The sequence below is a fragment of the Dysgonomonas termitidis genome, assembly GCF_054657735.1.
In genome coordinates, this window is record NZ_BAAHYD010000001.1 from 692,058 (window position 1) to 807,400 (window position 115,343).

The following is a 115,343-nucleotide window of genomic DNA, read 5'->3' on the forward strand; positions in this document are numbered from 1 at the left end:
TTTTTTACCGGATATACAAGCGTTAATCCTTTTATTTATAAGGTTTCGACGGGTTTTTCGTATCTTTTTTTGTACACTACTTTTTCCAGGCTGATACCGTCGGTCATCATCACCAGTTCAACCCACTTTAAGCGGTAACAACCTGTCTTTTCATCATAATGAGGGCGGCTGAACTGTCCTTTCTCCAGCCTCTTGTGATAGATAACGTAACCCCCGCTTTCCCAATGTAGCAATTTCAGCGTTCGCCGGCTGCGACTAAGAAAGATAAAAACTTCGCCGCTGGCCGGGTCATGCCGCATAACAGAGGCGACGATTCCCGACAGCGTGTCAAAGCCTTTGCGCATGTCGCAGGCACTCGAATATAAGTAATACTTATCCGTTTCTCCCAGGCTGAACATCAGACTTTGAGTTTTAGCAGTTCGGCCAGCTGGCCCATTCCGATGCCCGGCTCAGCCGGAAGGGCCAGTACCACCCCGTTCGGGTAGCGCACCTCTATACCCCGGACAACTTCGCCGGAGGGCGTATCTACTATCCTGACAGGGACCAGGCGGCAGGGCTCCGGTTCTGCTGCCGGCTCCGACGGTGCTCCCTCTGCGTGAATGGCGTCGTAGCGGTGCTTCCACTTATAGAATGTGTGCTTGGACATGCCCAAGCCTCTATACCACGCTTCGGCTCCCCGTCTACTTGTATAAAAACTTTCTATCAAGGCAAAGCCTTCGGCTTCGCTCAACGCCACTCCTCGCACATAATCGTTCGTTTCCATAGGTTTTTTCCTCAAAGGTAAGAACTCGCGTACGGCTTTGCAAGACGCGGTTACCCGAACTATTACTTTCTACCTTTGCAAAAAAAAGAGTTATATGCAAAGTAAGAAATGGACGCTGTCGCAGTTTGAAACGATTTATGCGCGTTATCAGGAAAGCGGCTTAACGCCGAAAGCCTTTTGTTCGAATGAAGGGATACTGACGGACCGGTTCTACGAATGGCGGAAGAAGCTGTTAACAAAAAACGGTGATTTTATCCCGGTCAGGATAAATGACAGGGGACAATTACGGTTACCCGGACGTGATAATCCCCCGCACTGCTCCTGCGATCCGGTACCCAACCAGAGTACTTGCGAGATAGCCTATCCCAATGGGGTCACCGTCCGGCTGAACGGGCCTGTTTCCCCGGAAATGCTGCGCACGCTTATCCTGTTAAACCAGAGCCGATAGCCCATGTTCAGCCTGAACGAATCGAACCGGTATTATTTATACCCGTATCCGTGCGACATGCGCAAAAGTTTCTACACCCTGAGCGGCCTTGTGACTAACCAGATGGGCATGGATGTTCAAAGGGGCGAGGCCTTCATCTTCATAAACAAGAGTTGTACTTCCATGAAAATCTTACATATGGAATGCGGCGGCTTGGTTATCTACCACATGAAGCTGGAGCAGGGGTTCTTCCACCTTCCTGATATGGATACGGGCCAAAACCGGCTAAAGGCACAGGAAACCTTTTGGAATGAGCTTGTACTGATGGTTCAGGGGATAGATACAGGTAAGGTAAAACGGCACAAGAGATGGCGTCCGGATAAGTGGAATTTATAACGAAATATCCCCTGGAAACTATTGTAATTTAGCTGAAAAATCACTATCTTAGTATCATAAAAGATTAGTGTCATATGCCTTCAGACAGCACAAACCTCATAAAGCAACTCATGGAAAAGTGTGATCACCTTTACCGGGAGAACAGCCGCCTGAGAGAAATAGCATCTGAAAAGCTGGAGCCGTTGTCTGTAAAGGATGCTTATGATAAGCAACTGTCCCAAAAAGATGCCATCATAGCCAAAAAAGACCTAAGGATAAGTAACCTGGAGAAACAGGTATGCGAACTCCAGCGTCAACTATACGGAAAAAAATCCGAACGTTTTATAAAACCTGATGCCCTGGACCGCTGGCTTGACTTTGAAGGCTTTGATATGCTACCGGGAGAAGAAGAGGCGGCACAGGAAGCCGAGACAGAAATAAAAGCGGTAAAAGCGGCTATAACGGCCCGCCGGGTGGCAAATAAGAAACAGCCTGTGCGCAAGCCCCTGCCTGCAGAGTTTCCCCGTGAAGAAATCCACATCTATCCTCAAGGCTATAATGAAGGGGAATGGACGCTGCTTCCCGGAGAAGAAGTGACTGAGCTCCTGATGCATGAACCCGGAAAGTTCTATGTTAAGCGGATCATCCGCCATACGGCAAAACGCAAAGATACAAAAGAGATAAAAACCGGTGTGATGCCGGTTCTGCCGATAGCCAAAAGTTACGCTTCCTCCTGCTTGCTGGCAGACCTGACAGTCGGTAAGTATGTAGACCATCTGCCATTAAACAGGCAGATAGAGATGTTCAAGCGAGTAGGGGTATACCTTCCGCCCCCGACCGTTAACGGATGGATCAGGGAAGTGGCCGATTTATTGCGGCCTTTACACTTCCGCCTGCAGGAACTGGTCATGGAAGCGGATTACTTACAATCGGACGAGACCACCATACCGGTTATACGGGATGGGAAGCACAAGGCGGTCAAGGGATATATCTGGCTTGTGCGCAGCGTTATGGACGGACGCCAGTTCTTCTATTATGATTATGGTTCCGACAGCCAGGAGCCGGCAGGTTTCATCCGGCAGGAGCGGGTAAATGCCTATAATACCATTCCCGGATTCATCCCTGTTACGCAGGTGCCGTTCGATAACCCCGTCCGTTAAGGGCAGGAGTACCCTGTTTTTGCAATTCCTGCATTTTATTTCCGGCTTTTTGCATAATACCTGATCCCATTCATTTTTGCAGGCAGGCACATAAAGCCCCTTATCCAGTTTCTTGTTGTAATAGCGTTTGGCATAAACATCCGTCCGGCCACGGAACAGCGACATGAATAATTCGATTTTTTGCCTGGGTGGACTATGTTTGTTGACAGGTGAACCTGTGGACGGGTTTTCCGGTGGGGAGGCAGGTTCCGGTGGGGTCAAGGCATGAAGCAGTTTATCTTTCTCGGCAGTCAGCGCTGCTATTTGCCCTTCCAGTTCGGCAATCCGTTTTAAAAGTCCGGCATGATCCATAAACCTGCGTCTATTCAGTTAACTTTCACATGATTTTTATATTCTCCCTGCAAACATATCGTTTTATATAATACTGTACAAGCTTTCTCCGGCTAAATATCACTGCCTGTTTGGATAAGGCTTTCATTCCGGGACATATGCTGCGCTCTTACAGGACAATATTAAAGTAAAGTAAGGATAGTATCCTGCCCGGAACAGAAGTTGCCCTGTTCAACTGCAGGTATTTAATTTATTGCTTGCAAATTGCTTTGTCTTGCTGGTGTGATACCTTTATTTTACCACTTTATTGCTTACATGTTGTCTGTTATTTTAGGATAGTTGCTTGCAAATTATCAAACCCTTATAATAATCGTCTATTTAGAGACAAGGATATCGTCTATAAAGAAATATCAGGATTTCGATATCCTTTCCACATATCCTATCTATTGCCTAATATCTTTTTCATATTAATTTAAACTTCCGTAAAACTTTTTACTGCGCATGCTTTTTTATGGATGTAGTTTTGTAAAGTTTTTGTTAAGGCCCTGAAGTTAACGAAGTGATTTTGTGAACTTCTTTTTTTGTTTAGATTGGGTTTGAATCTAAGAATAAAGCAAATAAGGCTGTAATCGAATCATTACAGCCTTATTTCTTTTACAAATTTTCCTCAAGTATTCTTCCGGTTTCCAATTTATATTGGCGGCGGTTATACCTCGCATGTTGCCAGGCACACTTTCGGAACCCTTTTGACCATCTCACAGGGAGTTCCGATAGAAACGGTCAGCCGGATGATGGGGCATACCAATATCAAGACAACCCAGATTTACGCTAAAATAACGAAAGAGAAAATCAGTCAGGATATGGAAATCCTTTCGCACAAACTGGAAAGTTTGGAAAAGCAGATTACGGAACGGATATGACTTTGAAACAGGGCAGACCTAAAGGTCTGCTTTGTTTTTCACTGTTTTCAAACAACTCACTGCAAAGGAAGTAATACTTTTGATACCAAACAGACACTACAAATAATTTTAAAATTATTGTATTTCAGCGTTTTAAAAATATTATTTGCAAATCGCTCTGAAAAAAAACACAAAAAAATTTGGTGAATAAAAAACTTGTTGTACTTTTGTGGAGTATTTGCTCTACAACTAAATGAAGGATAATAAAGAACATATATTAAAAAAGGCTTTCCTGCTCTTTATGCGAAAAAGCTATAAAGCCGTAACATTGAAAGATATAATACATGCGACAGGTCTTTCCAATGGCACGTTCTATTACTATTTTGAAAATAAGGAGCAACTTTTTAAAGAAGTGGTGGAACAGTATATGTTTAAACTGACACGCCAAACATTTGAAAACTCCCCCAAAGATTCCTTGTATAATTTTATCCGGCATGCGTTGAACAATTTCCAAAATATCTTCAATACATTACACAGAAACACGGAATCTGATTTGAATATGAATTTTTTCTCTTTCCTGTTTGAAGCATTAAGATATTTTCCCGAACTACAAGAAGAATTGCTAAAAATACAGGCGCAGGAAACGAATGCGTGGGTCAAAATTATAGGAATTGCAAAGAAAAACGGTGAGATAAGACAGGATATACCCGACGATGCTGCCGCTAAACTGTTTATCTATGCATCAGACGGTAATCGAATGGATTATGTTCTGGATAAGGATATTGAGGCGCTGAAATCCAGAATGGAAATTTTATGGAATGAACTTTATAATATATTAAGAGTATAATTTTTTTTGACAACAATAGAGTAAACACTCTATTGACTAATACAAACATTCAAATAAAATATATAAATAATTATGAATCAAAATGTATCAACTAAAAAACAGACAATGAGCATTTTCCCGAAGCTCAAAGATTGGCAGTTATTCGGAGTTTTACTTGTTATTCCGGTAATTCTTCAAACGGTAATCATCGCAATGGTTTTAACAAACAGCGATTTGGTACGGTTATCTTTCGGTTTTATGATTAATCCGGTAAGGATTGCCGATATGCTTTCAGCTATTCCTTCCGGATTGGTTATGGTAATTTCAGTCCTGACGATTGTATTTATCTCACTGATTTTCTGCTGGCTTTATTCGCTTGGAGTGAATCTTCACAGAAAACTCCCGGAAACGGCTGTACTGAAGTTGCCGGTATTCAAGGTATTTCTTTTTATATCAGCCGCTCATGAGATATTTGCTTCGATATGGATGTACTTTTTGTTTCTCGAAATTTCGTCAGGAGAAGCATTGGATATGAAAATGTTATCTATTACCACGCCATTGCACTTGATTTCAATGTGCTGTGCTTTTTATTGCTTTTATTTCATAGCAAAAGCATTGAAAAGCATCGAATTACAAAAACCTGCAACGTTTGCCGACTGCAAAGCGACATTTTTTCTGGTCTGGCTTTTTCCTGTAGGAATCTGGCTTATCCAGCCTAAAATAAATAAATTGTTTCAATGATAAAATATAATTGGCATGTGCATTAAAATAATAAAAATTATGATAACGTTTCTCATTTTTCTATTGATGAAGTTGTTATTCTTTCCATTCTGATGGAATCCAATCACTTATTTATTAACCATTTATTGATAAAAAGAATGAATAAATATTTTTTCTCACTAATAATTTTGGCGACCGTATTTACTCCTGTAAGCGCTCAGACGAAACTGACCTTTTATAAAGGAATCAAAGCGAATATCGCCTTATCGGATTACCATCCGATAAATACCGAAAGTAATCCGGGCATTGGTGCAACGCTTGGAAGCTACGATAAACTGGAAATCGGGGAACACTTTGCATTGCAAGGCGAATTTCTGTTCCGCTATGCGACTTCCAATATTCGTGATAATTCATCCGGTGGGATGAACAGATTCACCTACCGTGGAATTGAAGCGCACCTTTACGCAGTTAGTCAATTCAATAGCGGTTCAGGGAAAACTTTTGTAGGTATAGGCCCTTACACGGGGTATGGGCTTGATGCAAAAAAGTATCTGAATCGCTGGAATGTTGGCGCAGGGATTATTTTCGGCTATGAATTTGCCAATGGTATTTGCATTGACGCTGCATATCAAAGGGGATTTCCCGGCTTGCTGAGTACAGGTAACAATAAAGTAGCTATAAAGGCACAGGCTTTCAGTCTGGGATTGGGGTATAAGTTTCGTATTTTTAATTTCAAGCTGGATAAGAATAAAATAAGGAAAGCATTTTCTGATTAACTCTTGAAGAATTGCAAATTGCTCATTCGGCATAAAACAGAACTTCGGTCTGATTATTAATATTCTCTTTAATTTTTATGCTTATTGGTTGCAAAAATCTTATATCACTGTCTTTGTCCTTGTTATGCACAGGTAGCAGAACCAGGATAAATAATATAATAAAATTGCTCCTGTCTGTAACGGACAGCAAGGGATTATAAGCATTAACAAATATGATTTCCAAACAATTACATTGAATCCGCTTTACCAATTCCTGTATATATCAAATAAAACAGGATTGAAATACACAGACTATCCAATAATCTCTACTGTCCTGTTGCCTGTCAGTTGCTCCTGTTGCTTCCATCAGCTATAGGCAGCAACCCACCCAAGCTAAAAGCAACACCGGACAGCAACTACAACCGTAAAAACGGCCAAAAACAAGCGTTAGCAACTATCTATATGATATACAGCATGTTATACAGGATTTGTTTTTGTTATTTTTGTATTTAACAAAAATGAATCCGGTGTGCAGGTCGTATTTTGCCGGCTGTTGCTGCCTGATTTGTATTGTTTATCGACCGGTACCCTCTTATCTTTTTTGCAGCAGGTAATACCCTTCCAATACTGAAAAGCTATATTTACCTCCTGTACAGGGAGCAATATACCGGTATTGGGAATTGCTATCCCGGTTGCTTTTATTACTTTTGTAGCCTAATCCTGTAACAAAGGGAATAAACAATGAATATAACCATAACAAACCTACAAGCCATGACCCTTATAAACACATAGGTTCACAGCTCCTGAAATTTGCGATCTCGTATAAAGCCAGCGGCCGCAAGATAAAATCATTCCTGCTCGACCACCTGATGAGTAACGAACAAAGGGCAAAACAGGTGGAAGAGGGCCTGATCCGCGCAGGATACCGTAATATAGATGCTTTCCTGGAGAGCCTGATATTCGAGAAGCCATTGTATGCGGTAGTCATCATAGACCAGTCCTCACCCGAACTCGAAAACGTACTGGGACAGTTGACCCTCAACACCGACATAATAGAATTCCAGACTTTCAGGCACAATGATGATTATATACATAAATTCACACCGTTTAATGCCGAGATCAGGGAAGTGACAGAAGCCACCGGCAACCTTAAACCGGAAGAGTTAAATACGATAGTGGTAGCTGCCAGGGAAGAGGGCTTCGAAAGGGAATTCTTAGGTAATAACCGCTGGTATGCCATCCGTGTCAGCGCCTCCATGATAGACCGGCTAAAGTATATAGCTGCTTACCAGGTCTCTCCCGTATCGGCTATAACATACTATGCCGAAATAATATCCATAGACAAATACCAGGATACGAACAAATACATCGTTCACGTAAAAGAGCCTGTAAAAATTAAGCCTATACCGCTGGATAAGGATAAGAAAGGGCTGGCCCCGCAAGCTCCCAGGTATACGGCAATTGATAAATTACTAAAAGCAAGGAAGCTGTCAGAAGTATTTTAAACTATTCCAAGACTAAGCTCCTGTCGTTTACCGGATGATTGCAGCAGGGTATTATTACATCCTGCTGCAACCCAATAAAATATCCGTTATGCCTGTTATACATGTTATAATTCATCTACAAGCCTTGTAAGCCTGTCAATGAGTTTCCTTGCATCATCCTTCGTGACGGATATAACCAAAGATCCGTCTTTTGTCAAATTATCAGGTATAATATCCCCGGCCAGGAATAAGAGCTCCTTTTGTGCCGGAACCCCGCCAATTTTAGGCGTTACTACCTGTACACTGAAACTTATACCTTCGTTGTTGTCAATCATGTAAGGCTTTTGAGCCGCTGTTTTTAAAAATTTCCGTTCCATTTTTTTCAATTTTAAGTGTTGCTTATTTACATAAATTATTTAAGCCCCTGTTTTTCAAAATCTACCGTAAAGTGGGGAATTCCCCATTTTATGGTATTTTCCTTATTTTCACTGTTTTTCATAAAAGGGCGGATATTCCCTTTTATGGGATTGTATTCACTACCGGCAAGACAGCCCTGCTTTTTCAGGATATAGTATATACGATTCCGCATTGGGTTCCTATTTTAAAATATCCTTAGCCTCCTTGTAACTCCAGCCTTTCTTACTCCTTCCTGTTCCGTAAGCTTTCGCTAAATACGGTATATTCAGGAGATACGGGAATTGCAGGGTATTGCACTTCCTGTCTTTAGCCGGGATGTAATGCAGGCCTTCATCAAGGTTGACAGAAAGCGATTTGTCCAGCTTATGACGCCTCGATCCTTCCCTGCACTTCGGGCAAAGCGTCTTTACCTTGCCGGATGTCCTGCCAAAAGGTATCTCTATTCCTGTATCGCTCCATGTTCCCATAGCTGTCACATAAACCTCGGTTTGGACGGGTCATCCGGCATTAAGCCGTAACGGGTTACCTCATCGTTCCATGCCTCCTGGCTGATATAGGTCTCGAAGTTCTTCCGGTACTGCTTATCAGGCGTAGACTCCACATAAAGCGGGATATGCTCCAGTGCCGTTTCCCTGCAATGATTTTTCAGGTTCGACCATCTCCTTTCGCTCGTTTTGCGGTTGCCTTTCATGCCGTACATCCGCCAGGCTTGTTCAAATGGAAATTTTTCCTCAGTCACACAAGATATAGATTTATCTATATCTATATTCTTGTTATCATTCTTGTTAATGGATGGGCTATTCGTCAATCTTTCGTGGGTCGCCCGTCCTTTCTTCATCGGTATGCCCGTGGTTCCTTCGTAATTGTCGGGGTTCTGGTAATAATCATAATTACAGATCGTTATCAGGATGCCCCGTGGGTACTTTCGTGTGGCGATCCGTCCGGCTGTTCGCAGGGCGTTCATGGTATGCTTCACCTGAGATTCGCTGTAACGCCCTGTACGGGCCCCAACCGTCCATGAAAGGGCCTCCCGGATCTCCCGGTAACTGCGGAACAGTTGACCCCGTTTTACCAGGTACCCGCCATACTCCGTATCCGAACTGTTGGCTTCCCTGAGCAGGTATGCCCAGGTCTCGCGCACACAGGGGGGAGACTTCGATATGGCGCTCTCACTGATGGCACGCGGCTGCAAGATATAACCGCCTTTTATTGTCATTGTTCTTATTGTTATGATTAGATTTTAGTATATCTGTTTATTCCCCGGATGCCTGCAACTGCCTGATAACGCTATGCAATAATTCATTCTCAGTCCTCAGCACCCTTATTACCTCATCCTTCGATTCCAGTTGTCCGGCGACAAGCGATTTTACATCGATGTTGAAGTTGTTTACCGTCATATTGATACTGCAATTATCACCCGCCTGGATCACATCCGCCTGTATGATCATCTCCGTATCTTTACCGCCTTTTGTCAATGTTCCGCCCATAGCCTTTTATTTGTTATATACCAGGTAAGTGTAATAATCCGGCTTGTCATTCCCGCTGTTATAACAGGACAGGATTTTAATACAGGCTTCCTTTACCCCGCAGAGGGACAATATCCTTTCTTCCGGCAGTTCAGGCCGGCTGATAATAGCTGTATCCGGCATTCTGAAAAAGTCATGCACCGCTTCCCCTTTCGATACCTCATCGCCTGTAACGTATATCACTTTTGTTTCCATCTTTTATAGTTTAAGATACAATCTAAGAGGCCCTCATCCTGTTATCCCGTTTTCTTCCATGACCCTGGCTACTTCACGGCTGACGGCTTCCTTCAGGAACACACGTTTCTTACTGGGCAGGATAAGCGTATCCCCCGGACGGTTGAACTTCTTGCCCTCGCGGATATGCTGCTGGAGCGTGGAACGCGCGATACACAGGCACAGCAGGCATTCCCCGTAAGACATATAGTTGTCTTTGAGGTAGTTGTAATCGTTCTCTGTTAACGGCATAATCTTTATATTTATAAGGTTATTATTTGGATACATAAACTCCTGTCGTTACATTTGCGGTGTGTGAAGCCGTTAAGGTTTATGACGGTTGTTTATACCCGTTTATTTGCTTTTATTATGCAAATATATTCCAATAGTGGATTGTATTTGGATTAAAAGCATTATATTTGTGTCATGATTAGATTAATTTAACTTTTATATAAATGAAGGATTTTAAATTTCGGTTAAATGAGGCGATGGAAATGCGGCGCATATCCCGGTACAGGCTGGCTAAGGATTGCCATTTGTCCGCTACAACCATCACAAACTGGCTGACAGGGAAGACCCTCCCGGACAAAACAAAGATCCGGGCGGTAAGCGAATATATGGACATTGATTCAAACTGGCTGCTGACAGGTGAGGGGAATATGATTTCCGTAGCTTCCGGTACGGATGCAGGCGAAGATAAATGCATCTGTGGGAAACGGGAGACCCGTCCCCGTATCCCGCTGAATGCTGCGGCGGGGGCTTTGACCTGTGCGATGGAGGGCGTCAGGATGTGTGATTGCGAACAAATCCCGGTAGTCAGCATATTCCCGGAATATGACTTTACGATGTTCATCAAAGGGGACAGCATGTACCCCCATTATGAAAGCGGTGATGAAATAGCTTGCAGGAAGATAAAAGGCTCGCAGTTTATACAGTGGGGCAAAGTGCATGTACTGGATACCACACAGGGGCTTATCATCAAAAGGATATACGATGCAGGCGACAGCATCAGGTGTAACTCGTTTAACCCGGATTATCCGGACTTCGGGATACCGAAAAGTGAAATTTACTCCATTTGTTTGGTAGTGGGGCTATTGAGGCTGTAAGAACGAAAATGGATGATGTCCGGGAAAGCAAAAGAATGGTTGTTGCTAATATCGGAAAACAAATGTATCTTTACATAATCAATCTCATCAGGCGAATGTTATTTTCCGCATTTTTGTTACCCAGTTGTTACTCGCCATTTTCAAAAAGTAGGCTTATGTATTTATTATCAATTGATTACAAATACCATTTACCTTTGTTACCTTTTAGAGTCCTTTGCAGAGACAATCCTTTGTTACAGGTCTGTTAGAAACAGTCAGACAAAAGACTTAGCTATAATAAGGATAGAAAAATACTGTAAAAAGTGTCAGGTTTGTCAAGTTTTATACAAAAGCTGCAAACAAACGGATTATTAATTTTTCATTCTTAATTCTTAATTATTTTCCATGTTACTTTTTCAGAAAAATCATTTGCAGGCGAAGCTAAAACAAGAAGAATAATGAGAGTATTGATACAACGTGTTGCAAAAGCATCCGTAACAATAGAAAACAGCATAAAATCGCAGATAGGAAAAGGGCTTCTTATCTTACTCGGGATAGAAGACAACGACAACAAAGAAGATATAGAATGGCTCTGTAATAAAATAACAAACCTTCGTATCTTTGATGACAAAGACGGCGTAATGAATCTCTCTGCCCTGGACACGGACGCCGATATGCTGGTGGTCTCGCAATTCACACTGCATGCATCGACCAGGAAAGGAAATCGCCCGTCTTATATCCGTGCATCGAAGCCCGATACAGCCATCCCGCTCTACGAAGCATTTTGCAATACTTTGAGCCAAAAGCTGAGTAAAAATATAGGCACTGGCGAATTCGGGGCAAATATGCAGGTAGAACTGATAAATGACGGTCCTGTAACGATATGGATAGACTCTAAAGTAAAAGAATGAAAAGAGGAAAATGGTGCAGGCAAGTCCATAATTCATAACTCGTTGACTCATAACCTGTAACTGCCCAAAGGGCAAACTAACTCGTAACTAAAAATGACAATAGAAGAAGCTCAACTGGCAGTTGATAACTGGATAAAAACAATCGGAGTCCGCTATTTCAGCGAACTGACGAATATGACCATCCTCACCGAAGAGGTAGGTGAACTGGCGCGTATTATGGCGCGCACATATGGCGATCAGTCATTCAAGAAATCCGACCTCGGTAAAGATCTGGGGGACGAGATGGCTGATGTGCTCTGGGTACTGATATGTTTAGCCAACCAGACAGGAATAAACCTGGCAGAGGCTTTTCAAAAAAATCTGGAAAAGAAAACGAACAGGGATAGGGACAGACATAAAAACAATGAAAAATTGAAATAAGATCATGGAGCTACCTATTACTTCAGTAAGAAATTATTTACATTGATATATCTGATTTTGTAAATTCTGAAATCTTGAAATATGAAATTTTTAAATATAATAATATGGCAGAAATAAATAAATATACCGATACACTGAAAAAGTATAAAACAGACCTCAAAGATGCTGATATAGCTGAAAAAGTAGAGGAAATAATCAGTAAGAAATTCGCCCAGAATGACAATAGAGAGGTGTACAAAAGGCTGTATTCGTGCATAGACCTTACCTCGCTGAACGCGACCGATACCCGTGAAGACATCTGGAAGTTTACCGAAAAGGTCAACGGGCAGGATGGAGCTTCCGACCTGGCAAATGTAGCTGCTATCTGCGTTTATCCCAACTTCATAGAGACTGTGAAGGAAGCCCTTACCGCCGACGTGAAAATTGCTTCTGTTGCCGGAGGATTCCCTTCGTCACAAACATTTACAGAAGTGAAAATAGCGGAAACGGCACTCGCGGTAGCCAGTGGCGCGGACGAAATCGACATAGTCCTCAATCTGGGCTTTTTCATGGATGAAAACTATGAGGAACTAAGCGAGGAAATAGACGAAATAAAACATGCCTGCCGTGAAGCAAAATTAAAGGTCATACTGGAAACAGGGGCGCTGAAATCTGCCAGAAACATAATGAAAGCCTCCCTTCTGGCCCTCTATTCGGGAGCTGACTTTATCAAGACATCTACAGGTAAAGGTTACGAAGGCGCTAGTCTGGAAGCCGCATATGTAATGTGTACAGCCATCAGGGAATATACGGCGAAAACAGGCCGTAAAGTAGGTTTTAAAGCATCGGGAGGCATCTCTACCACCGCAGATGCCGTTAAGTATTACACGATTGTAAAAGAGGTCCTGGGCGAAGAATATTTAAACAATGAGTATTTCCGTATAGGGGCAAGCCGCCTGGCTGATAATTTGCTCGATAGCATAAAGGAATAAGAAGCATACGTATTTAAAAAAAACTTATCTTTGCTCAAAAATAAACAGAATAATTATGGCAACAGCATATCACAACTTATCATCTTATAATCCCGAAACAGTTCCTAACGGTGAAGATATGAAAATAGGGATTGTAGTTTCGGAATGGAACGAAACTGTAACCACTCCCCTACTCCAGGGCGCTTTCAATACACTGATAAAGCATGGAGTAAAAAAAGAAAATATCCTGATTGATTTTGTTCCGGGTAGTTTCGAACTGATATTCGGCTCGAAGCATATGGTAGAAAATAAAGGAATAGATGCAGTAATCGCATTGGGCTGTGTAGTCAGAGGAGATACTCCGCATTTCGACTATGTTTGCAGCGGTGTAACGCAAGGTATCGCCGATATGAATATCCGTTACGATATACCGTTCATATTCGGGCTGTTGACCACTGACAATATGCAGCAGGCTGAAGAACGTGCCGGTGGTCGTCATGGTAACAAAGGGGATGAATGCGCAATCACAGCACTAAAAATGATAGATTTTTACCGCAGAAATTTGGAGGAATAAATAAATATATTACCTTTGCATTCGCTAAAGATAAAAGGGCAGTTACCAAAGTGGCCAACTGGGGCTGACTGTAACTCAGCTGACTTACGTCTTCGGAGGTTCGAATCCTTCACTGCCCACATACTTTGCGGAAGTAGCTCAGTTGATAGAGCATTAGCCTTCCAAGCTGAGGGTCGCGGGTTTGAGCCCCGTCTTCCGCTCTGATAACAGGACACTTGTAGAAATACGGGTGTCTTTTTTTATGCCCTAAAATGAGGTATTTTGATAGCTAATGTTAGCAGAGATGTTAGCAAGAACGTTAGCAACAATCAGTGTTATGAACATTACAGTTAGCGTTGTATGTTACAAGTACAGACCTCAAAAAGATGGCAGACATCCCCTTATGTTACGAGTTAGCAAGGATGGTAAACGAAGTTATCAAAGTCTTGGTATATCAGTTAATCTTGAAGACTGGGACTTTAAGAAGAATGAGCCAAAACTATCTTGTCCCGACAGGGAGTATATTCAGAAGATAATCATTGATGGAAAATCCAGTGAGCGTTGCCCCCTCGTGCCAGTCTAAATTGACCCCATGTACCAAAATATGTTTGACCCTTTTCGCCAAAATAAAAATGTCCCCTGTCGGAATATAAACCAACAGGGGATTTTTATGTAATTTAGATTTACCCTCCTGGTCGATGGGTTAAAACTAAAATTACTATGACAACAAAATTAGCAAACATTCTTCATTGCTATGCAATGGGGATGGGTATAAAAGGTATCAGCGCGACCTTTGAGCTATCCCGTAACACAGTGCGCAAGTATGTGCGTTTGTTTCAAGAGAGTGGTATGCCAATGGAGCAGCTTCAGTCCATGCCGGCGAAGCGCCTTGAGGAGATGTTTGGAAGCAGCGGTGAGAGGGAACGTACCCCTTCAGTGCGTCAGTTGGAACTGGAGGCGCTCTTACCTGAGTATGCCGCAAGACTTACACGCAAAGGAGTGACAGTAAAATCTTTGTATGAAGAGTACCGGCGAGAGCATCCGGGTGGATTCCGTCATGCAAGTTTCGGCGCGTACATACAACGTTATCGGCTTGTATCACGTCCGGTGGGTCACGTTGAGCATTACGCCGCAGACCAGCTGTATATTGATTTTGCGGGCGACCGTCTAGAGGTTGTTGATGAGCAAACAGGCGAAGTCAGATCCGTTGAAGTTTTTGTAGCCATCCTTCCTTGTAGCCACTATACCTACTGTGAGGCAGTCTGGTCGCAGAAGAAAGAAGACCTTATAAAAGCATGTGAGAATGCACTACACTTCTATGAGGGTGTGCCCTTTGCAATCGTCCCTGACAATTTGAAGTCGGCGGTAACTCGGAGCAATCGCAATGAGCCGGTTATTAACGAAGACTTTGCCGCTTTTGCCGAGCATTATGGTTGTAGTGTATATCCGGCACGTGTCAGGCACCCAAAAGACAAAGCCCTTGTAGAGAACGCTGTAAAACTGATGTACAAGTCTGTTTATACCGATCTCGAAGGTCTGATGTTCCATGATTTGGAATCACTCAATGCCTGCATTATCCAATCTCTAAGTCGTTTCAACGAGAGAAAACTTACCGGACGCAATCAGTCTCGCAGGCAGTTGTTTGAAGAGGTAGAAAAAGACTATCTACGAACTTTACCCTCTGTGCGGTATCAGATGAAGGAACGCAAATCTGTGACCGTGATGCGTAATAGCTATGTAACTCTCAAGAAGCATCATTACAGCGTGCCAAAGGAATATGTAGGCAAGCGTGTCGATATTGTTTACGATGCTGATACTCTCGATATCTTCTATGGCCTGCGGCTGGTAACAACCCACCAGCGTGATGACACTCCCTATGGCTACACTCGGAAGGAGGCACACAATCTTCCCGGTAGGCATGGTAGCTACGAAAAGGATCTGGACGAGGTTTTTGAACGAGCTACTCAGATAGATAATATCGTCTTGCTTTATCTCAAGGATGTAGCATCGCAGAAGAAATATATGCCTCAGGCCTTCCGCTCATGCAGAGGTATCCTAGCCTTGGAAAAGACCTTCGGACAGGACAGGCTTGTGGCGGCATGCGCCTGTGCTTCATTGATGCGCGTTTACGGATATCAAGATGTTATCGGTATCCTGAACCGGGGCGATGATGCAGACTTTCTGCCACAGGCTGATCAGGACTCGGACACCAACTTATCACTTCCGCACCACAAGAACATCCGTGGACGTGAATACTTCTCAAAATCAACAACAAAAACTAACAACAACAATGGAAACAAATAATAAAACCGCACCCGTTACTCAGGAGAAAGACCAAAATATCATTTCTCTGGATCTGATGAACCGTATGAAGCTGCATGGTATGGCTGCCGCCTTTAAGGAAAGCCTGCAGTCCACCGTTGCCGAGTCTATGACTGCTGACGGCTTCCTCTCATTACTATTGGCTCGTGAATGGGACTATCGTTCGGATGCCTCCATACAACGCCTGATTCGAGGGGCCGGCTTTCGATACAAGGCTTATCTTGAGAATATAGACTATACCATCAATCGAAGTCTCGACCGCAACCATATAGAACGGCTCTCGTCGCTTGACTTTATCCGTCAAGGAAAGAATCTGTTCATTACCGGTTCATCCGGAACCGGCAAAAGTTATATTGCAACAGCCATTGGGTATCAGGCGTGTAAGAACGGAATACGAACTAACTATGCCAATGCATCCAAACTTATGGGAGCGCTAAAAGTTGCAAAGACAAAGGGGATCTTCGAGGCCGAACTCAAGAAAATAGAACGATGTCAGTTACTTATACTTGATGATCTCTTTCTTGTTCCTCTTGACGCTAAAGAACGTTCAATATTGCTTGACATCATCGAAGATCGTCATGAGCGCAAATCTATCATTGTGACCTCACAATTACCGGTTGCCAACTGGTATGATGCAATAGGAGAACCAACAGTCGCTGATGCCATTCTTGACCGCATCGTCCACTCGGCGCATCAGATAGAACTTACCGGTGAGAGTGTGAGAAAAATGAAGGTAGACAAAAACAAGTAAATCTAAAATAAAAATGACCCCGTCGACCAGGATAATTTAGGGGTAATCATAAAGTTTTTTCAGGGGTCAATTTAGATTTGGCACGAGGGGGCAACGCTCACTGGATTTTCCACATGTCAAGTACAACACCACCTATTCAATCTGGAAAAATCAGTTTTTGGACTAATTGGAAAAAATCGGGGAGTTTACGATTATTTTTTGATGGGGAATATATAGGAACATTTACACAATATTTTGAGAATGGATTTCCAAGTTGTGGACAAGAAGGGACTCTTACAGTAGAGTATAAACCCGGAACTTATAAATATGTTGCTGTTTCAGGTAGTAAAAGATACGAAGGAATGGTTACTATAACGGCAGGACAATGTTCTTTATATTGTTTAAAGAAATAATAGAAACTCGCCCTCTACTATGTTAGTAGAATTATGAAATAAATTAATATTAACCAAGTTCTTGCTGACCAACCTTAATCAGAAAGGAATGTTAGCAGCCATGTTAGCAAAATACTGAGCAGATAAAGACAATAGACTATACAGTGATATATCAGGTTAGTAATTAAGCAGTTATCTACTCAATCAGAACATTAGAGCTAAGTGTCAGAGTATCCTTCCAACCTGAGGGTCGCGGGTTTGAGCCCCGTCTTCCGCTCTGATGAAGAGACACTTACAGAAATGTGGGTGTCTTTTTTTGTTTGTAGCTAATATATACAACTCTGTATCAACCCTTTGCGTTGAGACCGACAAACACCCTGCAATATCTATCCTCATCCTCACGATAGCCCGATCCAGCCCATAAAGAAACAGACACATTCCGTACATAACTGTCCGAAAACGGACAATTTAAATATTATCAAAATATTGAAAATAAACACATTGACTTATTGGCATATTCATTGATAAATAAAATACGGAACACTAAATAATTTCAAAAATGGACAGGGAAATACCACTGAGTGTACAGCGAAAAGAAAGACAGAAACTAATACTCCGGTACGGAATTATTGCATTGGCAATAGTAATTGCGATTATTTTCCTGATGAATCTACTTGAAAGTACACTCTCCTACAAAAATATAACGATAGGAACCGTGGATAAAGGTACTATAGAGATAACAGTAAATGCCTCCGGTAAAGTAATTCCCCTAACTGAAGAGATTATAGTGACCCCTATCAACAGCCGGATACTCGAAGTATACAAAAACGCAGGGGATTCCGTACTTGCCGGTGAACCCATCCTGAAACTGGAACTGGCATCCGTCGAAACGGATTATAACCAGAAGCTGGATGAGAAAGAGATGAAAAAAAGCAAACTTATTCAGTCCCAGGTCGGCCTCGACAACAAGATATCCGAATTGCGGATGCAAATGCAGGTGAAAGAGATGAACCTTAAACAAATGCAGACAGAACTCAAAAACGAACAGTACCTCGACAGCATAGGAGCAAGTACAACAGATAAAGTACGGCAGGCAATATTAAACTATGAAGTAGCCAAACTCGAACTTCAGCAACTGAAGCAACAAATAGAGAATCAGAAAAAAAATGCCGACGCCGAGGTAAAAGTGCAACAACTCGAACTCAGCATATTCGAAAAATCACTGGCCGAAAGCGCACGCCTGCTCAAAGACGCCCGTATCCTATCTCCCCAGAAAGCAACCCTTACTTATGTAAACAATCAGATAGGTTCACAAGTGTCGGCAGGCACACAGATAGCGATTGTTTCCGATTTAAGCCACTTTAAGGTAGAAGCCGACATAGCGGACAGCTACGCCGAAAAACTGGCCACAGGAGCAAAAGCAATCATAAAAATCGGACAATTGCAATTGGAAGGAACCGTAGTCAACATTACGCCCTCTGTCAGGAATGGGGTTATCCAGTTCATCGTAATGCTGAAAGATGCAGGGAATTCACGCCTGCGAAGCGGACTGAAGACAGACGTATTTGTGTCGCATGGTATCCAGGAAGATGCCTTACGCATACCAAATGCCTCCTATTACATCGGAGCGGGAGAATATGAACTATGGGTAGTAAAAGACGGACAGGCGAAAACCCGTAAAGTGAAACTGGGAGAAAGCAGCTTCGAATATGTAGAAGTACTCAGCGGATTAAATCAGGGGGAACAGGTAATTGTCTCCGATATGAGCCAATATAAAGGTAAAAAATCAATAAAAATCAAATAACTTATAATTCATAAAACTATGTCAATCATCAATTTACAAGGCATAACAAAGATTTACCGCACAAAAGAAGTTGAGACTGTAGCATTGGAAAATGTAAATCTGGAAGTGCAAAAAGGAGAATTCCTGTCTGTAATGGGACCTTCGGGATGTGGAAAGAGTACAATGCTGAACATCATGGGACTGCTCGACGTACCCAGTGAGGGTAAAGTCCTTATCGGCAATACCGAAACTCACAATATGAAAGATAAAGAGATGGCTGAGTTCCGGAATAAAACTCTGGGTTTTGTATTTCAAAGTTTCCATCTGATAAACTCGCTCAATGTTCTCGATAATGTGGAACTCCCCCTTCTTTATCGCAAATCGGGAGAAAGCAGCCGGCGCGAAATGGCTAAAAAAGTACTGGAGAAAGTCGGCCTGTCGCACCGTATGAAACACTTTCCTTCACAACTATCAGGTGGACAATGCCAACGTGTAGCCATTGCCCGCGCTATTATCGGCGAGCCGCAGATCATACTTGCCGATGAGCCGACCGGAAACCTGGACAGTAAGATGGGTACCGATATCATGGAGCTTTTATTTGAACTGAATAACGAAGGCACAACAATAGTAATGGTGACGCATGACGAACATATCGCCAAAACCACAAAACGGATCATCCGCTTCTTTGATGGAAGAAGAGTAGAATAAACCATCATCCGACAATTGAAAACCACATATCATGTATAGTACCTATTTCAAACAAGCCATTGCGATGCTGAAACAGAACAAGTTTATCAGCACAATAACTATTGCGGGAACAGCACTGGCTATAATGATGATTATGGTTATCATAGTCAGCGAATCTATCAAGAATACAAGCATCGCTCCCGAAATAAACAGGGAGAGAACCATGTATATAAAATATGAAATCCAAAAGAGCAAAAATTCAGAGATGTGGGCCAGCAGCGCTGTCGATTATAAAATATACAAAGATTATCTGGCCGGGATGCCGGCCCCCGAATTAACAAGTGCAATCCAGGCAAGGATCGTATTCGTCACTGCTGAACATAAAAAAGAAAGACAGGAAACCACCTACAGGCTCACCGACTACAATTTTTGGAAGATAATGGCATTCACATTCATAGAAGGGAAACCTTTCACAAAGGAAGATCACGATTCGGGGCTCAAAAAGGCTATTATTTCGGAAAGTACCGCATATACACTTTTCGGCTATGAACCCGCTTTAGGAAAAACAATAGAAGCAAATTTCATCCCTTATACCGTAACAGGTATTGTAAAGGATGTATCCCCTGTCTTTACCTATGCACATGCGGATGTATATGTGCCATATACATCCCATAGCGGATTCGACCAGAGTTCGTGCACTATCCTGATACTTGCAAAAGACCGAAACGACTTCAATACCATTACGGAAGAAGTACGGGAAGCCGAACGAAAAGCCGATACGACAGATCCGGAATACAACCTAACCCTCATTGGCCCTTACGACCATAGAACCCAACTGATAAATACAAGTGCTCAGGAACCCGATATAAAGGCAGACAACCGGAAAACGGTATTCATATTTGTTATACTCCTGCTTATACCTGCCGTTAACCTGTCCGGTTTCAGCATGTCGCGCATCAAGAAACGTACTGAAGAAATAGGAATCAGAAAAGCATTCGGGGCAAAAAGATATATGATTCTATTTCAGGTATTATATGAAAACCTCATAACATCACTTATCGGGAGCGCTATAGGCCTCATATTATCCTATATCGTCGTAATATGGTTAAAAGACTGGTTGCTCGATCTAGAATCCGGCGATAGCATCCCGCTCGAAACCTTCGTCTCATTCCCTGTATTCCTGGCTGTTTCCGTTATTTTACTGTTGCTGAATATGTTATCGGCAGGCCTGCCGGCATACCGGGCTTCGAAAATAGCGATCGTAGACTCTATCAACCAAAATAACCGGTAACTTATCATGATACAACATATTTTTAAGATAATCTGGGTTGAACGCAAAGTAAATACATGGATATTACTGGAACTTATTTTAGTATTCTGCGTACTATGGTTCTGCGCCGACTATATGTATTACACCACAAAACGTTATTTCCAGCCCAAGGGGTTCGACATAGAGCATACATATCATATAACCATCGGCATGAAGAGACAGGGCTGGAACGACATAGATTCCGGCGACAGCATAAAAAAAGCTGGAATATATGATAATGCATGGACTATATATAACCGGATAAAACAGTATCCCCTGATAGAGACAGCAAGCCTCTCCTCAGCTGCATATCCCTATTCAGGAGCAAGCATGAGTAATTCGTACATGATCGATTCCACCACTATAGATATGCGCGTAAAAAGGGTTACGCCTGAATATTTCGGTGTATTCAAAATAAATATAATTAAGGGAAAGCCTTTTACAGAAGAAGATCTCGTAGGAGGAAACAACGTCATACTCAGTGGCGGTAATAATAACCTGTTCGGGAAAAAGACCGTTGAAGAAATGAAAACATTATATTTTGACAAAGAAAAATCGGATAGCAGTAAAGTAATTGGTATCGCAGACAGGGTAAAAATAAATGATTATGAAGATTATCAGTGTATTCAGTACAAACCTCTGAAAATAAATGAGGAAGATGTGATAATATTCAATGAGTTATGTGTACGTATAAAGCCGGAAGCCGACAAAGACTTTATCTCCCGTTTTTCTCAGGATATGCGAAACCAACTGGAAATAGGTCCTTTCTACCTTTCCGGCATCAAATCTATAGAAAAGGAACGTGAACTATTTATGAAACAGGCAGGATACACCAACAATTTCAAAAGTATATATTCTGTAACAGCCTTTCTTATCGTGAATATATTCCTGGGTGTACTCGGCACTTTCTGGTTCCGTGTGCAATCGCGCAGGAGCGAAATAGGATTGCGTATCGCGCTCGGAGCTTCGAAAAACAATGTAAAGAAAATGTTTATTGGAGAATCCATCCTACTCCTGTTTATCGCCAGCCTGGTCGCATCCATCATTTGTATCAATATATCAGCGGCAGATCTTTTAAAAAGCATAAACGTCCCGGTACCAAACAGAGGTGAAGAAGGTGCAGGCATTGCCCAACATTTCATCAATTATGGATTTACTTTTGCCTTCCTTGCCGCTATTGCCATTGTTGCCGTATGGTATCCCGCAAAGAAAGCATCGGATATACAACCGACGGAAGCACTGAGAGATGAATAAGAAACCAACATTAAAAAACAGAGGCCGTGTATAAAACCTATTTCAAACAAGCCGTTGCGATGCTGAAACAGAACAAGTTTATCAGCATAATAAGTATAGCAGGGACATCACTTGCCATTATGATGATAATGGTACTTATAGTCTCTGAGTCTATAAAGAATGTAAGTATTGCACCCGAACCCAATCGGGAGCGAACAATGTATATGCGTTACGAAATAAAGAAAGGTAAAGAAACTAAAAACACGAATATTAACTCAGCCATTAGTTACGAGATTTATAAAGGATATCTATCGGACTTGAAAGAGCCGGAATTAGTAAGCATACAATCTAACGGCTGGGATAAAAGTCAGATTTCCACTTCTGAAAATCAGATGGATAGGAAAGCTATGAATGTAAAGTCGACAGATGCCAATTTCTGGAAAATAATGTCTCTTTCTTTTATCGAAGGAAGTCCGTTTAGTGAAGAAGATTTCAAATCGGGACTGAAAAAAACCGTAATAACAGAAAGGACAGCAAAAGAACTATATGGGAATCAGAGAGCATTAGGTAAAACAATAAACATCGACTTCAAACCGTATATCATAGTAGGAATAGTAAAAGATATATCTCCCATATTCAAATTTGCCTATACTGATATTTATATTCCATACACTTCCAAAGGAGGATTTGAAAAAAATGGATTTGAGATTCTGCTTCTGGCCAAGAATAAAAAAGATTTTGAAGCTATTTCGGAAGAAATACGCACGGCAGAACGGAAATTCAATGTAACCGATAGTGAATGGAATCTTACCTTATTAGGCCCTTATAACCATTCTATTTATTTGCTAAATACCAATAACAATGAGCCGGATATAAAAGGGAATGCCCGAAAGAATATTTTTATATTTTCTATTTTACTATTGATTCCTGCTATCAATTTATCCAGTTTCAGCCTTTCCCGCATAAGAAAGAGAACAGAGGAAATAGGGGTAAGAAAAGCCTTCGGCGCAAAAAGATATGTAATTCTGTTTCAGGTACTATACGAAAACTTTATCACATCGCTTATCGGGGGCATCATCGGTCTTATCTTATCCTACATTATAGTAATATGGCTTAAACAATGGTTATTGGGGATAGATACCGATGGTACACTTCCTTTGGAAACACTGGTTTCCCTCCCTATATTCTTTGCCGTTTTTATCGTATGCATCCTTCTTAATCTGCTTTCGGCCGGAATACCTGCATACAAGGCATCCAAGATAAAAATAGTAGATTCTCTCAACCGAAACAACCTCTAATTATGATAAAGCATATTTCAAAAATCATCTGGACAGAACGCAAAATAAACGCATGGATATTACTGGAACTTATTCTTGTATTCTGCATATTGTGGTTTTGCACAGACTATCTGTATTTCACCACAAAACGCTATCTGGAACCCAAAGGATTCGATATTGAGCATACATACCGGATAGGCATAAGCATGAAAGAAGAGGGACAGGCGATTTCCGCATCCAACGATTCTATAAAAAAGCAGGAAATGCTCAATGATATATGGACTATCTACGACCGCATAAAGCGATATCCTGCAACAGAATATATAAGTTATTCACAGTCTGCGCATCCTTATTCAGGATCATGGTCAAGCAATTCTATTATGTGTGATTCTGTACAAGTATATACTCAATACAAAAGAATAACACCCGAATTTTTCGATGTATTTAAAATTAAAAGAATAGCGGGAACTTCTTTTGACTGGAACAATATAACATCGGGCAACCCCGTCATGATAAGTTCCGACAATACTAATATGTTTGGCAAAACACCTGTCGAAAAAATGGAGTATATACATTATGACGATAGAAACAAAGATAAAGTATTAGGAGTAGTAAATAAAACAAAAAGAAGTGATTATGAGTATTATAACACTATAATGTATACACCTATAACAAAGCAGCGCACATCCCTGATCGACTACCGCGAATTATGTATAAGAGTAAAACCAGCTGCCGACAAAAATTTTGAAGAGCAATTTACAAAAGATATGCGCGACCAGCTCGAAATCGGCCACTACTACTTATCATCGGTAACAGCACTCGAAAAAGATAAGGAAACATATATGCAATGGACCGGATACGCTAACAATTTTAAGAGCGTTTATTCCATCACAGCTTTTCTTATAATCAACATTTTCCTCGGAGTTATAGGTAGTTTCTGGTTCCGTGTGCAGTCCCGTCATAGCGAAATAGGACTACGCATAGCCCTTGGTTCATCAAAAGCAAATGTAAAGAAAATGTTTATAGGAGAGTCTATTCTTTTATTATTCATCGCCAGTCTTGTCGCATCCATCATTTGCGTCAATATATCTGCCGCAGATTTATTGAAAAGTATAAATGTTCCCATACCCGATAGAAGAGAAGAAGCTGTTAATATTGGTCAGTATTTTATCAACTATGGCATAACCTTTATTTTTCTGGCCATAATAACTATAGTAGCCGTTTGGTATCCTGCATGGAGGGCATCGAAAATACAACCGGCGATAGCACTGAAAGACGAATAAAAATACACGATTATGAAAAAAACTCTGTCTGCCATAGCAATTTCTCTTTGGTTCTCTGCCGGGCTGACCGCACAGGATACTATAACTATCAGCCTGACGGATGCCATTAACCGCAGTGTATCCAATTCGGTAGATGCAGTTGTGGCACGCAACCAATACAAATCCAGCTACTGGGGTTACCGTACCTATAAAGCCGAGTTGTTACCGGAAGTAACGCTTAACTCCACCCTACCCTATTATTCCAAGTCATATAATCAATTCCAGAATACGGATGGTACATACACCTATGTAAGCAACGATTACAGCCGCATAGACGGAGGACTTTCCATATCGCAGAATATTCCTCTCACAGGAGGTATCTTGTCCGTAGAAAGCAGCTTTGAGCGTTTACAACAATACGGAGAGGGAGGTTCTACCCGCTATATGGGCATACCGGCATCCGTTACACTGGAACAACCTATTTTCGGATTCAACCGTGTGAAGTGGCTCCAACGTATAGAACCCGTAAAATATAAGGAAGCACAGCAAAAGCTTATAGGTGATATGGAAGAAGTTTCCAATACGGCCATACAATACTATTTCAATCTGTTGCTGGGACAGATAAATATGGAAATAGCAGAGCAAAACCTGAAAAACTCGGAGAAACTCTATACGATTGCCGAAGCCAAACGAAAAATAGGACAGATCTCAGAAAACGATTTGTTACAGCTGAAAGTATCGTTGCTCAAGGCCGAATCGTATCTCACCGATGCCCAGGCTTCGCTCAATGCGCGTATGTTTCAGCTACGCTCATTTCTGAATTATGGGGAGTATCTTATACTAAAACCCATAATACCCGAATCACTGGCAGATAAATTACCGGTCCTTTCATATGCGCAGGTAATAGCTCTGGCCCGGGAAAACAATTCATTTACCCGGAATGTACAGAAAAGAATGCTCGAAGCCAACCGTGACGTAAGCCAGGCAAAGGCCGACCGCTGGAACGCAAAACTGTTTGTATCCTTCGGTATGTCGGGACAGGAAGATACATTCTCCCGTGCATTCAACAGCAACAACTGGCGAAACAATCAGATAGTAAATGTAGGCATAAAAATACCGATCCTCGACTGGGGAAAAGGAAAAGGGAAAGTAAAGATTGCCGAAGCGGAACGTGATGTAGAAAACTCACGCATAGAAAAAGAGCAAATGGACTTTAATCAGAATGTCTTCCTGCGGGTACAGAATTTCAACAGCCAGTCGAAGCAACTCGAACTGGCCAAAGAAACAGATAAAATAGCCCAGCAGCGTTACAATACATCCATCGAAGCATTCGTATTGGGAAAGATAGATGTATTGAACCTGAACGATTCGCAATCATCAAAAGACGAAGCGCGCAGGAATTATATAGAGCAGATGTATCAGCTATGGTCTTATTATTATCAGATAAGAAGTCTTACTTTATATGACTTCATCAGTGACAGAGAGATTTCGGTTGACTACGAAAGTGCTATCAATTGATTGTAATTGATATGAATATGCGAAAACTTTATCTATATATAGCTTTTAGCCGTTAGCTATTAGCTGATAGTTCTTTGAAGTATTTGGAAAAGTTACAAGTTACTTTGCCCAGCGGGCAGTTACGAGTAGACAAGAAGCGAGATACAAGTTGTTAACTGATGACTGTTTACTGTTCACTGAAAAAAGTGTTACTTTTGTTACCTTTTTCGATTCAATACACTGGAAATAACTATTTTTACTGATTATAAAAAGAAAATCTATGATATTAATCTGCGACGACGATGCTGCCATACGCTCCTCGCTTACCCTGGTACTTAACCGGGCCGGATATAAGACAGCAAATGCCGCTTCCCCGCAAGAAGCCATTGATTTTGTACGCACTACCCTGCCCGATCTTATCCTGATGGATATGAATTATACAAAAGGTACAAGTGGAGAAGAAGGGCTTACATTGCTTCGTCAGGTGAAAATATTCGCACCCGGTGTACCGGTAATATTGATTACGGCTTGGGGTTCTATTAACCTGGCTGTAAAGGGAATACAAGCAGGTGCATTTGATTTTGTAACTAAACCGTGGAATAATCCGGCTTTGCTGAATACCATACAAACCGCTATACAGCTGAAAGAAGAATCAGAGAAAGAAGTAGAAACCAGCAACGTTCCAACAATAAAGACTTTCCGGAGTGACAAAATCATAGGAAAATCGCCCCTTTTACAAAACGTGTTCAATACCATTTCACGTATAGCAAAAACCAATGCATCTGTACTGATAACAGGCGAGAGTGGGACAGGTAAAGAACTGATAGCCGAGGCAATACATGAAAACAGCAACCGTAGCAAAAACCCATTTGTAAAGGTCAATCTGGGAGGTATTTCCCAATCATTGTTCGAAAGCGAGATGTTCGGTCATAAGAAAGGAGCCTTTACAGATGCGCATTACGATAGGGTAGGGCGCTTCGAACTGGCGAATAAAGGAAGTATTTTTCTGGACGAAATAGGAGAACTCGATGCCGCCTGCCAGGTAAAACTGCTACGGGTATTACAGGACAAAACTTTCGAACCGTTAGGTGATAGCAGACAAAAACAGGTAGATATACGTGTTATAAGTGCAACAAACAGGAATCTGGCCGAAATGGTATCGAAAGGAACTTTCCGCGAAGACCTCTTTTACCGTATCAATTTAATTTCCATCCGCGTGCCTGCCCTCCGTGAACGTATAGAAGACATACCTTTACTGGTAAATCATTTTGCAAAAAGACAGGCAGAACTGAATGGACTGGATAATATAGAAATTTCATCCGATGCAATGAATTACCTTCAAAGGCTTCCATATCCGGGAAATATCCGGGAGCTGAAAAATCTGGTCGATCGTGTTATTCTTGTATCAGCCAAAGACCTGATTACTGATAAGGATTTTAAAGAACAATATACCGAAATACCAGTTTCTTCTGCCAGGTTACCCGATTCTGTTTATCCTCTGGAAGAACTGGAAAAAAACATGATACTGAAAGCAATAGAACTGTACGGAAACAATCATTCTAAAATAGCGATGGCACTGGGACTGACACGTCAGGCACTATACAGGCGCATGGAGAAATACGGTATAAGCAGCAACGAACAATAAGCTCATGAAATCGAAAATTCTTTTCTGGATATTGGTAATATTGGTATTTGGAGCTCTGCTTTCCATCGGGTTCCTTTTTTATAATACGAATATATATAAATTCATGATAATAGAGGGTATAGCCATTTTAGCTATTATCCTGTTTGTCATTCTATATTACCGGCTGATAAAACCATACCAGATAATCGCCGACGGGATGGAATTACTTAAAGAGCAGGATTTCTCGACACGTTTGCGCCTCATTTCCGATAGTGAAGCCAATAAACTGATTTCGGTCTTCAATAAAATGATGGATCAGCTGAAAGATGAACGGTTACAGGTAAGAGAAAAAAACCACTTTCTGGATCTGCTCATTCAGGCATCGCCGCAGGGAGTGATTATCCTTGATTTTGACGACCGTATTTCCGAAATCAACCCTTCGGGCCTGCGTCTACTCGATGTCAGGAGTATAAGCGAAGTAAAAGGGAAGAAACTTTCAGATTCGGGAATCGGCATAGGAAGCCAATTGGAGAAACTCAACGCCGACGAAGACGTAGTTATCAGGAGTTCGGGTATCACCCTATACCGCTGCATACGTTCTTCATTTATCGACAGGGGATTTTCCCATCCGTTTATCCTGATAGAAGAGCTTACACATGAATTACTGAAAATAGAAAAGAAATCGTACGAGAATATCATCCGCATGATGGCACATGAGGTAAATAATTCGGTAGGCGCCGTCAGTTCCACGCTGAATGTGATATCGGATATCTTACGGCAAAATGATAATAACGAACTTGCCGACGTACTTCCCGCTGTAGATGCATCGTTTGACAGATGCAGGCATTTGGGTTATTTTATCAGCAACTTTGCCGAAGTGGTCAAAATACCTGTACCCTCCATAGCCGATACCGACCTCAACGAACTGGCACGTTCGGTAGATGCACTTACACGGCTCGAATGTAAACACCGGAATATAGACCTTAAATTGGATTTAACGGAAGATAATAACATTATCCGCATAGATGGTATCCAATTTGAGCAAGTGCTCGTAAATGTGATTAAAAACGCTTATGAAGCTATAGGGGAGAATGGGGAGATACGAATATCCACGCGATCAAACCCTTTATCCATCGAAATAGCAAATAATGGTCCCGAAATAACCGATGATGTAAGACAAAAGCTTTTTACACCGTTTTTTACTACAAAATCGTCAGGGCAGGGAATAGGTTTGATGTTCGTGCGTGAGGTACTGATAAATCATAATTGCAAATTCGATCTGAAATCTCAGGATGGATGGACTAAATTTGATATTCACTTTCCTAAGAATAAAACACTCTAGCTATTTTGCATTTTATTAGAAAAATTTTATCTGTAAAATGAGTTGTCGGTAAAGAGTAGCCGGCTTATCGTTCTTTGAAATATTAGAAAATAACTATCTGTTCAAATATTTAAGGTCAGAAACGAAAAAAGAGTACACGGAGGCACTCTTTGATTACGGATATTTAAATTTATTTCTATGCCAGAAGTGTTTTCAATTTATCAGTGTCCGAAAAGTCAGATACAACCGCATAAGTATAATCTTTCAGATAATCGGCCGATAATGTAGTGGAAATTCCAATCACACGCATAAATGCATATGTAGCCGCTTTTATACCTGTAAAAGAATCTTCAAATACAGCGCATTCGGAAGACAAAACACCTAAGTTGTTCTTAGCTAAAACATATCCCATCGGATCGGGTTTTCCTTTCTTTATACTATCCGATGTAATAACAGTATCAAATGCATCCTCTAATGATAGTTGAGCAAGAGCAACCTTTACTTTACTTGCAGGGGAACTGGTTACCAAACCCACTTTATAGCCTTCTTTTTTGATATATTGAATAAAATCGAGTACACCCGGGATTATTATCTTCTTATAATCAATGGATTGCTCCATGTCGTAGCAAGACTGTCTTATAGCCTGTTTCTCTTCAGGACTGGAGATAGCAAAATAAAGTTCTATAATTGAATTTAAGGTCATTCCTTTTATTATATCAGGAAAGTTGTTTATTTTCAAATCATTATCTTGTGCTATTTTACTCCAAAACTTGTCGTAATCATGTTCTGTATCTACAACAACACCATCCAGACCGAACAGTACTGTCGTGATTTTATTTTTTTGAGCCATATATCAGGTATTAAAAACATTATATAAATAAATGATGTACAAAGTAAGCTAATTTTTTCTCTTTATTATTCATCCGACTTAACTAAATGAAGTATAGGATATCCTTTTCCTTCACCATCGTATTCATCCCGGCTTACTTCCTTAAAACCAAAGTGATAATAGAAATCCAAAGCCTGCTTATTCTGTTCATTGACATCCACATTTCTGGCATTCAGTTTATTTACGGCATAGTCGAGTAGTATCTTACCTATACCTGATCCACGGCTTTCATTATCTACAAATAACATTTCGATGCTATTGTCCGCCACTCCAAGAAATGCTTTAACGACACCCTTGTTATCTTTATATTTATATAACGACATATGCTCAAAATAAATGGGTATATGTTTTTTATAAAATTCAAAATCTTTATCTGACAGAAAATCATGAGTAGCTTTTACAGCGCTTTCCCATACAGCTATCAGTACCGGGTAATCTTTTTTGTCTGCTGGACTAATCATATCAGTGCTATTTTAATTAATCTATATTAATAACGTCTCCGTTTTCTAATTTATTTAATGCTATAATCTGCGAAAACTCCGGTAACAAGACTTTCTCATCTACTTTCACTATCAGCCTGATAGGCTTCTTCCCGAAATAGGAAGCCCATTGTGAATATGAACTTGGCGGCCCTGTTATATACGAGCATTTCGACAAAGCATATAAATCTTTAGGTCCTGACGAATCAGGTATTATAAAACAATCCAATTCCTTGAAATGCTTAATATCCAGTCTTTCATTCGAACACAGCAGGAATTTTATATTTTGTCCCTTATCATCAAATTGCTTTTTTATGTCCTTCATCACATGAAGATATTCTTCATCGGTATAATAATAAATACCATCGTTCCATTTGGCATAATCGCCACGACGAATGTGCACACCAATGACAATCCTATCATTAAGCTTTGAAAATAAGGCGTCTACCACATCTGTCACTTCACTGCTGAATGTGAATATCTTTCTTATTTCACCGGAATGTTTTATTACCAATTCTTCATTGCCCAGGCGGTTCGACCAGCCTTCTATCAGATTGAGCTTAAACAGCTTCGAAAAAATGTTAGGTTGCCCGTTCTGTATATATCCTCTCGCTTTCATGGATAAGAGGAATCTTTGGACAAGTTTCCGGGAAGCAAACCTGATATATTTATTACTATTCAGATTCTCAAAGTCTAACGAATACTTATCGAGATTTATCGCAAGAACTTTCTCTTTATATTCGAGTCCGTAAGCAATGGATGGTATCAAAGACCATATCCTGTTACATAACTGTCCGGGAGAATCATAGTTTATAATCATTTAACCTTCAGGTTACTTTACACATTAAATCTGAAATGCATTATATCCCCATCCTGAACAATGTATTCCTTACCTTCAACATTCATTTTCCCGGCTTCTTTTACAGCTGCTTCGGAACCCAGAGTAATAAAATCGTTATACTTAATTACCTCTGCACGGATAAAGCCTTTTTCAAAATCGGTATGTATCACGCCTGCACATTGAGGGGCTTTCCATCCTGCCGTAAATGTCCATGCACGTACCTCCTGAACTCCGGCAGTGAAATAGGTCTGCAGACCTAATAATTTATAAGCCGACTTAATCAAGCGAGCCACTCCGGATTCTTCCAATCCTATTTCGGACAGGAACATCTCACGTTCCTCATATGATTCGAATTCAGCTATTTCCGATTCTATCTTTGCAGCTACGATCAATATTTCAGCATCTTCTTCTTTCACCGATTCACGTACCTGCTCCACATATTTATTACCCGATACGGCACTGGCTTCGTCTACATTACAAACATACATCACAGGTTTGTATGTTAACAGGTAGATCTCTCTGGCTATCTTCTCGTCTTCCTTATTATCGAATTTGACGGTACGGGCAGACTTGCCCTGTTCCAATGCTTCTTTAAACTGTAACAAGATATCGTAAGCACGTTTAGCATCCTTATCACCTCCTGTTTTAGCCTGTTTTTCTACCTTTTGTATGCGGGATTGGATAGTTTCCAGATCTTTCAACTGTAGTTCTATATCTATAATTTCCTTATCGCGTACAGGATTTACACTGCCATCGACATGTGTAATATTATCATCGTCGAAGCAACGAAGAACATGCAATATGGCATCTGTTTCGCGAATATTGGCAAGGAACTTATTCCCTAATCCTTCTCCTTTGCTCGCACCTTTTACAAGGCCTGCTATATCCACTATTTCTACAGTGGTAGGTACTATACGGTTAGGTTTTACCAGTTCCGAAAGTTTATTCAACCTTTCATCAGGTACGGTAATAACACCCACATTCGGTTCGATAGTACAGAACGGGAAATTTGCCGATTGTGCCTTAGCATTCGACAAGCAATTGAAAAGAGTAGATTTTCCTACATTCGGAAGGCCTACTATACCACATTGTAATGCCATTATTCAGTTTTAAATTATTTTGGGTACAAAGTTACGATTTTTTTATTTATCGCTTTTAATATTGGTAATCTTAAACTTTATTACATAAAAAAGCCTCTTAATCTTATAATTAAAAGGCTCATTCATATTATATATCCAAACTATTTCAATACTTCATCTATCACTGCCTTTGCTGCTTTTTCCATTACAGCATAACCTTCTTTTGTGAGGTGTACACCATCGGTAGTGTATGCGGCGATCATAGCTCTGTTTTCATCTTTCAGAAGGCTATAATAATCTATATAAGCAAATCCGTTGGATGCGGCATATTCCCTGATACCGGCGTTCAATGCCGCAATTTTAAGAGGTACTTCCTTGATCTCTTTTCTCCACGGATATTCTCCTGCCGGAGTTACTGAGGACAGGATAACTTTTATACCGTTGGCATTAGCCAGCTCTGCCATCGACTTAATATTTCCGAGTGTAAAATCAGCATCGTAAGTCCCTGTATTTTCAGCTACATCATTTGTACCTATATTAATTACGACAGCCGCAGGTTTCAGGTTGATAACATCCTGACGGAAACGGGATAAAAGCTGCGGACTGGTCTGTCCGCTTATTCCCCGGCCTATATAATTGTTCTCCTTAAAGAAATCAGGACGTTGGCCAACCCATCCTTCAGTAATGGAATTACCTATAAATACCACCCGATGTTCACCTTTAGAGGGTGCAGGCAATTCGCTGTTAGCTTTAGCGTATTTTGCCATATTTATCAATTCATTAAATTTTTGGGCATTGGAAAACAGACAAAACATAGAAAAAAACGAAGCCATTAAAATAAGTTTCTTCATGATCAATTAAAGTTTTATAATTATAAGAATAGTAAAAAGGTCCGATATCTTAAAATCTGAAAGTATATCCTACACTATAAAATATATTGTCGCCATAAGGTGAATTTTTATCCTGCACTACATCATATTGTATCATGGCTATCATACCACCAAGACGCACACCTCCACCGATAAGGAACGAAGGTACAAATTTACTTTCACTGAATTCCATACCGTCATTATATTTTATATTCTGCCACATACGGCTCATTTCGGGCTGTATACTGATAACCAGATATTCAACAGGATAAAAACGTCCGAATACATCGAAACTCAGATAGCTGTTACTCCACTTATAATCGTAATGCTTATCTTTAAAATAAGTATATCCGAAACCTGCCCCCGCAGTAAGGTATCTGGAAAAATCATATCCTATCTGCGGTGAAATACCCACAACAGTATAGTCTCCAAACTGTAAACTGAAGTTACCACCCACAGATAATTTAGAAGGATCAAACTGTTGAGAAAATCCGGCAACCGTCATACTCGCCAGTAAGGAAAATAATAAAAATGCTCTTTTCATATCATTATCAATTTTGATTCAATATATCATCAATAGCTTTCTGTATCAGAGGTTCCATAACCGAATAGCCTTTTTCATTCGGATGCTGGCTATCGAAACTATAACCGTCTTTCATCCCTTTGTCTTCATCATTCACCATAGACGAATAATAATCCACATAGCTATAGCCGTTTTCTTCAGCATAAGTCTTTATTTCTATATTCAGATCTTTTATCTTCTGTGTAATATTCCTTATATGACCTTTCCATCCATATCCGCTCGAAGGCAGTACAGATGTCAGTATAACCTTTATCCCGTTTATTTGTGCTAGTTGCGCCATAGATTTGATATTATCCATAGTAAACACAGGATCGTATTCGCCCGTATTCTCGGCTATATCATTTATGCCTGCATTTATAACCACTATTTTAGGATTAAGTTCTATTACATCCCGACGGAAACGAAGCAAAAGCAGGGGACTGGTCTGCCCGCCAATGCCACGGCAGGTATAATTGTTGTCCTTAAAGAATTTATATCTCAGATGCACCCAGTTTTCAGTAATGGAATTACCTATAAATACCACCCGGTTTTCGCCTGGTTCGGGAGCTTCCAACTGACTGTTGGCCCAGGCGTAGGCATTCAATTTAAAAATATTACCGTTTTTCCTGTTTATGTAATAGTTTATACCTATATAAGCTAGTGTCGCAACATTCAATATTATAGACAAGACTAAAATAATTCTAAAAAATTTTCCTTTGTTCATATATTCTTGTTATATCCCTATTTTTTCAGGATTACGGAGTTATTATCAAATTATATTAATATTATTCTTTTTATTTAAACTTTAAAAAAAATCATGTTGGTTATTATAGGCTGTTAATTGTGTTCATTGTTTTTTCCTGAAAAACTTGTATATTTCATTATTAAAAATCTGTTTGCATAGGATTGTGTCTTATTAACAACTATAAAAGTAGACAAATTATTTGTATATAGCGTATTGTGAACTTTATTAAAACAATGTTGATAACTATATTTGTTGAAAAATAACTTATTTCAGTTTTGTTCATCTCTGTTGATAATCCTTTGAAATATGATACAATAAATTGATGTGATTTTTAATTGTTGTTTGCGACTTATTTTGTATATGATGTTTTGTTTTTATAAACCATGATTTTTATTTGAAAAATATATTAACAGTTTTCAACAGGTTATGAACATACTATCAATAATTGTAAATTTTAATGATTTATAGATTTTAAATAGCATATTACCAGATAAATATATAATTTTGTTACCTGTTTAAATATAAAAGCTACGAGATGAAAGAGTTTTTTAAAAGTTTACTGGCCTCTATTTTAGGCTGTTCTATAGTATTAGGAATTTGTTTCCTTATATTTTTTATTGTTTTAGCTGCGTTGTCAGCTAAAGAAAGTTATGCATTGAAAGATAATACAGTGCTGGCGTTAAAACTTGAAGGTATATTATCCGAAAGGGTGGAAGAAGAGAATCCTTTATTGACTATGCTTAATCAAAATAGTGAAGCGCAAATAGGATTGGATGATATTATTTCGTCTATAAAAAAGGCAAAGGAAAATGATAAAATAAAAGGTATATATATAAATGCGGGTGCTTTTTCCGCGTCAAATGCTTCCCTGAAAGAAATCAGGGACCAATTGATAGATTTTAAGGAAAGCGGAAAATTTATTGTTGCTTATAGTGATGTATATACACAGGGCTGTTACTATCTTTCGTCTGTAGCTGATAAGTTAATAATGAATCCGGAAGGTCATCTCGACCTGCACGGGCTTTCAGCTTCCCCTACTTTTTACAAAGGCTTACTAGATAAAATAGGTATAGAAATGCAGATATTCAAAGTAGGTACATTTAAATCTGCGGTAGAACCGTTTATGCTCGATAAAATGAGTGATGCCAACCGTGAGCAGGTATCTTCTTATATAGGTGATATGTGGTCGACCATCACAAGTGAAATATCAGCTTCGAGAAATATCTCTGTGGAAAAATTAAATGTAATTACCGATTCACTTGCCCTTTTCAAAAAATCTGAAGTATGTGTGCAGGATGGCTTGGTGGATACACTTATGTATGAAACAGGAGTAAGGGAATATCTGAAAACATTGCTCACAGGAGTAGAAAAGGCTAAAGATGTGCGTCTGGCTTCGGTAAAAGATATGACTACCGTATCACCTGAAAACAAAAGCAAATCGAAAGATATCATAGCTGTATTGTATGCTGAAGGTTCCATAACCGATGGTTCGGGCACTGATGGAATTACAAGCAAACGCTTTGTAAAAGAACTGGAGAAACTGAAAGACAACGACAAGGTAAAAGCCGTTGTATTCCGTGTAAATTCTCCCGGAGGTAGCGCTTATGCTTCCGAGCAGATTTGGAAAGCTGTTACCGACCTGAAAGAGAAGAAACCTGTAGTAGTATCTATGGGAGACTATGCGGCTTCGGGAGGATACTATATATCTTGTAACGCTTCTAAGATCATAGCCCAGCCGAATACATTGACAGGTTCTATCGGTATATTCGGTATGTTCCCCAATGTAGAAGGCCTTACCAAGAAAGTAGGTCTTACATTCGATAATGTAAAAACAAATGGACATGCCGATTTCGGAGATATGACACGTCCGATGCGTAATGATGAAAAGGCAATACTTCAAAATTATATAGAGCGCGGATACGATTTATTCCTTACCCGTTGTTCGGATGGCCGTGGTATTGCTAAAAACGCCCTTGATTCTATTGCACAGGGTCGTGTATGGACAGGTAACCAGGCTGTAAAAATAGGTTTGGTAGACGAATTGGGAGGTATAGACAAAGCTATTGAAGAAGCAGCCAAACTGGCAAACCTCGAAGATTATTCTTTAAACAGTTTTCCTAAGAAAAGGGATTTCTTCGAATCCTTCCTTAGCGATCAGAAAGAAGAACTGACCACACGGGCCATGAAAGAATATCTTGGTAGTGATTATCAACTGTTCAAAACAATCAAGGAAATAAAAGAGCAAGACTTTATACAGGCACGCATGCCTTACGATATCAATATAAGATAAGCTCTTTTCAAGAATTTTAAAGAAAAATGATAAAAAATCAGCCTGTACATATCAACAAATGGTTGCTGCCGTTTTCATGGTTGTACAGGCTGATTGTATTCATACGCAACAAATTTTTCGACTGGGGAATACTCAAACATGAAGAATTTGATATCCCTGTTATCTGCATCGGTAATGTCACAGTAGGAGGAACGGGAAAAACTCCCCATACCGAATATCTTGTACGCTTGTTGCAGCAAAAATACAGGGTAGGGGTACTCAGCCGCGGATATAAACGAAAATCGAAAGGTTTTGTATTGGCTACGAACGATTCTGACAGCCGTGATCTGGGTGATGAATCGTTCCAGATAAAACAAAAATTTCCGAATGCTATAGTTGCCGTCGACGGCAACAGGAGAAGAGGTATTAAAGAAATGCTGGCATTGGAAAATCCTCCCGAAGTGATTTTGTTGGATGATGCTTTTCAGCACAGGTATGTAAAACCTTCTTATACCATTATTCTATCCGATTTCAACCGTCCTGTTTATGAAGATGAATTGCTTCCTGCCGGACGATTAAGAGAGCCTGCATCGGCTCTTGTAAATGCGAATATGATAATCGTAACAAAATGTCCCGATGATATGCAGCCAATCGATTACCGCATTATTTCGCACGATATAAATGCTTTTCCGTATCAGGGATTATATTTTACGCAATTTACCTATAAACAGTTACAGCCGGTATTTAAGGATTCTGCTGTCGAACAGCCGTTAGATATCCTGAAAGGCAAACATATCTTACTGACTACCGGAATAGCATCGCCAAAGATGATATTAAAGAAACTGGAGGAATATACAGATAAAGTAGATACCATAATTTATCCTGACCATTATAGTTTCAAAGCAAAAGATATCCAGCATATTATAAATAAATTTGCGGGTATACCGTCCGAAAATAAGATTATTCTGGTGACGGAAAAAGATGCTACCCGTCTTGTTTTGAACGAAAATACAGATGAAGAAATAAAAAGGCATATGTACTATTTGCCTATCGAGGTTACATTCTTGGATAAAGAGGACGATTTTAAAGAAAAAATATATAAACATGTTAGAGAAAATTCAGGAAACCGCAGGCTTTATAAAAAGTAGAGTGCAGACTATTCCTAATATCGCCATCATACTGGGTACAGGACTTGGTGAACTGGTACACGAGATAAGTGACAAAAAAGATATCCCATACGAAAACATACCAAATTTCCCTGTTTCCACAGTAGAAGGGCACAGTGGAAAACTTATTTTCGGGAAACTCGGAGGTAAAGATGTGATAGCCATGCAAGGCCGCTTTCATTACTACGAAGGCTATAACATGCAGGAAGTAACATTCCCTATCCGGGTATTTCAGGCGTTGGGCATCAAATACCTTTTTGTATCTAATGCGGCTGGTGGAATGAATGGCAGTTTCGATATAGGCGATATTATGCTTATCGACGATCATATCAATACTTTCCCCGAACATCCGCTGCGTGGGAAGAATTATAAGGAACTCGGCGTACGCTTCCCCGATATGAGCGATGCATACAACAAGGAACTTCGTTTATTAGCTATGCAGATAGCTAAGGAAAACAATATAAAGTTGCAACATGGGGTTTATGTAGGAACTCAGGGTCCGACATTCGAGACGCCGGCCGAATATAACTGGTTCCGCATTATAGGCGGCGATGCCGTAGGTATGTCCACAGTACCGGAGGTCATAGTAGCCAGTCATGCCAAAATGAAGGTACTGGCATTCTCTATAATCACCGATCTGGGTGTAATAGGGAAGATAGTGGAGGTAACACACGAAGATGTGCAGGAAGCCGCTAAAATAGCCCAGCCGAAGATGGCTTATATTATGCAGGAAGTAATAAAAAAGATAAATTAAAAAAATAACAGGGTGTTCGATCTGAACACCCTGTTATTTTTTATATAAGTTTACAGAATTCTATCAGAATTTATATCCTACACTGATATGCGCGCACCGGTTCTTTGTACTGGTGTCTTTAAATATTTTAGTTAAACCCTGGTCAGCACCGAGGCTAACGCTTATTTTATTTAAGAATTCAACACCCACAGCTCCTCCGATTCCAAAATCGAAGCGATTACTATCATCAGTAAAGATATCCTGATCTTTAATTTCTTTTGCATCCCATTTTATTTTTCCTCCTACGCCATAAGCCAGATATGGTCCTGCACGGAATATGAGTTTAGTACCGGGTACCAGATCCAGTTTATATCCCGCATGTATAGGCAATTGGAGATACATAGCATTATATGTAGCCTTGGATATAGATCCGGAAGCATCGGCAATATTAATTTTGCTTTTGGCTCCTTTAGTTGTAAACTCCAGACCTGACATCAGGTAAAAGTTACTTGGCAATGCAAGCTCTGCAGTTAGCCCGATATTGAAACCCACCTTAACATTATCATCCATTTTTTGTATCTCCGATAAATTCATACCGGCTTTTACGCCAAAGGATACAGGGAGTTGTGCGAACATGCTTACACTACTTACCAGACCGATAAGTAACACAAAAGAACTTCTAATAATTCTCATAATATTAATTGATTTAATAAATAAATGTATGTTCTAAGAGGTTCTAAAATTAAATAAATAATTCTGTTTAACAAAAAAGATTAAAAAGAGTGCTTAGCAAGTATGGCTAAAGCGGAGTTTTGGTAATTATGCTCTAACCAAATATATTTGTGAACAGATCCGATTACTCATTTTCCTAAATACATCCATTCCGTAAATTAGCAAGATTGGAAAAGATAATAAAATGAATGGTGCATAATTTTGTATCGAAACATTTATAGACTATGGAACAGAAAACAATCACCAGAGAAGAATATGCCAAACGCATTAATGTGGTTATCGAGTATATCGGTAACAATCTGGATGAGGAAATGGATCTGAATAAACTCGCCGAAGTTTCAAACTTCTCCGTATATCATTTCCATCGTATATTCAGAGCGATTGTAGGCGAACCGATAGGGGCTTTTGTTGTAAGGATACGGGTCGAGACTGCAGCCCGGCTGTTGAGGTACACAGAGCTTCCCGTACAGGATATTGCATACAATGTGGGGTATGCCACTCCTTCTTCGCTGACAAAGGTTTTCCGGCAGTTCTATAATATTTCACCTACAGATTATAGAAACAATAAAAGTTACACGATTATGAAACCATTACTAATTAATGAGAACCTGAACCTGAAAGCTCCGAAAATACGGGAAGTAGAATCTAAACAAGCCATTTATATCCGGCTATTCGGAGAGTATTCTTCCCTCGATTTTCCCGGTACATGGAAACGTCTCTGGCAGTTTGTAAAAGAGAACAAGCTGTTTTCGGCGGGAATAGAGCATGTTTGTTTTTATTATGACGACCCTAAAGTAACCGAATCGCATAAGCTACGAACAGATATATGCCTTGTAATGCATAAACCGGCTGTCCCAAAAGGTGAAATAGGTGTTAAAGAAATAGAGGGAGGGAAGTATGCCGTATTCCATTATCAGGGATCTTATGACCAGTTAGGCAGTATTTATGATACTATTTACGGGAAATGGATTCCGGAAGGTGGATATCAGGTACGGAATGCCCCTTTATTTGAGAAATATGTAAATAATCCGGAAAATACCGCACCTGATAAATTGAAAACAGAAATATATATTCCGGTGGAGTAAAGGAAAAAAGAGGCTGTCCCAAAAGTATTTTTTCATATTATTTTGTCATGTTGAACGGAGTGAAACATCTCGTATCCGGAGGGTCGGGATTCTTCGTTACACTCAGAAACAACGTTCGGCAGAGCGAAGCGGAGCCAATGACAAATAGGGTAACACTTTGATTGTGCAATTTTACTTTTGGGGCAGCCTCTTTTCTATCTTTAAAAATAGAATTACATAATTCCTTTTTCTCTCAGCTTTAATTGCCATTTCCAAGCTGAATCCATTGTATTTTCAATGTTTTCCTTGGCAGTCCATCCCAGAACTATATTTGCATGCTTAGGTTCAGCCCATATTTTTTCTATATCACCCTCGCGGCGTCCTACGATTTTATAGTTTAGCTTTACTCCCGATACTTTTTCAAATACATTGATAAGTTCCAGAACAGAAACTCCACGGCCTGTTCCCAGATTGAAAATTTCGACTTTCTCTTCCGATTTATTCTCCAGCATGCGATCGATAGCTATTACATGGGCTTTGGCAAGGTCTACCACATTGATAAAATCGCGGATACATGAACCGTCAGGAGTATTGTAATCGTCACCGAATACACTCATTTGCTCACGTACACCAATAGCTGTCTGCGTGATATAAGGAACAAGATTCTGAGGGACACCATTCGGTAATTCTCCTATTTCGGTAGAAGGGTGCGCGCCAATCGGATTGAAGTAGCGCAGGATGATACTTTTTATATCGGCTCCTGAACGTACAAAATCCTTGATTATTTCCTCGTTTATTTGTTTTGTATTTCCGTATGGCGATTCTGCCGGTTTTACAGGGGCAGTTTCATCTATCGGATTTACATCCGGTTCCCCGTATACAGTGCAAGACGATGAGAAAACGATATTCTTAACGCCAAACTGCGGCATCAGGTCGAGCAGGTTGATAAGGGAATTCAGGTTATTCCTGTAATAAAGCAATGGTTTTTGTACCGATTCACCTACAGCTTTGCTTGCGGCAAAATGTATAATTCCTTTGATGTCGGGATGAGCAGTGAATAGTTTTCTCAGTCCTTCGAGGTCGTTACAATCCAGCTTTTGGAAAACAGGCCTGATGCCTGTGATACGTTCGATTCCGTCGATGGAGTCGGCTGTCGAATTGGATAAGTCGTCGATTATAACAACCGAATACCCTGCATTTTGCAGTTCTACAACAGTATGTGAACCAATATATCCGGCTCCGCCTGTTACAAGTATTTTCCCTTTCATTTTTAGTGTGTTTTAATTAGGTGGTAAAGATACAAAATAGCAGATAAAGTAAAAAACGAAGAGAAGAAGTTTATCTAAAATAAACACCCCTGTACTATTTGTACAAGGGTATTTTATCAAGGAAGAAATCTTATAAGCCCATTCTGCTACTAAAGTTTTGTTAATATAATTGCAGTTCCTCCACTGGTTGCAAGTTCCAGGTTAAGAGTCGTACCGGAATTTACTTCGACCTCTTCAATTTCTATAGGGTATGGATTGGTTTTATATTCGGCATCTTTACCGTCTCTGAATATTTTAGCTTTGTATCTGGCTCCCTTATCCAAAAATGAGAGAGATAAGCTCAATTTACGGCTGTCGGCATTCGTAATAGCTCCTATATACCAGTTTTCGCTATCCCTGTCTTTACGGGCGATAGTTACATATTCACCTATCCTGGCATCCGGGATTACGGTTTTAGCCCAGTTTGTAGGGCAAGAAGTAATGAACTCAAAAGCCGGATTATTTTCATAGTTTTCTATATCGTCCGAAGCCATTTGCAGAGGGCTATATATCACAACGGATAGAGCAAGTTGTTTTGCCAGAGTGGTTTGCACGCGTGTATTTGGAAATACCGGATTGTTGAAATTGAATGTGCCCGGAGTAAAATCCATTGGACCAGCCAATCCCCTCGTAAATGGGATAATTGTAGTATGATCGGGAGGATTACCTCCATCTTTAGACCAGGCATCCCATTCCTGCCCCCTGACTCCTTCCTGAGTCATCAGGTTTGGCCATGTGCGTTGCAGGCCTGAAGGCATTACGGGTTCGTGGTTATCTATCATTATATGATATTTTGCGGCCGTTTCCAGCACTTTACGGTAGTGGCGTACTCCATACTGACTGCTATTTCTTTGTTTGCCATCCAGAAGGGGACTCACATATCCGGTTTTTACGACATCTACTCCATACTTTTGGTAAAGAGCAAAAGCACTGTCTAATTGTCTTTCATAGTTGAGTGTGGCTCCTCCGGTTTCGTGATGACCGATAAGCTTAACGTTTTTCATCGCTGCATATTTAGTTATTTCTTGTAAATCGAAATCGGAATATGCCTTTGTAAAGCTGAATTTATCACCCTCTTTAGTCCAGTTGTTCTGCCATCCGTCGTTCCATCCTTCAACCAGTACGCCGGAGAAATTGTGTTTGGCGGCGAAGTCAATGTATTTTTTTACATTCTTTGTAGTTGCTCCGTGTTTAGGACCTTGATACCAGGTGTATTTTTCCATGTGCATTCCCCACCATATACCGATATATCTTCCGGTTTTGATCCACGAGGTATCTGTTATCTTATTGGGTTCATTCAGGTTGAGCATCAGCCTTGAAAGAATAAGATCTCCCGGTTTGGCAGCGATGATAATTGTACGCCAAGGCGTTACTCCGGGAGCCTTCATAAATACTTTCTCCCCTGTCGCCCATGGGGTCAGGTCAGCCTTTAGTACAGATGTTTTACCTTTTGACAAGAGATTCATTGCCGCATAATCAGTAAGATTAGCTTCGTGAATTGTCACATATAGGCCTCCTTTTGTTTCCATGGTCAGAGGAGTGCAAACAGTATCCAGTTCGTTTGCCGGAGCTGTTGTATACAGGCCTTCATAATACTGTGTCTTATATGCAGGAATAGACCATGTTTTATAATTTTCTGCAAGAGCAAACTCGGTGAGTTCGTCCATGATGATAAAGTCTTTCAGGTTTTCCTGATCTGGAAATTCGTAACGGAACCCCACTCCGTCATCGAATGCACGGAATATGATAGAGAACCTACGTTTCAGACCATCAGCCTCTTCCACATTTACAGCCATCTGGTTGTACTTGTTTTCTACAGCCATTTCTTCTCCCCATGGCTGGTCCCATGTTTCGCTAAAAGATGATTGCTTTATATCGGTGATGGCAAGGTTTGCTGAAAAGCTGTTCTCTTTCAGCACAAAGCCGAGAAGGGACTTATTCAGAATTGCTTTACCATCTTTTTCTACAGAGTAATAGATCTTTCCGCCTTCTGCCGTTACAGATATAAATATACTACCATCAGGGGAAGTAACCGAAGATGGTACTTGAGAGGGAGTACATGCGATGAGGCATGAGAGCGCGAAGATCAATAAATATAATACATGTTTCATGATGTAGTTGTTATTATCTGTTTTTCAATTCATTTACTATCTGTTGAGCCTTAGTATCCTGCAATGATATATAGTAATAGAAAGCTTGCAGAAGCTCTTTTTCTATCTGGGTATTTCCTTTATATTTCTTTTTCAGGTTATAGTAATCAAGAATACTCTCCAGAACCTGTGTATTGTACGATATTCCCGAAAATATCTGGATTTCATTTAAGAACTTATAGCCGAATTCTTGAGTAGGTTCTATCATTGTTCCTTCTCCAAAATCGTTCCATGTAATAAGTTGCAGATAGCCTGTATTTTTATTTTTGGCCATTTGCAGCAGGCTATGGAGTAATGCTGCATCCTGATGATCTATTGTTGCCAGAACGGAATTTCCCCATCCGCCTTCTTTATAGAAATCTTTAAATCCCGGATAAGCGCCACCAAAGAATATATCGAAATTATCTTTTACAGCATATTTCGTTTCCATAGAGGTCGCGTCTACCCAGATGTATTCTCCCGCCGCATTCTTATTCGCCGTATTGCTGGCCAGACCTGAGTGGCCGTATAGGGTGACAAAGGCAGGCTTGTTTTTTAAGCTGCTGAATATATTTGTCCATTCGGCAGGTGTTTTGATTTGTTGAGGGCCGAAAACCATCAAGAAAGGTTTGCTGTCTATCTTTATATAGTTGGACTTGCCGAAGAAATTGCTTTCCAGATATTGCATATCGGCTTTAGCCTGTGTAATTTTTGCATTGCCTTCCAAATCATCTTTTAGTGTTTGGTCTTCATATACGATAGCAAACTTTAAACCTACTTTTTCCAATCCTTTTACAATAGCTTCCGTATTTGTTTTATTGGCTTTATAGTCATATTTATCACGGGTACCATACCAATCGATCAGAATACCATCGACTCCCGAATATTTCATTAGCAGAAGGTGATATTCGATTACGGCTTCATTGCTTGATGCATATGGACCTATCAGAGGATAATAGTGAGAGGCTATTTCTCTCTTGCCGCCGGCATCTGTTTTGTCGGGATTTTTATTGGCCATAGTCCAATGCTGTCCCCATGTTCCATTATTGGTTTCTTTTGTCTCGAACCAAGGCATGTAATGTACATACAAATTCATCGGATTTGTTTTTGTAGCGGATGCGGGCTCAAACTTTTCTATTTCGTTACCGTTTCCATTACCTTTATTTGCAGATTCGTCATCATTTCCGCAACTGATGAACAATATGAATAAAACGAAGGGTATAATCACTGAAATCCTTTTCATTTGTAAAAGTTTAATATTCATCCGATGATACTATATCACCGGATGAATTGGTTTGAAGGCTAGTTATAGCCCGGATTTTGCTTTAGCTTGTTGTTTTTCGCGATTTCCTGAGCAGGTATAGGAAATAGGCCGGTATGCTTGTCCGCACTATCAGCTGGTTTTTCCCACCATGCCCCGTAGTACGTTCCAAAACGGATATTATCTGTTCTGCGATGGTCTTCGAATACAAATTCTCTCCTCAGTTCCTGATCTATAAAATTAAGATCGATCGTTTCGGGAGTAGTAAGTCCTGCTCTTGAGCGTATTTGCTCGATGAAAGGACGTGCTGCCCCGGCATTACCCAAACGGATATTGGATTCTGCCTGCATCATAAGTACTTCAGCATAGCGCATAAGCACAAGGTCGTGGTCTCTTTCCCATGCTACTCCTTCTTTTACTTCATATTTGTTTAATCGCCCTCCTTCATTCTGTGGAGATTTGGTTATATCAGTAATCTCTTCTGTATATACCAATGGATTGCCTGAGGCCGGCATAATGATAGTAGATCCGGTTCTGAGATCGATCTGAGGTCCCATAAGAATGGATTTACGGCGAATGTCTGTTTCTTCAAAGGCAGAATATAGTCCCGGCTGAGCGCTGATCCCGTTTCCACACCACTGATAGTTTCCTGTTGCTGAAATAGCCCATTTTTGTTCATAATGAAATGTCATTGAATGGAGGAAATTACCGAGAGTACCCATTTTGTTATCATAAGGAATACTGAATATAATTTCTTTGGAAGTCTGATTCTCCGTCTTGAAACTTGTGAAATAATCAGGTTCTAATTGGCCCGAAATCTTACTGCATACAGTCAAACAGTCGTTCCAGCGTGCCTGGCCTATATATACTTCCGAATTCAGATACAATCTGGCCAATAACAGATTTGCTGCATTTTGGGTAAATCGTCCATAGCCTTCTGTTGGTAAATAATTTATATTACCAGTGAGTTCTTCTTCTATAAACTTGTAAACATCGGCTCTGGATGATGTCTCAGGTATATTCTCCACTATATAGGATATTTCGATAGGTACATTTCCATACCAGTCTAATAGTTTATAATAGTAATATGCGCGCAGACACTTCAGTTCGGCAAACAAAGGCTTGCTTGCTTCTTCATCTAGCCCCGATTGTTCTACCTGGTATATAATGGCATTGGTCGCAGCTATTCCGTTATAGGCATACTTCCACAATGCCCACAATTTGGGATTGTCCGGTTTCCATTGGTGACGCTGAATATCCAGATACATTCCCCCGTCGTACCAGTCATCGTTGGGAGTACGGGTTGGTATCACACATTCATCGGATGCCACCGATGGTACAAAAAACACAAATTCAGATGTCGGATAAAAATTCACTCCGTCCGAGGCTCCACCTCGCAAAGAAGAGTAAGCACGTCCAACTATTGTTTCTACTTCAGCCGGTGTTTTTCCGTAGTCACCGGAGCCGACTTTGTCATAAAGATCTTCCGATAAGTCGGTGCATGCACTTAGAAGCATGACTCCGCCTAGTATGGATATTATTGATTTCAATTTCATAGTTATTCAGAATTAGAAATGATTAAAATGATAGATTTATACCGAATGATATTGTCCTGGCTCGCGGATAATAATAGTTATCTCCGTCTCTGGATTCTCCGATAGATTTATCAATACCAGGACTCAGTAATCCGCTGTAATTGACTTCCGGGTCCATTCCGTCATATCTTGTCAGTGTAAACAGGTTCTCAGCAGTCGCATATACCCTGATTTTTGAGAACCAGTTGTTTTTCACAGGCAATGTATAACCAAGCGTAACACTTTGCAGGCGGAAGAAATCTCCCTTTTCGATCCAATAGTCTGAAAATATAGGCGAATCGGCAATTCCCTTGTTTAGCCATGCGTCAGGAATATTTGATCCGGGTAAGCGTCCCATACTGCTTATAACCATACCCTGAGCATTCAATATTTTTTGTCCGAACAATCCGTATCCGGCAATATTAAGATCGAAGTCACGATATCTGAAGTCCAACCCGAATCCCATAGTAAGTTTTGGCTGGGCATTACCCAGATCCTCATAGATAAGTTCTCCTTTCTCATCTTTATTCAGAATATATTTGCCATCTTCGTCGATTCCCAAACATTTTGGGCCCCAGAAAGTACCCACAGCATATCCTTCCCTCAATGTCTGGGTATAAACACCTGTCATACCTGTGAGGCCATGAAGATTTCCATAAGAAACGGCTTCTGTCTGATATTTATCGTTTGATAGCTTGGTTACTTTTTGTTTGTTATAGGCAAGTGTAAAATTTCCATTCCATGTAAAGTCTTTCGTATTTATAATGTTGGCCCCCAAAGTGAATTCGATCCCTTTATTCTCCAGGTCTCCCACGTTTGCCATCATCTCATGATAGAGGTATGGAGGCTGAGGAACAGGATAAGTATATAACAGGTCGGAAGTTTTCTTTATATATCCGTCGATTGTAACATTGAAGCGATTTAGAAAAGCAAAGTCTATACCGACGTTGGTTTGTGCCGTGGATTCCCATTTCAGGTCGGGATTGGCATTCTGAACAATGCCATACGATTGTTTCCAAGAATCGCTGGCCTGATCGTAATATGCTCCTCCACCTATCGTTCCCATCAGTGACAATGATTTGTAAGAGTCTATTCCATCCTGATTTCCGGTGATACCGAAACCTAGACGTAGCTTCAGATTGTCGAGCCATCCGCGGGTTCCTTCCATAAAGCTTTCTTCCGATATTCTCCATGCTGCTGAAACGGATGGGAAAGTACCCCATTTGTGATTGTCTCCAAAACGGGATGAACCGTCGCGGCGCACTGTTCCTGTGAACATATAACGATCAGACAATACATAGTTGACACGACCAAAAAAAGATATTAGCTTTGAAGTTCCCTTATATGAGGACGCGTCTCCTAATCCGAGTGTATTACCTGCTGCCAGATTATTGTAACCAAATATATCGGTATCGAATCCTCTTCTTTCGGCAGCAAAACCTTCATACATATTCTTCAGATATGAATATCCGCCCATCACATTCAATTTATGTATTCCGGCAAACTTTTTATCATATGTCAGGTAAGTCTCCGCCTGTGTATTGGTATAGTCGCCAAGCCTGCGCCTCCCATATCCTTTGTCGGCTATGCCGAAGAAAGCATATGATGGGGTATAGAAGCGTTCCTGATGTGAATTGTATTCGTAAGAAGCATTTACGGCGCCCTTCAATCCTTCTATAATCTCCAGTTCGGCTTTAGCGTAACCGAGCAAGCGTGTACGGGTCTGATCGTCTTTGCGATTGTTCAGTACTTCTACTGGGTTGTTATTGTTAGTACCTCCTATTTGAGTGTACTCTCCATTCTGCATTACCGGGAGAGTAGGATTCATATTATACGCCCTTTCATAAATGCGGATATCAACAGGGTTGTAGCTGTCTTTATTAGCATTGAGGCTCACTTCCAGTTTTAATCTGTTGTTCAGTCCATATTGGAAGGCAGATAAGCTACCGGCCAAACGGCTCAAAGCACTTGTTCTGATCACCCCCTGAGTATCCATATAGCTTAAAGAAGCTCTTACCCCACTTTGCTTACCTCCATTAGAAAAAGATAAATTATGTGAATGTGAAACAGCTGTGCGTTGAAGTTCTTTTTGCCAGTCTGTATCACCACCGTAGTCTACGGCCGATGTAACATTATTATCCCGAACATATTGCCTCCATTGGTTTGCCGATAATAAATCAAGATTCTTAGCAACACTGCTGATAGCTAAATAGCCATTATAATTCATTGAGAAATTGGAGGTTCCACGATTGGTTGTAACTATAATTACACCATTGGCTCCCCGCGAACCATATATGGCAGCCGCCGATGCATCTTTTAATACATCTATCGAAGCAATTTCGTTAGGTTGTATTGTATTCATATCAACGCCCGGAATGCCATCTACCACAATGAGTGGATTATTGCTTGCAGAGAGTGATGTTCCTCCGCGTAGACGCATGTTTGAACCCTGTGTAGGGTCTCCTGTAGCCTGCGAAACTGTAAGTCCTGCAACTTTACCCTGCAACAACTGTTCGGCCGATGTAATAACGCCCTTTTTCAAGTCTTCGGCCGAAACCGAAGTAATAGAGCCGGTAAGGTCCGATTTGCGCATTGTTCCATAACCTACACCTACCACTACTACAGCATCCAATGCAACCATATTCTCCTGTAGCTGTATGTTCATATCCGGAGTGGCTGCTTCTTTTAATGTATTATACCCTACATACGAAAACGTTAATATTTCACCGGCAGAGGCTTGTAATGTGAAGTTACCATCCTGGTCTGTAACTGTACCCAGAGCCGGGTTTGAAGGGACGATGCTTACTCCTATGAGTGGTTCTTTGTTCTGATCTACGACAGTACCCTTTACTGTTATCCGGTTTTGTGCGTATGCTGAGTTGATGAGACATACAACAGAGAGAATCATCAAGCATGCGTATTTTGAAAATCTTTTTAAATTCATCATCATATTATTTAATAAGGTTATCAACTTTTACTAATGGAATATCTCCTTCATAGATAGTCTTGCCGTTCTGATCTTTTACCAAAACATTGAGTTTGGATATATCCATTCCTTTAAACTCTTTGGCAACATTTATATATACGCGTTGCTGAGTCATTGCTCCTTCCATATCCCCTGTCAGGGTTTTGGTTCCGCCTTTGATAGTATATGAAAGCTTTTGGCCTCTGTCATTATTGTCACGGGTGATAATCAGAATGTCATTTATACTTATTTTCAATGGAAAGAAGTAGAAATTGGCGGGAGGGGGAACCGGTGTTCCGGGCGCTAGTATTTTCATATCCGGAGATGTTCCTGCCCAATCCGGAGCGGCATCATTGCCATTGTATTTAACAGCCAGAAAGACTATATTTTCCATTTCGTATTCTTCTGTAACACCGAAGTATGTTTGCGGCACTATATCTTTTTTATAAATGCCATTCCCCAAATGTTTGAACAGGGTTTTTTCACGAATCTCAGGTAACCATGCCTGGAATTGTTGCTGGGCATCCCAGTCGTTCAACCCTCCATGCATATGTACAGTGGAGGGCGCAGGATTAAATCCCTCAACCAGATTGGAATTGAAAAGAATAGATACAGTACTCCCCAGTTGGAAATCCGTTGGGCCGTAATCCATCATTTTACCACTTTCTACGAAATCTTTTACGTAGTCTGTTTTCGGGAGTTGCAGGGTTCCGGTAAGTTTTGTTGCATCTAAATCCCTTAGCAGAAAGTAAAAGGGCTCTTTATTATCAAAAAGTTCCTGAACAGTCATTCCGAAAAAAACAGTAGGAGTAAGGCTGATACTCCAGATTCTATTTCCTTCATATTTGATCGGAATAGGATTTCCCGTTGGGTTCTTAGGTGCCCATATCCATAAATAGAGGGCTTCCCCGTCATTGACCTGAGGTGCATTTCCGAAATCGAAGTACCATGTCACAGGTTCATCCATAGTGTATATTGATGGAACTGTCCACATTTTAGGATCTGCAATCGCTGTTTGAGCTTTAAGTGCCGTAAGAGAACAGAGTATGAATCCTAAAAATATATATATAAGTTTTTTCATAATATTTATTCTTCGTTAGATTGAATTGGGGTTGATAGTTTGTACTGATAAGAAACGAAAGAGACTCCGGCCGAACTACGGGTGAGTTTTAAGTCCATCTCAGCTTTTGATCCGGGTACCGAAACAATGCTTAACTGACCTGTCAGAGTCGTTTTATTAGCATCTGAGTAGAGATTGATAACCGGTGCAGAGCCGTTAGTATAAGGGAATGGTGAACTCATATCCCAATATCCATTGTTGGGGAATAGTTCGGGTGCGTTTCCGGATACCTTATACGATGTCGGCTGGTTGTTTGCATCGACATCGAACGAAATTCTGAAACTATTGAAATCGAATTGTTCAAACAAATTAATCTCATCAGGTTTAATCCCTGATACTTTTGCCGTTTCGTCAATTTCAGTAATTTCTGTTAACACCCAATTGCCTTTTACCTTTTCGTAGAGAGTGACAGGTTCTACAAAATGCCCATCGTCGGTATCGTTACACGCGGCAAACGAAAACATGACAGTCAGGAGAAGTAAAACAGCTAAATGCTTTAGTAAGACTTTCATAGGTACAAATTTTGGTTATTAAATAATGGAGTAATTAAATTTAAGTTCTGAGAAATACGTTTCTTAAAGGATATTAAAAAATATGTATCAATACAAATGTAGCTTAGCTGATCCGTAACAAAAATTATTCAATGAAATATATAATCATATTTCCAAAGATATTCTTGTTAAAGTTTTGTTTTATAGACTATTATAATTTTTGGCGTATAGAGAAAATATAACCTGAATATAAAAGAAAAAAAGAGTCTGCCGGACTCTTTTTAACATATATGGGCGAAGAACAACTTTATTGAGGAGTCGTCCGTACAGTTTTAATTTCCATTATTTTTTGCTCGAATTGTTCATTTGGTATAATGGATTTATTCTTGACTTTGGTTTTATAGGTATTTATTGTATTTACTGAATAATCCAGGAATTTTGCTATTCGTTCACTCTCGTTTATCCCCAGACGTATAAGGGCAAATATTCTGAGTTCGGGGGTTAGTTCCTTACCTGAGTCAATGACAATTATGTCTTCAGCTTTAAATAAACGATTATACTCTTCAATAAAATCGGGAAAAAGCCTTAAGAAAGTCTGATCGAACGATGAATACATATTTTCCCGTTCTTTTTTCAGGTCCGACTCCTTCAGATATGATTTGATATCATCATATTGCCGTGCCGTAATTTTACGGTTTATAGTTCTGTAAAGATTTTCGATCCGGTCTATATATTCAGATTTTCCATATAGTGATTGTACGATATATTCATCCTTTATTTCGTTTGCTTCCAACAGCTTGATGTTTGCGGATTTAAGGTTCTTATTTTGGGATTGGATGGTGTGCCTTGCCATCCGTAAGCGTTTTACCTGCTTATAGATAATAATTGTAGCTATTAATAGCAATACGAATAATAAAGATACCGTGACAGCAAATACGACAAGGCTATTTCTTTGTTTCTCAACCATTTCTATCCGTTCTTTCTCTATAATGGGCAAAATAGCACTTATTTGCATCTTTCTGTGGCGCGCATTGTAAAAATTCGCATCCTCCATGGCTATACGGATATATTTGTTGGCTCTGCCAACATCACCTGTTCCGTACAGTACACTTGCCAGATTTAATAAGGCAACACCTTCTTTCGTAGCAGATTTTATATCGCCTATGGATGCCTGCGACAGGTAATAGATGCCTCTGTCTATGTCTTTCATATCCCAGTACATATATCCGATACTGGATGTTGCAATGGCATATGTGTGATCGTCTAATTGCGGTGAATGTAACAGAGTCTGGAACGCGTCTATTGCAGCAGGAAAATTGCGCTGCTGCATACGTTTTAACCCCACGGTACCCCACATATCAGGCGACTCTACCGGAAGGTAGGTAATAGCTGAGTCACAGTATTGGAGTCCTTTTTTTATATAGTCGGTACTGAATGACACACCGTAACTATAATCGGCCATATCGTAATAAAGTCGGGCCATCAGGGAATAATAATTTTCTTTTACCTCAGGAGGAGCTTCTCTTATATCAATGGAATCCATTATATCTGAAGCTTCTTTGAACAGGCCGGACGAGAGATAACAAAAAGCGATATTCCTTTTGGCCAAAATAATACTGTTTTCATCTGAGATCCTGTTTGCTATATCAAGGGTTTTTTTTGCGTACACAAATGCCGAATCGTATTTATATGATTTATATTCATCAAATAATGAATTATACACGTTCAGTTTCTCTGCATCCTTGCTCGCGAATCCTATTTTTTCCATTAAAAGGCGTATTCTTGATTCTCTAAGCTGAACATAATATTCTTTATTCTCAATATATTTATCTAACTCTTCTACAGATCGTTTTACATCATCAGATTCAGAAGCTGTAGAATAGGATATAGATATACTGAAAAAAATAAGAAAAAAGAGATGTTTTTTCATAATAGAAGGTTCATAACTGATCTACATTGATATGAGTGCTATTTACAAAAATAATGTTTTTTCTGATAAATAAATATTATCAAAGAGATTCATATTTAGAAGTTTTCTATTCGCTACATAATTTAGTACAGGTCTTCCTCCTGGATAAAGGCTTGTTCCGCAGGTTATAAGCCAATTTGATTGAGTTAAGCTGCTATTCGGTTCTAATAGTTACAGTGTCAGGATGAAGGATTGCATCGTCAGCAGCCTTTTGGGCTATTGATATTTCGGATTCCGATAATGATGTAGGAGCAAATGAGTTTCCTACGACACTGTGTCCTGTTAGCTTTTCATACCATGCACATGCGGCAATATAACGTCCTGTTATAAGGCTAAGGTGATGCCCGTCTCTACAAAGAGTATCTCCTAAGCCTGACGAGCGTGCATTCTGAATAGCAGTGCCGGATGGAATGATAATATTTATATTTACTGCTTTTGCCGCTTGGTTAACTGCTTCTACAATAGCTGTGTACATCTGATACTGGTCATTGTTATAATTGGCGAATCCTTTGTTTACCGTATTTTGAGCATAAGCCCATGTCAGATGGAGCATATATTTTGTATCCGGGTTTATAACCCTGGCTTTTACATAATCGTATAAATTAAGTAAATAAGGGAAATAGGTGTCATACACCCCGGAATTGGGACTTACTTGCTGGAATGAAATATAGTCCCACGGTTCGCTTGGGATAATTTGAGATAATTGGGCGCCGGGTGTAACTGTTTTTATTCCATCTGCTTCTATTTTCCGGTACGAATAAACAGCAAGATCGTTTTCTGCATTATTCCAATGTTTTTCAAGTGAACACCCTCCAATGAGCATATTCCCTATTATGAAAGTCACCCCATCAGCTTTTCCCAGGTCGTAAAGATAATTTTCGACGGCGTCTTCCGAGAAACTGTTGCCAATAGCCAGAACACGTATTGTGTCATTTGACGCAACAATTGAGGAAATATAAATAAATAAAGCAATAGATAATAAGAAAATCTTCCTTTGCATAATGTAATAATATATAAATTATAATTGGTAATTCATCAGATATAAGCACATCTATAGAAGAGGGAAATGGTATAGTATTCACCAATGTAATCTAGCTTCCGGAATAGCCATGTCTATTATATCGGTCTCAGGCTGATAATCAGTCAAACATTGGCATATGTAAAACCTTTCAATATTATTCTTTGTTCAAACCGTAGTTTTATACTCTTCACTCGATAACAATATTGAAATTTGTATATCTTTGCAATTTTACGGCTTCAAATATACGAAAAAGAATTACATACAAGCCTTAATAGTAATTCGAATGAAAAACAAATTGTTATAGCACAGATAACAAGCAATATAACGTGATTATGTCTTCCCCAAAAACAACTATAAAAGAAATTGCCAGTTCGTTGGGGCTTTCTATTGCGACGGTTTCCAGAGCCCTCAACGATAGTTGTGAAATCCATCCGGAAACAAGAAGGCGAGTATTGGCCAAAGCTCAGGAATTACGTTATAAGCCCAATATTCAGGCTCGGAATCTCCTGAAAAGAAGGAATAATATGATTGGCATTGTTGTTCCCGAATTCATTACATTTTTTTTTCCTGAGATAATCATTGGGATACAAGAGGTTGTTAATAAGCAAGGCTATCAGGCTTTGATCTGTCAATCGAATGAGTCCTCGTCATTAGAACGTAAAAATGTAGAAATGCTTGAGGACAGTATGGTCGAAGGTTTAATTGTATCAGTTACTAAAGATTCTCAAAATATAGATTTGTATGAACGTCTGATACAAGAAAGAACGCCCATAGTATTTGTAAATCGTGTATTACCTCAATTGCAAGCAGATCAAATTGTTATTGACGATCGGAAATGGGCGTTTAAAATGGTAGAACATCTGATTAAATGCGGATACAAACAAATTGCCCATTTAGCGGGGAATCCCGATCTATCTGTTTCGAAAGAACGTTTGCAAGGTTATCTCGACGCATTGGCTACTTATAATATTCCAATACAAGAACAATTCATTATGCATGTTGGTGTGCAGCAGGATAGGGCAAAAAGTGGAATTGATTACCTGATGGTTTTAAAAGAAAAACCGGATGCTATCTTCGCCGTAAATGATCCGATAGCAATAGGTTGTATCCTCGAATTGAGAAAACGGGGACTCAATGTACCTAAAGATATTGCTGTAGCAGGATTTTCAGAGTCTCCTATTGGGAAAATCATGGAATTAACCAGTGTTTCCCAACCCACATTCGAGATAGGCAGAATAGCTGCGGAAAGGCTTCTGAAACAAATAGAGAATTACAATACCCTTAAAGAAACCATCGTTCTGGATGCAAAACTAAACATCCGGAACTCTACGCTTCCTCAAAGTAAAAGAGGGCATTAAGATATTCCAATATGTGATAATTGTTGTAAAATGGGCTGTCCCACATACATCTTGCTGAAATTTACCGCCTATAGTTTCCAATTATCTAACAACACTTCTATTCCCCTTCATTGCAGGAGATTGAATATTCTATTTCGGAAACGTTTCCGGAGTTTTTGGAAATAGTGGAATACTGCATATCTTTTTGTGCATACATTTGTTATACCAAGGTTCCTGACAAGTTGTAATACAATAAAAACACCATCTATGAGTATATTAGATATTCTAACAATCGTCCTACTTACTATTGGGGTTCTATGTGCAGGCTTAGCCTTTTCGAAAAGAGGAAAGAACATGACTTCTTTCTTTGCTGCCGGAGGTGCTGTGCCGTGGCAGATGAGCGGTTTATCCTTATTCATGGGCTTTCATTCTGCCGGAACATTTGTGGTTTGGGGATCTGTAGCATACTTGTACGGATGGGTTTCAATAACCATCCAATGGACTATGGCTATTGCAGGCTTGCTGGTAGGCTGCTTGATCGCTCCGAGATGGCACCGGACAGGAGCTCTTACTGTAGCAGAATACATAAATAAACGCTTAGGTGTATTCACTCAGAAAATATATACTTATTTATTTTTATTTATTTCATTATTCCTCACAGCGTCATTTCTTTATCCTGTAGCAAAAATCGTAGAAGTATCCACAGGATTTGACCTAAACTTATGTATTGTACTGCTGGGTATTTTCTGCATCCTGTATGTTTCTGTCGGCGGCTTATGGGCAGTCGTTTCCACCGATATATTGCAATGTATTATTCTCACTGCCGCACTAATCATTGTCATACCTTTATCGATAGAACGGGTTGATGGAATTACCAATTTCATCACTCAGGCTTCTGCATCTTTTTTCGATTTGACCAATGCTGAATATACTCTCACTTTTATTATTGCTTTTGGTATATATAATACGATTTTCCTTGGCGGGAATTGGGCCTATGTACAGCGTTATACATGTGTCAGGTCAGAAGCGGACTCACGAAAGGTAGGCTGGCTCTTTGCCGCTTTGTATGTTGTAAATCCAATATTGTGGATGCTTCCTCCAATGCTATACCATGTATGTAATTCATCTCTGGGTATCCTTGAGTCTGAAGGAGCTTATCTGATGATGTGCATGGAAGTCCTACCTAAAGGCATATTAGGATTAATGATGGGTGGCATGATTTTCGCGACTACAAGTGCCATGAATTCCAAATTGAATATTGCGTCAGGAGTTATAACCAACGATATATTCAAAAGATTACGGCCCGAAAGTTCCGATAAGACATTAATGTTAAGTGCCCGGTTATCGACAATAGCCTTTGGTATTGCCAGTGTTTTTCTGGCACTCATGATCCCGCATATGGGCGGAGTCGTAAATGTAGTGATAAGTCTCGCTGCACTTACGGGTGTTCCCCTTTACCTGCCTGTAGTGTGGACCCTGTTTTCAAAAAGGCAAACATCCTATTCGGTGCTTACTGCTATGTTTCTAAGTCTGTTTATTAATGGATATTTCAAATTCATAAACCCTGTATTATTCAACTTTTCATTGAACAGAACCGAAGAGATGGTCCTGGGTGTAGCTTTCCCGATAATTTGTATGACTGTTTTTGAAATTTACTTTTTAATAAGGGGGCAGATCTCCGGCATGTATATTTCTTACAAGATATGGGAAGATGGCAATCAGGAAAAACGCAACCAAATATCGGATCAGAATATACTCGAAGCCAAAAAGGAAAATAAATATAGTCTGCGGATTATTGGCTATGGTGTAGTATTTATCGGACTTGCAATTTTTGTCTTGGGGCTATTGTCTCCTTTCTATAAAATATTTGTGGCAGGTACGGGTACGGCTTTCATATTATTAGGATTAGCGTTAGTGAAAAGGAATTCATTAAAATCAGTTGTAGAAGGTTGAAAATTATATGATAGAGAAAGAATTCAGTAAAAACGGCAGATTATTTAAGGACGTAATCTTTGACACAGATTTAGTTATAGTTGGAGCCGGTATGTCAGGAATTTGCGCAGCTATAACAGCCGCCCGCGCCGGCATAAAAGTAATACTATTACAGGACCGGCCTGTAGTAGGTGGCAATGCATCAAGTGAAGTCCGGCTTTGGGTTCTGGGAGCTACCTCGCATATGGGTAATAACAATCGTTGGTCGAGGGAAGGAGGAGTAATAGATGAAATATTGGTTGAAAACCTCTACAAAAATAAAGAAGGGAATCCTATTATTTTCGATACAATACTATTAGATAAAATCAAGCAGGAAAAAAATATAACATTACTGCTCAATACAGTGGTATATGATCTGGAAAAATCAGAAGCGAATATAATAAAGAAAATATTTGGATTTAATTCTCAGAATGAGACGAAATATACAATAACAGCTCCATTGTTTTGCGATGCTTCAGGCGATGGAGTGCTGGGCTATATGTCTGGTGCCAGGTATCGTATAGGCGCAGAAGACAGGTTGAAGTATGGAGAACGGTTTGCCCCCGATATTACTAAATATGGAGAACTGCTGGGACATTCTATATATTTTTATAGTAAAGATGCCGGGTCTCCTGTAAAATACATAGCGCCGTCTTATGCCCTGAAAGATATTACGAAGATCCCGCGTTTCGGGAATATAAATACAGGCGAACACGGATGCAAATTCTGGTGGTTGGAGTATGGAGGGAGGAAAGACACGATTCACGATACAGAAGAAATTAAGTGGGAACTATGGAGCATCGTATATGGAGTGTGGAACTATATTAAAAATTCCGGAAATTTTAAGAATGTAGAAAATCTCACATTAGAGTGGGTCGGTGTAATTCCCGGAAAACGAGAGAGTAGAAGATTCGATGGTTTATATACATTGACACAACAAGATATCATTGAACAGCGACACCATAAGGATGCTATAGCTTATGGTGGTTGGGCAATAGACTTACATCCTGCGGATGGAGTCTATAGCGGGGAAAGCGGTTGCACACAATATCATTCCAAAGGTATTTATGAAATGCCATACAGATGCTTTATCAGCAAAGATATAGAAAACCTGTTTTTCGCGGGGCGTATCATTAGTACCTCGCATGTTGCGCACGGGTCATCGCGAGTGATGGCTACTTCTGCATTTGGAGCACAGGCTGTAGGAATGGCCGCTGCTCAATGTATAAAAGAGAGATTATTACCTGCGGATATTCTCCAAGAGCAAAAATTGAAGGTTTTGCAGCAAGCGCTTAATCTGGCTGGTCAGCACATTCCGCGTATTCCAATAGACCGTTCCCGAAACTTAGTGGATTCTGCATATATTGAAGCCTCCAGCAACCTTGTTTTGAGGCAGATCCCTTTTGATGGATCATGGTATCAACTCGATTTCTCCGCAGCGCAAATGTTACCTCTAAATCCGTCTATTAATTATGAGTTTGAAGTGCAATTGGATGTACTACAGCCGACTTCACTCAACGTAGAATTAAGATATGCCGAAAAAGCGGGAAATTACACGCCTGATTGTATTGCCGAAAAATGGGAATATTCGTTACAACCCGGAATACAGCGATTAAAAATTTCTTCTAAAGCATTTCTTCTTACACAACAATATGCATTTATTACGTTTATTAAGAATGAATCTGTAAAAATTAGGACAAGTACGAAGCGTTATACAGGTTTACTCAGTGTCTTTAATAAATTTAATATTGCAGTAAACAATCATGGTAAACAAGAACCTCCTCTAAATTCGGGGATTGACGCTTTTGAATTCTGGTGTCCTGAAAGGCGTCCCGAAGGGCACAATATAGCAATGAATATTCAGCCTGCAATTACCGCTTTCGATCCGGCGAATGTAACAAACGGATTTACTCGTCCGACTATGACATCAAATGCATGGGTTGCAGCCTTAGAAGATGAATATCCTGAATTGAAATTTTGTTGGCCTGCCCAACAAACCGTGAAACGGGTGAGATTATATTTCGATACAGATTTTGATCATCCGATGGAGTCTGTACAAATGGGACATCCCGAAAGCCGAATCCCTTTCTGTATAAGAAATTTTAAATTACTGAATGAGAAAAGGGAACTTATTGCCGAAGTAATTGATAATTATCAGACAATATGCAGTATCAACTTCTCCGAACCAATGAAACTAAATGAGATTGTTTTACAGATGGAAAAAGCAGAAAACAACATTCCTTGTTCTTTGTTTCAGATATATATAGAGAAGGGTATCAGCTAGACCGCATATTATTAGCCGGAAAATACTGACCGTTCTTCATACAAAATACTTATATACAGTGTATAAGTAATTAACCATATCTGATACAAGCTGATTTGTCTTTAATAATTTAGATAATTTTAACAAATATATCTGTTATGATTAGGATCAAAAATTGCATTTAGATTAGACAGCCATGAATGAAAAAGAAAAATTGCTATTGCTTTCACAGGGAAGTAACGAGGCATTTGAACACATGTATTACCTTTATAGTGGAAAGTTATATAACTTTATAATGAAATTGACACAAGGGAATAATCATGTGGCAGAAGAATTGGTACAACGTACTTTTATTAAAATATGGGAGCAGCAAGAAAAAGTGGATCCCGAAAAGTCGTTTTTGTCTTTCTTATGCACCATAGCAAAAAACCTTTTGCTCAACGACTATGAACATGAAGCCGTCCGGTTTATATATGCCGAATATATAAGGAAAAGTGAAAATCTACGCTATGATAATGTTACAGAGAAAGATATTGACCGCAAATTGTTGGAGGACCTGATAGATCAACTCACAGAAGATCTACCACCCAGACGAAAAGAGATTTTTGTTTTGAGCCGCAAGTATGGTTATTCAAATAAATCCATTGCCCGGAAATTACATCTCTCGGAGAGCACAATTGAAACACAGTTAACGAAGTCTCTGGCGTATATGAAAGATAAACTTAAATATTACAGCAGTTATGTTATATTTTTATATATGTTTTTTTATTTTTAGATAGTGGAAAAGAGCACGATAACTGTATATTAAATATAAACAAGGACAATAGTTACATATTATTTATTATAATTGTCTGATACATTTATATTTAATACGATTGATAATAAGGATTGAGATCTTAGAACAGCAAAGAATAATGGCTTATATATGAGACCAGAAGAATGTGTAAAACTTTTTGAACGTTATGTACATGGCAAAGCATCGGATTTGGAAATTGGACAATTGATCGAATGGATAAAAACCAATCCAAAATTTTCCTCTTGGCTGGAGCAACAGATTGAAGATTCGTCTTCCGATATTGACGCTTCACTCCAATATAAGATGTTACGCAATATACGACAGGCAGTTCCGGTGCATAATGAGCTTCCACAATCATTCAATCATAAGAAAAGATGGTGGCTGGCAGCTGCCAGTATAGTCCCTATACTGATTGCTATAGGCTCATATTTTTACTTTTCTTCAGAAAATAAGTCTCCGGACAAACCTTTATCGCCATATACCTTCACTGTCGAACAAGGACAAAAGGCTTCTATAGTTTTACCTGATGGGACGAAAGTTTGGCTCAATTCAAAATCAAAACTAACATGTACTACCGGCTTTAATATAAAGGATAGGGAACTGGATCTGACAGGAGAAGCTTATTTTGAAGTAGCTCATAATAAAGACATGCCTTTTCGGGTGAAATGTAACGGTATGTCAGTCGAAGCATTAGGAACTGCATTTGTAGTGAAAGCCTATGACGAAGATGAAACTGTATCTTCTGTTTTAATAAATGGTAAGATAAAAGTGGGAACTGCAGGAGGGCAAGTTATCTTATCGCCTAGCGAAAGAATAGAGTATCATAAGAACTCTCATAAAAACGAGATAAAATATATCATAAATGCATCAGACTTTACCGGCTGGCGGGATAATGTATTGCGCTTCGAAAATGAATCTTTAAAAGAAATAGCTAAAGATATTGAACGAACATATAATGTCAAGATAATATTTGAGGCAAAAGGTATAGAAGACCAGTATTTTACCGGTACGATTAATAACACTAGCCTCGAAAGCATGTTAAATGTATTGGGATTAGCTTCATCCTTGAAATTCCGGATAGAAGATCAGCAGGTTATACTATTCAAATAACGAAAATTAACACATTAGTCCGGAAGGGCAACCTAAACCAGTTTAGGTTGTCTTTTTTTATCTGAAGATGTTAAAATTGAAAATGCAGTAGTGTTTTTTTAGGTCTGGCCTGTATATCTAGTAAGAAAGTATTTTTAACCTTTTAACTTTAAATTTAATACGTATGAGAATGCAAATCAATGACTCTACGGGAATCAGATGGCGATACCTGATTATATTGCTTATCTTTTTCCCTGCTTTTATGAGCGCGCAAATCAGTCTCGAGGTAAAACAGCAGCCATTAAAAGAGATACTAAAACAGATCGAATCCAAAAGTGAGTACCGCTTTTTCTATAGTGAAAGTCTCAAAGGACTGGATATACGGTGTAGTGTACACGTAGATAATGTGTCTATAGACAAAGTTATGTCGCAGATTCTTTCCCAGACTGATATCGACTATAAGAAAGACAAGGCCAATCTGATTGTTCTCTTCCAAAAGTCAAAGCCGCAGGAAATAATAGAAGAAACACAAGAAAAAAGAATAGGCCGTAAAGTTACAGGTTTGGTAAAAGATGAAGAAGGGCTTCCATTACCGGGGGTGAGTATAACAATAAAAGGAGATAAGCAAGGAGGAGTAATGACCGATGCAGATGGGGCTTTTACATTGCAGGGCATAGATGATAACTCAATCTTGCAGTTCTCATTTATAGGGATGAAGAAACAAGAGATTGCAGTAAGAAGACAAACAACGATAGATGTCATACTCCAGAATGACGCTATTGCCCTTAACGAAGTGGTAGCTGTAGGATATGCTACACAAAAAAGGGTAAACGTAATCGGGTCTATTGCTACAATCAGTTCAAAGTCATTAGACAGCAGGCCGGTAACAAATCTATCGTCAGCTTTGGCCGGATTGGCTACAGGAGTATATGTCCGTAATACATCCGGTAAACCAGGCGCTGATGGAGCTGATATCCTGATCCGGGGAACAGGAACTTTAAACAACACGGCTCCATTAGTTATTGTTGATGGAATTGTAGGATCGACCACAGGTGTAAATCCGAATGATGTAGAAAGTATTTCAGTACTGAAAGATGCAGCCACTGCTGCCATATATGGCTCTTTGGCATCTAATGGGGTAATATTAATTACAACAAAAAATGGTAGCCAAGGAAAAATATCCGTAACCTATTCGGGTAATGTATCTGCTACCAAACCGAACAATTTGCCGGGTTTTGTTTCCGATTATGTAACTCACATGCAACTCGTCAATGAAGGTTATTCAAATATCGGACAAACTCCGGTATATACCGATGCAACCATAGCCCTGTGGAAAAATGCAAATGCAGACCCTAATGGATTGACCGCAGAAGGCATTCCGAATTATGTCGCATATCCGAATACTAATTGGGCAGAAGAGGTATTTAGCAATAAACTTCTTCATAATCATAATTTGTCTTTAAGGGGCGGTAATCAGAATACACAATACCTATTGTCTGCCGGCTATATGAACAATCCGGGAACCATGCCTAATACAGGGGCAGAGCGGTATCAGCTTCGTATAAACCTGCAATCAAAAGTCGCCAGCTTCCTTACTGTTGGAACACAGACTTTTGGGTCTGTACAGAACTCAAGTGTTGTTGATATGAATACTGTATTTCAATATCTGACAGCAACTGTACCCGGAGTCTATCCGAAATATGGAGGTAAATACGGTTTTCCTTCGGCTAAGGAAGAATCTGTAACAGCAAATAACCCTTTGGCTTCATTATATTCGCTGGACGGAGACAATGCTGTCTCTTTATTAAATACAACCGTCTTTGCTAACTTCGATATTGCTAAAGGACTGAGAATGGAAGCTAAAGCACATTACGACAATTCTTTTACGGAAAACAATATTCACCCCGTACCTCAGGAAAGATGGAACTTTGCGGCTAATGCAATCGGCAGTGCGGCTGCAAGCCCCAGCCAGTTGTATACCCAATATTCATTATATAAAAGTTATAATGTGATCTTGGATAATGTATTAAAATACAATACAACCATTGCCGGGAAACATGACATTGGAGGTTTAGCCGGATATAATCAACAGTATTTTAAATTATATAACTTCTTGGCAAGAAAAACAGGGTTGTTAGACTCTTCATTAACTACGTTGAATACCGCGAATACATTAACAACTATTTCCGGTGATGCTTATGACTATGCATTAAGGTCATTTTTTGGGCGGTTAAACTATGTATATAATCAACGGTATCTATTCGAAGCAGTCCTCCGTTATGATGGTTCTTCAAGATTTTCAAAAACCAGCCGATGGGGATTTTTCCCTGCCTTTTCCGGAGGGTGGAGAATCTCGGAAGAATCCTTCATGCAGGGTTTCAATAAATATATAGATAATCTGAAATTACGTGCGTCATGGGGTAAAACCGGGAATAATGCATCCGGGAATTATGATTACCAGGCTACTTACAATACAACGCAATATTCCTTTAATGGTAGTCCGGTCAGCGGACTTATTCAAAAAAAGAGCGCGAACCCAAATCTGAAGTGGGAAACGACGACAACAACAAACTTAGGCTTAAGTGGTACCCTTTTAAATGGGGCATTAAACTTCGAATTCGATGCTTACCGGGGCTTTACCGAAGGAATCTTATTTATTCCGACTATACCGATTACAGCAGGAACAGCAACAGCAGCTACCCAAAATATTGCACAAGTATCCAAAAAAGGGATTGAATTCACCCTTGGATATAATGGGCACTTCAATGATTTCAGATATAGTATATCCGGAAACATCGCTTATAACACGAATAAAGTGAAAAAATATAAGGGTCAGCTACAAGAAAGATATATAACTGATGCAAGTGGCAATCAGGTATATACTTCAAATTTAGGTTCCGTTTCGACAGGTACGACACAACGTATACTGGAAGGTCATAGCATCAACGAATACTATCTCTACCCAATATATAAAGGTAATGGAAGCTATACTAACAACGACGGCTCGGTGAATGTTAACGGAGGGCCTAAAGATGGTATGATCAGAACCGAACAAGATATGAAATGGCTACAGATGATGCAGAATGCTGGATATATTTTCCAACCTTCGGGAGATATAAGTAAATCAAAAATATGGTATGGTGACTTAATTTATGCTGATACTAATGGTGATGGTATTTATGGAAATACTTACGATCAGAAGTTTACAGGAAAAAAAGCAACTCCATCTATTAACTATGGATTCAATATGAATTTTTCATATAAAGGCTTTGATATGTCCATGATATGGGCCGGCAGTGCAGGTATGTCGTATTACTGGAATGAATTGTATATGAATCAGTCAATCGTTGGATTGGGAAAAGCCGTGCCGACTTTGGTTGCGAATGATCATTATTATTATAATGAAGCAAACGCATCAGATCCGGCAAATAATATTAATGCCCGTTATCCCAGATTAAAGACCACCGATCCTCAAAATACGAGAGCTAGCGATTTTTATTTATATAATGCATCTTATTTAAAACTAAAGAGCTTGCAATTGGGATACACTATTCCCGAACGATTGACTAAAAAAGCATTAATGAGTAATGTTCGGATCTTCATCGGAGGTGAAAACCTATTAACTATAACAGACTATCCAGGTATTGATCCCGAAGTTGGAGCAAGTATCAGTTATCCGACAATGAGGCAATATACACTGGGATTAAACATTACTTTCTAAAAAAATAAGGACATGAAACAAATATTTATATTTTTAAGTTCAATAATTTTGATGACAGGGTGTACCAGCGATTTACTCGATACATCACCTTATTCGGCTATATCATCCGAAACCATGTGGACAACCGATAATCTGACCGATCTTGGTATTTCCGGGGTTTATGCCGCATTGAGACTTGGTAATGGTAGCAGTAGCACTACTTCTCCATACGAACTGTACGAAACCGACAGGTTCGGATTTACCGGACAGTGCCGATTTGACGAACCATTGCTAAGAGGAACTATAACTCCCAGCGATGCGTTATTTTCCAGCATGTGGCAGAATTTTTACGAAGGAGTTCAACGTGCTAATGATGGGATTAAAAATATCCCTCTAAAATCACCATCTATTGAAACAAAGAAAGCAAGGTATGTTGCCGAATGTAAGTTTTTCAGAGCATATTTCTATTACCGGTTAAATCAATTATACAAGGGCGTACCAATTTATCTGGAGCCGTTTGTCGCTGATGAAGCTACAAAGGCCAGGTCTTCGGAAGACGAAGTCTGGAATCAGGTTGTAGCAGACCTGACCGACTGCATAAGTGAAGTAAATCTGCCGGATAAATATGCAGCCGGATCAGCTGACTATGGGCATATTACAAAAGGTGCGGCTTATGCATTACGGGGAAAAGTATATATGTATCAGCAAAAATGGGATCTTGCTGCAAAAGACTTTGGTAAAGTAAAGGATTGTGGATATTCTCTTTTCTCAGACTATAAAACGCTTTTTACAGCTGCAAATGAACAATGTGCTGAGATGATATTTACAATTCAAAATATAGGTCAGCAAAATTACGGGGGATCAGTTCAGCTGTATTATGGTAGCCGTTCAGCCTTTACCTCCGATTGGAATTATTACATGCCAACCCCTGACCTGGTCGATCTGTATGAAAATAAGGATGGCTCTAAATTCAACTGGGGTAATATTATTCCCGAATATTCAAGTTTAACTGTTGCCGAAAGGGAGGTCTTTTTCCTTAGAGATAATCTGACTGCTGCTGAACAAAGTGCTGCGGCATTAAGAGGAGCTAAAATGAGTTTATATTTACCAACAGGTAATGAGGCACGGATATTAAAAGCTTATGAAAACAGAGATCCGCGTTTGGCTGCAACCGTAATAACCCCTTACTCTACATTTGTAGGAGCATACAATAATACCGCAACAGTAGCTATTGCGACTATGAGATGGCCATATAGGGCTCAGGCATTAATTAATGGAGACTTACAAACCGATACTCAAAACTATTTTTACTATCTGTATCGCAAATTTGTGATCGAAGGTGTAACAGGTATCATAAGCCGGGATTACGGTCCGATAGATATGCCTGTAATCCGTTATGCGGATGTACTGCTTTTGTGGGGCGAAGCATTGAATGAACAAGGTCTATTGACCGAAGCCATAGACAAAGTAAATGAAGTCCGCCAAAGAGCTGGTGTTGCGCTCTTAAACTCTAATATAGCAACTACAGTAAGCGGACAAGCCGATTTGAGGGTACGTATTCAAAACGAACGAAGTATCGAATTTGCAGGTGAAGGTATCAATTATTTCGACCAGCTACGCTGGAAAATATGGAAAGAACGCACATTCTATGAGGGAAATGGGAGTAAACAAGTGTGGGGAGGTATAGTTAGCCCTTATTCATTCAAGGGAGATTATATTTATTCGTGGCCAGTACCGGCTTCGGAGGTCCAAATAAATCCCAATTTGAAACAGAATGACGGATGGATTAACTAGTTATTATCCATTTAAATCATTTACTTATGAGATTTATTTTAATCGCTATTTCTTTTCTCTTTGCCGGACAGCCTGTCGTAGCCAATCCTATAAAAGAGTTCTACATCTCCTCTAATGGGGGTAAACCCGGGAATACAGGGACTATACAAAAGCCATTCATATCTTTGAGTGAAGCGAAGAAGGCAGTGCGTGCATACAAAGAGAAGGGTAAGGCTGGGAAAATAATAGTATGGATAAGAGGAGGTACTTATGAACTGACTGAAAGTTTTGAACTGACAAAAGAAGATTCAGGCTCTGAAACTTGTAATATCTCCTATAAATCCTATGCGAAAGAAAGGGTAATAATAACGGGAGGTCGAAAGATCTCCCCTAAAGTGATAAAACCTGTCACTGATTATTCTCAAAAAGAAAGGTTTATCGATCAAACTGCCCTTAGCAAGATAAGAGTGATCGATCTCAAGGCTTTAGGCCTTTGTGATTATGGACAGACTCGAATAACAGGGTTTCGCAGATCGTATGTCAATCCTGCAATGGAGTTGTTTATCAATGGTCACCCTTTTCATCTGGCACGATATCCAAATAAAACCATGATACGGATAAAGCCTGAAGATGTGATAGATGCAGGCATGATTGATAAGGATTTTTATCCAGGGACAATTCGTTTTGATAAAGACAGGACTGTTCTTTGGAGTAAGGCCTCTGATATTTTTACCTGTGGCAATTATAAATATGCCTGGGCCACCGACCAACTCAGGGTAGAGGATATTGACTCTGATACAGGAGAAGTAAAATTTGCGGATGCTCATATGTTTGGTATTTCGGGAGAGAATGAGTGGAATCAATATTACTATTTCAACCTCATGGAAGAGCTGGATGATCCGGGGGAATACTATATCGAGCATGAAAAAGGGCTGTTGTTTTTTTACCCTTTTACGGAGGTGAAATCTACTGATACAATAATAGTCTCTCTGTTGGAAGATCCTTTGATTACCTTGAAGGATGCCAGTTATATTGAATTTAAAGATATTTCTTTTGAAGCAGGACGCGGTATAGGGATATATATGGAAAATACCGAGTCGAATAAAATTGAGAACTGTACTATCAGGAATATGGGGATTGTGGCCGTTTCTATCGGAAAAGGAAGTAAACCTGCAACAATCTATTGCCATCCGGATGAAGCAACCCCGTTCTTACCCAAGGAGAAGCTTTCGGGAGGTCTTGGCAGCCTCTATGATTATTTATATGAGAACACTACTTTCGACCGGGATGGAGGAAAGAATAATGGTATAATAAATTGTCTGATCGAAAATACAGGTTGTGGAGGTGTTAGTATAGGGGGTGGTAATCGCTTGGCATTGGAAAAAGCTGGAAATTATGTTTATAATTGTGAATTTACGAATTGCGGGCGTTTGGATTATTCTTATAAATCCCCTGTCAATATGGACGGAGTCGGAAACAAAATTCAACACTGCCAGTTCAATACCTGTCAGGCAACAGCTATATACATTCATGGAAATGACCATATAATAGAGTATAATGTCATAGATGGAGCCTGTAAATTTATGGACGACCAGGGAGCTGTCTATTTAGGGCGTGACCCATCGGAATTAGGAACCATTATTCGCTACAATTTCTTAAAGAATATAGGAAATATAGGAATTACCATGGGCGTATACTTCGATGACGGTGCTTGTGGAACACAGTTATACGGTAATGTATTTTATAAAGCCGGCACACGAAACGTTCTTATAGGGGGAGGTCAATATAATAAAGTTGAGAACAATATTTTTATTGATTCTGAAATGGCAATACATCTGGACAATAGGCTCGAAAGCTGGGCTAAAAACTGCCTGTTGCCTAATGGTATATTCGAAATAAGGCTGAATGCCGTGAATTATCAAAAAGAACCTTTTGCCAAAGCATATCCTGAGATGATACATTATTTCGAAGACAGCCCTGCCACTCCAAAGCATAATGCCATTCAAAATAATGTTTTTGTACGGATGAAGCTGATTCATAGTGGAGAAAAAGAATGGGGGCCTGTCCTAGATCAAAATTTGATTACAGATCAGAATATTGGTTTCGCCAGCGAGGAAAATTTAGATTTTTCACTAAAGAGCAATTCTGTTGTTTTTAAAAAACTTCCGGAGTTTAAGGCGATTCCATTTAATAAGATAGGTCGCATAAAGAAAAAATAAAATATTATTATACCCATCTGTTCAGAGGGTATTTAAAAACTGATTATTACATGAAGCATTTATCACTTATTGTATTAATAATTGTTAGTTTATTGGTTTTTAGCTGCAAAAAGAAATCTACCGGTGGTGAACCTATCCCTTTCAATCAGAAAGTAGAATTGTCATTATCCGACACAACCTGGAGATCATTGACTTTGCGGCAAAAGATTGGGCAATTGATGTTGATGCTTCCCGATCGGCAAAAAGAGCTGGAACTCGGAAATGGTTCATTAGCTGCCTATTTTGAAAGGTATCCTGTATCCGGATTTTTCATGGGTTGGAAGTTATGGGATGGCGTACAACGCGATCAATATCTGGATCATATAAAAAAAGCATGTGGCGAATATCAACAGGCCAGTAAATTGCCTCTGATTTTTCAGGAAGATTATGAAAGCGGCGTAACATTACCTGGAATGACATCTTTCCCGAACGAAATGGCTCTTGGCGCTGCAAACTCAACCGAATTGGCTTATCAGTACGGAAAAACAGTTGCACAGGAAAGTAAGTCAGTCGGAATAAAATGGGTATTACATCCTGTTGCCGACCTTAATATAAATCCTTTTAATCCGGTTACAAATACCCGAAGCATTTCTGACGATCCGGATAAGGCGATCCGCTTGTTGAGCCAGCAAATCAAAGGATTGCAAGACAATGGGGTAGCTGCAACAATCAAACATTTTCCGGGCGACGGAGTCGATTATCGTGATCAGCATTTACTGACTACGTGCAATTCGTTACCATATGATGTATGGAAAGAGCATCATGGAAAAGTTTTTAAAGCGCTGATAGATGGGGGAGTCAAATCTATAATGCCCGGGCATATCACATTGCCCGGATATCAGAAAGAAAAGAAAAACGGGCATTATTTGCCTGCAACTTTATCGAAAGAATTGCTGACCGGTTTACTAAAAAATGAAATGGGATTTAAGGGTGTAGTAGTCTCTGATGCAATGGTAATGGGTGGTTTCCGCGGGTGGTATGACAATCTTCTCGAGGGAGAGGTACAGAGTTTTCTGGCAGGTGTCGATGTACTATTATGGCCATCTTATGAATTTATGGATACGCTCGAAGCCCGCATTCTGAGAAAAGAAATACCCGAAGAAAGACTAAATGACGCAGTTAGCAGAGTATGGAACTTCAAAAAAGGGTTAGGCTTGCTGGAGAAAGATATAAAACTAATACAGCCAATGACACCTGAAGAAAAGACATTAGCTCGATCTGTTTCTGATAAAATTTGTGAACGGGCAATTACTTTGATCCGTGACAAAAACAATGTACTTCCTTTGGACAAATCGAAAGATAAAAAAATCCTGGTTGTAGGAGTTACACCTATTAGCCGGAAAGGAGGGGACTCATCACTTACAAGAATGAGATCATTTAGTGATTCACTTCGTCAGAAAGGATTTGAAGTTGATTTCCAACATAATATTCTATATGAGACACAGGATTGGACAGAATCGGTAACCACCCGCTACGATCGCATACTGTTCCTGATAGATCGCCATATGCATGCGCCATTCGGCCCGCTGGAGTTTTGGGATGATGAAGCTCAAACCGTCTGGGGAATTAACGCGATGCCCAAAGACAAACTTATTGTCATATCATTGGGAAGTCCTTACTCTATTAATGAATATTTTGAACGGGTCAATACCTGTATCAATGCATATTCAAATACGACGGTAATGCATACAGCCTTGATAAAGGCCCTGACCGGAGAGATTGAAATGAAAGGGATCTCCCCTGTTAATCTGGATATACAAAGTAAATTTAAGTTATACTGATTTATTAAAGAAGTTTGGTTAGGATGAAGAGAGTAATAAACTATTTCGTTGCTGGTATTATTTTAGCCGGATTGTCTGTTACGGTATATGCACAGACAGCAGACAGTCCGGATTTTGTATCCAGGGAATTACAGATCAGGGGAGGATTGCCAAATTTCATGTCAAAAGCCAATAAGAGTAATTCCCTCAGAATTGCATATTTGGGAGGAAGTATTACAGAACAAAATGGTTGGAGGATTTATTCGCTTGAATGGTTTAAACAACTTTTTTCAAAAACAGAATTCATTGAGATCAATGCAGCCATAGGAGGGACAGGTTCTGATCTTGGGGCCTACCGTTTAGAAGATCAGGTCTTAAAGTTCAGTCCTGATCTGGTTTTTGTAGAATTCTGCGTAAATGATAACGGAGTTTCTCCAGGAAGGATAATTCGTTCAATGGAAGGGATAGTCAGGCAGATATGGAAGAAAGATCCAACAACGGACATATGCTTTATATATACTATTATGGAAGATTATTTGGCTAAGGAAATAGCTGGAAATTTACCAGAATCGGTTGAACTAATGGAGCAAATAGCCGACAGATATGCGATACCTTCTGTTAATTACGGAAACGAGGTATGCTATCAGATCCATAACAAGCGCCTTGTTTTTAAGGGAAAGTCCAAAGAAATAGCTGGAATTAAAGTATTTAGTCCTGATGGCGTACATCCATATCCGGAAACGGGACAAATGATTTATCACGAGGTATTAACACGCTCATTAAAAAAAATGATACAGAGTTCGGCACAACAGAGCCGGCCGCATATGTTACCTTTCCCAATCGATCCGGAATGCTTTGTCAACACCCGGATGGTAGATATCTCTCAGTTACATTTAGGGGAAGGGTGGGAGGTACTGCCTGTAAAAGATAATCCACTTTTCTCAGAATTTACAAAACACTTAGAGAAAATAGGGAAGGCTACTCTCGGTTCCAAATTAAATTTTCGGTTCAAAGGCACATCATTTGGCGTATTTGATGTTATCGGCCCCGGATCCGGCAAGGTCGAGGTGATGATAGACGGAACTGTTGTTGACACGATAATGCGTTTTGATGCATATTGTACCTATTGGCGCAAACATTATTTCATTATCGACCAATTAGAAGATACTACGCACGATATCACTATACGGGTATTGCCCGGTTCGTTTGATAAAAGCCTGATTCTATCAAGGCTCAATCGTAGCATGAAAGATCCTGATGAATATAAAGAATATAACTGGTATGCAGGTAAAATTCTGATTGATGGTATCTGTCTATCCATACGGGAATGAGCAGTATATAATCATTTGCATTTATTGAAATATTTATATTAATTGATTTGGGAAAGTTAACGAAAGGTGTAAAGCTCAAATCTGATTTATAAACTTTTACTTATGAAAAAAACATTTTTTATTTCTTTGATTTTATCGTTTAGTTTACATTGCGGATATGCTCAGGTATATAAGCCAACCTGGGAATCGATCGATAGCAGACCTGTTCCTGAATGGTTTTCGGATGCTAAATTTGGAATTTTTATTCATTGGGGATTATATTCAGTTCCGGCATGGGCGCCAACAAAAGGTCCTGTATATGAAAAATACTCGGAATGGTATTGGGCCCGGCAAAATCCTAAGGACAAACCTTTCCCCGCGTTTACGGAGTTTCACAATTCTGTATATGGAGCTAAAACAAGTTATACCGACTTTGTGAGTGACTTTAAAGCGGAGATGTTCGATCCGGCCAAGTGGGCTGAAATTTTTAAGCAATCGGGAGCAAAATATATTGTCCTAACATCCAAGCATCATGATGGTTTCACCTTATGGCCATCCGAACAGGCCTGGAATTGGAATTCTGTAGAAGCAGGTCCTCATCGCGACTTAGCAGGAGATCTTACTCAAGCCGTGAAACAGGCAGGTTTGCATATGGGATTTTACTACTCACTATACGAATGGTACAATCCCCTCTATAAAAAAGATCTGCCGAAATATGTTTCAGATCACATGATCCCTCAAATGAAAGATTTGGTAGACCGCTATCGTCCTGAAATATTGTGGACAGACGGAGAATGGGAACAAACAAGTGATCAGTGGAAGAGTCCTGATTTTTTAGCCTGGTTATACAATGAATCTCCTGTGAAAGAAACAGTGGTAGTAAACGATAGATGGGGAAAGGAAACACGAGGTAAACACGGCGGATTCTACACCACAGAGTATGATCTGGTTGGAGATCTGGCTGCTGATCGCGTAAAATTCGGGCATCCTTGGGAAGAGTGCCGGGGTATCGGAGGCTCTTTCGGTTATAATCGTAACGAAAATCTGGAAGATTATGAGTCATCCGAATCATTGATCCGTATTCTGATCGATAAAGTCTCTATGGGAGGTAACCTGTTACTCAATATAGGGCCAACAGCAGATGGACGAATCCCTGTTATTATGCAGCAGCGATTGAAGGATATAGGCGATTGGCTTTCCATAAATGGAGAGGCTATCTATGGTACCCGTGCATGGAAAAATACAATTAAAGAAAAAAAAGGGGAAAATATCTTTTTTACCGCCAAAGGAGATGATCTGTATGTTATTGCTACCCAATGGCAGAATCAGCCGATCAAGGTGCAGGGCGTAACCAAAGCAAATACAGTTTCGATGTTAGGATTCAAAGGAAAAATCAATTATAAGGTTTCAGAAAATACGATCACAATTAATTTCCCGCAAGTTTCTCCTTCTCATAGCCTCAGTAAATATGCCTGGGTATTGAAGATAGCGGGCGGAGCCAAATAAATTATAATTTATAGATAAAGGATAAATGAAATATTATATAAAACCAAAAATATGAGAACGAATCATATTCTCTTTATTCTGTTGGTGCTACTAATATCGGTTGCGTGCAGGGATAATAGTATTATATCCGTTAAAAGCCCTGGAGAAAAAGTAGTAGCAACGGTCGATCTTTCCGGCAATCGGGTGAAGTTATCCGTATCTAAAAACGGGAATACAGTGCTGACGGATTGTTCGTTAGGGTTGCTTATCGATAGTGTCGATATTGGGACAGAGGCTTCCCTTGCTGATAAAGTAAGAGAAAAAACTATCAATGAAGAATATCCGCTGCATGGAAATCATAGCAAGGCGGTCAATCACTGTAAAGAAATATCAATCCCACTGAAATATCAAAAACTGAATTATCAATTGCTTATAAGAGCGTATGATGATGGTATAGCTGTAAGATATATTATACCCAATGCAAAAGGCAAAATAATAAACAGTGATAATACAACTTTTTATTTACCGGATTCAGTTCAATGTTTCTGGGCAGATTATGCAGATAGTAACGAAGAATTGCATAAAGAATCTAAATTTGGAGACATTCCGGATAATCATGCGATTGCGGCCCCAGTCACTGTATATACCGGTGTGAACTACCTTGCTTTCAGTGAAGCGGAAGGTCTCGATTTTCCGGACATGAGCTGGATAAAACGAAATGGACGGATCAAAGCGAATTTCACAACCAATCCGGATGGATGGGAAAGCCGGAAAGATACCATTATATCACCTTGGAGATCGGTTATTTTAGCTGACGACCTCACTCAGTTAGCCAATAGCGACCTAATTACTAACTTATGCAAGCCTCCTCTTTCCGGCACTGATTTTAGTTGGGCTAACCCGGGGCGTGTATTGTGGCAATGGTGGAGTGTAGGAGCTCCTCAATTCGCAGATCAGAAACAATGGTATGATGCCGCTGCCCGGCTCACATGGGAATACTATCTGGTCGATGATGGCTGGCGGGATTGGAAACAGCCGGGTAAAGATCAGTGGCAATGCCTGAAAGAGGTTATTAGCTATGGCGACTCAGTTGGAGTAAAAAGCATAGTATGGGTCAACTCTGAAGAGATGCGGGACAGAGAGGGTATTCGAAAATATCTGACTAAAGTAAAAGAGGTTGGAGCAAAAGGTATTAAGATAGATTTTATTCCTTCCGGAACACCGGAAATCATGCAATGGTACGAAGCTGCACGTGAGGAAACCTATAAACTGCAGTTAATGTGTGTATTCCATGGTTGTGTAAAACCCTCCGGATTACAAAGGACGTGGCCTCACGAAATGACGCGCGAAGCTGTACGTGGTAATGAATATCAGATTACCCGCTACGACAGGTTGATGCCCCAGGATCAGGATGTAATTATTCCGTTTACCAGATTTCTTATAGGCCCTGCCGATTATACGCCTGTTATATTTGACAGGAGAGAACTCAGAGGATACACATGGGCACACGAATTGGCTCAGGTTATAGTTTATTACTCTCCATTAACACACTTTGCGGATAACTACCGGAATTATTTGGGTAATCCGGCAGAAGACATGCTGAGGGATATACCTGTAGTATGGGATGAAACAATTGTTTTGCCGTGTTCAGATATTGGTAAGGTTGTTGCTTTTGCCAAAAGAAAGGGTACTGAGTGGTGGATTGGTGTAATGAATGGTAAAGAAACGTCGGATATTTCATTTTCACTCGACTTCTTAGCGGGTGATGCTACTGCATTTATCCTTTCAGATAATAAGAACGATACTCCTGATTCCTTTATTTACGAAGAAAAGGAAGTCAGTAAAGGAGACTTTGTCTCCATGCAGTTGCAGCCTGGTGGCGGATATGTGATGAGACTGAAAAATTAGTAATAGCGATGAAGAAAATATTATTGTCAATACTTATCTTATGCTCCGCTGTATGTATGGCACATCAAAGTTCAATGCATCCGGATGCCCAGATTCGTTATGTAAAATCGCAGATAAAGCAGAAAGCAGGACCCTGTTTTGATACATATCTGCAATTGATACATACAGTAGATTCTCTTTTGGGAGTATCGCATCGTGCTGTTGAAGATTTTTCTGTTCCGGGTTTTTATTTCAATGCTCAGGGGCACAGGGCCAGTTCTATGGCATTATCCGGTGATGCTTTTGCAGCGTATGCCTGTGCCCTGTCATATCGCCTGTCGGGCAATCGTAAGTATGGCGAAAAGGCATGCTACTTTCTGAATGCCTGGGCTTCAGTTAACAAGAAATATTCCGAATACGATGGGGAATTAGTAATGGCCTATAACGGATCGGCACTATTAATTGCTGCCGAGCTGATGCATGATTCAGGTATCTGGAAGAAAAAAGAAAAAGAACAGTTTGAGAATTGGGTAGTAAATGTTTATCGGAAGGCTACGGATGCAATCCGCACCAAACCAAATAACTGGGCTGACTGGGGGCGTTTTGGTTCTCTGCTATCGGCCTCATTCCTCAGGGACAAGAATGAAGTACAGACCAATATACAGCTGATAAGATCGGATATTGATCATAAAATCGCAACTGACGGTAGTATGACAGAAGAGGTAAAGCGGGAAAAAAACGGGATATGGTATACCTACTTTTCATTGGCCCCTATCACTGCTTCGTGTTGGGTTGTTTACAATCTTACAGGAGATAACCTGTTTGTGGATAAAGAAGGGCGATTGATAAAAAAAGCTTTGGATTACCTGCTATACTATACAGAACAACCTGACGAATGGCCTTGGTTTTCCAATCCCAGAAATGGAGAGGGAGAACATTGGCCCGAAAATCTGATGCAGGCAATGAGTGGAATATATAATGATAAAAACTATTTGGAATTTGCTTTATCGAGAAGGCCAACAATACATGCCTATCATCATCATGCATGGACTTTTACAGGCTTAATGCCTCTCAGGCCGGAATTTGTTTCACCAAAACCAATATTCAAGCATAAGTAATATAAGTATGAAGCAATATCCAATTTTAATCTTTTTGGTATGGCTATTGGCCGTTAATACTGCTAGTACGCAAGAGTTTACCCAACTCTGGCCGGCCGGTCATATGCCTAATAGCAGAGGTGTGGCTGTAAAAGACAAGATGAATGACGAGCTGATTTATCAGGTGTCGGTTCCCGGTGTTTACGTATTCAGGCCGTCAAATGCCGAAAATAAAGGTGCTGCCGTATTAATACTGCCTTCGGGCGGATATTCTGTTCTTTCGTATGCTACCGGCTTTCAGCTGGCCAAATGGTTCAATAGTATAGGTATTACTGCCTATGTTCTGAAATACAGGCTGCCACATTCACCGGATGTAATTGAGTCTTATAAAGCTCCATTGCAGGATGCACAAAGAGCGATGAGATTGATACGTTCTAAAGCCAAGGAATGGAGGTATGATGAGTCAAAAGTTGGTGTGATGGGAGCTTCTGCCGGAGGACATATTGCAGCTTGTCTCTCGACCATAAGCAAATATTGGTATAATCCGGTCGATACTATCGATAATAAAAGCTTTACACCGGCCTTTGCTATTTTAGTTTCTCCTGTTATTTCCATGTTGGAAGCCACACATGTTCCCAGTCGTAACACGCTCCTGGGGAAGGAGGCCCCTCAAAAAATTGCAGAAGAGCTCTCATGCCAATTACATGTCAATCCCCAAACTCCATCATCCTTTATCATACATGCAGAAAATGACGAAACGGTATCGCCAATAAACAGTATGCTATATTACACCAGTCTGATGAAACAGAATATCAAAGGCTCTACCTTACATGTATTCCCTGAAGGAGGCCATAGTATACGGGTCAGGAAAAATCCGGGTACTACCCGGCTCTGGCCCGAATTGGCAGAAAATTGGTTGATCGAAATAGGAATAATTAATCCATAAGGTAATTATTCAATATGCAGGACTATATAAAAATATCATTATTAGCATTTTATCATTAATCAGATTTAAATATAAACAATTATGAGATCAAATATGCGCATTACAATACTTTTATGGATAACAGGCTTTATCACTGTATGTGCACAATCCCAAACGGGATCAAAGGCCTTTTTGTCAAACATTGATAAGACCCTTGATTTTGCAGTAAAGCAGGAAATAAAGATGGCGAAAAGTGTAAAGGATAAGCCGGGTAAATTTCCGGTCACACTTGATAAAAAAGGAGATCTGGTACTATGTGATACAACCTCATGGACATGCGGATTTTTTCCAGGAACATTATGGTACCTGTACGAATATTCAAAAAATGATGAGATAAAGAAGTATGCACGCCTTTATTCCGATCGTCTCGAAGGCATGCAATATACGACCAATACACATGATATAGGGTTTATCATTTATTGTAGCTATGGCAACGGATATCGATTGACCGGCGATACCGGTTACAGGACTAAAATAGAAAAAGCCGCAGAGGCCCTGTGTGTACGATTTAATCCGGTAACAGGATGTATAAAGTCGTGGGACAGGGGAGAAGGGATTTATCCTGTGATTATTGACAATATGATGAACCTCGAATTGCTATTTGAAGCCTCCAAGCTTACAGGGAATAACAAGTTTAGGGAAGTCGCTATTACACATGCAAATACCACGTTGAAAAATCATTTTCGCGATGATGCCAGCTGTTATCACGTAGTTTTTTATGACCCCAAAACAGGAGATGTGGTTGCCCGCAAAACCCGCCAAGGATTTGCAGATGAATCAGCTTGGTCTCGAGGCCAGGCATGGGCTTTATACGGGTATGTATTATGCTACCGTGAAACAAAAGACCCTGTATATCTCCGTCAGGCTCAGAAAATAGCTGGATTTATATTGAATCATCCCCGCCTGCCAGAAGACAAAGTTCCATATTGGGACTTTGATGACACCAAGATACCAAATACAGAAAGGGATGCGTCGGCAGGAGCAATCATCAGCTCAGCCCTCATAGAATTGAGCCAATATGTTCCCGAAGCTGAAGCAAAAAAATACCTAGAGATAGCAAAAATTCAGATAGAGTCATTATCATCACCAGCATATCTGGCACAAGATGCATCGAATAAAAACTTCCTTCTGAGGCATAGTGTTGGATCTATGCCCGATAATATTGAAGTGGATGTACCTTTGTCCTATGCCGACTATTATTATTTGGAGGCTATGATCCGCTATCGTAAGTTAATCAGCGGTGTCTCATTATTTTGAGTAAGCAATTAAAGCCAACAAATATGAAGTTTAAATCAATCCTGACGCCTGTATTACTATTTTTGAACGTCGTAATTTTTTTCCCGAATAATTCATTTGCACAGGGAGATAGAACCATACATGAAGCGTTCAGTAATGATATTTGCTTGCCATCTAAACTGTATATGCTTAGCCATGTACAGAATAATATATTTGTAGAGCCATTAATTAAGCGTTGGCGTCCTTATAATGATGTTGTACGCTTTTCGGGAACTGTCGAATATGAAAGAAAGTTACAACGTGTAGCAAGTGTGGTATCTCCTGTCAATGGAGATACTGTACTGTTACAATTGGTAAATCTTGATGAATTTGAAACGTTAAAGACAGTGAGCTCTGTGATTCAGGTTGGACAGCAAGGTATTGGTAAGGACACCATTACTGTTTCAATTATCGGAGACAGTTTTACCTATGGAGCCTTTTTCAAAGATGCTCTGATCTCAAAAAGATATGTCCCTAAAATCAGGATGATAGGACTTCAGGAGGTTGATGGTTGTCCCGGGCAATTTGACGAAGGCCGGCCGGGATGGACATTGCGAGGATATTTTAAAATAAGTAAAGAACGGTCGCAAGCCTATAATGGATTCTGGCAGCCTGAAGGAGAGAATAAGTATTGGGGATCTACAGCATATTGGCAGCTGGTACATGAAATTAATCTTTTTCCGGATAAGCAGTGGAAACCGGCAGAAATTTATTTTACCAAGCGATTCATTAAAGGAGCCTCTTCCTTTGACAGGCAAACAGGATACAAACTGAATCCTGCAAAGAATGATATAATGTATGATAACGCATCCGAACATTTTGTAAAATATGATGGTAAAAAATGGGTGAAAACAGAATATGATCAATATAAGTGGAGTTTTGACTATGGCAAATATCTTTCTATGTGGAAACTAAAAGCGCCGTCTATCCTTGTTGAGTTTCTGGGCCTTAATGATTTCAGGGATTATCCTGATCCTGCGGTTATAAATTTCGACACATGGAACATGCAAATAGAACTGATGGCTGAATCGTATCTGAAAGCTGTACCTTCAGGCAAATTTGTAATAATGATCCCTCAATCTACTTGTGGTGTCCTGGATAATATGGCCGGGGATTTTACTATTAAACAAAATGCTTGTATGTGGCAATTACGGAAAAATATAATTGAAAAATTTGACAATAGGGAGGCAGGGCAGATTTATATCGTGGATGCAGCCATTGGCATAGATAATCTGGATGGTTATAAATTTATTACAGACGATAAGTACGCAGTTCCTTATGCCGAATATCCCGAAGTAAACAAGATCGATGTTCAGTGGGGGAATCCTCATCCCTATCCGAACTATCCGGTGATGGGAATACCTCTTGCTGCTTTTATTCAGAAATACAGATAGTCTTTAATTATGACTGTCTCAGATTCCGGGTTTTTAGGTATCAACCTGATGCTCCGTTCCTTCTTTCGTATAATCTGGAACAAAAGCCGAAAGACAGACGCAATGAACCTGAATATTTGGTACATATACAGAACGAACCTGCTACTGATTGTAACAGGTTCGAATTTTCAAAAGATATTTTTTAATCCAAAGCCTTGCATATTTCCTGATTGACCTGCTTCAGGCGGGGTTCATCCACCTTTATAACTTTACGGTCATAGGTAATCAATCCGTTAACTTCTACTTCAACATCTGTTGTCTGTGTATAGACTGCCGCCGAGAATCCTGCTTTGATAAGGGTTTTCAGGTTGTTTGCGTATTTTATATATTCATCCGTAACTTCTTTTGAATTTTTGAACTGAACATATCCCCAGTTCTTGTCGGGTTGCCAGATATGATCGGCCAAAGGTAGTCCGATCCCTCCATATTCTCCCAGTACCGTTGCACGCTGGGCATCATAAAGAAACATGTCGGGGCCCGGATAGTTATGCAGGTCAAGTATATCTCCGCATGTATAATGATTGCCCCCGCTGGCAGGATTTACCAGACGGGACGGATCATAAGTTTTTGTCCACTCTGCTATTTCCTGCGTTTTGAACTGGCCCCATGCTTCATTAAACGGAACCCAAACGCCTATACATGGATAGGAATAAAGATAGTCGATGATCTCTTTCCATTCTTTTTTGTAGTTCGTTTCAGAATTTGCCGCTCTTTTTAATTCGTTACCATCGAAATATTTCTTGTTTTGCCATTGAGGGGACTTATCCCCGTTCGGCATATCCTGCCATACAATAATACCCAGTTTATCACAATGGGTATACCATCGGGCAGGCTCTACTTTTACATGTTTACGGATCATATTATAACCAAAATCTTTTGTCTTGATTATATCATACGCCAATGCTTCATCTGTCGGCGCCGTGTAAAGCCCGTCGGGCCACCAGCCCTGGTCTAGCGGGCCGAACTGGAATAAGTCCTTATTATTTAATTGAAGACGTACAATCCCGTTTTTATCCCGTTGAGTCGAATACTTACGCATTGCGGCATAGCTTTTTACTTCATCCAGGACTTTGCCCGCATTCGAAAGCGTTACTTTCAGATCATACAAATGCGGAGAATCGGGTGACCACAGTTTGATGTCTTTCATCAAAACCTCGACTGCCTGACCGCTTACAGATTTTCCCGAGGCAACAAGCTTCCCACTATCCCAAACTGATACTTCTATAATATCAGACAAATTATTCTCATTTGTAGCGACTTCTACGCAAAGACGGTTCCCATCAATATCGGGAGTAGTCTTCAGATTGGTAATATAGTGTTTTGGGACAGACTCCATCCATACGGTCTGCCAAATACCACTGACAGGGGTGTACCATATCCCATGGGGATTATTTATTTGCTTTCCTCTGGGCTGGAATCCATCGTTTGTAGGGTCCCAAACCTTTACGGTTAGCTTATTGTTTCCTTTAGTCAATACGGCAGTAATATCGAAAGAAAAAGGAGTATATCCCCCTGTATGGCTTCCTATCTTTATGCCGTTTACCCAGACATCCGCTTTCCAGTCCACAGCTCCAAAATGTAATAGGACCTTGCCGTTATTCCAGCGTTCGGGAACAGTAAATTCCCGGCTATACCATAGCTCGTTATTTTTCCCTAATGTTTTCTGAATGCTCGATAAACTCGATTCTACAGGAAAAGGGACCAGTATCTTTCCGTCGGATTTATCCCACTCATGCATTCCAACCGGAGCAATTGCATAATCCCAAAGGCCGTTAAGGTTTTGCCAGTTGGGACGCTCCATTATAGGGCGCGGATATTCGAGCAATACATTATTGATATCTATTTCCGATGCCCATTTTGTTTTTATTTTATCTCCTGCCGGGGACCACTGCGAATACCCTGTTAGAGTAAACGAACATAATACAATCAAAAATATCTTTCTCATCATTATCAAGTTCTTCATATGATTATTTTTACTGTTAATACTATTTTATGGAATATGTATCACTTCTACAATACCTAAATCAAACATCTGGTTCCCTCTTTTTTTCATATCGTTCCGGCAATGAACCGCAATGATGTTCTTCCCTGTTTTTAAAACATTTTCGATAGGCAGATAACCATGATGGCCGTAATGTGCCACACGCCCGTTAACATATAATACCTTTTTGTCATTGATATATATTTCGGCACTGTCGTCATATGTTACTTTCAATAAGGGGTTAACCGGAATCTCCATCAGTTCTATTTCCTTTCTCAGCCATAGATCTTCTGTATTCCATGTTGTTTTCGGGATATGTGCAAAGGATGTACGCTCATCGACCGGATAGCCTAACTGAAATTTTGGATTGTTATACCCGAAGCTGCCTTTACCACTCTTCCATCCTGCATCATTATAATCCGCCGATGTCCAGTTATCCTGTGGTTTATCAATTGTGTATTTCCACATTTGGGATTCTGTCTCCGAATCGGGTAAATAGACTTTTACCGCGGTTTTTCCTTCATATAGTTTTTTATGCAGTTGGTTTAAATCAGCTGCAGGTATTTTTTCTTTCTTACGGTCATAGGTTAATAGTCCGTTTGTTTCTATCTCCACATCTGTAGTCTGTGTATAAATAGCGGCGCTTAGGCCCTGGTCTGCCAGCAAATCGAGTTCGAATATCAAATGCTCATAATTTTTCCTGAAGACATCGATATCCGTAAACGTTTCATATCCCCAGTTCTTATCGGATTCGATCCATGTATGACCTTGAACCGGCAATCCCAGGCCGCCAAATTCACCGACAACGAAGGCCCTGCCTTTACCCGCATTTTCGATGCGACCCGGCCCCGGATATCTGTGCACGTCGCTTATATCGCCATTTCCGAAATCTACCCAGCCGCTTATATTAGTTAGCCTTGAAGGGTCGTATTGCTTTGTCCAGTCGATCAGTGCTTTTTCTCCGTACTGTCCCCAGCCCTCGTTGAAGACTACCCACATGACTATACTCGGATAATTTCCTAATTGATCGATCATTTGTTTCAGCTCGTACTCAAACTGTTTTGCGGAACGGGGTTGCTTGCCGGGATTCCGGTCTTTCAGGTTATATTCACTGCTGCATACAGCATCCTGCCAGACTATCATTCCCATTTTATCGCAATGGTAATAGAAGCGCTCAGGTTCTATCTTTATATGTTTCCGGATGGTATTGAACCCTGCTTTTTTCAAAAACTCGATATCGTATTTCAGCGCCTCATCGCTTGGAGGGGTCAGTAATCCATCGGGCCACCATCCCTGATCAAGTGTCCCATACTGGAATACGAATTCATTATTCAGCATCATACGGTCAATGCCGTTTTCATCTTTTGCCACCGATATTTTACGCATGGCAAAATAAGAGTCTACACTATCGACGACTTTGTTATCATTTACCAGTTCTATCTTCATATCGTAAAGATATGGGTTGTCCGGGCTCCAGCGCTTTGCATCAGGAATTCCGAGAACAAGGGTTTCTGTTATTTTACTTTCTTTGGAAACCAATTCTTTTCCCTGGTCAAAAACCGTAATCCTGACTTTCTCATTGCCGCTGATGTTACGCCCTGCTACCCTGATGCTATATGTACCATTGTCGATGTCGGCAGAACCTTTGAATGTTTCTATTGATTTTTGAGATACCGGTTCGAGCCACACTGTTTTCCATATTCCCGATACGGCGGTATATTTTATTCCCCGGGGATTTAGCGTTTGCTTTCCGATGGGCTGATGGGAGGTGTCCGTCGAATCTATTACGGAAACAATGATCTCCTGGGAATTCCCATTTTTCAGATAAGCAGTGATATCGAATGTAAAAGCATCGGAACTGCCTTCGTGTGAGCCTACTTTTTCCCCATTGATCCATATCTGGGATGCAAAGTCGACAGCTCCGAAATGCAGCAATACATTTTTCCCTTCCCAATTACCGGGTATTGAAAACGTTCTCTTATACCATAGCTGGTGCTCGGGTAGAAACGTTTTTTGCACTCCCGACAAGGCAGATTCAATCGCAAACGGGACCAGTATCTTACCCTCGTTTATATCGGAGGGGGTGTTTTCCTGATGCTGTGTAATTTTATACTCCCACAGTCCGTTGAGGTTTTGCCAGTCTTTCCGTTGCATGATAGGACGGGGATACTCCTGCCATACGTTGTCAGGTGTGACTTTGAGGGCAAAATCGGATACTATTTTTGTCTTTTTCAATTCCCATCCCTTGTCGGCACATGCATACAGGGAAAAGATGGAAAGTATTATCAAGAAGATTTTGTTCATAATATTATTTAGGTGATGGTTCTACTAATGCCCTTACAGCCCATTCGTCATAGGCCTGGTTAAGGCGGGTTACTATATCGGGATATTGGTCTGCCAGATTATGCATCTCCGTTCTGTCTGTTTTCAGATTATACAATTCCCACGGCTTTTTATTCGGGGCGACTATCTTCCAATCGCCGGAAACGACGGCACGTTCCCTGAAATGTTCAAAAAACAGATAGTTGTGTCCTTCCCGTTTCCCTTTTTTGAAAGCAGGGACAAGGCTTTTCCCTTCGATCGGGATAATGTTATTATTGCCGTATCTTTCCGGATATCTCGCGCCGGCCAGTTCCACGGCTGTGGCCATAATATCCATCAAATGCCCGCTGCCACGGTAAACAGAGCCCTTTTTCATATTGATGCCCTTAGGATAATGGGCGATAAAAGGTGTACAGATACCGCCTTCATATGTTTTTGCTTTCCAGAAGCGGAACGGCGTGTTTGCAACATTGGCCCAGCTTGCGCCCAACGAGGCAAACGTATTCTGAGGCCCGGGCAGCACTTCTTTCTGTTTGGGGTAAATGATCGGTTCCCCGTTCCTCATCATATCGGGACGGTCGTTGTCTCCCGGTGAATAATTCTGACAAACTTCGGGACTACAGCCGTTATCACTCATAAATAGGATAAGTGTATTGTCCAGAGCGCCATTGTCTTTCAGCGTCTTTATCAGCCTGCCGATGCCCTGGTCTACCCTGTCTATCATTGCGGCATGAACAGCCATTGCACGGGCGTCCCAAACGGAATCCTTATTCTGCATCCACTCCCGGTCGGGATTTTGTTTCGACAGGAATTCATCCTCCGATGCCAGCAGGTCCATTTTCTTTATCCTGTCGTATCGCTCTTCACGGATACTTTCCCATCCGCCTTTATACCGGTCCTTGTATTTGTCTATATCTTCGGGCAGGGCATGCAACGGCCAATGGGGTGCAGTATGTGCCAGATAAAGGAAGAACGGTTTATCCAGTTTCGCATTCCTGTTCACATAGGCAACCGCGCTGTCGCTTAACGCATCGGTTATATAGTAATTTGACGGTACTTCTTTAACAGGCTTATCACCATAGACCAGGCTGAAAGGGTCGAAGAAGTTAACTACTCCATACAATACGCCGTAATAATAATCGAAACCTTTTGCCGTAGGATACTGGGATGGCGCTATATAATCGCTATAATCGCGCTGATGTGCCAGCCATTCGCGCTGGTCTTCCTTCAGAGGCGTTTCCGAAACATGCCATTTGCCTACCATTCCGGTATTGTATCCGGCACTTTTCAGTACTTGCGCTATAGTTACGGCATTGTCGCTCAGCGAGCCGATATATCCGGGCAGGTTCTGATTGAATGTCATTCGCCCGATGCCCGCCTGATGCGGATATAAGCCTGTAAGCAAACTGGCGCGGGAAGGGCAACTCCGGCCTGCGTTATACATATTGGTAAAGCGTACGCCGTTGTCTGCCAGACCGTCTATATTCGGGGTATTCATCTCCCCGCCAAAGCATCCTAAGTCCGACCAGCCCATATCATCCACCATGACGACGATAATATTGGGGCGCTCGTCTTTTTGTTTCTTTTCCTGTGAGAAGCATGGCAGCAACGGGACTAATCCCGTACCAAGCATCACTATCGATATAGGTTTATTCATTTTCAGTCATTTATATCGTTTATAATTAGAATTCTATATCCATGGCTGCTCCCGTATCCCCCTGCTGTTGCATCCATTTTTCGAGTTCTTTCTTCATTCCGGTCATTCTTTTACTGTATTTTTCATTGCCAGCCAGATTATTTAGCTCCCACGGATCGTTTTGCATATCATAAAATTCCACGGCAGGACGTTTTACATATCTATCGACAAAACGCTTTGCTTCAGGGTCGGATTGGGCGCTTTCGAGCCAGCTTGCCCAGACGCTCCGGTTGTTTTTCACATTCATCAGGTGTTTTTCAAAATATTCGGCTTCGGGCGTAAGATTAAGTATCAGCTTATACCTTTTATCCCTTATACTTCGTATCGGATATGCAGTTCCTTCCGGAATATTATTATGAATGCCGTAAGCATATTGGCGATGCTCTTTTTCTTTACCGTAAAGAACTTTTAAGAAACTCGTCCCGTCTATCCCGTCTATCGCTCCGCCACCGGCAAAGTCCATCAGGGTAGGGAGGATGTCTTCGTACTGGACTATTGCATTATTCGTGGTATTTGCTTTTATTTTTCCGGGGAAGCGTGCGACTAAAGCGCTGTTTTGTCCATAATTCCAACATGTCCACTTACCTCCGGGGAATTGCGGGCCTTGTTCCCCCAGGAATATGACCAATGTATTATCGAGCTTTCCTGTTTCTTCCAGCACTTTTAAAACGGCTCCGACCTCATCATCCAAAGCTCTTACCTCGGCCAGATAGTTTCTGTATAATTGGCGTGTTCTTTCATTATCTACAGAATTAGGAGGCAATACTATTCTGTCGGCATCGAACTCGTCCGGATTGCCCCAGGTCCATGGCGCATGGGGATGTATGCTGCAAACAAAAAGGCAGAAAGGGTTGTCATCTCTTTTCATAAACTCGCGTATGCCGTCTGTCGTATAATTGGCAGTAGGGGATACGCAATCAACTTCAAAGCCCGGTACTTTTTCAAAATTATAAACCTTTTGCGGTTGTGTATGCGTTTTTCCGGTCCGTCCCACCCTGTAGCCGGCCTGCGGAAAGTAATGGGTGATGCTCTTTATATCGGGATTAGAGGCCTTGTGATTTTGATAAGATCCATGTTTTGCCGGATACAATCCGGTGTATAAAGATGCCCTGATAGGTACGCTCATGGTACATGAAGCGTAATTGTTGGTAAATCTCACTCCTTCTTTAGCAATCCTGTCGATATTGGGAGTGACAAGGTTTTTTCCTCCGTAACAACTAATTTCGTTTGAGGCTAAGTCATCGGCAAGGATAACTACAATGTTTGGCTTTTCCTGTGCATTTGCTGTATATGCGATTGGGAGCAACAGGAATATTGTTCTTTTTACAGTCCTTAAATTCATAATGTACTTCGGTGTGTTTTAATTAATTATTCATCATGGTATAGCACATGACAAAATTAACAGAAGTATTCAGTCGGCATTTGCAGGCATGTTCACGAAACACACACTATTGTACAAAAGCTATAACTCTTTATAAAAAGAATATTTATGCTACCGGTCTTACCTTTTTATTCTTGCCCGCCCTGTAGTCCGGTTTATTCCTTTTCCGCTCAACTGAAAATAGCCGGCCTCAATAGTCCGTATAAACATAAATACTAATATTTGAAACAATAATGCATCCTATCCGGAATTTATTCTACTAATTTTGGGTATGGCTAATCAGGCTGATTACTGTAAACCAAACAATTCTCAATATTATGAATACTAAATTTATCAACTGTTTTTTTGCCGGAATCTGTGTTGTGTCATATGCAAGTAAAATAAAGGCGCAAAGTGAGCATCGTCCCAATATTATTTTTATCCTGACCGATGATATGGGTTACAGCGATGTCGGTGTCTATGGCGGCAAATTTGTCCCTACTCCCAATATTGACCGGATGGCATCCGAAGGAATATATTTTAACCAATATTATAGCGCCTCTCCTATAAGCTCGCCTTCGCGGGCCGGCTTATTAACAGGGATGCATCCTGCCAGATGGAATATTACAAGTTATCTGCAAACCCGTAAAGGGAACCGCGATGCCGAAATGGCGGACTTTCTGGACCCGAATGCCCCGACAATACCAAAGGCCATGAAAGCGGCCGGATATAAGACCGGACATTTCGGTAAATGGCATCTGGGCGGAGGCCGTGATGTAAAGAATGCTCCTGTGTTCGATGCTTACGGATATGATGAATATGCCAGCACATACGAAAGCCCGGCAGCTGACCCGCTATTGACCGCGACCGACTGGATATGGTCTCCTCAGGACAGTGTAAAGCGTTGGGACAGGACTGCCTATTTTGTAGATAAAACAATAGATTTCCTGAAAAAGCATAAAGGCGAACCCTGCTTTATCAACCTCTGGCCCGATGATATGCATACTCCCTGGGTAGGCAATATAGAAGAACAGGATATTGTTCCTCACGATTATCAGAGTGAGAAAAACTTCTGTACGGTCTTAACCGAGTATGACAAACAAATAGGACGGTTGCTGAGTGAAATAAAAAAGCTGAACCTCGATAATAACACGATTGTCATTTTTGCAAGCGACAACGGGCCTGCCCCAAGTTTTCGCGGTAGCCGGGCAGGCAACCTGCGGGGCTGCAAAGCCTCTTTGTTCGAGGGGGGGACCCGTCTGCCGTTTATCGTCTGGGATACTAAGGGTGCCGTTCCTCAGGGGAAATCGGATAATACGAGCGTCGTGAGTGCATTGGATATGTTCAAAAGCCTGTGCGCGATAGCCGGCACACCGCTGCCTGAAGGATACCGGAGCGACGGTACGGATATGAGTAAAGCTCTATTGGGTAAAGAACTGAAACGGGATAAAGCGATATTCTGGGAGTACAGACGAAATGAAAGCGAGGCATTTCCTAAGCCCAAAGGTGAAGATGCCAGCCCTAATGTCGCGGTAAGAAAAGGCGACTGGAAATTACTGGTAAATAAAGACGGCTCGGATGTAATGCTGTATGACCTTTATAAGAATCCGCGGGAAAATGTAAACGTTGCGGAGAAATACCCCGAGGTAACAAAAGAACTGAAGAAACTGGCCTTAGACTGGCGAAATTCCTTACCGGAACTACCCCGTAAATAATTTGTACGAAAAGGTATGGATAAAAGTAAAGCGCTTTCATTTATTTTGCCGTCCTTATTTCTCGGATATGCGGATGGCGCGTCTGCCCACGAAAAAGATAAAAGGCCGAATATAGTTATCATATTAGCCGATGATCTGGGTTGGGGCGATGTGGGTTTTCATGGGAGTAATATTAAGACTCCCAATCTGGATAAGCTGGCAGAAGAAGGTATCCGGATGAACCGTTTCTACACGGCTCCCGTAAGTTCACCTACAAGAGCGGGATTGCTCACGGGGCGGTATCCTAACCGTTACGGATTAAGGGAGACCGTTATTCCGCCCTGGCGCGATTTCGGATTGGATACGGAAGAAGAATTACTGCCCGAAATGCTGGGAAAGGCGGGTTACACAGAGCGTGCAATCATAGGAAAATGGCATCTGGGGCATTCCCGGAAAGAATATTATCCGCTAAGCAGGGGATTTACATATTTCTACGGACACCTAAACGGGGCTATCGACTATTTTGACCATAAGAGGGAAGGAGAGCTGGATTGGCATCGCAACTGGGATTCTTCGTATGACGAAGGTTATTCCACAGACCTGATTACACAGGAGGCCATAAACTATATAGACAATCATTCGCAGGATGAGAATCCGTTCTTCCTGTATGTAGCCTATAATGCGCCGCATACGCCCTTGCAGGCCAAACCCGAAGATATCGCCCTGTATACGGACAATATAGAGGCTTTATCGCCCAGGGAACGTAAAAAAGCTACCTATGCGGCAATGGTAACATGCCTGGACAGGGGTATAGGTAAGATACGCGAAGCGCTAAAGGCCAAAGGCATGGATGAAAATACGCTGTTCATATTCTTTAGCGACAATGGGGCGGAACCCAACGGAGGGGGGAATAATAAGCCGTTGCGCGGGACAAAATTTGAAGAATGGGACGGGGGAGTAAGAACTCCTGCAATAATCTCATATCCGGCTAAGTATAAAGGAGGCCGCGAAATCAGCCAGGTCACCGGCTTTGTAGATATAATGCCTACAATAAAGTCGATACTTTCTATCAAAGGTAAACCTCACCGGCCTTTCGACGGAATTGATATTTCACCGGTGTTATCAGGAAAAGAAAATATTATAAAACGGGACCTGTATTTAGGTTGCGGAGCCGTGGTAAATAATGATTATAAATTAATCGTTCGGGGGAAGAACGACAGGATAAAAACGGATGAAGATTTTTTAATCTATTACCCGGAAGACAGTTATGAAAAAATGAATGTCAGCGATAAATACCCGGCCGAACTGCAAAGACTGAAGAAAATCGCAGAAAAATATGATGCGATAGAACCTCCGTTCAAGGTTCTTCCATACGGTCACGGACGCGAGGATTTTGTAGTTCCCTCCGAATGGAAAGTAGCAAAATAAGTGGACTGTCCGAAGCTGTTGGCTATGCTGTAAAAGTCAATAGAAAAAGCGGATAAGAAACGGAAAACTTTATCTATATATGCAGTTGATAGCTTTTAGCCATTAGCTTATAGCTCTTTGAAGGAATGAGAAAAAGTAAATTTGTAAATTAGCAGATGAGCAAATTAGTAAAAAGTGTTACATGTGTTACTTTTGTAACTTTTTTGGAAAGCCGTAGGGGCGAATAAATGCAGAACCTGTTACCTTTGTTACTTTTTTAAGTTGCGAGATACAAGAAAAAGGCTAACGGCTAAAAGCTATCAGCTAAAAAACTGTTACTTTTGTTACCTTTTAACCAAATATAGTTAACAAATATAAAAACCACAGTAAGAAAATAGTAGAAAAAGTGTCAGATATGTCAAGTTTTAACTATATATAGTTAATAAATGCAAAGGTAAGAGGCAGATCGCAAGCTTCAGCATATTGACTAATTACAACCGATAAATTGACATAAGTAGAATATTTAATATCCATACAGGCAATCAGCCCTTTTTATATCTTTAGCAACCAAAGAAATAAACTATGATATCACTTTGCGACAAAAAATTATTTTTCGGGATAGCGGCATCCATATCCCCGTTTTCAGGCATTCTGGGACAAGATTCGCCCAAGAGTCCGAACATTATTATTATCATGGCAGACCAGCTGCGTGCCGATTTATTGCAGCGCGAGCAATACCCGTTGAATACAATGCCTTTTGCCGATAATCTGGCGAAGAATGGAGTGTGGTTCGACAAAGCCTATACCGCAGCTCCGGCCAGCGGCCCGGCCCGGGTGTCCATGCTGACCGGAAGATATCCCGGTGCAACACATGTACGTTCCAACCATAATATTAAAGATGCTTTTTATAACAAAGACCTTTTTGATGTGGCCAGAGAGAAGGGATACGCAACGGCCCTGATCGGAAAAAACCATTCGCACCTGTCTCCCGACAGGGTAGATTACTGGAGTGCTTATAACCATGACGGGCAGGATTCGAAAGATAAAAGCGAGTTAGGCAACGCTTTTGACAAATATCTGAAGACCCTGGATATGTATGCCAATATGGAACCCTCACCCTATGGGATAGAAGCGCAATTGCCATACCGTATGGTAGACGATGCTTCCCGCTGGATAGATTCGGTATCCGGCAAGCCTTTCCTGATGTGGCTTTCTATTGCTGAGCCTCACAACCCGTACCAGACTTGTGAACCTTATTATTCGATGTTTCCTCCCGGGTCACTGCCGGAGATGAGAAGCTCTGCCGGAGATATGAAATCGAAAGGCGAAGAGTATGAGTTACTCTCGGAAATGATGGGGCAGGGGCATGTAGGCTATCAGAGGGATTTGCAGCGGCTCCGTTCTGTTTATCACGGAATGCTGAGGATGATCGACGACCAGCTGGCCCGTTTGGTAAATGAACTGAAAGAAAAGCATATCTATGATAATACTATCATTGTGTTTGTCGCAGATCATGGGGATTATGCCGGCGAATACGGCCTGATGAAAAAAGGCGTGGGACTGGACGATGCTATTGCCCGCATACCCATGCAATGGACAGGCCCCGGAATAAAGCCTTCTGCAAACCCGCATAAAGCGCATGTGAATATTGTTGATATTTTTCCTACCATTTGCGAAGTTATGGGTGCTGACATCCCGGTAGGAGTACAAGGGCGCAGCCTGTGGCCCATGTTGCAGGGAAAGGAGTATCCCGAAAAAGAATTCGGGAGCGTAATGGTGCAGGACGGCTTTGGCGGAATGTATTATACAAAGGAAGACGCTACCGATTATAAGGAAGAAGGCGCGGTAGGTAAGAAAGGCCTGTTTTTTGACGAACTCAATACATGGACGCAGAGCGGGACAATGCGTATGCTTCGCAAGGGAGACTGGAAGCTGGTTTACGATATGGATGGTAACGGAGAGCTTTATAACATGAAAAACGATCCGTCGGAACTGGATAATCTTTTTGGAAATAAAGAATATAGTGATATCAGGAATGAAATGATTGAAACCTTGTTAAGGTGGGATATTTCTACACAAGACCCTTTGCCGGTACCCAGAAACCGTTACCGTTTCAAAAGGAATGAACATAACTATATGTTCCGTTGAGGGAGGAACAAACAGCATAGATTAAGGAGGACGTTAATGAAATCATCCTCCTTTTCTTGAAGCATATTCACGCGGAGAAATGTTAAAGGCTTTCTTGAAGCATCGTGAGAAGTAATTAGGTGATGTGAAGCCGGCCATATATGCGACTTCCGAAACATTCCGGCCTTCATTTATAAGTTTAAGGCTATGTTCCAGGCGTATTTTGGTAATATATTCGGTAGCAGACAGTCCTACCAGCTTCTTAAGCTTGGTATGCAGCAGGGTACGGCTTATTCCCACGGCTTCGGTGATATCGGTTACCGAAAATGACTTGTCGATGTGTTCTTTGACATAATTGTGTATAGACTCCAGCAGCTTTTTATCGTGGACACATATATCAGGCTCTTCGGTAAATGATGTGGCCAGATTATCCCGCATCCTTTTACTTAATTGCTGTTGCATCTTCAACAGGTTTTTCACTCTCTGCTGCAAAATGGCCGGATTGAAAGGCTTCTCAACATAGGCTTCCGCCCCGTATTCATAGCCTTCCATCTTATTCTCATCCCCGGATTTCGCAGTGAGGATGACAAACGGGATATGGCATGTTTCTATCGAGGACTTTATTTCGTTGCAGAATTGCAGTCCGTCCATGACCGGCATCATCAGGTCGCTTATGATGAGATCGGGGCTTAAGTCCAAAGCGGCTATAAGTCCCTCCTGCCCGTTGACGCAAAGGGTTGTCCGGTAATCCTTGTTAAAGATTCCATCAATAAAGTTCAACAGTTCATGATTATCTTCGACAATAAGTATATGCGGCCTTTCCTGAGAATTGTCTGTATTGAGCGTGTTTATCTCCGTTTTATTTTCTTCGGGGATCAGGTATGAATAGCTGTCTATTACCTGGTTATCGAATCTCTTTGATGATATTTCATTCTCTTTGAATGAGTCTCTATCGACATTCACTACCACGGTAAATTTGCTGCCCTTACCTTCACTGCTTTCGACAGAGATATCACCTTTGTGTAATTGGGCAAGTTGTCTTACCATATTCAGTCCTATACCGAAGCCGCTGTTCTCCTTTGTGTTAATAGTCTGATAGTATTTGTCGAATATCTGGGAGAGTTCCCCTTCGGAAATCCCACAACCCGAATCGGCGACTTCTATCCGGAGTTTCTCTGTTCCGTTATCGTTATACAATTCGGCAGATATACGGATCTCTCCCCCGGCATCAGTAAATTTCAACGCATTCGAAAGCAGGTTGAAAACAATCTTTTCCAGTTTTGAGGGATCGAAATAAACGGGGTACCTTGATACCGTTATATTTATAGAGAATAAGATATTCTTACTCTCGGCCAATAGCTTGAATCCGTTCGCTATCTCTATAATGAAACGCAAGACATATCCTTCTTTGACCCTGATCTTTTCTACTTCCGTTTCTATTTTACTCAGCAGGATCAGTTCGTCTACCAGATTCTGCATTCTTTGCACATTTTTTTGTATCGCCTGTATTTTTACCCTTGCCTCTTCAGGGAGAGCGGATTGAGTCAATATAGTATAGATCGGTGATACGATCAATGTCAATGGTGTACGGAGTTCGTGTGATATATTAGTGAAGAAATTGATCTTTAGCCTGTTTACTTCTTTGAGCTTCTCCTTTTCTAATCGTTCTGTAATTATCAGACGGTGTTCTTTCTGACGTATGGAAATTATACGGTATACTAAGAATATGAGTAATAAAAGTATCAGAAAGTATATCACATATGCAGTCTCCGATTTCCAGAATGGCGGCAGCACTGTCAGATGAATGACCCTTATTTCACTCTCATTCCAGTTATTATCGAGTGCGGCCCGGACCATGAAGTCATATGCTCCTGCCGGAAGATTTGCATATGTAACCTGATCCTGGTTGCCCAGATCAACCCACTCCTTGTCTATATCGCTGAGTTTTATGGCATAAGATATATTGCGCGAATGCACAAGGGAAGGCGCCGAGAATATGAAAGAGAAGGATTTCGCCTGACTTTCGGTAAGGGTTATATCACTGGTTTCATTGATTGATTTTTTCAACGGGGAATTTTCTTCATTCGGGAAAACGCTTTTACCCATTATCCTCATATCAACGATATCGACCCGTGGATTTGTCTGGCTGATATTGAGCATACCGGGTTGTATACGGATCAGACCGTTGATAGTGCCGAAATAGATTCGCCCCAATTTATCTTTGTAAACGGAATTGTAGTTGAACTGGTCGTTCGGCAGGCCGTCCTGAGTTGTAAACTTCGAGAATAGCCGCCGTTCTCTGTCAAATCTCGCCAGTCCGTTATTGGTTGCGATCCACAGGTTGCCTTCATTGTCTTCCGTAAGTCCGTAAGTAGTATTGGACGGCAGGCCGTCCTCTTTATCATATGCCTTGACGGTATTATCTTTTGTCCGGATAAGATTCAAGCCTCCGTAATGGGTAGACACCCATATATTCTTATCTTTATCTTCATAGACATAGTTTATGTAATCGTCTGAAATACTCGGTGTCGTTCTTGTCGAATAATTTATCACCTCCTGATTGTGTTTATTATACTTGAACACCCCTCTGAAATGTGTGCCCAGCCATATATTCCCTGAAGAATCTTCGAAAAGGACATCTATTTGCCCGGTCCTGAAAATACCGGATTCAAAATCGACAAATTTATTTGTGGATTTGTCGTAATTCAGCAGGCCCGAGGTGGTTCCTATCCAGATAAGACCATCCCTGTCTTGTAATAAGGCGAAAACATTGTTATTATTGAATATAGGATATTGCTGTTTCATGTAATATGTGAACTTCCCCGTTTTGGGATCATACCTGTTCAGGCCACCTAAGTATGTGCCTATCCACAGGATTCCTTCATCGTCCTTTAATAGCGAATGGACGTTATTGCTTGTTAGCCCTCCGCCATTGCTTTTGCTTCCATAACGGGTAAAGTTGTCATCTTCGCTGTGATAATAGTTCAAACCTCCATTTTCAGTAGCAATCCATAGATCATTGCCTTCCGCCCCTATGATCTGGCGTACAGCTTTGCCTCCGATACTGTTCTTGCTCAGTTCCGGAACATACAGGGCAAATCTCTGGTACGATTTAAGTAATAAGTTTACGCCTCCGAAGTATGTACCTATTACCATATTATTATCCCGGTCTTTGTAGATACTGTATACAGCATTGTCATTTATACTGTTATTATCGCTAAGGTCATTCAGGCAGACAAGGTTTTCTCCACTTTCAGTATCGTATATATTCAGTCCCCATTCTGTTCCGACCCAAAGCCTGCCGGAGTCGTCTTCCCTTATATGATGAATATAAGAATTGCTAATACTTTTTACAGTAGAAAATGTTTTCTCATGAGGATCGAAATGTAACAAACCTTTATCTGCTGTGCCAACCCACAGGTTATCTCTTTGATCTTTATAGAGGCAAATAAGGTCGTTGGTAGGGATAGAATTTTTGTTTTTAGGATCATTGTAATACAGAGTAACCGTACTATCCTTTAACGATACGTGGTATAATCCTTTTTTGGTAGCTACCCATAGATCACCTTTTTCATCCTTAACAATATCCATCGCATTCCCGTTTACCACTATGTTATTCGCCCCAACATAATCTTTAACATTAAAAAGGCTGTCAATATGCCTGAGTCCACGGGGAGCGGCTACATAAAATCCTCCTTTTCCATCCTCTATCATTCCGCGTACAAGTACATTCTTGACAACGGTTTCGAAACGGTCTTGTTCCCGGTTATATCTGGTCAAACCATAATTAGTCGCCGCCCATAATGCTTTATTGGAATCTTCATATAAATACCTGATGTCATTACTCAACAGGGAAGTCGTATCTGATGAGTTATGTTCATATACAACAAAGGTTTTGCCATCGTATTTGCATACACCATTTTTTGTCCCGAACCAAAAGTATCCTTTCTGGTCTTCAAGTATTGCAAAAACCGTGTTGCCAGGTAGTCCGTCTTTATTGGTAAGATGAGAAAAACGAAGTCTGTTAACCGAAGTGGGAGAGGCTGTAACTACTACATGTAATAGAAACAAGCATAACAATAAGAACAAGTGTCTCATTTTTAATTCACAGTAAATTAGATTGTAAACAAAACTAATAAAATAATCCAGAATACAACACTTATACAGCCTTCTTAACTTCTGCCAATAAACATTTGTACTAATAATAAGAACATATGTGCTTTTTACGGGCGATATATATAACTACTTTTGATATAAACCTGAATCAATAATCCATTTCATTTTTTAACATGATATTTCCTATAAAATAACGAAAAGGATTGTTGTTTTTTGGAAAATATTTTATCTATGTAATAAGCTTTAGCCTTTAGCTTATAATTCTTTGAAAGAATGGAATAAGTGGTAAATAATGAGTAATAAGTTAAGTTGTAAGTTTCAGGTTTTTATAAAAGATACGGGTTACAAGTTACGAGTTGTTAACTGTTTACTGCTAACTGTTCACTGATTTTCCGTTACCTTTGTTACTTTCTGCTTGCGCAATTAAATATGAAGGCGGAATCCAGGAGGTTCAACTTTTGATTCGCATGATTTACTTATTGTTATTTAACTATAATCAATAATACCGGAAAAATGAATAATAAGAATTTACTTTTATGGATAGCGGCAGGTTTACCCTGTATAACTTCTATCGCTCAAAATTCCCGACCCAATATAGTACTTGTTATAGCCGATGATTGCCGTCGTGGCGACCTCGGTTGTTATGGAAGTGCCGACGCGGTTACCCCGAATATTGACCGTATTGCTTCAGAGGGGCTGAAATTTAATAATTTCTTTCAGGCTACAGCGATGAGTTCCCCAACCCGGCACTGTCTGCTTACCGGCCTGTATCCGGTGAAATCGGGAGCTTATCCTAATCATACTTTTATCGAAGAGGGCATAAAAACCCTTCCCTATTATCTTAAAAATGCCGGTTACCGTGTGGCAATACAGGGAAAAAGGCATATAGCTCCGTTAGAAGCCTTCCCTTTCGAATTTTTGAGTCCGGGAGGTGACAATGTCAATATTGAAAAAATAGAACGCTTCATGGCCGATGTCTCAGAAAAGAAAGAACCTTTCTTCCTATACATCGCTTCTCACGATCCACATTCGCCGTGGACAAGAGGAGACCGTTCCCTTTTTGATGCGGAGAAGCTGGCGCTGCCTCCTTCCCTGGTCGATACAAAAGAAACACGTGAAAAATATGTCAGTTATCTGGCAGAGATCAATCAACTGGATTCAGACGTGGGCAAAATAGATGAACTGATAAAGAAATATAATCTGGATAATAATACTATATTTATATTTACAAGCGAACAAGGATATTCATTCCCTTTTGCAAAATGGACATGTTATGACGCCGGCCTGCAAACGGGCTTTATCATACGCTGGCAGGGAGTAACTTCTCCCGGAACCGAAACGGATGCTATGTGCGAATATGTGGACGTTACGCCTACCCTGCTCGATATAGCGGGTGCAGCGGTTCCTGAGGGACTTGACGGACGCAGCTTCCAGCCTGTAATAAGGGGTAATGCGGACCGGTTTAAAGAATATGTTTTTGCATTGCAGACGACCAGAGGCATCATTAGCGGATCTCCATATTACGGGATACGGTCTGTAAGGAACGACAGGTTTAGTTATATCGTCAATCTTACGCCTGAGGAGCCTTTCAGGTGTGTTTCGACCAAGAATAACGATCTTGTCTGGGCTTCATGGAAAAGAGAAGCCGATACGAACAATCATGCAAAACAGCAGGTGTACAATTACCAGTATCGCCCGCAGGAAGAACTATATGATATTATTAACGACCCTTATCAAATGAATAACCTTATAGGTGACGGTAAATACACCCGGGATGTAGAAATATTGCGCAAAGAGCTTCATAAATGGATGGAATCGCAAGGAGATCTTGGCCAGGCTACAGAAATGGATGCATTGAAACATAAATATAAGGAAAAAAACGAAGAAGAATGAATAATACTACCTACGCTACCCCATTTGCCAAACCACTATATGTAATGCTGAAACCTATCGGTGCGGCATGCAATCTCAGATGTAAGTATTGCTACTATCTGGAGAAAAAAGAGCTGTATCCCGATGATAAGCGTTATGTGATGTCCGATGAGCTTCTTGAGAAGTTCATCAAAGATTATCTGGAATCCCAGACCATGCCGCAGGTACTTTTCACCTGGCACGGAGGCGAAGCGCTGATGAGGAATATATCTTTTTACAAGAAAGCGCTGGAACTGCAAAAGAAATATGGACGTGGACGTCAGATAGACAACAGCATACAGACAAACGGCACATTGCTGACCGACGACTGGTGCCGTTTCTTCAAGGACAACAATTTCCTTGTAGGGATATCCATAGACGGCCCTCAGCATTGCCACGACAAGTACCGCAAGGGAGTGAACAACGAGCCTTCGTTCTACAAAGTAATGAAAGGCCTTTCCCTGCTGAAAAAACACGGGGTAGAGTATAATGCCATGGGAGTAGTCAACGACTATAACGTGGACTATCCGCTGGAATTCTATAATTTCTTCAAGTCCATCGATTGCCGCTTCATCCAGTTCTCTCCTATCGTAGAACGAATAAACGGGGAACCCGCCTCATGGAATGTACCTGCCGCGGGATGGGGAGATTTCCTTATCGCCATCTTCAACGAATGGGTAAGAAACGATGTGGGACAGTTTTACATACAATATTTCGACTCTACCCTGGCAAACTGGGTAGGTGCCGACCCGGGGGTGTGCACGCTGGCAAAATACTGCGGGCATGCCGGAGTAATGGAATTCAACGGGGATGTCTATAGCTGCGACCATTTTGTATATCCCAAATATAAACTGGGCAACATTAAGACACATACCCTGACCGAAATGATGTATTCGCCGCAACAGATGAGATTCGGACAGGACAAATACGATAAGCTGCCGCGGCAATGCAAGGAATGTGACGTGCTGTTTGCCTGCCACGGTGAATGCCCCAAGAACAGGATAATAAAGACAAAAGACGGCGAAGAGGGACTTAACTACCTCTGCGAAGGTTATTACAAGTTCTACAAGCATGTAGCTCCATATATGGACTTTATGAAAAAGGAACTCGACAATAAGAGGCCGCCGGCTAATATTATGCAATATCTGAAGGAGAACAGGATAGACGCAATGATATAGGAAACTGATAAGCGAATGATATTATCAAAGTATATCTTTTACTTCCATCCTGTATCCCCTTATTATTTTGGAGAGAGTAAATGTTAAAAATTTCCCGATGGCTTAGGCTGCCTCCGGCTTGCAGGTTCTGCCTTGCCGAATACAGGAGCGCCACTCTTGCCGAAAGTAAATTGCTGTATGCGTATATCCCTTCTCCATCCGGGTTTTAGGTCGATCTTGGAATGGTAAACGATCCAGTTTTGTGTTCCGTCCGGCGATGTTGTGAAACTGGCATGTCCTACACCGTGAACCTTATTATTCCCCGTAAAAACGGGACCGGATTTTTCCCAGTTAGCCCGCTCCAGAAGATCGGCGTCCTTATCTTTCAACCTCAGTAGAGCCAGCTTGTAGGTTTCCAGCCACGACTGCCCGCAAGAATAGATAATAAACAGGTTATCACCATTTATCAGCACTTCGGGACCTTCATTCAGATCGAGAGGGCCGCCTGTTTCCCATTTTGCATCCGGTTTCGATAACAGTATCCGGCCTGTCGATAAAGTCCAGGGATTTTCCATTCCGGCAATATACAGATATTGCTGCGTCTTGTCCGTTTTCTCTATCTGCTCCCAGCCGGACCACACAGCATATAGCTTGTTTTTCCATTCGAAAACGGTCATATCTATCGCCCAGCGATTTTCCCGCGGATCATCTTTCTTTCTCAGGTCATCCCCCGTGAACATCATCCCCTTATCTATATATGCACCCTGTGGATCTTCGGTGACCGATTCCAGAACTCCTGTACGCTGATGTATGAAAGGGGGGCCTGACTCTCCGGCAGCATAGTAGATGTACCATTTGCCACGGACATAATGCAGTTCGGGAGCCCAGATACACCTTTTGTTCCATCCTTCGGACGGAGGGCTCCATACTGTTACGGGATCACCCTGCTTATGCAGCTCTGTCGTTTTGGAGACAGCAATTCCTGCTCCTTTTACAAAACAATAATAATAACAGCTATCGGTTTTAATAACCCATGGATCAGCCCCCTTGGCTATAGGATTATTAAAATACTTGTCACCGCTATCATCCTTATCCTGTGCGTACAGAAACGGCACAGGATAAAGAATAAGTATCAAGAATATTATGCAACAGTTTTTCATGGAATTGTATATTATTTCACTATAAGCCTGACATCATCTATCCAGCTGGTGTTGCCCGAAGCGCCCACATAAAAGACGATCTGGTAACGTCCCTTGTCCGGGATGGGAATGTCCTTGAAATCGAATGTCTGCAACTCTTTAGTGAGGGTTATCTCTTTATCCAAAGCCTTAGCCGCCTGATTTCCGGCTTCTTCTACCCTGAAGAAAATAGTCGATGTCTTATCCGACCTGCCTTTGAAAGAAACAGTAGCGACCGCATTTTCTTTTCCGGTATTGAATACCCACTTCATAAGGGATGAATTAGGCTTCCTTCCTTTTTTCTTAATATCGATACGGGCTGTTTTCCTGCCCGATATAGTGTTTACGGTATCGATACTGAACCTTACATCCGCGCCATCCTTTGTAACGATATTCCAATCGCCGAAATTGTCATCGAATTCCCCGTTTATATCGTCACGCTTATAAGCCTGCTGACGCTGCCCGTATCCGCGGGTGTCCATAGGTGTTACTCCTATCCTGTCCGCCCATTGCTTCCACCATTCATACATTCTGGCACGCCTTTCAGGGAATTTTCCGGACAGATCGGTCATTTCTGTCGGATCGGCTTCCATATCATACAGTTTAACGGATGACTCGTCATACCTGGTTCCCTCGTCCGTTTTCGACACTATCTTCCACTTGCCGTCCCTTACTGCTATATTTGCTTCATGTTCCCAGAATGTGATGTCGCGGTTTGTCGTTCCCCCTTTAAAATTAGGGACAAGGCTGACGCCCTGCATCGGCGTAATTTGGTGGCCTTTGTAATTTTTCGGATATTCGGCTCCCGACAGGTCGACACATGTAGCCATAATGTCGGTAAAATGGCCATACTCATTCACAAACGATCTGTTCAGCTTCTTATCAATTCCGGCCGGGTAATGTACGATAAGCGGGGAAGCTATCCCCCCTTCATTTGTATAGTGTTTGTATTCCCTGTAGGGTGTACTGCTCAGATTTGCCCAGTTGATACGATAGCTTTCATATGTATCCTGTTTTCCATCTACGGCTTTGCGTTTTCCGCCACTGATAAACTCCGCGCAGGCGCCATTATCTGCCATAAACATAATGATTGTATTATCCGACTGTCCTTTTTCCTTCAGCTTTTCAACCAATCGTCCGATACCCTGGTCCATGGCATCTATTTGCGCGGCATATATTGCCATACGCATCGTAAATTCGTGCTGCTGCTCCGGCGTGAGTTTGTCCCATGCTTCTACAGCCTGATCCCGTGGAGAAAGAACAGCGTCGCTCCCGAATAATCCCATTTTTTGCTGGCGTTCGAATCGTTCCGCCCTCAGTTGGTCCCACCCGGCTTTGTACCGTTGCACATACTTTTCTATATCCTTTTCTAAAGCATGCAGCGGCCAGTGGGGAGCATTGTAGGCAAGGTAAAGGAAAAACGGGCTTTCCGAAAAGTTATGCTTGTCTATATAGTTTATAGCATTGTCGCTGATGGCATGGGTAAAATAGAATGAACCGTCTTTAGGTGTTTCAACCCTTTTGTTATTAATATTTACAACAGTTTCGAAATAGTTTGCCGCTCCTCCTACGATTCCGTAGAACTTATCAAATCCTCTCTGGTTCGGCCAGTTGTCCATTACCGCCCCTTCGTTCTGACGGTCACTGCTCAAATGCCATTTACCGCTCATATACGTTTTATAACCGGCTGTCCTGAGCACTTCGGCAATAGTAACACATTCGTTATTTAAAAATCCCTGGTAGGGAGGACGTTGCAGATTGGCAGCAGCCATCCATCCCATTCCTGCCTGATGAGGATACAGACCGGTCATTAACGCGGCCCTGGACGGACAGCTACGGGCCGAATTGTAAAACTGGCGGTAGCGGATACCGTCTTCGGCCAGTTTATCCAGATTGGGCGTTTCCACCTCGCCTCCATAACATCCCAGGTCGGAATATCCCATATCGTCGGCAAGGATAACTATTATATTGGGCTTTTCCTGAGCATTGCTTATTGCAGATGCTCCGGCAAAGGCCAATCCTAAATAGGAGAATTTTCTACTGACTTTCATTTTTTCATTAAAGTTATTCGATTTATTCGAGAGAGAAAATTAAGATCAACTAAAAACCTCTCCATTCATTTATATATAACCCGTTGCTCTGAACATCCCGTATTCTGTTCCTGAATACCAGCTCTTCCGAAACCTTGTATGTAGAACCACCCTTTGCATACTGATAATTCAGCCTGAAAGTTTTCGTAGATACATCATAGGTCGATTTTCCGTCGGGAGATACCACTACCGGCGAAGTTGGGTCGGGAAGTATGCTAATTTCCCCGCCTCCATATACCGGAACATCCACAATAAACGAATATGTGGCCTTTGCCGGGTCCTTCGACTGGGAGGTTGCATCTGCAACGACACGCATCCTGGTAGGGCCTGTAGTTTTCAGCAAACGATAACTTTCCGTAACGGTGGAAATATTTGCATAAGTAGTTTCTGTTGAAACTCCCGCGTTTGTTGCAGTGATCTTTCCACTATATGTATAATTCCCATGCTGTTTGGCAAAATAGCTGACAGAGAGTTTCATATAATTCATCCCTGCATTTATCGAGTCTATAGTTGAAGATGAGACCAGTCGTATAGGTATTATGTATTCTCCTGTCAAGGATTTTGGATCGTTCAGGAAAGTAAGCGAATCTAATTTTACCGGGAGGTAACCCTTCAACTGGCCTTTAGGTATTCTGATTTCCGAATCCCCAAAGCTATAGAAGGTCTGAGGTAATTCGTACTGACCTGCCGTGTTGATCAGTGACGGGTCTATGGTATAGCTGACAGACCTGTCCTGTCTGTTGTCTACTACTCCCGAAAAAATAACTCCTATTTCCAGCTCAAGCCCTTCCCCCACTATAATGTTCCTGTTATAGGACTGGTTGGGGAGATAAACAGAAGTGTAGGGATAAACAACATCTTCTTCTTCGAAACCGCAAGAGTAGAATATTCCCAGAAGTATTACGGATATTAATAAATATTTTTTCATATTATAAGCTTTTTTGTAGTACAATCATGTAATGTATTATTGCCAGCCATAATTTTGTACAAGGCTCGGAGCATTGTATAATTCCATGTATGGTATAGGCTGATATGGTGATAAAAACCTTCTTTTTTCCAATAATATTTTCTCGTAAGAAAATGTATTGTCTTCTTTCTTCGTGATTTTCATACCGTATACATCCACATTGAGGCTTGTCACACTGTTATTGCCGATCCAGCGGCGCAGGTCATAAAAGTAATGGCCTTCAAAACTTAATTCCAATCTGCGCTCATTCCGGAGATAAGTTCGGAATTTATTTCCATCCGCCCCTATCACCTTATTAAGGTATGCTTCTCCGCTTCCGTACTTGACTAGTATGCTTTTCAAAGCATCGTAAGCCGTAAAGCCAAATCCGCGGGGATCGCTCTTGACACCCCATGCTTCATTAGCCGCTTCCGCATAATTGAGGTATAACTCGGGCATGCCCAATATGATATTGGCCCGTTGAGTTTTCGTATCATTTCCGGGGATTAACTGAACCTGGTTTGTACGTAATAGCTTCTTTATATAGTAGGATGTTCTGGATGTCTTTTTCAATGGAACGTAAGCATCGGCACCCCCCTCATACGACTCGATGGTATAATAATTTCCCGGGCCCATTTTGCTTCCATTATAACCGACAAACAACGCCAGTCTGGGGTCCCTGTTCTGGAAAGGATTGGCAGAATAGTCATAGCTGCTTTCGGATAAAGGATATCCGTCTTTGTCGGGAAATGCATCCACATAATTTTGAGATGCGCCACTGGTAGCCGCCCCATACATCGATTGCGGATAGTGATTCAATTCATATAGCTGGTTCCCTGTCATTATCGGGCCTCTGAATAATATATCCCGGTTTTCATAGTTCTTATTATTCAGTTTGGCAAAATAATAATCATCCATTTTCGAAAGGTTACTTAACCCCCCGGCTGCTTTTATGGCCTCACCGGCAGCAATGGCCGCCTTCTCCCATTTTACCATATCATTATCCTTGTTGAATGCCGGGCTCGCAGCGTAGAGCAGTATTCTGGCCTTTAGGGCCATTGCACTTATACCTGCTGCACGGCCGTTTATACTGGCCCCGATGACCCTGTCCGTTCCCTTATACTCTACAGGAAGGTATTTGATCGCACTGTCGCAGTCGTTAACGATAGCCTGTACACATTCATCGTATGTCGCACGGGGAATATCCAGGTTATCGTCTATGTTCAGGATACGTCCTTGTACAAGAGGTACGCCAAGCATGGACCCGTCCTTTGCCTCTCCGCCAAAATTACGAAGAAGGTCTGCCAGCCAGTACGAACGCATGAAATAAGCTTCGCCGAGCAGCCGTTGAAATTCCCGCACATTATCTATACTGTCATTCTTATTATTGATTACATAGAAACGTACCGGAGTAGGCAGCTTCGCTGTAGGGTCCAACACCATTTTACTCAGGAAGATATTTATATTACGGATTTGCTTATATCTTGTCTCCCAGTTGTTCAGAGGGTTGTTGTCAGGGCGTAGCGCTCCCGTTCCGCAAATATAATAATCGCCTGAGAAATCATTGTCTACTGCGTTATCAGTCATATTTTCGAATTCGATATTATAGAAACCCGGCAAGGCTGAATAACTATCCATCAATGGCCCGCAGAAATATGCGGCATTGGCAAATACTTCCTCTTCCGTCATCGTGTTGTCTTGTTCGAGATCGAAAAAATCGGAACAAGAAGATAGACTTACAAACAGAAGTATGAGTACCGATATATTAATCTTATGTTTCATAATGATTATTTTTCTGTTTTTTGATTAGAATGAAAATGATAAACCACCTGTCAGTGTCATGCATAGAGGGAAGTTTGAAACTCCGGCGCTAAGACTTTCCGGATCGAGGTCTTTTATTTTAGAGATAGTAAATAAATTGGCTCCCCTCGCGAAAAACTTAAGATTATTGATACCGAACTTCGAAGTCGTTATATGAGGAAGCGTATATCCCAGTTCCACATTCCTTAACTTGAAGAAACTGCCATCTACAACCCAATAATCGGACGTTTTGAAATTATTGTTGCTGTATTCCGCCCTCAGTACCGGATGAGGATTTCCGTTTGGAAGACCGTCCTTCAATACGTTCGAATATTTTCTGTTACCGTATATCTGGTAATATTTGTTATCCAGCACCCGGTCGAAACCAGCCAGACCGTATCCTAACAGGTCGAGGTTAAATCCTTTATACGCTAATTTAATGGTGATCCCATATTCGACAGACGGAGATGTGTTAGCTATGACAGTCCTGTCCCTGTCATCGATGAACCCGTCGTTATTTGTGTCTTCGTATCTGAAATCCCCCGGGACAACAGTTCCGAACAGCTGGACAGGCGCTTTATCTATTTCATTCTGGTCGGCGAATGTACCGGTCACCCTGAGTCCCTGTATATCTCCCATGGCCTGAATTTTAAGCAAACCTTCATATCCCGCCGGATAATCGGGATTAGCCTCTTTGGTGATGTCAGTTTTTCCATATGTAATATTAGCGCCTGCGGCTACCTGTAATTCCCCGAACTTTTTCTGATATAGGAATTCGGCTTCAAAGCCTTTGCTGACATAATCTTTGTAATTGCGCATCACCAATGCCGGGCCTTTACCTATTACACCGGGAGTGATATCGGTAAGATTGGCCAAAGCTCCCTTCAGTTTATTATTGAAGTATCCGGCCGAAAGGCTGAGGGAACGGTTCAGCAACAAGAAGTCAGCACCTATATTAAATTCGTAGCTTTTTTGAAAACCTATATCCGGATTCCCCGTCTGATATGGACGCGCAATATTATTGAGTCCGTTGAGGTCGGCATGTGCGCCACCCCTTTCCCAGACATCACGGTATAAGTATGCCGAAAACAGGCCGTCTGCCGTATAAGCGGTAGAACCAAGTATTCCGTAAGAAGCCCTGAGCTTCAGATAATCGAGCCACGGGATGTTTTTCATAAACGATTCTTCGGAAAGAATCCATCCTGCACCGAAGGTCGGGAATGTGCCGAATCTCTTATCGGGAGCGAAGGAGCCCACTCCTACATAATTCACACTCAGGTCGGCAATGTACCTGTCGCTGTACATATAGTTGATATTTCCTCCTATATTTTGTCTTTTAAGTTTTTGTATCAGCGAATTATATTCTTTCGTCTGCTGGAAATATACAATTAGGGCATTGATGTCATGTTCTCCGAATTTACGATTGTAAGTTGCCGTTACATTATAGGCAAAATTACGTTGTGTGACATCAGATGTCCTTGTCTTATTGGTTTCACGGGTATCTTTTCCCCATATCTTATATCCGGTAACTTCGGAACGATCCTGATTCATTACAGGTTCAAAGACGGAGAAAGTTCCTCCTTGCGATGATGTCATCGCAGTATATACATCGAAGGTTACACTTGGCTTTATCACCAGTCCCTGCACCCATTTGTTCAGATCAATATCCAAAGTCATATCCGATTGGATATAAGAATATTCACCCTCTCTATAACCATTATTCATAAGCATACCATATACATTATTCTGGTTTTCGGCAGTACCTCCCAATACAAATTCAGTATCGGGTTTTCCGGCCTTGTCTCCCGGAATGAATATAGGGAACTCATTGGGGCGGGTATCCGATAGCAGATTGAAGAAGGTCTGGGTAGACATATTAGGCCATTGCTTGTTGCGTAATGCCGCATTGAAACCTGCCTTGAATGTTATAAAATCCTTTATCGTATTGTCTACGTTTCCTCGTAATGTAAATGTCTGGTCGTTGTTCGGATATTTGGTGTATTTTTCTAATCCGCCATTTGTCTGGAAACCGACATGCGTGAAAAAGGATGTTTTCTCATTTCCTCCCGTAAACTGCGCATTGGCTTTGGTTATACCCATATTACTGTTCAGAAACATCTCATAGTAATCGATATCGGGATATAAGACAGGATCTCCGTTGACATAGTTGCCGGGATTTTTAAAATATGGCGCCTGCCCCGAATTGATCAGGGCCTGATTGTACATCGAGGTATATTCATATGCATTCAGGTATTTAGGCAAACGTGTAGGCTTTTGTATGCCTGTCTGGACATTTACCCTGACTTTGTTTTCATATTTTTTACCTCTTTTGGTTTTTACCATCAGTATCCCATTCGTCTGTATACCTCCATACAATGCTTTTAATGAAGCATCTTTAAGCAGCTGCACGCTTTCTACCGTTTCGGGTTCTATATAATCTAAAGAACGCTCCACACCATCAACCAGAATTATGATATTCCCCAAAGGAGTACGCACAAAACTTGTATTGTTGGTTAGTCCCTGATCCATCGTATTGCTGATTATAGCATTATCCATAGAGAACAGCCCGTTGAGCCGCCCATTCAAGGCATTCATCATGTTTGTCGTAGGGTTTGCCTCAAGGTCTTCCCCCTTTACCTTGGAGTACGCTCCCACGGTACGGCGCTCATTTGTTTCTCCAAATGGTGTGTATATACGGCTTTCATCGCCCGTATAACCGACGATCGTTTTCATGGTCACTTTACCTGCCTCTAATTGTGATACAGACATCGTTTGCGTAGCATACCCCTCTGCCGTTATCTTGATTTTATCGTCCTTATATAAGGAAATTGTTCCTTTACCGGAGCCATCAACAGTATATGTATGACGGTTTTTGGAAGAAACTATTTTGGCCTTGCTTACCGGCAGCCCTTCCGTATTCACAATTTCGATTTGCACAGGTGTTTTGGTTTCTTTCTTTACTTTCTTTTCTTGTCCTGTTATAGGTTGTAGGCTGGATATCAAAAAGAAACCGACAAATAATATGCGATATATTCTGGATAAATTATTATTCATACTGTTTTAATTTTTCTGAGTAATTATTTGTTTACCAACCCGGATTTTGTTTGAAATTAGGACCTATATTAGTGTCGTCAAGCTTGATTACAAAAAGGTTGTGCCTGTCTTCGTAGATTCTTCTCATATAGAACTGTTTCTCAAATTTATATCCCGTAGGATAGACTGAGGCATTATAACCAGGGGCAAGTTTTGCTATATACATTCTCCATATATCCCTGTTCTCCGGCTGCGTACCGATTTTCCAACGGCGCAGGTCGAATATGCGATGCTCTTCGAAGCAAAGTTCGATACGTCTTTCATTACGAACGCGTTCGCGGAATTTGTCTTTTGTCAGGAATTTAGAATGTATTCCAGGCATCTGAGCCCGGTTGCGAACCTTATTAATAGCCTGTTCGGGCGTATACAAACATCCGCTATGCAGACTGTTTGGGGCACTCCATGCTTCATTTGCAGCTTCGGCGTATCCCATATAGATTTCGGCTGTACGTATATATGGCCATAAAAGCGGAAGATGTGCATTAAAAGTCATTCCCAACCATTTCTTTGCATAATACCCTGTTTGAGTAAAGCCCATTAGGGGTACGCCTCCACTCATTGACAGGTCTTTGCTGCCCTCAATGCCGGGTTTACTTTCATCCGTCTGATATATCTCCATTGTGCGGTTCATAACCTGCTGTCCGTTATATATGATGTTATAACTGAAGCGCGGATCTCTTCCGGCATATGGATTCTGTTCTTTATATTGAGACTCAGGATCATCTACAGGCAGTCCCGTAGCCTGCATTTCAAAACAGTCTACAAGTAACTGATTTACAGCCACACCGTATTTACCCGAAAGCTGGCCGGGCGGGCGTGCGGTATTCGTATAGGCATCCGATCCCCATTGGTGGTTGGCTCTCCTTCCAAATAATACTTCTTTAGTATAAATGGATTCATTATCCCCTTTGAATATGTAATAATAATCGTCCCAGTCGACAAGTCCGTGGCCAGCTTCTTCCATTACACGTATTGCCTCGTCTGCTGCCAGAGCAGCTTCCTCCCACAGGTCTTCTCCGGTACCATTTTCATACCGTGCCAGATCACTGGCTGCATATAGCAGGATACGGGATTTCAGTGCGAGAGCCGCAACGCGTGTGGGATGTTGAAATTCGGAATTCGGGATAGTATTTTTCAGGTACATTGCGGCAGAATCACAGTCTACTGCCGCTCTCTTATACGTTTCCTGCATACTTAGGCGGGGGTAATCCATATCTTCCGAGGCATTTGTTATAGGTGCATATAAATATGGCATTCCTCCCCAGCGGCGAGTTAGGTCCATATAGCAAAAAGCGCGGTAAAAATAGCACATGCCAAGTATTTTGTCACGGGAAACCGATCCTCCCGAGTAGAAATCTATATTACGTATTCCGGTATTGGCCACACGCAAATGCTTCCATATCTGCCCCCATGTTTCGTTATTACACATCGGTGCATCGCCATTGGTACGTAAAGCGTAGTAGTTTCCCAATTGTGCCTGTACCGACGGCACGCCCGAGTATAAAGCTGTAGAGATGGAGTTATCGGTAAGGCAATCGTAACTTCCTAAAGGCTTTACACCATTTTCATGATACAGGAAAAATGGATTTATAACCAGATATTCGCAAAAATTACGGTAATTAACAGAGTCTTTGAATACTTTATCAAAATCATATCCGTCAGCTTCCGGCATCTTATCGAGATAATCGCCGCACGATGCGAAAATGAATGTAAGGCAAAGTATGTATATATATTTTTTCATAACATTTATATTTTGATAATTAGAATGTCAATTGCGCCCCTATTAGTATTCTTCTGAGCATAGGATAATATCCGTTAACTAATCTCGCGGCAGAACCACCGTCACTGGCTTCGGGATCGGCAAGCGGATAATTGGGAGCCCATGTGAAAATATTATTTCCGCGCAGGAATATTTTCATATTGTCTATTCCCATGCTCTTTACTACTTTTTTGGGAATAGAATATCCTATGTTCACTGTTTTCAAGCGTATATAGCTGCCATCGTAAAGGTTTGTACTCCTGACGGCCCCATCACCAATATTGTTATGTGTCCTGTTAGCATCGAAGTGATAAGCATTGTATTGAGCGTTCCGGTTATCAGGGCTCCAGGCATCTCTCTCATAATCAAATACATGGTTCGACAACCGGTGCAGAGGCCATGAATAGGCATCGATAACAACTTTAGATACATGGCTGACACCCTGGAACAGAAAGTCGAATTCAAAGTTCTTATACTGGAAACCTCCACTCAAGCTGTAGTTATAAAGCGGATAAAGAGTCGAATACCCCATAGGTACCTGATCCTGTTCGTCAATTTTCCCGTCGCCGTTAAAATCGACCCACTGGGAATCCCCCAGTCCCATAATTCCCGAGCCATACCGCAAACTGTTCATCTGCTGGTCTGCATTTTGTATCATACCTACAGAAACATAGCCCATTTGCTGGAAAATCCTGTTTCCGGCCTGCTTCTGGTATTCCGGCTTATACATTGGCTCGTCACGTTCTATTATCCGGTTGTCACTGAAACTCATACCCGGTTTTAACCAATAATGGAACCCTGAAGACAATTCGTGCTGGAACTTAAGTTCCATCTCGTAGCCTTTTGTCTCCGTTTCCCCCAGGTTTTGCTGTTTCATACCTACTCCGAACCAGGCAGGGACAGACATCCTGTCCAATAATATCTGATCCCTGTTCTCTTTATAAAAATCGAGCGTAAGGGTAAACATATTATTGGGCAAAAATGCCATTTCTATTCCGATATCTTTTTTTATGGCTCTTTCCCATGTAGCATCGATATTAGCCGCATTTTCTTCAATCACCGAAGTAATTGTCGGCCCGGTTTCGCCAGCGGTTCCCGGTCTGAACTTATTCCCTGTGTTTCCGTTTACATAGGACGAAACATATAACCAGCGGGACGAACTGTTGTCGCTACCCACTTCTCCATACGAAGCCCTGATCTTAGCCCTGCTCACGATAGAAGAGACCGGTTTGAAAAACTTTTCATGGTGCAGATTCCAACCAACGGCGAATGATGGGAAAAGACCATATCTTTTATGCGGAGCAAACTGTTCCGAACCATTATAGGCAAGGTTGGCCTCGAACAGGTAGCGGTTATTGAAGTCATACGTTATACGTCCTGTAACTCCTTGCTCGTAAGTAGGGAATTGGATGTTGGTCTGGGTTTTCCTTCTTTGTCCCAAAAATAAGGCTGTAATATCATGCTTTCCGAATTTTTGTGCATAATTCAATGCCGCTTCGAAATACCATGACCGGAAAGGGAGCTTGTCGGCATATATACCTTCACTTTCGCTGGTTACCGGAGACTGGGGAGATTCCCCGTCAAGTTTTCCGTCGCGTCCTCTATAACGGGCCCAGGCTAGATCAGCATTTAGTTTGTAACTGACGGCATCGTATGAATATGCTTTCGAATAGGTTGTATTATTGTTGTAAGCCGCTTTACCCGTAAAACTTAATCCTTCGGTTATAAAATCCAGCTTTTGGCTTAACTTCAGCGTAACGTTCAGGTCGGTTGTCTTCAGTTGTCTGCTTCCGCTATAGTTATTCGCAATATTAGGATTCTCTGAATTGGGGAGTCCTGTGGATGCCAATCTATCGCCTACTTCTTCGGGGCGGCGGTTATCCGGATACATATTCAGTGCCTCGGCCGGATAATACGGCGGTATATCCATCGGCCCCAACATGAATATAGGGCGGTAGAGCCGTTGAATGTTTGTTTCATACGGCGAGTTACGTATTCCTATATATCCGCCTGCATCCAGCGACAGCAGTGTTGTCCTGGTAATATCTGTATCGATATTGAACCTGTAATTGTAGCGGTTGTATTTAAATCTGGGATCGTATGTCGGTTGCTTCTTGGTCTTTATAATATCACCCTCATTGGTATATGATACCGAAGCAAATACTCTTGCATATTCGGTTCCGCCGGCTATGTTGACATTATATTTCTGGGAAAAGGCAACATCTTTTATCATTTCCTCCTGCCAATTGGTATTCGGATATAAATAGGGCATATCCTGTATCCTGTAATGTTCCAGTACCTCATTGGAAAGGATGGAGCCCCAGTTATTGTCATTCTTAAAGGCTTCATTCATCACAAGGCCTGTAATGTAGCTATTTTCGGGCGCTATCATCCCGATGGGCTGCTTCATGGTGAATTCCAGCGTGGCGTTGACTTTAATTTCGCCCTTTGTTCCCCGTTTTGTGGTAATCAATATTACTCCGTTCGCACCGCGTACCCCGAATACGGCTGTGGCAGAAGCATCTTTCAGAACCGAAATAGATTCGACTTCGTTCGGGTCTATGTCATTAAAGCTGCGTTCTACTCCATCTACCATTACCAAAGGGTCATTCCCTACCCATGAGGAAACTCCGCGGATGTATATTTTGGATGCGTCCGCACCCGGTTGTCCTGATGATTGTACAGTGCTGATACCTGGGATTTGTCCGGCAAGCGCATTAGCTAATGATGTGGTAGAGGCTTTTGCAAGGTCATCTCCTTTTACCTGGCTGATAGCAGCGACGGAGCTTTCTTTTTTCTGAACTCCGTATCCGACAACTACTACTTCGTCCAGAGCGGAAGATAATTCCTGCATGGTAACATTAACTATTTGTTTATCAGATATGTCTATCACCTCCTCTGCAAAGCCTATATATTTGAAAGTAAGACTTTTGCGGCCAGAAGGAACTGATATTCTATATCTTCCGTCTGCATCTGTTATCGTTGCCGTTTGTGTACCTGATACTATTACGGAAACACCGGGTAGTTCCAAGCCTTGATTATCGAGCACGATACCTGTAATAATACGAGAACTTGCCTTTTCCTGACCGGCCAATGTCAATGGGGTTAATAACATGGTGACGAGAATACAGGAAAAAGACACGTAAAAAACAAATAGACCTTTTTTATTCTTGTGTTTTTTCTTCATAGTGAAATTTATAAAAGTGTTACATACTTAGATTAACAGAATAAATAATTGTTATTCCCATAATTTCAGATTTTGATGGTTTAATAAGAATGTTTCGTCATAATATTAGATAATAAAATATGTTAATATTTAAGGTTTCGATATCACCTGATATAAAAGCTGATTATGTGCAGGATCTGTTCATACTGTTTGGATTGAGTTTAACGGTTAATGTGTTTTTCAGAAATTTAATAATACAAAACAATTATTTTAATAGATAAACCAATAGCATCAATGTTCTTTTTATAAACATTATTGTTCATTGTTTATAATTCTTGTACAATAGTGTGTATTTCGTGAACATGTTTGCAAATACCGGTGAAATTGGACGTTTATACCAAATATTGTTCATTTTCCCTTCATCCTGGTGGAAAGTCTAAAAAACTTACTGTTTATTACTTCTAACTTATTACTAAAGAATTATCTTTGTACCCTAATTAAAATTTTTATATGAAACTTGCATTTTTACTTACTTTTATCTCTTTCATTATTTTATTCACTGCATGTTCCTCTGTGGATAGCGACGCCAAAAAGGCGGCTCAGCT

The 115,343-nt window shown here is 40.9% G+C and carries 88 protein-coding genes, 2 tRNA genes and 3 pseudogenes (1 of these 93 only partly in view); 54 read left to right on the forward strand and 39 right to left on the reverse strand.

Annotated features, from left to right (window positions below; all coding sequences use genetic code 11):
• Nucleotides 1–35: 35 nt before the first annotated feature.
• Nucleotides 36–398 carry an IS66 family insertion sequence element accessory protein TnpB gene (gene tnpB / locus ACYQ3L_RS02750; protein ID WP_459952231.1) on the reverse strand — a complete coding sequence of 121 codons (363 nt, stop codon included), beginning with the start codon at nt 396–398 and terminating at the stop codon, nt 36–38.
• Entirely contained in the window at nt 398–763 is a 366-nt protein-coding gene (tnpA, locus tag ACYQ3L_RS02755; protein ID WP_459952230.1) for an IS66 family insertion sequence element accessory protein TnpA, read from the reverse strand. Before tnpA (ACYQ3L_RS02755) ends, tnpB (ACYQ3L_RS02750) begins: the two co-directional genes overlap by 1 nt.
• A 94-nt stretch (nt 764–857) precedes the next feature.
• Here tnpA (ACYQ3L_RS02755) and tnpA (ACYQ3L_RS02760) point away from each other — a divergent pair, with 94 nt between their 5' ends.
• From tnpA (ACYQ3L_RS02760) to ACYQ3L_RS02770, 3 genes and pseudogenes are all read left to right on the forward strand, one after another.
• Nucleotides 858–1,211: an IS66 family insertion sequence element accessory protein TnpA gene (tnpA, locus tag ACYQ3L_RS02760; RefSeq protein WP_459952315.1), complete on the forward strand. Its 354-nt coding sequence runs from the start codon at nt 858–860 to the stop codon at nt 1,209–1,211.
• 3 nt (nt 1,212–1,214) lie between these two features.
• Nucleotides 1,215–1,586, forward strand: coding sequence for an IS66 family insertion sequence element accessory protein TnpB (gene tnpB, locus ACYQ3L_RS02765; protein ID WP_459952316.1), 372 nt, complete (start codon nt 1,215–1,217; stop codon nt 1,584–1,586).
• A gap of 74 nt (nt 1,587–1,660) precedes the next feature.
• Nucleotides 1,661–2,620 (forward strand): annotated as a pseudogene (locus ACYQ3L_RS02770) (IS66 family transposase); the annotation flags it as partial.
• Between the two features lie 54 nt (nt 2,621–2,674).
• On the opposite strand, the pseudogene ACYQ3L_RS02775 reads toward ACYQ3L_RS02770, so the two are convergent.
• Nucleotides 2,675–3,076 (reverse strand): annotated as a pseudogene (locus ACYQ3L_RS02775) (TOTE conflict system archaeo-eukaryotic primase domain-containing protein); the annotation flags it as partial.
• 689 nt (nt 3,077–3,765) lie between these two features.
• On the opposite strand from ACYQ3L_RS02775, the pseudogene ACYQ3L_RS02780 reads away from it, so the two are divergent.
• The 5 genes and pseudogenes from ACYQ3L_RS02780 to ACYQ3L_RS02800 all read left to right on the forward strand — a co-directional run.
• Nucleotides 3,766–3,975 (forward strand): annotated as a pseudogene (locus tag ACYQ3L_RS02780) (tyrosine-type recombinase/integrase); the annotation flags it as partial.
• Nucleotides 3,976–4,207: 232 nt separating this feature from the next.
• Complete coding sequence (locus ACYQ3L_RS02785) at nt 4,208–4,801, forward strand: TetR/AcrR family transcriptional regulator (RefSeq protein WP_379994405.1); 594 nt, start codon at nt 4,208–4,210, stop codon at nt 4,799–4,801.
• 72 nt (nt 4,802–4,873) lie between these two features.
• On the forward strand, nt 4,874–5,521 hold the full coding sequence (locus ACYQ3L_RS02790) for a hypothetical protein (protein ID WP_379994404.1): 648 nt from the start codon (nt 4,874–4,876) through the stop codon (nt 5,519–5,521).
• A 137-nt stretch (nt 5,522–5,658) separates the two neighbouring features.
• Entirely contained in the window at nt 5,659–6,276 is a 618-nt protein-coding gene (locus ACYQ3L_RS02795; protein ID WP_379994403.1) for an outer membrane beta-barrel protein, read from the forward strand.
• Nucleotides 6,277–7,124: 848 nt separating this feature from the next.
• The gene (locus ACYQ3L_RS02800) at nt 7,125–7,760 is read left to right on the forward strand and encodes a hypothetical protein (RefSeq protein ID WP_380002163.1); all 636 of its coding nucleotides are present in this window, start codon (nt 7,125–7,127) and stop codon (nt 7,758–7,760) included.
• A 104-nt stretch (nt 7,761–7,864) separates the two neighbouring features.
• Here the strand turns inward: ACYQ3L_RS02800 and ACYQ3L_RS02805 are convergent, their stop codons facing one another.
• The 7 genes from ACYQ3L_RS02805 to ACYQ3L_RS02835 are packed head-to-tail and all read right to left on the reverse strand — an operon-like array spanning nt 7,865 to nt 10,147.
• Nucleotides 7,865–8,116 carry a hypothetical protein gene (locus ACYQ3L_RS02805; protein WP_380002161.1) on the reverse strand — a complete coding sequence of 84 codons (252 nt, stop codon included), beginning with the start codon at nt 8,114–8,116 and terminating at the stop codon, nt 7,865–7,867.
• 35 nt (nt 8,117–8,151) lie between these two features.
• A complete protein-coding gene (locus ACYQ3L_RS02810; RefSeq protein ID WP_380002159.1) occupies nt 8,152–8,328 on the reverse strand; it encodes a hypothetical protein in 177 nt (58 codons plus the stop codon).
• A 7-nt stretch (nt 8,329–8,335) separates the two neighbouring features.
• Entirely contained in the window at nt 8,336–8,632 is a 297-nt protein-coding gene (locus tag ACYQ3L_RS02815) for a hypothetical protein (RefSeq protein WP_380002165.1), read from the reverse strand.
• Nucleotides 8,629–9,372, reverse strand: coding sequence for a hypothetical protein (locus ACYQ3L_RS02820; protein WP_459952317.1), 744 nt, complete (start codon nt 9,370–9,372; stop codon nt 8,629–8,631). Before ACYQ3L_RS02820 ends, ACYQ3L_RS02815 begins: the two co-directional genes overlap by 4 nt.
• Nucleotides 9,373–9,409: 37 nt before the next feature.
• On the reverse strand, nt 9,410–9,643 hold the full coding sequence (locus ACYQ3L_RS02825; RefSeq protein ID WP_459952318.1) for a hypothetical protein: 234 nt from the start codon (nt 9,641–9,643) through the stop codon (nt 9,410–9,412).
• Between the two features lie 6 nt (nt 9,644–9,649).
• A complete protein-coding gene (locus tag ACYQ3L_RS02830) occupies nt 9,650–9,877 on the reverse strand; it encodes a hypothetical protein (protein ID WP_459952267.1) in 228 nt (75 codons plus the stop codon).
• A 33-nt stretch (nt 9,878–9,910) separates the two neighbouring features.
• A complete protein-coding gene (locus ACYQ3L_RS02835) occupies nt 9,911–10,147 on the reverse strand; it encodes a hypothetical protein (RefSeq protein WP_459952266.1) in 237 nt (78 codons plus the stop codon).
• Between the two features lie 203 nt (nt 10,148–10,350).
• On the opposite strand from ACYQ3L_RS02835, the gene ACYQ3L_RS02840 reads away from it, so the two are divergent.
• The 20 genes from ACYQ3L_RS02840 to ACYQ3L_RS02935 all read left to right on the forward strand — a co-directional run bounded on the left by ACYQ3L_RS02840 (nt 10,351) and on the right by ACYQ3L_RS02935 (nt 29,272).
• Complete coding sequence (locus ACYQ3L_RS02840) at nt 10,351–11,001, forward strand: XRE family transcriptional regulator (RefSeq protein WP_459952319.1); 651 nt, start codon at nt 10,351–10,353, stop codon at nt 10,999–11,001.
• A 437-nt stretch (nt 11,002–11,438) separates the two neighbouring features.
• Nucleotides 11,439–11,891, forward strand: coding sequence for a D-aminoacyl-tRNA deacylase (gene dtd, locus ACYQ3L_RS02845; RefSeq protein ID WP_379998971.1), 453 nt, complete (start codon nt 11,439–11,441; stop codon nt 11,889–11,891).
• A gap of 93 nt (nt 11,892–11,984) precedes the next feature.
• On the forward strand, nt 11,985–12,311 hold the full coding sequence (locus tag ACYQ3L_RS02850; protein WP_379998969.1) for a nucleotide pyrophosphohydrolase: 327 nt from the start codon (nt 11,985–11,987) through the stop codon (nt 12,309–12,311).
• A 104-nt stretch (nt 12,312–12,415) separates the two neighbouring features.
• Nucleotides 12,416–13,282 carry a deoxyribose-phosphate aldolase gene (gene deoC, locus ACYQ3L_RS02855; RefSeq protein WP_379998967.1) on the forward strand — a complete coding sequence of 289 codons (867 nt, stop codon included), beginning with the start codon at nt 12,416–12,418 and terminating at the stop codon, nt 13,280–13,282.
• 55 nt (nt 13,283–13,337) lie between these two features.
• Entirely contained in the window at nt 13,338–13,835 is a 498-nt protein-coding gene (gene ribH, locus ACYQ3L_RS02860) for a 6,7-dimethyl-8-ribityllumazine synthase (RefSeq protein ID WP_006800707.1), read from the forward strand.
• 36 nt (nt 13,836–13,871) lie between these two features.
• A tRNA-Tyr gene (locus tag ACYQ3L_RS02865) sits at nt 13,872–13,954 on the forward strand.
• An 8-nt stretch (nt 13,955–13,962) separates the two neighbouring features.
• A tRNA-Gly gene (locus ACYQ3L_RS02870) sits at nt 13,963–14,035 on the forward strand.
• Nucleotides 14,036–14,151: 116 nt separating this feature from the next.
• The gene (locus ACYQ3L_RS02875) at nt 14,152–14,397 is read left to right on the forward strand and encodes an Arm DNA-binding domain-containing protein (RefSeq protein WP_459952320.1); all 246 of its coding nucleotides are present in this window, start codon (nt 14,152–14,154) and stop codon (nt 14,395–14,397) included.
• A 137-nt stretch (nt 14,398–14,534) separates the two neighbouring features.
• Nucleotides 14,535–16,118: an IS21 family transposase gene (gene istA / locus ACYQ3L_RS02880; protein ID WP_380002093.1), complete on the forward strand. Its 1,584-nt coding sequence runs from the start codon at nt 14,535–14,537 to the stop codon at nt 16,116–16,118.
• On the forward strand, nt 16,105–16,887 hold the full coding sequence (istB, locus tag ACYQ3L_RS02885; RefSeq protein ID WP_459952321.1) for an IS21-like element helper ATPase IstB: 783 nt from the start codon (nt 16,105–16,107) through the stop codon (nt 16,885–16,887). Before istA ends, istB begins: the two co-directional genes overlap by 14 nt.
• Nucleotides 16,888–17,000: 113 nt before the next feature.
• Nucleotides 17,001–17,279, forward strand: a complete 279-nt coding sequence (locus ACYQ3L_RS02890; RefSeq protein ID WP_459952322.1) for a hypothetical protein — start codon at nt 17,001–17,003, stop codon at nt 17,277–17,279.
• A gap of 538 nt (nt 17,280–17,817) precedes the next feature.
• The gene (locus ACYQ3L_RS02895) at nt 17,818–19,062 is read left to right on the forward strand and encodes an efflux RND transporter periplasmic adaptor subunit (protein WP_380001904.1); all 1,245 of its coding nucleotides are present in this window, start codon (nt 17,818–17,820) and stop codon (nt 19,060–19,062) included.
• 18 nt (nt 19,063–19,080) lie between these two features.
• Nucleotides 19,081–19,749, forward strand: a complete 669-nt coding sequence (locus ACYQ3L_RS02900; RefSeq protein WP_380001902.1) for an ABC transporter ATP-binding protein — start codon at nt 19,081–19,083, stop codon at nt 19,747–19,749.
• A gap of 31 nt (nt 19,750–19,780) precedes the next feature.
• Nucleotides 19,781–21,019 carry an ABC transporter permease gene (locus tag ACYQ3L_RS02905; RefSeq protein ID WP_380001900.1) on the forward strand — a complete coding sequence of 413 codons (1,239 nt, stop codon included), beginning with the start codon at nt 19,781–19,783 and terminating at the stop codon, nt 21,017–21,019.
• 6 nt (nt 21,020–21,025) lie between these two features.
• A complete protein-coding gene (locus tag ACYQ3L_RS02910) occupies nt 21,026–22,291 on the forward strand; it encodes an ABC transporter permease (RefSeq protein ID WP_380001898.1) in 1,266 nt (421 codons plus the stop codon).
• Nucleotides 22,292–22,317: 26 nt separating this feature from the next.
• The gene (locus tag ACYQ3L_RS02915) at nt 22,318–23,568 is read left to right on the forward strand and encodes an ABC transporter permease (RefSeq protein ID WP_380001896.1); all 1,251 of its coding nucleotides are present in this window, start codon (nt 22,318–22,320) and stop codon (nt 23,566–23,568) included.
• A gap of 2 nt (nt 23,569–23,570) precedes the next feature.
• Entirely contained in the window at nt 23,571–24,830 is a 1,260-nt protein-coding gene (locus ACYQ3L_RS02920) for an ABC transporter permease (RefSeq protein ID WP_380001894.1), read from the forward strand.
• Between the two features lie 12 nt (nt 24,831–24,842).
• Complete coding sequence (locus ACYQ3L_RS02925; protein ID WP_380001892.1) at nt 24,843–26,327, forward strand: TolC family protein; 1,485 nt, start codon at nt 24,843–24,845, stop codon at nt 26,325–26,327.
• A gap of 259 nt (nt 26,328–26,586) precedes the next feature.
• Nucleotides 26,587–27,951: a sigma-54-dependent transcriptional regulator gene (locus tag ACYQ3L_RS02930; RefSeq protein ID WP_380001890.1), complete on the forward strand. Its 1,365-nt coding sequence runs from the start codon at nt 26,587–26,589 to the stop codon at nt 27,949–27,951.
• Between the two features lie 4 nt (nt 27,952–27,955).
• Entirely contained in the window at nt 27,956–29,272 is a 1,317-nt protein-coding gene (locus tag ACYQ3L_RS02935) for a sensor histidine kinase (protein ID WP_380001888.1), read from the forward strand.
• 175 nt (nt 29,273–29,447) lie between these two features.
• Here the strand turns inward: ACYQ3L_RS02935 and ACYQ3L_RS02940 are convergent, their stop codons facing one another.
• From ACYQ3L_RS02940 to ACYQ3L_RS02970, 7 genes are all read right to left on the reverse strand, one after another.
• Entirely contained in the window at nt 29,448–30,101 is a 654-nt protein-coding gene (locus ACYQ3L_RS02940; RefSeq protein WP_380001886.1) for an HAD family hydrolase, read from the reverse strand.
• 65 nt (nt 30,102–30,166) lie between these two features.
• Complete coding sequence (locus ACYQ3L_RS02945; protein ID WP_380001884.1) at nt 30,167–30,601, reverse strand: GNAT family N-acetyltransferase; 435 nt, start codon at nt 30,599–30,601, stop codon at nt 30,167–30,169.
• A 16-nt stretch (nt 30,602–30,617) separates the two neighbouring features.
• Nucleotides 30,618–31,439, reverse strand: coding sequence for an alpha-1,2-fucosyltransferase (locus tag ACYQ3L_RS02950; RefSeq protein WP_380001882.1), 822 nt, complete (start codon nt 31,437–31,439; stop codon nt 30,618–30,620).
• Nucleotides 31,440–31,456: 17 nt separating this feature from the next.
• Nucleotides 31,457–32,560, reverse strand: coding sequence for a redox-regulated ATPase YchF (ychF, locus tag ACYQ3L_RS02955; protein ID WP_380001880.1), 1,104 nt, complete (start codon nt 32,558–32,560; stop codon nt 31,457–31,459).
• A gap of 140 nt (nt 32,561–32,700) precedes the next feature.
• Nucleotides 32,701–33,390: an SGNH/GDSL hydrolase family protein gene (locus ACYQ3L_RS02960; RefSeq protein WP_380001878.1), complete on the reverse strand. Its 690-nt coding sequence runs from the start codon at nt 33,388–33,390 to the stop codon at nt 32,701–32,703.
• Between the two features lie 49 nt (nt 33,391–33,439).
• Complete coding sequence (locus tag ACYQ3L_RS02965; protein ID WP_380001876.1) at nt 33,440–33,952, reverse strand: hypothetical protein; 513 nt, start codon at nt 33,950–33,952, stop codon at nt 33,440–33,442.
• Nucleotides 33,953–33,959: 7 nt separating this feature from the next.
• Nucleotides 33,960–34,694: a GDSL-type esterase/lipase family protein gene (locus ACYQ3L_RS02970; RefSeq protein WP_380001874.1), complete on the reverse strand. Its 735-nt coding sequence runs from the start codon at nt 34,692–34,694 to the stop codon at nt 33,960–33,962.
• Between the two features lie 556 nt (nt 34,695–35,250).
• Here ACYQ3L_RS02970 and sppA point away from each other — a divergent pair.
• Genes sppA through ACYQ3L_RS02985 form a run of 3 tightly spaced genes read left to right on the forward strand, consistent with a single transcriptional unit; the run spans nt 35,251 to nt 38,904 of the window.
• On the forward strand, nt 35,251–37,005 hold the full coding sequence (gene sppA, locus ACYQ3L_RS02975) for a signal peptide peptidase SppA (RefSeq protein WP_380001872.1): 1,755 nt from the start codon (nt 35,251–35,253) through the stop codon (nt 37,003–37,005).
• Between the two features lie 26 nt (nt 37,006–37,031).
• Nucleotides 37,032–38,132 carry a tetraacyldisaccharide 4'-kinase gene (gene lpxK / locus ACYQ3L_RS02980; RefSeq protein WP_380001870.1) on the forward strand — a complete coding sequence of 367 codons (1,101 nt, stop codon included), beginning with the start codon at nt 37,032–37,034 and terminating at the stop codon, nt 38,130–38,132.
• Nucleotides 38,089–38,904 carry a purine-nucleoside phosphorylase gene (locus tag ACYQ3L_RS02985; protein WP_380001868.1) on the forward strand — a complete coding sequence of 272 codons (816 nt, stop codon included), beginning with the start codon at nt 38,089–38,091 and terminating at the stop codon, nt 38,902–38,904. Before lpxK ends, ACYQ3L_RS02985 begins: the two co-directional genes overlap by 44 nt.
• Nucleotides 38,905–38,967: 63 nt before the next feature.
• Here ACYQ3L_RS02985 and ACYQ3L_RS02990 read toward each other — a convergent pair whose 3' ends face one another.
• Nucleotides 38,968–39,576 carry a porin family protein gene (locus ACYQ3L_RS02990; protein ID WP_324354523.1) on the reverse strand — a complete coding sequence of 203 codons (609 nt, stop codon included), beginning with the start codon at nt 39,574–39,576 and terminating at the stop codon, nt 38,968–38,970.
• A 263-nt stretch (nt 39,577–39,839) separates the two neighbouring features.
• Between ACYQ3L_RS02990 and ACYQ3L_RS02995 the strand changes: the two genes are divergently transcribed.
• On the forward strand, nt 39,840–40,700 hold the full coding sequence (locus ACYQ3L_RS02995; protein ID WP_380001866.1) for an AraC family transcriptional regulator: 861 nt from the start codon (nt 39,840–39,842) through the stop codon (nt 40,698–40,700).
• Between the two features lie 212 nt (nt 40,701–40,912).
• Here ACYQ3L_RS02995 and galE read toward each other — a convergent pair whose 3' ends face one another.
• The 9 genes from galE to ACYQ3L_RS03040 form a co-directional block, all read right to left on the reverse strand.
• Entirely contained in the window at nt 40,913–41,947 is a 1,035-nt protein-coding gene (galE, locus tag ACYQ3L_RS03000) for a UDP-glucose 4-epimerase GalE (RefSeq protein ID WP_380001864.1), read from the reverse strand.
• 149 nt (nt 41,948–42,096) lie between these two features.
• Entirely contained in the window at nt 42,097–44,097 is a 2,001-nt protein-coding gene (locus ACYQ3L_RS03005) for a glycoside hydrolase family 97 protein (protein WP_380001862.1), read from the reverse strand.
• A gap of 13 nt (nt 44,098–44,110) precedes the next feature.
• Complete coding sequence (locus tag ACYQ3L_RS03010; RefSeq protein ID WP_380001860.1) at nt 44,111–45,358, reverse strand: glycoside hydrolase family 99 protein; 1,248 nt, start codon at nt 45,356–45,358, stop codon at nt 44,111–44,113.
• A 59-nt stretch (nt 45,359–45,417) separates the two neighbouring features.
• A complete protein-coding gene (locus ACYQ3L_RS03015) occupies nt 45,418–46,932 on the reverse strand; it encodes a RagB/SusD family nutrient uptake outer membrane protein (protein ID WP_380001858.1) in 1,515 nt (504 codons plus the stop codon).
• A 22-nt stretch (nt 46,933–46,954) separates the two neighbouring features.
• The gene (locus ACYQ3L_RS03020) at nt 46,955–49,900 is read right to left on the reverse strand and encodes a SusC/RagA family TonB-linked outer membrane protein (RefSeq protein WP_380001856.1); all 2,946 of its coding nucleotides are present in this window, start codon (nt 49,898–49,900) and stop codon (nt 46,955–46,957) included.
• Nucleotide 49,901: 1 nt separating this feature from the next.
• Nucleotides 49,902–50,996 carry a hypothetical protein gene (locus ACYQ3L_RS03025; RefSeq protein WP_380001854.1) on the reverse strand — a complete coding sequence of 365 codons (1,095 nt, stop codon included), beginning with the start codon at nt 50,994–50,996 and terminating at the stop codon, nt 49,902–49,904.
• A gap of 5 nt (nt 50,997–51,001) precedes the next feature.
• A complete protein-coding gene (locus ACYQ3L_RS03030; protein WP_380001852.1) occupies nt 51,002–51,547 on the reverse strand; it encodes a DUF5004 domain-containing protein in 546 nt (181 codons plus the stop codon).
• Between the two features lie 286 nt (nt 51,548–51,833).
• Nucleotides 51,834–53,456 carry a SusR family glycan utilization regulator gene (susR, locus tag ACYQ3L_RS03035; RefSeq protein ID WP_380001850.1) on the reverse strand — a complete coding sequence of 541 codons (1,623 nt, stop codon included), beginning with the start codon at nt 53,454–53,456 and terminating at the stop codon, nt 51,834–51,836.
• A gap of 193 nt (nt 53,457–53,649) precedes the next feature.
• A complete protein-coding gene (locus ACYQ3L_RS03040; protein ID WP_380001848.1) occupies nt 53,650–54,495 on the reverse strand; it encodes a DUF4886 domain-containing protein in 846 nt (281 codons plus the stop codon).
• Nucleotides 54,496–54,848: 353 nt separating this feature from the next.
• Here ACYQ3L_RS03040 and ACYQ3L_RS03045 point away from each other — a divergent pair, with 353 nt between their 5' ends.
• From ACYQ3L_RS03045 to ACYQ3L_RS03120, 16 genes are all read left to right on the forward strand, one after another.
• Nucleotides 54,849–55,874, forward strand: a complete 1,026-nt coding sequence (locus ACYQ3L_RS03045) for a LacI family DNA-binding transcriptional regulator (RefSeq protein WP_380001846.1) — start codon at nt 54,849–54,851, stop codon at nt 55,872–55,874.
• A gap of 246 nt (nt 55,875–56,120) precedes the next feature.
• Nucleotides 56,121–57,806, forward strand: coding sequence for a sodium:solute symporter family protein (locus tag ACYQ3L_RS03050; protein ID WP_380001844.1), 1,686 nt, complete (start codon nt 56,121–56,123; stop codon nt 57,804–57,806).
• Between the two features lie 7 nt (nt 57,807–57,813).
• Entirely contained in the window at nt 57,814–60,108 is a 2,295-nt protein-coding gene (locus tag ACYQ3L_RS03055; RefSeq protein ID WP_380001842.1) for an FAD-dependent oxidoreductase, read from the forward strand.
• Between the two features lie 175 nt (nt 60,109–60,283).
• Nucleotides 60,284–60,862, forward strand: a complete 579-nt coding sequence (locus tag ACYQ3L_RS03060; RefSeq protein WP_380001840.1) for an RNA polymerase sigma-70 factor — start codon at nt 60,284–60,286, stop codon at nt 60,860–60,862.
• 150 nt (nt 60,863–61,012) lie between these two features.
• The gene (locus ACYQ3L_RS03065) at nt 61,013–61,993 is read left to right on the forward strand and encodes a FecR family protein (RefSeq protein ID WP_380001837.1); all 981 of its coding nucleotides are present in this window, start codon (nt 61,013–61,015) and stop codon (nt 61,991–61,993) included.
• 163 nt (nt 61,994–62,156) lie between these two features.
• Entirely contained in the window at nt 62,157–65,693 is a 3,537-nt protein-coding gene (locus ACYQ3L_RS03070; RefSeq protein ID WP_380001835.1) for a SusC/RagA family TonB-linked outer membrane protein, read from the forward strand.
• A 12-nt stretch (nt 65,694–65,705) separates the two neighbouring features.
• Complete coding sequence (locus tag ACYQ3L_RS03075) at nt 65,706–67,466, forward strand: RagB/SusD family nutrient uptake outer membrane protein (RefSeq protein WP_380001833.1); 1,761 nt, start codon at nt 65,706–65,708, stop codon at nt 67,464–67,466.
• Between the two features lie 26 nt (nt 67,467–67,492).
• Nucleotides 67,493–69,664, forward strand: coding sequence for a right-handed parallel beta-helix repeat-containing protein (locus tag ACYQ3L_RS03080; RefSeq protein WP_380001831.1), 2,172 nt, complete (start codon nt 67,493–67,495; stop codon nt 69,662–69,664).
• Between the two features lie 50 nt (nt 69,665–69,714).
• On the forward strand, nt 69,715–71,484 hold the full coding sequence (locus tag ACYQ3L_RS03085) for a glycoside hydrolase family 3 protein (RefSeq protein ID WP_380001829.1): 1,770 nt from the start codon (nt 69,715–69,717) through the stop codon (nt 71,482–71,484).
• 23 nt (nt 71,485–71,507) lie between these two features.
• Nucleotides 71,508–72,794, forward strand: a complete 1,287-nt coding sequence (locus ACYQ3L_RS03090; protein WP_380001827.1) for an SGNH/GDSL hydrolase family protein — start codon at nt 71,508–71,510, stop codon at nt 72,792–72,794.
• A 102-nt stretch (nt 72,795–72,896) separates the two neighbouring features.
• Nucleotides 72,897–74,279 carry an alpha-L-fucosidase gene (locus tag ACYQ3L_RS03095; protein WP_380001825.1) on the forward strand — a complete coding sequence of 461 codons (1,383 nt, stop codon included), beginning with the start codon at nt 72,897–72,899 and terminating at the stop codon, nt 74,277–74,279.
• Nucleotides 74,280–74,330: 51 nt separating this feature from the next.
• On the forward strand, nt 74,331–76,166 hold the full coding sequence (locus ACYQ3L_RS03100; protein WP_380001823.1) for a glycoside hydrolase family 97 protein: 1,836 nt from the start codon (nt 74,331–74,333) through the stop codon (nt 76,164–76,166).
• Between the two features lie 8 nt (nt 76,167–76,174).
• On the forward strand, nt 76,175–77,263 hold the full coding sequence (locus ACYQ3L_RS03105; protein ID WP_380001821.1) for an alginate lyase family protein: 1,089 nt from the start codon (nt 76,175–76,177) through the stop codon (nt 77,261–77,263).
• A 7-nt stretch (nt 77,264–77,270) separates the two neighbouring features.
• Complete coding sequence (locus tag ACYQ3L_RS03110; protein ID WP_380001819.1) at nt 77,271–78,188, forward strand: alpha/beta hydrolase; 918 nt, start codon at nt 77,271–77,273, stop codon at nt 78,186–78,188.
• 81 nt (nt 78,189–78,269) lie between these two features.
• The gene (locus tag ACYQ3L_RS03115; protein ID WP_380001817.1) at nt 78,270–79,484 is read left to right on the forward strand and encodes a glycoside hydrolase family 88 protein; all 1,215 of its coding nucleotides are present in this window, start codon (nt 78,270–78,272) and stop codon (nt 79,482–79,484) included.
• 23 nt (nt 79,485–79,507) lie between these two features.
• The gene (locus ACYQ3L_RS03120; RefSeq protein ID WP_380001815.1) at nt 79,508–80,896 is read left to right on the forward strand and encodes a hypothetical protein; all 1,389 of its coding nucleotides are present in this window, start codon (nt 79,508–79,510) and stop codon (nt 80,894–80,896) included.
• A gap of 181 nt (nt 80,897–81,077) precedes the next feature.
• Here ACYQ3L_RS03120 and ACYQ3L_RS03125 read toward each other — a convergent pair whose 3' ends face one another.
• Genes ACYQ3L_RS03125 through ACYQ3L_RS03140 form a run of 4 tightly spaced genes read right to left on the reverse strand, consistent with a single transcriptional unit; the run spans nt 81,078 to nt 88,276 of the window.
• Complete coding sequence (locus tag ACYQ3L_RS03125; protein ID WP_380001910.1) at nt 81,078–82,880, reverse strand: glycoside hydrolase family 2 protein; 1,803 nt, start codon at nt 82,878–82,880, stop codon at nt 81,078–81,080.
• A 45-nt stretch (nt 82,881–82,925) separates the two neighbouring features.
• Nucleotides 82,926–85,220, reverse strand: coding sequence for a glycoside hydrolase family 2 protein (locus ACYQ3L_RS03130; protein ID WP_380001813.1), 2,295 nt, complete (start codon nt 85,218–85,220; stop codon nt 82,926–82,928).
• 4 nt (nt 85,221–85,224) lie between these two features.
• A complete protein-coding gene (locus ACYQ3L_RS03135) occupies nt 85,225–86,871 on the reverse strand; it encodes an arylsulfatase (RefSeq protein ID WP_380001908.1) in 1,647 nt (548 codons plus the stop codon).
• Nucleotides 86,872–86,920: 49 nt separating this feature from the next.
• A complete protein-coding gene (locus ACYQ3L_RS03140) occupies nt 86,921–88,276 on the reverse strand; it encodes a sulfatase family protein (protein WP_380001811.1) in 1,356 nt (451 codons plus the stop codon).
• Nucleotides 88,277–88,632: 356 nt separating this feature from the next.
• On the opposite strand from ACYQ3L_RS03140, the gene ACYQ3L_RS03145 reads away from it, so the two are divergent.
• The 3 genes from ACYQ3L_RS03145 to ACYQ3L_RS03155 all read left to right on the forward strand — a co-directional run bounded on the left by ACYQ3L_RS03145 (nt 88,633) and on the right by ACYQ3L_RS03155 (nt 93,543).
• Entirely contained in the window at nt 88,633–90,009 is a 1,377-nt protein-coding gene (locus tag ACYQ3L_RS03145) for a sulfatase-like hydrolase/transferase (protein WP_380001809.1), read from the forward strand.
• A 15-nt stretch (nt 90,010–90,024) separates the two neighbouring features.
• Entirely contained in the window at nt 90,025–91,416 is a 1,392-nt protein-coding gene (locus tag ACYQ3L_RS03150; RefSeq protein ID WP_380001807.1) for an arylsulfatase B, read from the forward strand.
• Nucleotides 91,417–91,977: 561 nt separating this feature from the next.
• A complete protein-coding gene (locus ACYQ3L_RS03155) occupies nt 91,978–93,543 on the forward strand; it encodes a sulfatase family protein (RefSeq protein WP_380001805.1) in 1,566 nt (521 codons plus the stop codon).
• 42 nt (nt 93,544–93,585) lie between these two features.
• On the opposite strand, the gene ACYQ3L_RS03160 is transcribed toward ACYQ3L_RS03155, so the two are convergent.
• Nucleotides 93,586–97,620 carry a hybrid sensor histidine kinase/response regulator transcription factor gene (locus ACYQ3L_RS03160; RefSeq protein WP_380001803.1) on the reverse strand — a complete coding sequence of 1,345 codons (4,035 nt, stop codon included), beginning with the start codon at nt 97,618–97,620 and terminating at the stop codon, nt 93,586–93,588.
• A gap of 531 nt (nt 97,621–98,151) precedes the next feature.
• Between ACYQ3L_RS03160 and ACYQ3L_RS03165 the strand changes: the two genes are divergently transcribed.
• Both ACYQ3L_RS03165 and ACYQ3L_RS03170 read left to right on the forward strand, forming a co-directional pair.
• Nucleotides 98,152–99,531, forward strand: a complete 1,380-nt coding sequence (locus ACYQ3L_RS03165) for a sulfatase family protein (RefSeq protein WP_380001801.1) — start codon at nt 98,152–98,154, stop codon at nt 99,529–99,531.
• Nucleotides 99,528–100,727 carry an anaerobic sulfatase-maturation protein gene (locus tag ACYQ3L_RS03170; RefSeq protein WP_380001799.1) on the forward strand — a complete coding sequence of 400 codons (1,200 nt, stop codon included), beginning with the start codon at nt 99,528–99,530 and terminating at the stop codon, nt 100,725–100,727. Before ACYQ3L_RS03165 ends, ACYQ3L_RS03170 begins: the two co-directional genes overlap by 4 nt.
• Nucleotides 100,728–100,810: 83 nt before the next feature.
• Here the strand turns inward: ACYQ3L_RS03170 and ACYQ3L_RS03175 are convergent, their stop codons facing one another.
• From ACYQ3L_RS03175 to ACYQ3L_RS03205, 7 genes are read right to left on the reverse strand one after another with little or no spacing between them, the layout of a single operon-like run.
• The gene (locus ACYQ3L_RS03175) at nt 100,811–101,866 is read right to left on the reverse strand and encodes a glycoside hydrolase family 43 protein (protein WP_380001797.1); all 1,056 of its coding nucleotides are present in this window, start codon (nt 101,864–101,866) and stop codon (nt 100,811–100,813) included.
• Nucleotides 101,867–101,877: 11 nt separating this feature from the next.
• Complete coding sequence (locus ACYQ3L_RS03180) at nt 101,878–103,935, reverse strand: arylsulfatase (RefSeq protein ID WP_380001795.1); 2,058 nt, start codon at nt 103,933–103,935, stop codon at nt 101,878–101,880.
• Nucleotides 103,936–103,984: 49 nt separating this feature from the next.
• Nucleotides 103,985–104,902, reverse strand: a complete 918-nt coding sequence (locus ACYQ3L_RS03185; protein WP_380001793.1) for a BT_3987 domain-containing protein — start codon at nt 104,900–104,902, stop codon at nt 103,985–103,987.
• A 36-nt stretch (nt 104,903–104,938) separates the two neighbouring features.
• A complete protein-coding gene (locus tag ACYQ3L_RS03190) occupies nt 104,939–106,702 on the reverse strand; it encodes a RagB/SusD family nutrient uptake outer membrane protein (RefSeq protein WP_380001791.1) in 1,764 nt (587 codons plus the stop codon).
• 24 nt (nt 106,703–106,726) lie between these two features.
• The gene (locus ACYQ3L_RS03195; RefSeq protein ID WP_380001789.1) at nt 106,727–109,774 is read right to left on the reverse strand and encodes a SusC/RagA family TonB-linked outer membrane protein; all 3,048 of its coding nucleotides are present in this window, start codon (nt 109,772–109,774) and stop codon (nt 106,727–106,729) included.
• A 31-nt stretch (nt 109,775–109,805) separates the two neighbouring features.
• A complete protein-coding gene (locus ACYQ3L_RS03200) occupies nt 109,806–111,554 on the reverse strand; it encodes a RagB/SusD family nutrient uptake outer membrane protein (RefSeq protein WP_380001786.1) in 1,749 nt (582 codons plus the stop codon).
• Between the two features lie 19 nt (nt 111,555–111,573).
• A complete protein-coding gene (locus tag ACYQ3L_RS03205) occupies nt 111,574–114,759 on the reverse strand; it encodes a SusC/RagA family TonB-linked outer membrane protein (RefSeq protein ID WP_380001784.1) in 3,186 nt (1,061 codons plus the stop codon).
• Nucleotides 114,760–115,248: 489 nt separating this feature from the next.
• On the opposite strand from ACYQ3L_RS03205, the gene ACYQ3L_RS03210 reads away from it, so the two are divergent.
• Nucleotides 115,249–115,343 carry the 5' end (the start) of an outer membrane protein assembly factor BamD gene (locus tag ACYQ3L_RS03210; protein ID WP_380001782.1) on the forward strand. 166 nt of this gene lie beyond the right edge of the window, so only the first 95 of its 261 coding nucleotides appear in the window; the start codon lies at nt 115,249–115,251; the stop codon falls past the right edge of the window.

What these genes read in the sequence shown, in the direction of transcription:
- tnpB (WP_459952231.1), bottom strand. Translation starts at nt 398, where the DNA reads ATGTTCAGCCTGGGAGAAACGGATAAGTATTACTTATATTCGAGTGCC.
- tnpA (WP_459952230.1), bottom strand. Translation starts at nt 763, where the DNA reads ATGGAAACGAACGATTATGTGCGAGGAGTGGCGTTGAGCGAAGCCGAA.
- tnpA (WP_459952315.1), top strand. Translation starts at nt 858, where the DNA reads ATGCAAAGTAAGAAATGGACGCTGTCGCAGTTTGAAACGATTTATGCG.
- tnpB (WP_459952316.1), top strand. Translation starts at nt 1,215, where the DNA reads ATGTTCAGCCTGAACGAATCGAACCGGTATTATTTATACCCGTATCCG.
- ACYQ3L_RS02785 (WP_379994405.1), top strand. Translation starts at nt 4,208, where the DNA reads ATGAAGGATAATAAAGAACATATATTAAAAAAGGCTTTCCTGCTCTTT.
- ACYQ3L_RS02790 (WP_379994404.1), top strand. Translation starts at nt 4,874, where the DNA reads ATGAATCAAAATGTATCAACTAAAAAACAGACAATGAGCATTTTCCCG.
- ACYQ3L_RS02795 (WP_379994403.1), top strand. Translation starts at nt 5,659, where the DNA reads ATGAATAAATATTTTTTCTCACTAATAATTTTGGCGACCGTATTTACT.
- ACYQ3L_RS02800 (WP_380002163.1), top strand. Translation starts at nt 7,125, where the DNA reads ATGAGTAACGAACAAAGGGCAAAACAGGTGGAAGAGGGCCTGATCCGC.
- ACYQ3L_RS02805 (WP_380002161.1), bottom strand. Translation starts at nt 8,116, where the DNA reads ATGGAACGGAAATTTTTAAAAACAGCGGCTCAAAAGCCTTACATGATT.
- ACYQ3L_RS02810 (WP_380002159.1), bottom strand. Translation starts at nt 8,328, where the DNA reads ATGCGGAATCGTATATACTATATCCTGAAAAAGCAGGGCTGTCTTGCC.
- ACYQ3L_RS02820 (WP_459952317.1), bottom strand. Translation starts at nt 9,372, where the DNA reads ATGACAATAAAAGGCGGTTATATCTTGCAGCCGCGTGCCATCAGTGAG.
- ACYQ3L_RS02825 (WP_459952318.1), bottom strand. Translation starts at nt 9,643, where the DNA reads ATGGGCGGAACATTGACAAAAGGCGGTAAAGATACGGAGATGATCATA.
- ACYQ3L_RS02830 (WP_459952267.1), bottom strand. Translation starts at nt 9,877, where the DNA reads ATGGAAACAAAAGTGATATACGTTACAGGCGATGAGGTATCGAAAGGG.
- ACYQ3L_RS02835 (WP_459952266.1), bottom strand. Translation starts at nt 10,147, where the DNA reads ATGCCGTTAACAGAGAACGATTACAACTACCTCAAAGACAACTATATG.
- ACYQ3L_RS02840 (WP_459952319.1), top strand. Translation starts at nt 10,351, where the DNA reads ATGAAGGATTTTAAATTTCGGTTAAATGAGGCGATGGAAATGCGGCGC.
- dtd (WP_379998971.1), top strand. Translation starts at nt 11,439, where the DNA reads ATGAGAGTATTGATACAACGTGTTGCAAAAGCATCCGTAACAATAGAA.
- ACYQ3L_RS02850 (WP_379998969.1), top strand. Translation starts at nt 11,985, where the DNA reads ATGACAATAGAAGAAGCTCAACTGGCAGTTGATAACTGGATAAAAACA.
- deoC (WP_379998967.1), top strand. Translation starts at nt 12,416, where the DNA reads ATGGCAGAAATAAATAAATATACCGATACACTGAAAAAGTATAAAACA.
- ribH (WP_006800707.1), top strand. Translation starts at nt 13,338, where the DNA reads ATGGCAACAGCATATCACAACTTATCATCTTATAATCCCGAAACAGTT.
- ACYQ3L_RS02875 (WP_459952320.1), top strand. Translation starts at nt 14,152, where the DNA reads ATGAACATTACAGTTAGCGTTGTATGTTACAAGTACAGACCTCAAAAA.
- istA (WP_380002093.1), top strand. Translation starts at nt 14,535, where the DNA reads ATGACAACAAAATTAGCAAACATTCTTCATTGCTATGCAATGGGGATG.
- istB (WP_459952321.1), top strand. Translation starts at nt 16,105, where the DNA reads ATGGAAACAAATAATAAAACCGCACCCGTTACTCAGGAGAAAGACCAA.
- ACYQ3L_RS02890 (WP_459952322.1), top strand. Translation starts at nt 17,001, where the DNA reads ATGTCAAGTACAACACCACCTATTCAATCTGGAAAAATCAGTTTTTGG.
- ACYQ3L_RS02895 (WP_380001904.1), top strand. Translation starts at nt 17,818, where the DNA reads ATGGACAGGGAAATACCACTGAGTGTACAGCGAAAAGAAAGACAGAAA.
- ACYQ3L_RS02900 (WP_380001902.1), top strand. Translation starts at nt 19,081, where the DNA reads ATGTCAATCATCAATTTACAAGGCATAACAAAGATTTACCGCACAAAA.
- ACYQ3L_RS02905 (WP_380001900.1), top strand. Translation starts at nt 19,781, where the DNA reads ATGTATAGTACCTATTTCAAACAAGCCATTGCGATGCTGAAACAGAAC.
- ACYQ3L_RS02910 (WP_380001898.1), top strand. Translation starts at nt 21,026, where the DNA reads ATGATACAACATATTTTTAAGATAATCTGGGTTGAACGCAAAGTAAAT.
- ACYQ3L_RS02920 (WP_380001894.1), top strand. Translation starts at nt 23,571, where the DNA reads ATGATAAAGCATATTTCAAAAATCATCTGGACAGAACGCAAAATAAAC.
- ACYQ3L_RS02925 (WP_380001892.1), top strand. Translation starts at nt 24,843, where the DNA reads ATGAAAAAAACTCTGTCTGCCATAGCAATTTCTCTTTGGTTCTCTGCC.
- ACYQ3L_RS02930 (WP_380001890.1), top strand. Translation starts at nt 26,587, where the DNA reads ATGATATTAATCTGCGACGACGATGCTGCCATACGCTCCTCGCTTACC.
- ACYQ3L_RS02935 (WP_380001888.1), top strand. Translation starts at nt 27,956, where the DNA reads ATGAAATCGAAAATTCTTTTCTGGATATTGGTAATATTGGTATTTGGA.
- ACYQ3L_RS02940 (WP_380001886.1), bottom strand. Translation starts at nt 30,101, where the DNA reads ATGGCTCAAAAAAATAAAATCACGACAGTACTGTTCGGTCTGGATGGT.
- ACYQ3L_RS02945 (WP_380001884.1), bottom strand. Translation starts at nt 30,601, where the DNA reads ATGATTAGTCCAGCAGACAAAAAAGATTACCCGGTACTGATAGCTGTA.
- ACYQ3L_RS02950 (WP_380001882.1), bottom strand. Translation starts at nt 31,439, where the DNA reads ATGATTATAAACTATGATTCTCCCGGACAGTTATGTAACAGGATATGG.
- ychF (WP_380001880.1), bottom strand. Translation starts at nt 32,560, where the DNA reads ATGGCATTACAATGTGGTATAGTAGGCCTTCCGAATGTAGGAAAATCT.
- ACYQ3L_RS02960 (WP_380001878.1), bottom strand. Translation starts at nt 33,390, where the DNA reads ATGAAGAAACTTATTTTAATGGCTTCGTTTTTTTCTATGTTTTGTCTG.
- ACYQ3L_RS02965 (WP_380001876.1), bottom strand. Translation starts at nt 33,952, where the DNA reads ATGAAAAGAGCATTTTTATTATTTTCCTTACTGGCGAGTATGACGGTT.
- ACYQ3L_RS02970 (WP_380001874.1), bottom strand. Translation starts at nt 34,694, where the DNA reads ATGAACAAAGGAAAATTTTTTAGAATTATTTTAGTCTTGTCTATAATA.
- sppA (WP_380001872.1), top strand. Translation starts at nt 35,251, where the DNA reads ATGAAAGAGTTTTTTAAAAGTTTACTGGCCTCTATTTTAGGCTGTTCT.
- lpxK (WP_380001870.1), top strand. Translation starts at nt 37,032, where the DNA reads ATGATAAAAAATCAGCCTGTACATATCAACAAATGGTTGCTGCCGTTT.
- ACYQ3L_RS02985 (WP_380001868.1), top strand. Translation starts at nt 38,089, where the DNA reads ATGTTAGAGAAAATTCAGGAAACCGCAGGCTTTATAAAAAGTAGAGTG.
- ACYQ3L_RS02990 (WP_324354523.1), bottom strand. Translation starts at nt 39,576, where the DNA reads ATGAGAATTATTAGAAGTTCTTTTGTGTTACTTATCGGTCTGGTAAGT.
- ACYQ3L_RS02995 (WP_380001866.1), top strand. Translation starts at nt 39,840, where the DNA reads ATGGAACAGAAAACAATCACCAGAGAAGAATATGCCAAACGCATTAAT.
- galE (WP_380001864.1), bottom strand. Translation starts at nt 41,947, where the DNA reads ATGAAAGGGAAAATACTTGTAACAGGCGGAGCCGGATATATTGGTTCA.
- ACYQ3L_RS03005 (WP_380001862.1), bottom strand. Translation starts at nt 44,097, where the DNA reads ATGAAACATGTATTATATTTATTGATCTTCGCGCTCTCATGCCTCATC.
- ACYQ3L_RS03010 (WP_380001860.1), bottom strand. Translation starts at nt 45,358, where the DNA reads ATGAAAAGGATTTCAGTGATTATACCCTTCGTTTTATTCATATTGTTC.
- ACYQ3L_RS03015 (WP_380001858.1), bottom strand. Translation starts at nt 46,932, where the DNA reads ATGAAATTGAAATCAATAATATCCATACTAGGCGGAGTCATGCTTCTA.
- ACYQ3L_RS03020 (WP_380001856.1), bottom strand. Translation starts at nt 49,900, where the DNA reads ATGATGATGAATTTAAAAAGATTTTCAAAATACGCATGCTTGATGATT.
- ACYQ3L_RS03025 (WP_380001854.1), bottom strand. Translation starts at nt 50,996, where the DNA reads ATGAAAAAACTTATATATATATTTTTAGGATTCATACTCTGTTCTCTT.
- ACYQ3L_RS03030 (WP_380001852.1), bottom strand. Translation starts at nt 51,547, where the DNA reads ATGAAAGTCTTACTAAAGCATTTAGCTGTTTTACTTCTCCTGACTGTC.
- susR (WP_380001850.1), bottom strand. Translation starts at nt 53,456, where the DNA reads ATGAAAAAACATCTCTTTTTTCTTATTTTTTTCAGTATATCTATATCC.
- ACYQ3L_RS03040 (WP_380001848.1), bottom strand. Translation starts at nt 54,495, where the DNA reads ATGCAAAGGAAGATTTTCTTATTATCTATTGCTTTATTTATTTATATT.
- ACYQ3L_RS03045 (WP_380001846.1), top strand. Translation starts at nt 54,849, where the DNA reads ATGTCTTCCCCAAAAACAACTATAAAAGAAATTGCCAGTTCGTTGGGG.
- ACYQ3L_RS03050 (WP_380001844.1), top strand. Translation starts at nt 56,121, where the DNA reads ATGAGTATATTAGATATTCTAACAATCGTCCTACTTACTATTGGGGTT.
- ACYQ3L_RS03055 (WP_380001842.1), top strand. Translation starts at nt 57,814, where the DNA reads ATGATAGAGAAAGAATTCAGTAAAAACGGCAGATTATTTAAGGACGTA.
- ACYQ3L_RS03060 (WP_380001840.1), top strand. Translation starts at nt 60,284, where the DNA reads ATGAATGAAAAAGAAAAATTGCTATTGCTTTCACAGGGAAGTAACGAG.
- ACYQ3L_RS03065 (WP_380001837.1), top strand. Translation starts at nt 61,013, where the DNA reads ATGAGACCAGAAGAATGTGTAAAACTTTTTGAACGTTATGTACATGGC.
- ACYQ3L_RS03070 (WP_380001835.1), top strand. Translation starts at nt 62,157, where the DNA reads ATGAGAATGCAAATCAATGACTCTACGGGAATCAGATGGCGATACCTG.
- ACYQ3L_RS03075 (WP_380001833.1), top strand. Translation starts at nt 65,706, where the DNA reads ATGAAACAAATATTTATATTTTTAAGTTCAATAATTTTGATGACAGGG.
- ACYQ3L_RS03080 (WP_380001831.1), top strand. Translation starts at nt 67,493, where the DNA reads ATGAGATTTATTTTAATCGCTATTTCTTTTCTCTTTGCCGGACAGCCT.
- ACYQ3L_RS03085 (WP_380001829.1), top strand. Translation starts at nt 69,715, where the DNA reads ATGAAGCATTTATCACTTATTGTATTAATAATTGTTAGTTTATTGGTT.
- ACYQ3L_RS03090 (WP_380001827.1), top strand. Translation starts at nt 71,508, where the DNA reads ATGAAGAGAGTAATAAACTATTTCGTTGCTGGTATTATTTTAGCCGGA.
- ACYQ3L_RS03095 (WP_380001825.1), top strand. Translation starts at nt 72,897, where the DNA reads ATGAAAAAAACATTTTTTATTTCTTTGATTTTATCGTTTAGTTTACAT.
- ACYQ3L_RS03100 (WP_380001823.1), top strand. Translation starts at nt 74,331, where the DNA reads ATGAGAACGAATCATATTCTCTTTATTCTGTTGGTGCTACTAATATCG.
- ACYQ3L_RS03105 (WP_380001821.1), top strand. Translation starts at nt 76,175, where the DNA reads ATGAAGAAAATATTATTGTCAATACTTATCTTATGCTCCGCTGTATGT.
- ACYQ3L_RS03110 (WP_380001819.1), top strand. Translation starts at nt 77,271, where the DNA reads ATGAAGCAATATCCAATTTTAATCTTTTTGGTATGGCTATTGGCCGTT.
- ACYQ3L_RS03115 (WP_380001817.1), top strand. Translation starts at nt 78,270, where the DNA reads ATGAGATCAAATATGCGCATTACAATACTTTTATGGATAACAGGCTTT.
- ACYQ3L_RS03120 (WP_380001815.1), top strand. Translation starts at nt 79,508, where the DNA reads ATGAAGTTTAAATCAATCCTGACGCCTGTATTACTATTTTTGAACGTC.
- ACYQ3L_RS03125 (WP_380001910.1), bottom strand. Translation starts at nt 82,880, where the DNA reads ATGAGAAAGATATTTTTGATTGTATTATGTTCGTTTACTCTAACAGGG.
- ACYQ3L_RS03130 (WP_380001813.1), bottom strand. Translation starts at nt 85,220, where the DNA reads ATGAACAAAATCTTCTTGATAATACTTTCCATCTTTTCCCTGTATGCA.
- ACYQ3L_RS03135 (WP_380001908.1), bottom strand. Translation starts at nt 86,871, where the DNA reads ATGCTTGGTACGGGATTAGTCCCGTTGCTGCCATGCTTCTCACAGGAA.
- ACYQ3L_RS03140 (WP_380001811.1), bottom strand. Translation starts at nt 88,276, where the DNA reads ATGAATTTAAGGACTGTAAAAAGAACAATATTCCTGTTGCTCCCAATC.
- ACYQ3L_RS03145 (WP_380001809.1), top strand. Translation starts at nt 88,633, where the DNA reads ATGAATACTAAATTTATCAACTGTTTTTTTGCCGGAATCTGTGTTGTG.
- ACYQ3L_RS03150 (WP_380001807.1), top strand. Translation starts at nt 90,025, where the DNA reads ATGGATAAAAGTAAAGCGCTTTCATTTATTTTGCCGTCCTTATTTCTC.
- ACYQ3L_RS03155 (WP_380001805.1), top strand. Translation starts at nt 91,978, where the DNA reads ATGATATCACTTTGCGACAAAAAATTATTTTTCGGGATAGCGGCATCC.
- ACYQ3L_RS03160 (WP_380001803.1), bottom strand. Translation starts at nt 97,620, where the DNA reads ATGAGACACTTGTTCTTATTGTTATGCTTGTTTCTATTACATGTAGTA.
- ACYQ3L_RS03165 (WP_380001801.1), top strand. Translation starts at nt 98,152, where the DNA reads ATGAATAATAAGAATTTACTTTTATGGATAGCGGCAGGTTTACCCTGT.
- ACYQ3L_RS03170 (WP_380001799.1), top strand. Translation starts at nt 99,528, where the DNA reads ATGAATAATACTACCTACGCTACCCCATTTGCCAAACCACTATATGTA.
- ACYQ3L_RS03175 (WP_380001797.1), bottom strand. Translation starts at nt 101,866, where the DNA reads ATGAAAAACTGTTGCATAATATTCTTGATACTTATTCTTTATCCTGTG.
- ACYQ3L_RS03180 (WP_380001795.1), bottom strand. Translation starts at nt 103,935, where the DNA reads ATGAAAGTCAGTAGAAAATTCTCCTATTTAGGATTGGCCTTTGCCGGA.
- ACYQ3L_RS03185 (WP_380001793.1), bottom strand. Translation starts at nt 104,902, where the DNA reads ATGAAAAAATATTTATTAATATCCGTAATACTTCTGGGAATATTCTAC.
- ACYQ3L_RS03190 (WP_380001791.1), bottom strand. Translation starts at nt 106,702, where the DNA reads ATGAAACATAAGATTAATATATCGGTACTCATACTTCTGTTTGTAAGT.
- ACYQ3L_RS03195 (WP_380001789.1), bottom strand. Translation starts at nt 109,774, where the DNA reads ATGAATAATAATTTATCCAGAATATATCGCATATTATTTGTCGGTTTC.
- ACYQ3L_RS03200 (WP_380001786.1), bottom strand. Translation starts at nt 111,554, where the DNA reads ATGAAAAAATATATATACATACTTTGCCTTACATTCATTTTCGCATCG.
- ACYQ3L_RS03205 (WP_380001784.1), bottom strand. Translation starts at nt 114,759, where the DNA reads ATGAAGAAAAAACACAAGAATAAAAAAGGTCTATTTGTTTTTTACGTG.